Source organism: Janthinobacterium sp. SUN100 (assembly GCF_030397705.1).
In the GTDB taxonomy this organism is placed as follows: Bacteria; Pseudomonadota; Gammaproteobacteria; order Burkholderiales; family Burkholderiaceae_D; genus Janthinobacterium; species Janthinobacterium kumbetense.
In genome coordinates this window covers 1-115,343 of record NZ_JAPUBU010000008.1, presented here as the reverse complement: position 1 = coordinate 115,343, position 115,343 = coordinate 1, and the positions used below count along the sequence as shown (strand labels likewise).

Here is a 115,343-nt window from a genome sequence, read left to right as displayed (position 1 = left end):
GCCGGGCGCCGACCTGGGCTGGCTATACCTGTCGCTGGGCCTGGCGGGCAGCTTGCTGGCCGTGTCGGCGGCCTTTCACTTCAACAACCTGGCACGCGAGCGCCGCCGCACGGAGGAAACCATCCGCCAGGGGGAATTGCGCTTTCGCACCATGTTCGAGGAAGCGCCCATGGGCATCGCCCTGATCGATACCGTGAGCGGACAGTTTCTCGACATCAATCCGCGCTACCTGGCCATCAGCGGGCGCAGCCTGGAACACATGAAGCAAACGAGCTGGATGGAAATCAGCCATCCCGACGATGTGCCCGGCGAGCAGGAGCAGGTGGCGCAGTTGCTGGCGCGTAGCCTGCAGGGCTTTCGCCACGCCAAGCGGATCGTCCGGCCCGATGGCGGCGTGGTGTGGGTCGACGCCTCGGTGACGGCCATCGCCACGGCGCGCCATGGCGGCCCGCACCACCTGTGCATGCTGGAAGACGTGACGGACAAGCGGCAAACGGAAGCGCTGATCTGGCAGCAAGCCAACTTCGATACCCTGACGCAATTGCCGAACCGGCGCATGTTCCACGAACGCCTGCGCCAGGCGCTGGCCCAGGGGCGGCGCGATACGAGCCGCGTGGCCATCCTGTTCATCGATCTCGACCATTTCAAGGAAGTCAACGACACCCTCGGCCACCACCAGGGCGATATCCTGCTGATCGAGGCGGCGCGGCGCATCCGCGTGGGCGTGCGCGAGACGGACACGGTGGCGCGCCTGGGCGGCGATGAATTCACGGTGATCCTGTCCGACCTCGATGATCTGCAGCAAGTCGACCGCATCGCGCGGCAGATACTCGACGGCTTGCTGGCGCCATTCCTGCTGGGGCAGGAGCAGGCGTTCGTCTCGGCCTCGATCGGCATTACCCTGTATCCGGACGACGCGGGCACCATCGAGGAATTGCTCAAGCACGCGGACCAGGCCATGTACGTGTCGAAAGGAGCGGGGCGCAACCGCTACAGCTACTTTACGCCCGCCATGCAGGTGGCGGCCGTCAACCGCATGCGCCTGGGGGCGGACTTGCGCACGGCCCTGCGCGAACAGCAGATGCAGCTGTATTACCAGCCCATCGTCGCGCTGCATGGCGGACGCATCGAGAAGGCGGAAGCCTTGCTGCGCTGGCACCATCCGCAACGGGGCCTCGTGTGTCCGCCGGATTTCCTCGCGCTGGCCGAAAGCAGCGGCCTGATCGTGGAGATCGGCGACTGGGTGCTGTGCACGGCGGCGGCGCAACTGCTGCATTGGCGTGCGCAAGGCCATGCCATCGGCTTGCCGGGGCTGCAACTGTGCCTGAACCAGTCGTCGCTGGAATTGCAGCGCGAAGTCGAGGCGCCCGGCACCTGGCTGCGCCAGCTGGCGGCGCTCGGTGTGCCGGCCTCGGCCATCGTGCTCGACATGCGTGAAGATGTGCTTTTACCTGGCGGCACCAGCATGGCGCCCCGCTTGCAGCACTTGCGCGAAGCGGGCTTGCAGATCGCCCTGGACGACTTCGGCAGCGGCCATGCTTCGCTGACGCAATTGCAGCAATGCGGCATCGATTACCTGAAGCTCGACGGCGTGCTGGTGCGCAAGCTGGCGCCCGGCGCCAGCGAGCTGGTGCTGTGCGAAGCCATCGTCACCATGGCCCACAAGCTGGGCTTGCGGGTGATTGCCGAAGGGGTGGAGACCGATGAGCAGCGCGCGCGGCTGCTGGAGATCGGCTGCGATTTTGCGCAAGGCGAGCTGTTTGCGCCGCCGCTGGCCATCGAAGCGTTCGACGCGCTGCTGCGCGCACAGCGCCCCTTGCACCCTTGAAACAGGCATCGCCTGCCACCAGATGGCATGCACGCCTGCGGGACAGGGCTCCCGGCTTGAACGGGCTTATACTCGACGGGCTGGCGCCTGCGCCCGGCTTTGCTGTCACCGGTACCTACACCGGGAGCGCAGGCAGTATTTCTTCCATTCACTCAACTCGAGGTGACCTCATGGGCATTTTCAGCAATATCTACAACAAGATCTTCCACCATTCGTCCGACGCTGCCCCGGCAGCCACGCCAGCCGCCGCTACCGACGCACCAGCGGCCGCCGCACCGGCCGCTGCACCAGCGGCTGCCGTGCCGGTGGTGGACGTGGAAGTGGTGCTGGTCGACCTGGCCAGCAAGAACGCGGAAAAACTCAATTGGCGCACGTCCATCGTTGACCTGATGAAACTGCTTCAACTGGACAGCAGCCTGGCTTCGCGCAAGGAACTGGCACAAGAACTGCATTTCACGGGTGACACCAACGATTCGGCCAGCATGAATATCTGGCTGCACCGCCAGGTGATGATCAAGCTGGCGGAAAACGGCGGCAAGGTACCGGAAGAGCTGAAGAATTAAGAACTGAACACCTGGCGGCGGCAGGGGTATCCACTGTCACCGCTATCCAATCCCGTGGGAACTGCCTATCATGGAGTTCCCATGGTGTCATGATAGCTAAAACTAATTGAAACTATTGCGACAATCAATTTTGCATATGGGTTAAAACCCCTTACACTAGAGTCTTACTGATTCACCACACGAGAGGAAATGACTATGTCGCTGATCAATACCCAAGTTAAACCATTCAAGGCAACCGCTTACCACAATGGCAAATTCGTCGACCTGACGGAAGCGTCGCTGAAAGGCAAGTGGTCGGTATTCGTCTTCTACCCAGCCGACTTCACCTTCGTTTGCCCAACCGAACTGGAAGATCTGGCCGATCACCACGCTGAATTCCAGAAACTGGGCGTCGATGTCTACGGTATCTCGACCGATACCCACTTCGCGCACAAAGCCTGGCACGACACCTCGGACGCGATCAAGAAAGTGCAATACGCACTGATCGGCGACCCAACCGGTGCCCTGTCGCGCAACTTCGAAGTCATGATCGAAGAAGAAGGCCTGGCACTGCGCGGTACCTTCGTCATCAATCCTGACGGCTTCATCAAAGTGCTGGAAGTGCATGACAACGGCATCGGCCGTGACGCAGCGGAACTGTTGCGCAAAGTCAAAGCCGCTCAGTACGTGGCGAACCACCCAGGCGAAGTGTGCCCAGCCAAATGGACGGAAGGCGCAGCGACCCTGACCCCATCGCTGGACCTGGTTGGCAAGATCTAAGTCTTGAAACCTTGCAACATCTAGCAGCAAACAAGTAGTTACCGCGATGCCGGACCGGGTGTCCGGCCCGGCATTCGCCTAAATATTTGTAGAAAAGGAAAAAATCATGTTAGACGCCACCCTCAAAACCCAACTGAAATCCTACCTGGAAAAAGTGGTGTATCCGCTTGAGTTGGTCGCTTCTCTCGATGACAGCGCAAAAGCCCGCGAGATGAAAGAATTGCTCCAGGAAATAGTCCTGTTGAGCGACAAGATCACGCTGGTCGAGCGCACTGACGCTGGCGTACGGACCCCGTCGTTCAGCATCAACCGCCCCGGCACCGATATCGGCGTGCGTTTCGCCGGCGTGCCGCTGGGCCATGAATTTACCTCGCTGGTGCTGGCGCTGCTGCAAGTGGGCGGCCACACCATCAAGTTCGACGATGCCGTGATCGAGCAGATCCGCAACCTTGACGGCGATTACGAGTTTGAAACGTTTATTTCGCTCTCCTGCCATAACTGCCCGGAAGTGGTGCAGGCATTGAATGCCATGGCGGTGATCAACCCGCGCATCAAGGTCACCACCATCGATGGCGGCGTGTTCCCGCAAGAAGTGGAAGCGCGCCAGATCATGGCCGTGCCGATGATGTTCCTGAACGGTGAACACTTCGGCCAGGGCCGCACGAATGTCGAGGAAATCCTCGCCAAGCTCGACACCAACGCCGGCGCCCGCCAGGCGGAAGCGCTGAACAAGAAAGACGTGTTCGACGTGCTGATCGTCGGCGGCGGCCCTGCCGGCGCGGCAGCGGCCATCTACGCGGCCCGCAAAGGCATCAAGACGGGCGTGCTGGCCGAGCGTTTCGGCGGCCAGGTGCTCGACACCCTTGCCATCGAAAACTTTATTTCCGTCAAGGAAACGGATGGTCCGAAGTTCGCCATGGCGCTGGAACAGCACGTCAAGGAATACGAAGTCGACATCATGAACACCCAGCGCGCCGCGAAATTGACGCCGGGCAAATTGGTGCAGATCGAAACGGCGAATGGCGCGATCCTGAAAGCCAAGACCGTCATCCTGGCTACCGGCGCCCGCTGGCGCGAAATCAACGTGCCGGGCGAGAAGGAATACCGCAACCACGGTGTCGCCTACTGCCCGCACTGCGATGGCCCGCTGTTCAAGGGCAAGCGCGTGGCCGTGATCGGCGGCGGCAACTCCGGCGTGGAAGCGGCGATCGACCTGGCCGGCCTCGTGAAACACGTGACCCTGATCGAGTTCGGCGCGGAACTGCGCGCCGATGCGGTGCTGCAACGCAAGCTGCACAGCCTGCCTAACGTGACCGTGATCACCTCGGCGCAAACCACGGAGATCCACGGTGACGGCAAGATCGTCAATGGCCTGAGCTACACGGACCGGGTCAGCGGCGAATCGAAGAAGGTCGAGCTGGAAGGCGTCTTCGTGCAAATCGGCCTGGTGCCGAACACGGAGTGGCTGAAAGGCACGGTAGCGTTGTCGCGCCACGGCGAAATCGAAGTCGATGCCCGCGGCCAGACCTCGATCCCCGGCGTGTTTGCGGCCGGCGACGTCACCACGGTGCCGTACAAGCAGATCATCATCGCCACCGGCGAAGGCGCCAAGGCAGCCCTGTCCGCCTTTGACCACCTGATCCGCTCGGACGACGAGGAAGTGGTCGAAGAGTCTGCCGCCAAGGAAGCACTGACGGCGTAACTATTGAGCCGTATCAAGAAAAAACCGGAACTGCCGCAAGGGGGTTCCGGTTTTTTTATGCGTAGAAGAAACTTAGCTGCCCGCGTACAGCGGGTTGCCGGCCACATACACCTGGATGCCATCGACGGGCATGTCCTTCGGCGCGATGTCGGCCAGGGCGAAGACGGTCTTGTTGTTGAAGGTGTGCACGTGCCACGTAAAACGCTGGCCGGCGCGCGCGATGGTGACGGTTTCGCCGTGCGTGACGTTGATGTGGCGGGCGTCGGCCTGCAGCTCGATGGTGCGCTGGGCGGCGGCGTGCGGGGCGCTGCTGCCATAGTCGGCGGCCGTGCCCGTGGGGCCGGCGGCGATGGCCGAGGTGGCGAAGGCAGCGCACAAAATCGCCAGGGCGCGGCGGTGGGTGTTCAACATAATAATCTCCAAGAATAAGCCAGGCGCGGTGAATAAGCGCGCCGTGTTATGGGTAATGGCTGCACCGGGATCGCCGGTTTTTGCAACACGGCATCGTAAGCTGTCCTTGGTCGATCTGCAAAGCTGTATTTCCTGTCTATATTTCCAGCGTCGCCGCCAGCGGCACGTCCGGCGCCAAATGGCTGGTCAGCACGATGCATTGGCGCGCCAGGCGGGACGGTTCGGCCAGGCGCGCGCGCAAGTGGGCCATGGCGGCCGCGTCGAGGCCATTGAACGGTTCGTCGATCAGCAGCAGGCGCACCGGCAAGGCCAGGGCCAGGGCCAGTTGCAGCTTTTTATGCTGTCCCAGCGAGAGGGCGGTGATGCTTTGCTGCAAGGTTGATGTCATGGCAAAGGCGTGCAATTCCGCGTTCAGCAGCGACTGGTCGCTGCCTGGGTACAAGGCCAGGTGCAGGTCGAGAAACTCGTGCACTTGCAGCCAGGGCAGGGCGGGCGTGTCGCCGCCGCAATAGAAGGTCTGGGCACGGTAGGCCAGCGGCATGGCGATGCTGTCGACGTCATCGAGGCGGATGGCGCCGCGCGCGGGCAGCAGGGCGCCGCCCGCCAGTTTCAGCAGGGTCGTCTTGCCGGCGCCGTTCGCGCCGCGCAGCCAGGTGACGCCGGGGCCGAATTGCTGGTTGTAGTCCTGGAAGACGCTGTGCGTGGGGAAGTGAAAATCGAGGTGCTCGAGGTGCAGCACGGGAGTAGGCAGGTTCAAATCCATAATTCGCTTCCGATGGCGCTCAAGGCAAGGATGGAGAAAACGACGAGGGCGACGCGCCCGCGCGGCGTGAGGCGGGGCAGGCCGACGATGGCCAGCAGGGTCGCGCTGGCGGTGAGGGCGTAGACGCCGGTCACGCGCCGCTGCAGGGCGGCGGGATCGATGCAATACAGCAAGATGCCAGCGCCCAGCAGCACGGCAAAGGCGGGGAGCAGGCTGGCGGCGCAGGCCAGGCGCGTCAAGGCCGTGCTGGCCAGGGGCCAGGCGTCCAATGCGGGGCGCAGCACGGCGATCTGCTCGCGCACGGCCTTGTCGCCCCGGTCCGTCACGATGACCAGGCTGGCGCTGGCCAGCAAACCGAGCAGCGGCGCGGGCACGAGCGGCGCGCGCAGCAGCCAGGCCAGCATGCTGGCGCCAGCCGTGGCCTGCAGCACGCTTTGCTGCAGGCCGATCACGTTTTCATTGCGCCAGAACGGCAGCCAGAACAGCTGGCGCCATAGAAACATCGTACGCCAGCGGGGCCGTTGCGGCACATACGCCGTCATCGTGGGCGCACGCGCCCTGTGGGCGGGCCGCGGCGCGCGCAGGCGTTGCGCCACGATGCGCGCCGTCAGCAGCCACGCCAGCAGCCAGACGGCGAGGGGGGCGGCCATGCCGGGCGCGGCAATGGGGCGCAGCCAGGGCGGCGACTGCAGCAGCCACATGGTGGCCGAGACGGCATAGGCGAGGCCCAGCGGCAGCATCAGCAGGCCGGCCACGGCGATGTCGGCTTGCCAGCGCAGGTGGCGCGGCAAGGGCAGCTGGCGCAGCCACGCGGCGGTGGCGGCAGGCAACAATCGCTTGCGCAGCAGCCAGGCGGGCAGGCACGTGAGCAGCACTTGCGCCGCCAGCAAGCCCAGGGCCGCTGGCCAGGGCAGATTCATGGCGAGAAATCCGGGCAGGGCGATGACGCTGAGCAGGCCCAGCAGGACGGGACCGGCCAGGAACACGAGAATTTCCATGGAACTGGCCAGGCTGGCGGCAAATTGCAGCAAAGCATGATGGGCCAGGCGCAAGCGCAGGGCGAGGTAGGGGGAAAAGCTGCGGGGCAGGCGCATCAGGCAGGAGCGGCGGAGTCGGCAAGAGCGCTGATTCTAGTGCATTTGCGCTCCCACAATGGGAAAAGCCCTTCGGTTCCAGGAACCAAAGGGCTTTTCTTTTATTGGCGGAGCGGACGGGACTCGAACCCGCGACCCCCGACGTGACAGGCCGGTATTCTAACCAACTGAACTACCACTCCAAGCTCGTATGATCTGTGTTGCTGATCCATGAAGCACTGGATAATTTTCTGTTTGGTGGTGGGTGCTGAGAGGCTCGAACTCCCGACCTACGCCTTGTAAGGGCGCCGCTCTACCAACTGAGCTAAGCACCCGCATACCCAGAAAACTATCCCGACGTTTGTCACCACGTCTGGAAGAGGCACTATTATAGGGGGCGCTATCGTGCTTGTGCAACTATTCTTGAGGGGGAATGGCAGTTTTTTTGCTGAAAAGCGCAAAAATGTTCAGGCGAGAGGGGATGGACGTGTTTTTGGCTTCTGAAATGGGAAAAGCCCTTCGGTTCCAGGAACCAAAGGGCTTTTCTTTTATTGGCGGAGCGGACGGGACTCGAACCCGCGACCCCCGACGTGACAGGCCGGTATTCTAACCAACTGAACTACCACTCCAAGCTCGTATGATCTGTATTGCTGATCCATGAAGCACTGGACAGTTTTCTGATTTGGTGGGTGCTGAGAGGCTCGAACTCCCGACCTACGCCTTGTAAGGGCGCCGCTCTACCAACTGAGCTAAGCACCCGTTGCTTGTCTCAGAAAACCATCCCGACGTTTGTCACCACGTCTGGAAGAGGCGCTATTATAGGACGGGTAAAATCCTTCTGCAAGCGCTTTTTTTACATTATTGCCCGAATGCGGTTGGGAGCATCTGAAAAAAGTGCAGGGCAAGGCGCATTGCCGAAGACAGTACGGATAGTACGGCGAGGCAATGTAACGCTGCCATGGGCTTTTTCTCAGGGCTCCTATTCCGTGATGCCCCATTGCGACAGCATCCACGCCATATTGAACGCGTTTTCGGCGATGGCGTTATAGCGGCCCGACGCGCCGCCGTGGCCGGCACCCATATTCGTTTTCAGTAGCAGGGGGTTGCTGTCCGTTTTATAGGCGCGCAGCTTGGCCACATATTTTGCTGGTTCCCAGTACATGACCTGGCTGTCGTTCAGGCCCGTCGTCACCAGCATGGCCGGGTAATTCTTGCGCGCAATGTTGTCGTACGGCGAGTAGCTGAGCATGTAGTCGTACGCGGCCTTCTGGTTCGGGTCGCCCCATTCCAGGTACTCGCCCGTGGTCAGGGGCAGGCTGGCGTCCATCATGGTGTTCATCACGTCGACAAACGGTACGGCCGCGTGCACGGCGTGGAACAGGTCGGGGCGCATGTTGACGACGGCGCCCATCAGCAAGCCGCCCGCGCTGCCGCCCTGGATGATGAGGCGGTTCGGGCTGGTCCATTTTTCGCGCACCAGGTAGTCGGCGCTGTCGATGAAGTCATTGAAGGTGTTTTTCTTCTTCATCAGCATGCCGTCTTCATGCCAGGCTTCGCCCATGTCGGTGCCGCCACGGATATGTGCTTGCGCATAGATGACGCCCCGTTCCAGCAGGCTGATGCGGCTGATGGAAAAAGTGGCTTCCGTGGAAATGCCGTAGGAGCCGTACGAGTACAGCAGCAGCGGCGCGGAACCGTCGAGCTTGACGCCTTTCTTGTAGACGACCCACAGCGGCACTTGCACGCCATCGCGCGCCTTCACCCACAAGCGCTGCGTGGTGTAGCGGCTGCTGTCGAAGCCGCCGACGATTTCCTGCTGCTTCAGCACCGTGCGCTTGCCGTCCTGCATGCTGACGTCGATGACGGTGGGCGGCGTGACGGGCGACTGGTAGGACATGCGAAATTGCGTGGCGGAAAACTCCGGCGTGCCGGCCGCCGTGGCCAGGTAGACGGGGTCGTCGAACTGCACCGCCTTCCAGTTCTTTTGCGCAAAATCAAAGATGCGGGCGCGGTTCAGGGCGCGTGCCTTTTCCATCACCACCAGGTAGCCCTGGAAGACGTCGATGGACTGGATCACGGCATCCTTGTTGTGCGGCACGACGGGCTTCCAGTTCTTCGGCTGCGGCGCAGAGAATGGCGCGCTGACGACACGGAAATTCTTCGCCCCCTTGTTGGTCAGAATATACAGCTGGCCGTCGCGGTGCTCGATGCCGTAGCGGTGGCCTTTTTCACGTTTCAGCACGGATTGGAACGTGCCTTGCGGCTTGCTCGTTGGCAGCAGCAGCACTTCGCTCGTGTCCGTGCTGCCCGAGGTGAGCACGAAGAATTGCTTGTCGCGCGTGCGGTCCACATGGATGGCGAACTGCTCCACCGGCTCGTGGTAGACCTGTTGCGGCGCACCGCCCAGGGCCAGGCGGAACAAGCGGTCCGAGCGTTTGGTGGTGGCGTCTTCCTGCGCCAGCATCAGGGTGGCGTTATCCGCCGCCCAGGCCAGCGATGTCACGCGCGGCATGCTGTCGCCCAGCAACTTGCCCGTTTTCAAATCCTTGACGTGCAGCTCGTACTGGCGGAAACCCGTCGTGTCGGTGGTGTAGGCCAGCAACTGTTCATTCGGGCTGATGCTAAATGCGCGCACGGCAAAGAATTTGTGGCCTTCGGCCAATTGATTTTGGTCCAGCAAGATTTCCTCGGCCGCCTGCGCATCATAGGCGCCGCTGGCGCCGACGGGGCGGCGGCAGTGAATCGGGTATTGCTTGCCCGCTTCCACACGCGTGTAATAGTAGAAATTGCCCTGGCGCGCAGGCACGGACAAGTCCACTTCCTGCATGCGCCCCTTGACTTCCGCATATACCTTGTCGGCCAGCGGCTGGATCGGCGCCGTGACGGCGGCCGTGTAGGCGTTTTCCGCATTCAGGTAGTCGATCACGGCAGGATCGGCTTTCTTTTGCAGCCAGCGGTAGTCGTCCGTGACGACCGTGCCGTGGCGCGTTTCCTGCCAGGCTGTCTTGGCGGCGACGGGGGCGACGGCCGTGGCGATGGTGGTGGTGGTGTCGGCGGCCAGCGCGGATGGCGCCAGCGTGGACAGTAGCAGGGCCGGCAGGATGGATGACCAGACGGACCGGCGACGCAAGGCATGATGTGCTGTAGACAAGGCAACTCCTTTGAATAGTTGTGTCAGGATTGTAATCTTGCTATTGAGAAAAGCAACCGCTGATCGTCGCCATCGGGTCCTGTGCGTTTCAACTTGCATCCGCGGTCATTTCCGGTAATACTGTATGCATGCACAGTATCTTGCCGCAATGAAGGCAAGCCGATCCGCCGCGAGGTGTTTTTTGATTTCATCTGCCCCCACACTTGCCGAAGCACCCGCCGCGCGCCGCTGGATCGCCCACCTGGACATGGACGCCTTCTTTGCCTCCGTGGAACTGTTGAAATATCCGGAATTGCGCGGCGAAGCCGTCGTCATCGGCGGCGGGCGCTTGCAGCAGCCCGTGCTGCAGATTGACGGCACGCGGCAGTTTGCGCGCATGCGCGATTATGTGGGGCGCGGCGTCGTCACCACGTCGACCTATGCGGCGCGCGCGTTTGGCGTGTTTTCCGCCATGGGCATCATGAAGGCGGCGAAACTGGCGCCCGACAGCATCCTGCTGCCGGCCGATTTCGAGGCGTACCGCGAGTATTCGGCCCGCTTCAAGCAAGCCGTGGCCCAGTTGTGCCCCATCATCCAGAACGTGGGCATCGATGAAATCTATGTCGACCTGACGGAACACGGCGCGCAGGCGCCGGCCATGGCGGCGCGCCTGAAGGCGGCCGTGTTCGAGGCGACGGGCCTGTCGTGCTCGATTGGCCTGGCGCCCAACAAATTGCTGGCGAAAATCTGTTCCGACTTGGAAAAACCCGACGGACTCACCATTTTGTCGCCCGAGGATATCGCCACGCGCGTGTGGCCCTTGCCGGCGAAAAAGATCAACGGCATCGGCCCGAAGGCGACGGCCAAGCTGGAAGCGCTGGGCATAGTCACCATCGGCGAGCTGGCGCAAGCCGACCTGGCCATGCTGCGCACGCAGTTTGGCGACCTGTACACGGGCTGGCTGCGCCAGGCGGCGCTGGGCATCGACGAGCGGCCCGTGCAGACGAGCCGGGAAACCAAGTCCGTCAGCCGCGAAACGACGTTCGAGCGCGACTTGCAGGTGGTGCGCGACCGCGCCACGCTGTCGGAAAAGCTGGAAAGCCTGTGCACGCGCGTGGCGGGCGACCTGGATAAACAGTCGCTGGCGGGGCGCACGGTGGGCATCAAGCTGCGTTTCGAGGATTTCAGCACCGTCACGCGCGACATCACCTTGCCCAGCGCCACGGCGGACGCCGCCGCCATCCTGCGGGCCAGCCGCGATTGCTTGCGGCGCGTGCCATTTGAAAAGAAAATCCGCCTGCTGGGCGTGCGTATCTCGACCTTGTCGGATCCGGCCATCGTGATGCGGCAGGCGCCAGCCCAGGCGGAGCTGTTTCCAGCCCTGTAGCGGCATTCCCCACGCATCAACAACACCGCGCCAGTCCGCGCTTTTGACGGCATTCCCGTGTCGAAAGTGTAGAATGGCGTTCCCCTGGCACTACTGAAACAAACGGAAGACAAAAACTATGTGGTTCAAGAATCTTCAGATTTACCGCCTGCCCGCACCATGGGCCTATACGCCAGAACAACTGGAAGAGGCCTTGTCCTCGAACAAATTTACGCCGGCGACCAGCATGGATCTGATGCGCCAGGGCTGGGATACGCCACGCCCGAACGGCGGCCTGGTCCACGTGGTCAACAAGCAGATGCTGATCTTGCTGGGTACGGAAAAGAAACTGTTGCCAGCGACCGTCATCAACCAGGTGGCCAAGGCCCGCGCCGCCGAGATGGAAGAAGCGCAAGGCTTTGCACCAGGCAAGAAAGCCATGAAGGAATTGAAGGAACGCGTGGCCGACGAACTGTTGCCGCGCGCCTTCAGCATCCGCAGCAACGTCTGGACGTGGATCGACCCCGTCAATGGCTGGCTGGTGGTCGATGCCGCCAGCCCGGCGAAAGCCGATGAAGTCATCAAGCTGCTGCTCAAGGCCGTGGACAAGCTGCCGCTGGAAAGCCTGCGCGTGCAGCGCTCGCCCGTGGCGGTGATGACGGAGTGGCTGCAGGCGGACGATGCGCCTGCCGGCTTCACGGTCGACATGGATACGGAATTGCGCGCCACGGGCGAGAGCAAGGCCACCGTGCGCTACGTGCGCCACACCCTGGAAGCGGACGACGTGCGCCGCCACATCGCGGCCGGCAAGCAGTGCACGCGCCTGGCCATGACGTGGAACGACAAGATTTCGTTCGTGCTGACGGAATCGCTGGCCATCAAGAGCGTCAAGCCGCTGGACGTGATCAAGGAAACGGAATCGAGCACGAAGAACGACGAAGAGCGTTTCGACGGCGACGTGATGCTGATGACGGGCGAGTTGAGCAAGCTGATGGCCGACGTGGTTGAAGCCCTGGGCGGCGAAGCGACTGCATAAGCGCAGTCATGCCGGTACGAAAAAGGAGCTGCGGCTCCTTTTTTTTCGCCCTTCGCCCTTCGCCTGGCATGGCATGGCGGGCTTTGGACGAAAAAAAGGGCCTTGCGTTTGCAAGGCCCTCGGTCGGCTCAGCCTAGGTTGACGAGGTCAACTTAGAACTTGTACTGGGCCGTGAAGTAGAACGAACGCATCATTGGATCTGCGTAGCGTGGATCGTAGCCAACCTGGTGACCACGCGAGCTGCGCAGCGACAGCGGCGGTTCACGATCGAACAGGTTTTTGATACCTGCGCGCAAGGTCACTGCTTTGCTGTACGCATAGCGGCCCTGGAAGTCAACCGTCGTGTACGAAGGCACGTGCAGACGGATATTTTCCTTTGCGTTGGTGGCCAGGTTGACCACCTCGGCCGAAGCGTCGGTGTAGCCATTACGGTAGCTCACGATGACCGTGTTGGTCAGCTTGCCCGATTCCAGGCTCATGTTGAGCTTCATCAGGTTACGGAACGTGACGGCATCGGAAATGCCGTAGTAGTTCATGTTGTTGGTCCACTGATCCTTGGTGCCTGGTACGGTGTAGTCGGCCTTGAGCATATGCGTACCGCTCAGGTTAGCCGTGAAGTTACCGATATCGAACTTCTTGCGTGCCGTCATGTCCCAGTCGATACCGCGGTTATGCGTCTGGCCAATGTTCATCGACAGCGACTTGAACGCATAGTACGGCTTGCCGGTCGTCGGTTCGATGTAGGTGCCGAACAGGTTGCGGTACATGCCTGGGTTGTTGAACGCTTGCGCTTCGCTCACGGACGAAACCGCATCGGTGATTTTCACGTCCCACAGGTCGGCGCCGAAGGAGAATGCCGAGCTAGGCTCGATACGGAAACCGACGGTGAACTGTTTCGATTTTTCCGGTTTCAGGTTTTCGTTACCACCAGACATTTTATTGTACTGGCTGTTAGGCGCACGGCACAGCGCATCGCCTGGGAATGGGCAATTCCAGTTAGCACCGGTAAAGCCGTTGTTGACCAGAGGCTGACCAATGCTCAGCATGTCCGGAGCCTTGAAGCCCGTGCCGTAGGAGCCGCGCAGCAGTACTTGCTGTATCGGCTGCCAGCGTGCCGTGACTTTGTAGGTATTGGCATTGGCATCCTTGCCGATGGTCTTGTTGATGACGCCATTGTCGATCGCCGACACGGAGTCATAGCGGCCAGCCAGACTCACTTCTACCGTTTTGGTGATCGGAGCCAGCAATTCGGCGAAGACGCCGTAGGTTGAACGGCTCAGGTCATAGCGTGGCGAGGTGTTGAAGCCGTAGATGGTGCTGGTGTTTGCACCTGCATCTGGCGTCTGGCCGTAGTTGTACTCGCGGTAGTCGGCGCCGATACCGATGTTGGCTTTGCCGCCTGGCAAGGTGAACAGTTCACGGGAACCGTGCGCATCGATGCCGCGCATGGTGGTCGATGCCGTGCGGATCGAACCTTTGAATTGCGAATTGTTGATCAGCGCTTGCATTTCCGGCGATGGCGTGCCGGCCGGCACGAACGGGTTGAACGCCGGATTTTTCAGCAGGGCCTTCATATCGGCCGTTTTCGCATAGCCGCCGATGTAGCGTTCATCGATGGAATTTTGCGACCAGGTCAAGCCCGCATCGATGTTCCACGCGCCAATTTCGCCTTCGACGCCGACGACGAAGTGCTTGGTCTCGGTGATGGTGTTGGAGTCGCGGGTACCCCAGTCGCTCATGCGATAGTTGGCTGACACGGAGGTGATGTCCTTGACCTGCTCTGGTGTCAGGTAAGGCAGGACATACTTGTTGTACTGCGCACCGTTAAGCGCAATCGGGATTGCCACCGGATTGGCCGAGATGCGTGCGGTCAGGTCATAACGCGAGTAGGCGACTTCGGCAAACGCATTCAGCGAATCGTTGAGTTTGTAGGTGGCGCGGGTAAACAGGCTGTCGCGCTTCGATTCAGGCACGATTTCAACCGTCGAACCGCCATCGTAGCCGCAAGCCAGCTTATTGGCTGCCAGTGGGGCATTGGTCACGGCGCCACAATTATCATTCTTCGCCAGGTATGGATTGAAGAGGTAATCGTCTTTGCCTTTGACGGACACGGTGGCGTTGGCCGGTGCCGTGCCTATGGCGGTCTTGTCGTAGACGTATTGTTTGCCGTTATAGCTCACTGGAATACGCGACGAACGGGCGAACGTGCGGTCGGTGGCGCGCAAGTTCGATTGCTCGTCATGGCGGTACGATACCAGCACGTTAAAACGGTCTTCGTCGATGTCGCCGACGCCATAGGTCACGCTGGTGTTCCAGGCGTTGCCGCCCTTGTCTTCCGGACCGCCATAGGTGGCTTCCAGGGAGCCGCCTTGCTGGTTCTTCTTCAGAATGAAGTTGATCACGCCGGCGATGGCGTCCGAGCCGTACAGGGCCGAAGCGCCGTCGGTCAGCACTTCGACGCGTTCAACGGCGCTCATCGGAATGGCGTTCAGGTTGACGGAAGTGCCCGAGCCTTGTGGCGCGATGCGGCGGCCGTTCAGCAGGACCAGGGTGTAATCTTCGCCGATGTCATGGATCGACGCGCTGGTGCGGCCGCCCGAATTGGTGCCTGCTGCTGCGGCGCCGACGGTAAAGCCCTGCATGGCGGGCAGTGCCTGGAGCAGGTCGGCAACCGTGGTGGCGCCCGTCTTGGCGATCGCTTCTTGCGTCAGGCGCTGTACAGGCAAGGCGCCTTCGACAGCGATACGCTTGATACTCGAACCGGTAATTTCAACTTTTTGAATTGCTTCGTCCGCCATGGATTGGCCAGAGAACAAGACGCTACCTGCCAGTACGGTCAGGGCCAGGCGTACGCTGCGTACGCCAATTTTTTCTTTAAATGCCATTGTAACAATTACTCCGTAGTAGTTTTAATAACGACAAGCAGTACACGAGCACGTATCAAGCCATCGGATAGATGACCAGCGGTGCTCGTGTACGGTAGGCGGAACCACGTCGGTGGGAGGTGGAAGACTACTTAGCGCAATATTGTTATAAATGCACTTTTGACTTGTCGAGGCGAACATTATGTCGTCTCAGCAAGAAAAAATGCATATCAACCGTGTCGGATTTGGCAATAAATTATGGATACAGAAGAATATTTAATTTAATTGTTAAATTGCAGGTTTATATTTAAAGATATCGGTGTTTTTAAAAATGATCAATGGCGTTTTTTTACAACATAAAATTATTGTATTGGCAATTTGATGTTTTACCTGCAATAATTCGATGAAATCTGTGGTTTCGCAGAATTTATGAATGGCAAAAAAAACGTAAAAAAAGCCCGTTGAAAACGGGCTCGTTGAATTGTGACAAAGGGCCAGTCAGGCCGCGGGCCGGTCTGCTTTTACCTCCCGTCCTGGCATCGGCTTACAAGGGCTGGAATACGCCGGCGGCGCGGTTCTTTTGCACATTGTCCCAAGCGAAGATCTGGCCATTCATGGCCACGTACACGCCGGCTGGCAAGGTTTGCGCCACGCCGCAGGCAAAGCCCAGGTTGAACAGGGCGTCGGAGTTGTCGATTTCGTAGGGAATCATGGCGCCCGTCAAAATGACCGTTTGCTGCAGGTTCGCCGCGCCCAGCACCTGCGCCGTTTCGCGCATGGTGTCGGTGCCGTGGATGATGACGATGGCTTTTTCCTGTGCCGCGCGGCACGAGGCCAGCACGCGCTGGCGGTCCGCATCCTGCATGTCGAGCGAATCGAGCAGGGGCAATTGCTCCAGCGCCACGGGCGCCGTCATGCGTGCGCGGGCAATCGCTGCCGGCAAATGACTGTCGGAAAAGCCCAGGGTACCGTTCAATTCGTTGTAGTGTTTGTCGAAAGTGCCGCCAGTGGCGAGTATGCGCAAAGTCATGATGTGGTCACGATGTCAGTGGAGAATGACGCGCATGATAGCGTGGATTGGCAGCGTTGCGTGAATGCTGCCACAGATGGGCCAGCGTGCCTGCCGCCCCGCTACCGCGCCGCATCTGGAAAATTTGGCCATCTGTGAGTACACTGGTTTCTTTGTTTGCCTGCCACCCCGACTCCGTATGAAAGCGCTCGCTCCCGGCACCGTCATTTTTCACCGCCACCGCGGTTACGGGGTGATCACGTCCGTCAATTTGCTGACGGGCTGGATCGCCGCCCGTTTCGGCAGCGAAGCGCGGACCCTGGACCTGAACCTGTCGACCGACGACGTGCAGTTTGCCGATGGCGAAGCGATCCTGTTTCGCCGCGCGCCGCCGGACCGCATGCCGCATGCGCGCCTGATGGCCATGGTGCGCGAGCTGCACCAGGCCGGCTATCAGAAGCTGTATCTGTACTCGTGGCCCAAGCCGTCCGGCCTGCACTGGCGCTGGCATTTGTTTACGGGGCCGCGCGACTGGATGCAGCGGCCCTGGCGCGAAGGCTGGTACGGTTCGGGCGCCGATTACAACGTCAACCCGGTGATGGGCTGGGGCGATACGCCTGGCGCCACCACGGGCGAGCTGATCGATGCCCTGGCCCGTTTCGACCCGCAGGGCCTGGCGCAGGCGCTGGGACGCGACGACGACCATAGCCACTGGTTTGGCCGCGTCTGCGATGCTTTATTACCCGATTACATGTACAGCCTGGACATGCAGCGCACGCCAGGCGAACCCTTGCCCGACATGCCGCCCGTGCCGGTCGTTGCCGTGCGCGCCGGCGTGGCGGCGTACGCCGGACCGGACATCGCCTGGCCGCCCGGCTGGGCCGGCCTGTGGCGCGGCCGCCACGTGCTGCCCGCACCCGCCATCCGCATCACGGGCGAGCCGGACTTGTTGAAGGGCTTTCAGCGTTCCTGAGGAGCTTGTCGCGCATGCGCCAGCGCCTCGGGATTGAGCAGGCGCGTGCATTGACCTTGCGCAAAATCAACGATGTTTTGCAAGGCGTAGCGGAAATACAGTTCATAGCTGTCACGCTCGACGTAGCCCAGGTGTGGCGTGGCCAGCACGTTCGGCAGCAGCAGCAATGGCGAGCCTGGCGGCAGCGGTTCGTCCGTAAATACGTCCAGCGCGGCGGCGCCCGGGCGCCCCTGCGGCAGCGCCGCTTCCAGCGCGCCGTCCATCACCAGCTCGGCGCGGCTCGTGTTGACGAACAGGGACGTCGGCTTCATACGCGCCAGGTCCTCGGCTGTTACCAGGCCACGCGTCGCATCGGACAGACGCAGGTGCAGGGTCAAGACGTCGGCCTGTTCAAAGAAGGCTTCCCGCGATGTGGCCGCCGTATCGCCGGCCGCCACGGCCGCTGCGCGGCTCGCTTCGCTGCCCCACACGAGGATGGTCATGCCGAAGGCGCGGCCATAGCCGGCGATCAATTGCCCGATCTTGCCGTAGCCCCAGATCGCCAGGGTGCGCCCTTTCAATACCGTGCCAAGCGTATTGCGCGCCGGCTCCAGCGACGACGTCTGCCACAGCCCTTCCTGTAAATGTTGCGCGTACGGCACGATCTTGCGCTGCGCCGCCATGATCAGCGCCCACGTCAGTTCGGCCGGCGCCGTGGGCGAGCCGATGCCTTCCGCGATGGCGATGCCCAGCTCGGTGGCGGCCGGCACGTCGATGTGCCCGCTTACCTTGCCCGTTTGCGAAATCAGTTTCAGATTCGGCAATTTCGACAGCAGGGCGCGGTTGAAACTGCTGCGTTCGCGGATCAGCACCAGCGCGTCGTATGGCGCCAGGCGGATCGCCAGCTGGCCCAGGCCCCGCGCCGTGTTGCTGAACACCTTGACCTCGTGGCCATCGAGCAACTGGAAACAATCGAGGCCGCGCACGGCATCCTGATAATCATCGAGTATGGCAATTTTCATGGTGGATGGCCGATTTTAGTGAGGATTTGGTAGGGAAATAACAGGATACGGGAAATGCTGAATAGCCTACTACATTAGTCAAGCTATTCTCCTACATTTTTGCGAGAATAGCCGTTATGCGGGTGTACAATCGCCGGCACTTTTGAAGCTTCCTGATTATAGTTATAGCGCAAACTGTTCCTGCAGCCTGGGTGCATGATCCAGGTAAACGACACCAGAGCCCTGCCCGCGTGAGCATGCCGCCCGCAGTGAGCCGCAGCCACCTCTCAACGATGCTGCCTGTCTTGCCGGAATGACCAGAATTTCTTTTATTGGTATTGGAGGTAATATGAATCAGCCCGTCATGGGTGGCGTCGCCGCACTCAACGTCCCAGCTTATATTAAACAACAGAAACTGATCAACTGGGTGGCCGACATTGCTGCGCTGACCAAGCCAGAGCGTATTTACTGGTGCGATGGTTCGCAAGAAGAGTATGAGCGCTTGTGCGCTGAAATGGTTGCCAGCGGCACCATGAAAAAACTGAATGCGCAAAAGCGCCCGAATTCCTACCTGGCCTGCTCCGATCCGAGCGACGTGGCCCGCGTCGAAGACCGCACGTATATCTGCTCGGCAACAAAAGAAGCGGCCGGCCCGACGAATAACTGGACCGAGCCTGGCGAAATGCGCCACACCTTGAACGGCCTGTTCGATGGTTGCATGCGCGGCCGCACCATGTACGTCGTGCCCTTCTCGATGGGCCCGCTGGGTTCGCCGATCGCGCACATCGGCGTGGAACTGTCCGATTCGCCATATGTCGCCGTCAACATGAAGATCATGACCCGCATGGGCCGTGCCGTGTACGACGTGCTGGGTACGGATGGCGAGTTCGTGCCGTGCGTACACAGCGTGGGCGCACCGCTGGCCGCCGGCCAGGCCGACGTGAAATGGCCGTGCAACAGCGCCAAATACATCGTGCATTTCCCGGAAACGCGCGAAATCTGGTCCTTCGGTTCGGGTTACGGCGGCAACGCCTTGCTGGGCAAGAAATGTTTCGCCCTGCGCATCGCGTCGAACATGGGTTACCAGGAAGCGCAAGCATCGGACAGCAACCCGGGCTGGCTGGCCGAACACATGCTGATCCTCGGCGTGGAATCGCCGGAAGGCAAGAAACACTACGTGGCGGCAGCGTTCCCGTCCGCTTGCGGCAAGACCAACTTCGCCATGCTGATTCCGCCGGCAAGTTTTAACGGCTGGAAAGTGACGACCATCGGCGACGATATCGCCTGGATCAAGCCGGGCGCCGACGGCCGTTTGTACGCCATCAATCCGGAAGCCGGTTATTTTGGCGTGGCGCCGGGCACCAACGAAAAAACCAATTACAACTGCATGGCGTCCATGCGCGACAACACGATCTTCACCAACGTGGCGCTGACGGACGACGGCGACGTCTGGTGGGAAGGCTTGACGAAAGAAGCACCAAGCCACCTGATCGACTGGCAGGGCAAGGACTGGACGCCAGCGTCCGGCACCAAGGCGGCGCACCCGAATGCGCGCTTCACGGTTGCGGCAACGCAAAACCCAGTGATCGACGCCGCCTGGGACGATCCGGCCGGCGTGCCGATCTCGGCCTTCATCTTCGGCGGTCGCCGCTCCACCACCGTGCCGCTCGTCACCGAAGCGCGCAACTGGGTCGAGGGCGTCTACATGGCCGCCACCATGGGCTCGGAAACGACGGCCGCGGCCGTGGGCCAGATGGGCGTCGTGCGCCGCGATCCATTTGCCATGTTGCCGTTTATCGGCTATAACATGAGCGATTACTTCCAGCACTGGCTGGACATGGGCGTCAAGGTGGGCAAGGTCAACCCGGCTGCCCTGCCGAAGATCTATTGCGTCAACTGGTTCCGTACGGACGAGGCTGGCAAATTCGTCTGGCCTGGCTTTGGCGACAACATGCGCGTACTCAAATGGATGCTGGAGCGTATCGAAGGCAAGGCGGGCGGCGTGGAAAACCTGTTCGGCACGACGCCGCAGTATGGCGACCTGAACTGGGATGGCTTGCCATTCACGCAAGAACAGTTCGACACCATCACCTCGATCGACAAGGCCGCGTGGGTGGAAGAATTGAAATTGCATACGGAGTTGTTCGAAAAACTCGCGTATCATCTGCCGCAGGAATTGGCAGGTCACAAGGCGGCGCTGGAAAAGCGGCTGAGTGCGTAAGTTAGCGTCAAGCGGCGCCTGACAAGCTTGTCAGGTGTGAAGAGTTGTAGTGGGGGAGAAACACGCCGGCAAAGACTGGCGTGAGATAAATGACACGCCGGCAATGACTGGGGTGCTAGCAAAAAGAGAAACGGCGCGGATTGCATGAGCAATCCGCGCCGTTTTTTATTGCGCTGGCGTCATTACTGCTTGAGCAGCGGCCTCAGGTATTTACCTGTCACGCTGGCCGGATTCAGGGCCACGTCTTCCGGCGTGCCCGTGGCGATGATCTGTCCGCCGCCGGCGCCGCCTTCCGGGCCCAGGTCGACGATCCAGTCGGCCGTCTTGATGACGTCCAGGTTGTGCTCGATGATGACGAGGGTGTTGCCCTGGTCGCGCAGGCGGTGGATGACTTTGAGCAGCAAGTCGATGTCGTGGAAGTGCAAGCCCGTCGTCGGTTCATCGAGGATGTACAGGGTGCGGCCCGTGTCGCGCTTGGACAATTCCAGCGACAGTTTCACGCGCTGCGCCTCGCCTCCGGACAGGGTGGTGGCGCTTTGCCCCAGCTTGATGTAGCCCAGGCCCACGTCGAGCAGGGTTTGCAGTTTGCGCGCGATCAAGGGGACCGGTTTGAAGAATTCATGCGCCTCTTCCACCGTCATGCCCAGCACTTCCGTGATGTTCTTGCCCTTGTATTGCACTTCCAGCGTTTCGCGGTTGTAGCGCTTGCCGTGGCACACGTCGCATGGCACGTAGACGTCGGGCAAGAAATGCATCTCGACCTTGATGACGCCATCGCCCTGGCACGCTTCGCAGCGTCCGCCCTTCACGTTGAACGAGAAGCGGCCCGCGCTGTAACCGCGTTCCTTGGCCGTCGGCACGGTGGAGAACAGGTCGCGGATCGGCGTAAACAAGCCCGTGTAGGTGGCGGGATTCGAGCGCGGCGTGCGGCCGATCGGTGCCTGGTCGACGGAAATGACCTTGTCGAAGTGTTCCAGGCCGCTGATCGAGTCGTGCGGCGCCGGTTCCGTCTGCGAACCGTACAAATGGCGCGACAGGGCCGGATACAAGGTATCGTTGACGAGCGACGACTTGCCCGAGCCGGACACGCCCGTGACGCACGTCATCAAGCCCACCGGCAAGCTCAGCGACACTTTCTTCAGGTTGTTGCCCGTCGCGCCAGTAATGAGCAACTGCTTTTCCGGATTGCTGGCGTGGCGCTTGGCCGGCACGGCGATTTTCAGCTTGCCGTTCAAATACTGCGCCGTCAGCGATTTCTTGTTCTTCAAGATCTCGGGCAAGGTGCCTTCGGCGATGATTTCGCCGCCGTGCACACCCGCGCCGATGCCCATGTCGACGATATAGTCGGCCGTGCGGATGGCGTCTTCGTCATGCTCGACCACCAGCACGCTGTTGCCGATGTCGCGCAAGTGTTTCAAGGTTTCGATCAAGCGGTCATTATCGCGCTGATGCAAGCCGATCGACGGTTCATCGAGCACATACATGACGCCCGTCAAACCGGAGCCGATCTGCGACGCCAGGCGGATGCGTTGTGCTTCGCCGCCGGACAGCGTGTCGGCGCTGCGGTCCAGCGACAGGTAATCGAGGCCCACATTGTTGAGGAATTTCAGGCGAGAAATGATTTCCTTGACCACGCGGTCGGCGATCTCTTTCTTGGCGCCCGTCAGTTTCAGCTTTTCAAAGAATTCCAGCGTCTCGCGCAGCGGTTTTTCCGCCACTTCATAGATGGCGCGCTGCTGCTTGCCCGTGCCGACCTTGACGAAGCGCGCTTCCACGCGCAGGCGCGCGCCATCGCATGAGGGGCAGCATTTTTCATTGATGAACTTGGCCAGCTCTTCCTTGACGGCCATCGAATCCGTTTCGCGGTAGCGGCGCTGCAGATTGTTGACCACGCCTTCGAACGTGTGTTCCTTGATGACGGTGCGGCCCCGTTCGTTGACATAGGTAAATGGAATCACTTGCTTGCCGGAACCGTGCAGCACGGCTTGCTGGGCATTCAGTGCCAGCTGTTCGAACGGCATGTCCAGGTCGAACTCGTAATACGCGGCCAGGTTCGACAGCATCTGGAAGTAAAACTGGTTGCGGCGGTCCCAGCCCTTGACGGCGCCCGAGGCGAGCGACAGGTTCGGGAACGCGACGATGCGTTTCGGGTCAAAGAATTCAATGTGTCCCAGGCCGTCGCATTCGGGGCAGGCACCCATGGGGTTGTTGAACGAGAACAACCGCGGTTCCAGTTCCTGCAGGGAATAGCCACACACATTGCAGGCGAACTTGTTGGAGTACACATGTTCCTGGGCCGTATCCATTTCGTAGGCAATGGCGCGGCCGTCGGCCAGGCGCAGGGCCGTCTCGAAACTTTCTGCCAGGCGTTGCTTGATCTCCTGGTTCACCTTGACGCGGTCGATGACGACGTCGATCGTGTGTTTTTCCGTTTTCTTTAATTTCGGGAGGTCATCGACTTCATAGATCTTGGCCGCGTGCGTGCCGCTCTGCACGCGGAAACGCACGAAGCCCTGCGCCTGCATCTGCTCGAACAGGTCGACGTGTTCGCCCTTGCGGTTGGCGACGACGGGCGCCAGGATCATCAGCTTGGTGTCTTCCGGCATGGCCAGCACGGCGTCGACCATTTGCGACACGGACTGGGCGGCCAGCGCGTTTTCCGGATGATCGGGGCAGTAGGGCGTACCCACGCGCGCATACAGCAGGCGCAAATAATCGTGGATTTCCGTCACGGTGCCCACCGTCGAGCGCGGGTTGTGCGAAGTTGCCTTCTGTTCGATGGAGATGGCGGGAGATAATCCCTCGATCAGGTCGACGTCCGGTTTTTCCATCAGCTGCAGGAACTGGCGCGCATACGCCGACAGCGACTCGACATAGCGGCGCTGGCCTTCCGCGTACAGGGTGTCGAAGGCCAGCGAAGACTTGCCGGAGCCGGACAAGCCGGTAATCACGATCAGCTTATTGCGCGGCAAATCGAGATTGATATTCTTGAGGTTATGCGTGCGAGCGCCGCGAATGCGGATCTGTTCCATGTGATTGCCTTGCTTTCAGTGAGTGGTGCGGCCGGCGCATTGTGCCTGGGTGCAGATGAGGAGCCACAACGGGTCAACCTGTTACTATAGCCGGGTTTTGCTCTGCATGCCTGAGGCAGCCATGGGCGGATTGCGCCGCCAGGCGAACGTGCCCTGACAAAGTTTGATACAGATGCGTGCAGACGTTTAAACACTGTATATAATACCAGTATTCAAGTTTCTTGTTTTCACCTGCCGTGAAAAAAACGTGCTGCCGCACGGGAGAGGGCGTCCGCCAGAAAGCGGGTGCTTTGCGCCGCGTGGTCGCTTATAATCCTCGTTTAGTACACTAAACTAACGCGCGGGACACCGGCTCCCGCTGCAGTTCATCAGGAGTTATTCATGGCATCAGTCAACAAAGTCATCATCGTCGGCAATCTGGGCCGTGACCCGGAAATCCGCTACATGCCTAGCGGCGACGCGATCGCCAACATCGCCGTGGCCACTTCGTACAAATCGAAGGACCGCAACACGGGCGAACAAAAAGAATTGACAGAGTGGCACCGTATCTCGTTCTTCGGCCGCCTGGCGGAAATCGTCGGCCAATACCTGAAAAAAGGTTCGTCCGTCTACGTGGAAGGCCGCCTGCAAACCCGTAAATACACGGACAAGGACGGCGTCGAGAAGTACGCAACCGACATCATCGCGGAACAGATGCAAATGCTGGGCGGCCGTTCCGGCATGGGCGGCGACGCCGGCGGTGGCGATGACAGCTACGGCGGTGGCGGCGGCTACGAAGCCCCGGCCCCACGCCAGGCACCGGCCCCGCGTCCGGCACCAGCCCCGGCGCCACGTCCGGCACCGAAGCCGGCGCCGAACTTCTCGGACATGGATGACGATATTCCGTTCTAAGACGCACTACGGCTCGTTGCTGCATAACGCCTCGCAAATCCTGGATTTGCGAGGCGTTTTTATTTGTTGTTGCGGGTCTCTTTTTTTGCGGGTCTCTTTCAGGTGCTACGGGCGTTCAGCTCAAGCAGATAACCGCTCCCTTCCTTGATATATGTTGGTTATCGCCATCGTGGCTCCCCCTATAATTTAATCACTGTTTTCAGCACTCCATCTGCCATGCCACACCAGAATCGGGAGAAAATGGTGGCTATTTCGACCAAAGCGCCCCTGGTTGTCGATCTTGACGGCACGCTGACGCCAACCGATACCCTGCTGGAATCCGTCATCCAGGTGGTGAAGCGATCCCCGCTCAATGTGCTCCGCATGCCGTTCTGGCTCATGCGAGGGCGGGCGGGCTTCAAGGAAGCCATTGCGGCGCGTGCCGGCATCTCGGGCGAACACCTCCCTTACCGCGCGTGCCTGCTGGATTACCTGTGCGAGGAAAAGCGCAAGGGCCGCATGATTGTCCTGGCGACGGCGGCCCACCATTCGATTGCCCGCAACGTGGCCGGGCACCTGGGCCTGTTCGACAAGGTGCTGGCGACGCAGGACGGTCGCAACCTCAAGGGCAAGGCCAAGCTGCAAGCCATCCGGGAGCAAGTCGGGCCATGCTTTGTGTATGCCGGCGACAGCAAGGCAGATATTCCCATCTGGCAAGCCGCCGAGGCGGCGGTGCTGGTGGATGTCGCCTGGAATACGGCCCAAGCCGTGCGGCGGCACGTCCCGATCGAACGCGAGTTTCCGGGAGCGAGCGGCGGACTTGGCGTGTGGCTCAAAGCCTTGCGTGTCCACCAGTGGTTAAAGAATCTGCTGCTGTTCGTGCCTCTGCTGACGGCATTCTCCTTCCTCGACCTGGGCAAGATGAGCACCATGGCCGTGGCTTTCCTGGCGTTCTCCTTGGCGGCCTCCGCCACCTACATGGTCAACGACCTGTGGGACCTGGAAAGCGACAGGGCGCACCCCCGCAAGCGGCTTCGCCCTTTTGCCAGCGGCCGCCTGCCGATTCTGAAGGGCTTGGTCGTGGCCGCGGGGGCCTTGCTCCTGGCCCTCGTTCTGGCCTGGTCCGTGTCGAATGCCTTTCTCCTGATGCTCGTGCTTTACCTGGTGCTGACCAGCGCGTATAGCTGGGTGCTCAAGGAATACGTGCTGATCGACGTGCTCATGCTGTCCTTGCTGTATACCTTGCGGATCCTGGCCGGTTCCGTTGCCATTGGCACTGCCACGAGTTCCTGGTTGCTGGCTTTCTCGGTCTTCATGTTCCTCAGCCTCGCCCTGGTGAAGCGCTGTGCGGAGCTGGTCACCCTGGAGGGAAATGGCAAGGCAGCCACGCGTGGACGGGATTACCGGGTGAGCGACCTGGCCGTGTTGTGGCCCTTGGGGGGCGGGGCGGCCCTCTCCGCCGTGGTGGTGTTCGGACTGTTCATCAGTGCGCCGGAAACGCAGGGGCGCTATGGCACCCCGCAGATGCTGTGGCTGGTTGCCCTGGGATTGATTTACTGGCTTGCGCGCCTGTGGGTGAAAACTTCCCGAGGTGAAATGCACGATGACCCGGTGATCTACGCCCTCAAGGACCACGGCAGCCGCATGACCGTCTGCGCCATGGTGGCCGTCATGCTGGGCGCGCATTTTCTGGTGTTGGGTACTTACCCATGAACACGTTCTGCATTGCCATCCTGAGCATTGCGCTATCCGTCATGGCGCAGTTCTCATTGAAGACCGGCATGTCCGGTGACGGGGTGCAGGCGATGATGGCGCAGCCCAAGTCCTTCATGACCCTCATGCATATCCTCACGGACAAGTATGTGCTGGGGGGATTCCTCCTGTACGGCCTGGGGGCGGTGGCCTGGCTAGGCGTACTGTCGCAATGGGAAGTGAGCAAGGCCTATCCCCTGGCAGGCCTGGGATTCGTGCTCACCCTGCCAATCGCCTGCCTGCTGGGCGAGCAGGTCAGCCTGTCCCGTGTGATGGGCGTGGCGCTGATTTGTGCGGGGGTGTTTTTGGTGGGGAGGAGTTGATGAATGACAAGCATGATGCCCAACAACAGCGAGATTGGCTGTGGCTGGCAATCATCGCCGGCATCGGTCTTGCCCTGAGGGCGGCGGCGATTGCGGGCTTCCAGCATGTGCCGGAAGGCGATGAACTTGCCTATAGGAGCATGGCGCTCAACTTGCTTGGCGGGAATGGCATCGTCGACAGCATGGGCAACCGCGCGATGTATAACGTGGGCTATCCCCTGTTGATACTCGCGCCTGTCTTTTTCCTCTTTGGCAACGATCTCCTGGCGGTTCGCCTGGTGAACATGTGCCTGGGAGGCGCGGCAATCGTGCTGTGCTACCTGGTGGCCAGAGAGGCTGGCGCAGGCCGGTCGGGGCGCCTCATCGCCGCAGCTGCCTGGGCGCTCTATCTGCCAGGCGGCATCTACGGGATCTACCTGGCGAAGGAAAACCTGATGATTCCCTTGATGCTGGGTGTCATGTGGTGTGCGCTGAGATTGGCACGCCAGCCCTCGAAGAGCGTGGCGACCGGGTGCGGAGTACTCTTCGGTCTGTTGGCATTGACGGGCAATGCCGCCTTGTCACTGCTTGCAGTCCTTGCATGGGCGTTGCTGCTGTCTCCCGCATCGACGGCCCGGCGGGCAAGCCTGGCCATGCTCGCGCTGTCAGCGGCGCTGGTGATTTCCAGCCCATGGCTGCTCCGGAACATGCAAGTGATAGGCGCCCCTGTCTTGAATACCAATGGCGGCTTCAATCTGTATTTGGGTAACAATCCCGCCGCGACAGGCATGTTCATTTCCATCTCGGAAACTCCACGCGGCCCTACCTGGGATGCCCTTCGAAAAACGGGGGAAGTCCAGGCTTCCGAGACCTTGAAACAGGAGGCCATTTCCTGGGCGAAGGCCCACCCGGCAGCGTTCCTGGCATTGGCAGCGAAAAAAGCGGCGTACTTCTGGGCGCCTCCCCTGCATGCGGGAAAAGGCAACCAGTCGTCGGCAGAAAAGCTTGTGCGTCTGCTGTGGGCGATACAGTTCCTGCTCCTGATTGCCGGTGCTATCGGGACTGTGCTGATGCCAAGGCTCAGGAATCGGCAGGTCGCCCTGCTCTGGCTGGCGCTTGCGTGCTACACGGGCGTTCACATGCTGTTTTACGTGATCTTCCGATACCGTGAGCCCATGATGCCGGTCCTGGCCGTGATGACGGGCCTGGTGCTGGAATCGCTCGTGGCCGCCCGACGCCAGGCAGTGCATCCGGCCAGATAAGACAGGGGCGGCGCTCCCGCATCTCATTGGCCTCTTGCCGTAACATGGGGAGCATGTGGTGGCGAACGCGCTTCTTGCGCTGTCATGGCCGCGGAGACTCAATTGCGCAGCCGCATCTCCAGGCTGTAGCTGGCCACGGCATTCCTGCGCGCCGCATTGCGCATCAAATACACTTGCACCGTGTACTCGCCATCGGCCGGCAGCGTTGCCTCGTAACTGTTGCCGCCGCTCGAGCCGATGAACAGGGCGTCCTCCTGCCCGGCTTGACGGAGGTTGAAATAATTCGACGGTTGATTGGTCTTGAGCTTGACGCCGAGAGTCTGGCCCGCCTTGCCTGCCAGCGTGTATTCGGCCGTGGCATAGCCCTTGATCTTGCCTTTCACGCTGAGCGCAGCCTTGCCTGCCGTTAGCTCTACTGTTTCCTTGTGGACAGCATCGGCGCTCCAGGCGGGCGCCGTGAAAACGAGGGCCGCCAGCAGCAGGCTGGCGCGGATGGGCAGGTGACGATGCAGCATAGGCAATTCCCCTTGAACGTGGTGCCGGCGCACTCGCCGACGATACCGTCCATCTTACGCCAGGCGCGCGGTGGCGGCATCTTGATTGGCGCCGGCGTGATGTATGCCTATAATTCCTATTGTTCGGCATAAGCGGACAGATAATGGCGGGTTGAACATGCCCGCTTGATGGATACCGCTGCTCGTAACGTGGCCGCAATATGCTGTGCGTATATTGCGGCTATTGGTGCGAAGATAATGTCACTGGCTCAATTGAAGAAAAATCTTGCAATGCATATAGCTGTCGATTCATCAGGTTCGCAATGGCTGGTTCTGGAGCGCATATTCGGCAAGGAAAAGGGATGGCTGCTTGCATCGCTGGCGAATTTTCAAAAAAGAAAATATCTATTTCTCTTGTGCGATGTGTTGGCATTGATTTCCATCCTGATCGGACTGGCGTGGACTTTGTATCCAGGACGTATTTTTCTGCAATCTTTTCCAGTCAGCATAGTGTTATTGCTACTGGCCGGAAAAGGGCTGCGTTTTAAAACGGCCGCCGTGCCGCCCGTGGCCGGCCGGGAACGACTGGATATCTTTTTAAAAATCCATCTGGGACTATTGCTCCTTGCCATGGTGTTCTGTGTGGTACAGGTGGGCTGTGCGCTGCGCCAGATCTTTTTTCTGGCCTGAAAAAGTACCGGGCCCGCCGTAAAAAAACAGGCCGCGCTATCACGGATAGGGCGGCCTGTTTGCGTTGCATCAAGGTTCCGTTGCAGCCTTAATTCACGCTGACTTCCTTGCGGTTATCGCGCGAGACCCGGTCGATCATCTTGTTGTACGGATCGACACCCACTTCAAATGGTTTTTCCTTCACCGTGATGGTGACCACGGGGTCGCTGCCGGACAACGTGCGCTTGTCGGTGAACAAGACTTTTTCGTCTTTTTCCCCGGCGCCCGGCGCGCGCGCGAAGATGGCGATCTCCACCGGTTCATCGTAGGCGCGCGGGCTTTCCTTGCCCTTGCCGTCGGACTCCAGCTTGGCCAGGTGCAATTGCATGGTGACATCCCACTGGCCATCCGGGCGCTTGACGGCCGTCGCTTGGGTGACGCGGTTGTCGTAGAACACGATCTTCTCGAACAGGTCCGTGATCAGGGCTTGCTTGTCCTGCGGTGCTTCGGCGCGGATGTAGGCCAGCAATTCCGACGACGTGGTGAACGGTGCCTGCTGGTAACCCTTGTCCTGCAGATAGCGTTTCAGGGCGCGGTTCAGGGCGGCTTCGCCGAGCTCATCGCGCAGGCGGTAGAACACCAGGCTGCCCTTGTTGTAGTGGATGTATTGCTGTCCCTCAACACGCGCCAGCGGCAATTCCTCGATGGCTTCGCCGCCGCGTCCGCTCAGATAGCGGTCCAGTTCATAGCGCAGGAAGCGGCGCATCTTGTCGCGGCCGTATTCCTTTTCCATCACCATCAGCGCCGAGTATTGCGCCAGCGATTCCATCAGCATGCTGGCGCCCTGCACATTGGCGCCGATCACCTGGTGGCCCCACCACTGATGCGCCATTTCATGCGCCGTGACGTAGAACACATAGTCGATGTCTTCCTTGTTGCGCAGGTCGGCGATGAAGCCGATGCCTTCCGAATACGGAATCGTATTGGCAAACGACTGGGCGAAGCTCTGGTAGCCGGGGAATTCCAGGATGCGCACCTGCTTGTGCTGGTAGGGCGTAAACTCGGTGCTGTAATAGTCGAGCGACTTTTGCACGGACGTGATCATGCGATCCGTGTTGTAGCCGTGTTTCTTGTCGAAATAAATTTCGATCGGCAAGCCGCGCCACGCACCTTTCTTGACTTCCCAGCGCGCCGACAGGTAGGCAAAGAACGGCAGCATCGGCTGGTCCATCTTGTAGCGGTAATAGCGGCGCCCATCCTTTTCCCAGCTGCCTTGCAGATAGCCGGGCGCCAGGGCGATCTGCTCGCCGCTGGTGGACACCGTCGTGTCGAAATGGATCCAGTCGGCATCGCCGCCCAGCACCGTGTTGCCATACGCGGACGTGTCTTCCAGCTTGGCCATGCGCTGCGGTTCGCCCAGGCCCCGCTTGCGGCGTTCATTGCGGTCAAGCAATTCCATTTCCTTCGCATAGCCGAAGTGGGGAAAATAAGCCTGGTTGTTGAAGAAGCTGCCGTTCAGGTTGACCTGGTCCGGCGCGCCGCTGTTGGTGAAACCCTGGTGCGTGACGGCCACCGTGAAGTCCAGCGGCAGGGTGGCGCCGGGCGCCAGCGCTTGCGCCAGCTTGAGGATGCTGAAACCGAGCTCCTTGTCGTCGAGTGCGACCTTGTGCGCGGGCAAGTTCAACCACGTCGTCTTCAGTTGCGGGTCGAGCTGGATGCGCAGGGTATCGAGCGGCTGCGCCGTCTTGTTTTGCAGCACATAATGGCCCTTGATCAAGACTTTACGTTGCTCAGGATAGATATCCACATCGGCCTGGACATCCGTGATCTTCGGCTGGGGCAAGTGCTGGTAGCGCTGGTACAGTTTTTCGTAGCGCGCCTGCTTGTCCATGCGGATGTTCGACGTCTCGTACTTGTTCAGCACGTTCGTGTTGTAGAAGATCCAGCCGCCCGTGCTTGCCCAGCACAGCAGCACCATGGCCAGCGCGGCGCCTGCACGGCCTTGCAGGCGCTGGCGGGCCAGGCCCCCGCGCGCGCGCCAGCCGTTCGGCAGGCCGCGCACCCAGAACGCCTGCGCCAGCATGACGAGGGCCACGGTAAACAGGCTCCAGTACAGCGCGAACCAGGCCCAGCCCGTCAAGAAGTGGCCATAGCCATTCATGTCCGAATACGGGATGGCCGGCGTGCCGCCAAACGCGTACAGATTGTGTTCGAAGTGCAGCATGCCCTGCACGGCTTGCGCCACCATCAGCAGGATCACCAGCAGGTAGCCGATGAACTTGTTATTCGACAACACTTGCAGGGTGAGGGTGCACAAGCCCATCAGCACGAAGAAGAGGGCGCCCAGCAGGGTGCCTTTCAGGTACAGCCCCGGTTCCACGGGCGCGCCGCCCTTGACGAGCTGGAAGCCGATGGCCGTGAGGACGCCCGCCAGCAGGTAGCCGGCGATGACGCCGATCAGGGCCGTGCATTTGGCCAGCAGGGGAACCCAGTCGGGCACGGGCATGGCGTCGCTGACGTCGGCGATCCGCGCTTGCCGTTCCTTGAAGATCAGTTCGCCCGCATAGAAGGTGACGATGATGATCAGGAGGAAGCTGAAGCTGTTGCTGATCTGCTGTAACAGCAAATGTGTCATCGGATACACGGCCGTGCCATACATATTCTTGCCGACATTCGCGGCAGCGATCAGGTTGATCATGCCGAACAGCAGCATGACGAGGAAGGGCAGGCTCTTGAAGACGCCGACGGCGTCGAAGCGCAGGATTTGCCACCACTGGCGCCAGGCTGTCGCGGCCGTCAAGGTGGGGATGCTGCGCGGCAGGTCCCGCGGCGCCGTGACGGCGGGGCCACCCGTTTCGGCCTTGTGCTTGCCGAACAGGCGTTTTCCCGTCCCCGCGCGCTGCGGCTTGAACAGGATCACGGTGGCGGCGAACAGCATCGCCGTGATACTCAGCCACAGCAGGCGGTTGGCCAGCAGGAAGCCGGCAAACGGCGGCAGCCCCGCGTTCGCTTCGGCGGACGTGAAGTAGCGCGTCATGCGGCCCAGGGCGCGCATGCCGAACGGATCGAGCAGGACGGCGATCCATTCGTTGTTGATGTCGCGCGTAAAGGCGCCGGCCGTGCCCCACAGCACGAAAAAGCCCAGCACGCCCACGTAGACCAGCATCATCGAGCGCGTGGTGGCCGCCAGCAGCATCAGCAGGGCGCCGATGAAGAGCAGGTTGGGGATCACCATCACGGCGAAGCTCCACACATACGCCTGCAGCGGGAACGCGCCCACGCGCTGCGCATCGACCCAGGGCATGAGGGGGCCGAGCATGGTGCCGAAGGCGATGCAGGCGAAGATGACCAGGCAGGCGACAAAGCCGGCGGCGAAGCGGCCGAACAGGTAATCCCATTTCCGCATGGGCGTGGCGAACAGCATGTCGGCCATGCCCACTTCGCTGTCGCGCAGCACGGCGCCGGCGATGAAGATGGTGATGAGCAACATCGACAGCAGGCTGAACATCGTCAACAGCTGCGCCACCACGGTGGGCGCATTGCGGTTGATGTTGCCGATGGCGCCGCCGATCTGGATCGAATCGCTGCTGCTGGCGCCAAAGGCCAGCAAGGCCAGGATGACGGCAAATACCCACAGCAGCGGCTGTTTCAGCTGATAGCCGAGGTCAAACTTGAAAAATTCCTTCCACATGGCGCGCTCCTTACGCCGCGACGGCGGACGGTGCCGCAGCGGGAACGGCGGCGCCGTTGCGGGCAGCGTTGCGCACATGCAAGAAGTACACGTCTTCCAGGTCCGGGGCGATCTGCACGAAGCCGCTGTCGGGCTGGCTGTCGGCATACACATTGATTTGCGGCTTGCCGCCCACCAGGCGCGTCGACAGCACATTGTGCGACTGCTGGTACTGCGCCAGCTCGTCCATGCCGACGCTGCGGCGCCACACCTTGCCGAGCAGGGTGTCGATGGCCGCCTGCGGCTCGCCTTGCACCAGCACTTGCCCCTTGACGATCATGGCCATGCGCGGGCACAGGTCCGTCACGTCGTCGACGATGTGGGTCGACAGGATCACCACCACCTGCTCGCCGATCTTCGCCAGCAGGTTCAGGAAACGGTTGCGTTCGTCCGGGTCCAGGCCGGCCGTCGGCTCATCGACGATCACCAGGCGCGGCGCGCCCAGCAGCGCCTGGGCGATGCCGAAGCGCTGGCGCATGCCGCCCGAATACGTGCCCAGGTTGCGCTTGCGCGCTTCCCACAGATTGGTTTGCTGCAACAGGGCTTCCACGGCTTCCTTGCGCGGCCCCTTCTCCGTCAAGCCTTTCAAGACGGCAAAGTGGTTGAGCAGGGTTTCCGCGCTGACCTTCGGATACACGCCGAAATCCTGCGGCAGATAGCCGAGCTGGCGGCGCAGGCCGGCCTTGTCCTGCAGCACATCGACGCCATCGAAATGGATGCTGCCGCTATCGGGATCTTGCAATGTCGCAATGGTGCGCATCAGCGAGGACTTGCCCGCGCCGTTAGGCCCCAGCAAGCCGAACATTCCGTTGGGAATCTCCAGGCTGACATTGTTGATGGCCTTGACGCCATTCGCATACGTTTTGTTCAGCTGTTTGATCGATAGCATGTGCAGCACTCTCCAGAGCTTGGGTATGAAAGCCGGCAGATGCGTGTCTGCCGGTCTGTGGAAGGGGATCACCCTTGTTTTTCGTCAACCGCGATGGCGGATGTTACTTAAAAACAATAATATATAACCAATTGGAAGAAAATTAATGATTTTGCGACCAAGGGAGGAAATGCAGGCATGAAATGCGGGAGGGCGGGGGTGAGTGACGGTGATAAGATCGCGGACTGGATGGACGCCATCGTGCGGGAAAGCTCTTCATGCATGCAATAAACAAGGTCATCGCGTTGCGCGCCATTGCCCCGGGCGAAGAGGGCGCATTGGCGCAGCTGTTTCAACTGTACTGCTATGACAATTCCGCCTGGAGCGGCGAGGCGCTGCTGGCCGATGGCCGCTATGACGTGTGCGACGCGGGGCTGGCGTCGTATGTGCACGCAGCCGGCCACACGGCCAGCTGGATCGAGGTCGATGGCGAACTGGCTGGCTTTTTCCTCACGGAACCTGGTATGGCGGGTGAGCTGCCGGTGCAGGAATTCAGCGACTTTTTTATCCTGAAGAAATACCGGCGCCGGGGCGTGGCGCTGGAAGTGCTGCGCAGGGTGCTGCTGGACAGCGCGCAGACGTGGCTGGTGGCGACGTTTCGCGACGATGCCGCTGCCTGCGCGTTCTGGCGTCACGCGTTTGCGCGTCTGCCGTTTGCCAGGGTCGAGGCGTATGACGACCCTGCCTTGCCGCAGTTCCAGCTGACCTTGCTGAAACCGGCGGCTTGAGCGCGTTTAGAAGCGCACTTTCACATACGCCGATGGCCCCGTCAGGCGCACGTTCAGGTCGGCATCGCGTTCGCTGTCGCGGTGCAGCTTGATTTTCGAAATGCCGTAGTCGGCCACGAAACCGATATTTTTGAACGGAAACCATTCCACGCCGATATTGCCGCCGTAGATGTGGCCGTTGATGCGCCCGCCGTTTTTCTTGATGCCCGACGCTTCCGCATACATGCGCAAGTCCGGTGTAAACGCGTGGCGCCAGCCCACTTCCAGCAGCGGCGCGAACGCGTGCTCGCCGATGGAATCGCGCGCCGTGGCCGTCTCGCCATTGACGATGCCGGTGGCCGTGCCATTCAGGCTGGCGTGGTAGTAGGCGGCGCCCAGGCCGATGCCGAAGGTATCGTTGCCGCTGCCCAGCCACCATTTATAGGCCAGCTTGGCCAGGTCCAGTTTTAAATCGGCATTCGCCGTGGCCGTGCCCGTGACGGGCTGGCCATTGATGATGGTGTCGCCTGTCAGGCTTGGCGTGTAGGATTTGTCGTAGCGGTAGTAGTCGAATGCCAGGCCATGGCGGTCGCCGATCAGCAAGTCCGCCTTGATGCGGGGGATGGTCGTGTGGCTTTGCTTCGATTCGGGCGCATCGATGCGGCCAAACTGCGTGTCGGCGCCGATATTGATGCGCGGATCGGCGGAAAACGCCCCCACCGAGATGCTGACGCGATCCAGCGCGGGCGACGGTTCCGCCCGCGCCGTGGCGGCGGCCGTGGCGACACCCAGCACGCCCAGCATCATGGTGCTGCGCAAGGCAAGATGGCGCAAACGTGGCGGGGTCAGGCGGGCGGGAACGGGCGTGGCAAACATGGGGCTACTCCTCAAAATAAAGTGAACGGGCCGCGACGTCGGGGCGGCTGGCGTGATGCGGTAATGCAATGAGGAAATGGTAGCAATTGTTACTTTTGGATCACGTAGCCGCACGACGCAAATTCCCGTCGGATTTGTCCTACCGTGTGTAAGAGCCGGTACACATGCCGGCATTGCCTGCAAGGGGGAACGCGGGCAGAATGGTGTGTACGAGGAGGAGACACCGCATGAAAATTGCCGCCATTTCCGATATTCACGGCAACCTCGATGCGCTCGAGGCCGTGCTGGCCGACATCGCCCTGCGTGGCGTGGACATGATCGTCAACCTGGGCGATATCGTCTCGGGCCATCTGCAGCCGCGCGCCACGGCGGCGCGCCTGATGGGGCTGGACTTGCCCACCATCCGCGGCAACCACGAGCGGCAATTGTTCGGCGACCCGGCCCACATGGGCGTGTCGGACGCTTTTGCGCGCGCGCAGCTGCTGCCAGAGCAACTCGCGTGGATCAATGCCCTGCCTGCCACCTTGCGCTTGCGCAAGGATGTGCTGCTCGTGCATGGCACGCCGCAAAGCGATCTCGTGTATTTTCTCGACAGCGTCACGCCGCAAGGCAGCCGGGCCGCCACGCCGGACGAGGTGGCCGAACGGGCCGGGACGACGGATGCGGCCCTGATCCTGTGCGGCCATACGCACATGCCGCGCCAGGTACGCTTGCCCGATGGCCGGCTGGTCGTCAATCCGGGCAGCGTGGGCTTGCAAGCCTACGACGACGACCATGGTTATGCGCACGTGATGGAAAACGGCACGCCGCATGCGCGCTATGCGATCGCCGAACAGGGTGCTGATGGCGCCTGGACGGCGCAGTTGCACGCCGTGGCATATGACTGGGAAAAGGCGGCCCGGCTGGCGCTGGCGAACGGGCGGCCCGACTGGGTCACGCCCTTGCGCACGGGCCGGGTTGGCTGATCAGCGGAACTCTTCGGCCACCAGGTTGTACTTCTGCATCTTGTGGTACAAGGTTTGCTTCGGCAAGCCGAGCACTGCGCTCACTTCGCTGACGTTGCCGGAATATGCGCGCAGTTCCTGTTCGATCAGTGCACGTTCGAAGCCGTTGACCTGTTCCGCCAGCGACAGGGGACTGGCCAGCCCGGCCGCCAGCAAGCTCGAGGCGCCGCCGGCGATGCCCAGCACGAAGCGGTCGGCGATATTGCGCAGCTCGCGCACATTGCCGGGCCAGGAATGGGCCATCAGGTTGCGCATCTGCGCGCTGGAGACGACGGGCGCGGCGCGGTTGTAGCGGGCGGCGGCGGCCAGCACGAAGTGTTCGAACAGGATGGGAATGTCCTCGCGCCGTTCGCGCAGCGGCGGCAGATGCAGCACGATCAGATTCAGGCGGTAGTACAGGTCGCTGCGGAATTTCTGTTGCTGCGACAAGTCTTCCAGGTCCAGCTTGGCCGCCGCGATGACGCGCACGTCGACGGGCGTGGGCACGTTCGAGCCCAGGCGCTCGATATAGCGTTCCTGCAGCACGCGCAGCAATTTGACTTGCAGGGACAGGGGCAGCGATTCGATTTCGTCGAGGAAAAAAGTGCCTTGATCCGCGTGCTCGATCTTGCCCACCTGGCGCTTGGCCGCGCCCGTGAACGCACCCGGTTCGTGGCCGAAGACTTCGCTTTCAAAAATGCTTTCGGGAATCGCGCCGCAGTTGACGGCGACGAAGTTGTGCTTGCGGCGGTGGCTGAAGTCATGCAGGCAGCGCGCCACCATTTCCTTGCCCGTGCCAGTGTCGCCATAGATCAGCACGTCGGCCGGTTCGTCTGCTACGTCGAGTATCAGGCGCCGTATGTCGCGCATCGCCACGGAATTGCCCAGCAGGCGCGCTTCGATGCCGCCGCCGTCCTCGAGCTGGCGGCGCAGGCTGTGCACTTCCAGGGTCAGGCGCCGCGTTTCCAGCGCGCGCAGGATGACGTCGACCAGTTGCTCGGATGAATACGGTTTTTCGATGAAATCGTAGGCGCCCGTGCGCATGGCGTGCACGGCCATCGTGATGTCGCCGTGGCCCGTGACGAGGATCACGGGCAGGTTGGCGTCCAGCGTCTTGACCGCCTGCAGCAATTCCAGGCCGCTCATGCCGGGCAGGCGCACGTCGCTGACGACGATGCCGGGGAAATCCGGCGTCAGCAGTTTATAGGCCAGCTCGGCCGAGTGAAACGCCAGCACGTCCAGGCCGGCCAGCTGCAGGGCCTGCTCGCTGCCTTCGCGTACGGTGGGGTCGTCCTCGACCAGCAAGACCTTCAAGCCGTCAAACATGTTTTTCCTCCTGCGTTGCAATCTGTAGTTCGATGGTGAAGATGGCGCCGCCGCCGGGGGCGTTTTCGGCGCGCAGCACGCCGCCGAACTGGCGCGTGATCTGTTCGGAAATGGCCAGCCCCAGTCCCAGTCCCAGGCCTTGCGGCTTGGTGGTGAAGAACGGTTCGAACAGATGTTCGCACACTTCCGTCGACAGGCCAGGTCCCGTGTCGGCCACGTGGATCAGCACGTGCTCCTGCGTGCATTCGACGGCCACGCGCAGGCTGCGCACGTCGCTGCCATTCATGGCGTCGAGCGCGTTGGCGTACAGGTTCACCAGCACCTGTTCCAGGCGGTTGCTTTCGCACATGGCGAAGATGTCTTCGGGCGGCAATTGCAAAGTAAAACGCACATTTTCCACCTGCAGCCGGCGTTCGACGAGGAACAGGGCGTTGCTGATCGCCGTGGGGATCGAGACGGACGTCAGGCTGGTGGTCGACTTGCGCGCAAAAATCTTCAATTGACCCGTAATGGTCCCCATCCTGGCCGCAATTTGCGAGATCTTCGCCAGGTTGCGCCGCGCGTCGTCGAGCCGCCCGCGTTCGAGCAGGATGACGGCATTGTCGGACATGGTGCGCAGCGCCGTCAGCGGCTGGTTGAGTTCATGCGTGATGCTGGCGGACATCTGTCCCAGCACGGCCATCTTGCCGGCTTGAAACAGTTCGTTTTGCGTGATGTGGAGTTTTTGCTCGGCCTTGCTGCGCACGTCGATTTCCTGGCTCAGGCTTTGCGTCATGGCATTGAGTTCCGACGTGCGTTCCTCGACCATGGCTTCCAGGTTGTCGTACGCATGCTGCAAGTCTTCGCGGGCGCGCAATTTTTGCGCCACGGCCGCGCGGCGCTGGCGCAGGTAAAAGAACAGCAGCATGAAGAAGCCCAGCAGCACGCAAGAGAAGGCGGCCGCCGCGCGCGCGCTGGCCTTGGCCTGCGCCAGGTCGGACAGGTAAATGAACGTCCAGCCTTGCGGGGACTTGAGTTTGATCTGCGTCATGACGCTGGAGCTGATCTTCGGCGGCGTGTCGGCGTGTTCCTGCTCGCGCACGCTGATCACGCGGGCGCCATTGCCCAGCTGGCGGTCGGATACGAAGGGGATGGCTGCCAGCTGCTTCGAATAATACTGGCGCGTGCGGTTGAGTTCTTCGACGATGGCGGGCGACAGCGGTGCCAGGGTCTTGTATTTCCAGTCCGCCATGGAGCTGAGGAAGATCACGCCGTGCTCGTCGGCCAGCATGACCTTGTCGGCGCCCTGCACCCAGCGTTTTTCCAGGTTTTCCAGGTTCACCTTCACCGTTGCCAGGCCCAGCATGTGGCCATTCTGGTAGATGCCGTGGGCAAAGAAATAACCGGGTTCCAGCCGCGTCGTGCCCACGCCATAGAAGCGGCCCGGCGTGCCGCGCAGCGCGTCCTGGGCGTAGGGGCGGAACGAGATATTGTCGCCAATAAAGCTATCGGGCTGCTGCCAGTTGCTGGCGGCCCGCGTGTTGCCGTCGAGGTTGCTGATGAAAATGGTCGATGATTTCGCCTGAGCATTCATTTGCTCGAGGTAATGGTTGACCGTATCGACCAGCACCGGGTCTTCCGGATGTTGCAGCAGGCGGATGACGTCGCGGTTCAGTTCCAGCGTCTTGGGCAGGAAATCGTATTTTTCCAGCGCATTTTCCAGGCTGCTGACATATACCTCGAGGCGCTGCGCGCCGCTGGCCTGCAGCTTGCCGATGGCGATGCGTTCGGTCCAGAAATACACGAGCCAGACGGTGGCCAGACAGGCGGCCAGCACCACGCCCCAGGCCAGCGTTTCGCGGCCCGACCGTTGCGACAGGCGCTGGCGCCAGGAAAGGGAGGGTTTCGTAGTACTGCTATTCATAAAATCAGCTGCCAACTTGCAAGAACCCACAGTATCGCATTTAAATATTGCGTAAAAAGAAAAAGCCGCCGGATATGCATCCGGCGGCTCACATTTCTATGTCACGGACAGCTCGGCGTCCTTAGAAGGTATGGCGCATGCCCAGGTTAAAGCCGCTGTTGCCGGTGCCAGTGTCCGTGGCATTGCCGACGACGAAGGTGGCGCCGTTCTTGTTGCTGATGTGGCCGTAACCGGTGTACAGGTCGCTGCGCTTGGACAGGGCGTAGAAGGCGCCGATGGCCCATTGCTGGGCGTCACGGTCGGCATTGCTCTTGTCGTTGTGGCGGATGTAGGACGCGACCAGCTTGGTGGCACCGAACGGTGCGCTGAAGCCGAGCAGGATGTCGTTGCTCTTGCTGTTGTCGAGGGCGCGGTTGTCGGCGTAGCCGAAGTTGCCTTGCAGCACGCCAAAGTCGTAGCGCGTGGCCAGCAGGGTGTTGCGCGTTTGCTGGGTCGCCAGCGCATTTTCCTTGCGGTGGTGCGTCAGGGTCACGTTCAGCGGACCGTCGATGTAGTGGACGGCGCCGCCCATGCTGCGGTTTTTCGCATTATCGCCAGCTACTTCGCCAAAGCCATACGCCAGGTCGGCCGACAGCTTGCTCCAGGTCGGCGTGGTGTATTGCACCATGTTATCGACGCGGATATTCGTCACCATCAGGTTCGATGCCGTGCCGGCCAGGCCGATGACGAACGGATCGGCCACGTCGCGCAGGGCCAGGTAGTACGGGGAATATTGGCGGCCCAGGGTGACGGCGCCGGCGCTGCCGGTCAGGCCGACATATGCCTGGCGGCCGAACAACAGACCGCCCTGGCCCGAGGTGCCGGTGTCGATATTGAAACCGCTTTCCAGCACGAAGGTAGCGGCCAGGCCGCCGCCCAGGTCTTCCTTGCCCTTGAAGCCGATGCGCGAGCCGGAAGCGACGCCGGAAGCGACGCGGTTCAGGCGGTCTCCAGCCGCATCCTTGTCGAACACCAGGCCGGCGTCAGCCACGCCGTAGATGGTCACGCTCGATTGGGCCATGGCGCCAGTGGAGGCTGCGCCGAGGGTCAGCAGGGTAAACAGGACTTTTTTCATGAAAATCTCTCTAATAAGTTGGAATGACTACTGATCGCACTACCTGACTGCTTGTTACTCAACATCGACAACAAATAAATGGCCCGCTTGTGGCGGGCCATGGCGCTATCAGGCTTTGCTAGCGTGATCCGCTTCGCCCCAATGGCTTTCCGTGTTCAGGCTGGCCGCGTTGGCCGCGGCGGCTTCTTCCTCGGTGGCCAGGCCACCTTCCCACTTGGCGACGACGGCCGTGGCGACGGCATTGCCGACCGCGTTGGTGGCCGAACGGCCCATGTCGAGGAATTGGTCGACGCCCATCAGCAGCAGCAAGCCCGCTTCCGGAATATTGAACTGGTTCAGGGTAGCGGCAATCACCACCAGCGAGGCGCGCGGCACGCCGGCCATGCCTTTCGAGGTCAGCATCAGCAGCAGCAGCATGGTGATCTGGGTGCCGATCGACAGGTCGATGCCGTAGGCTTGCGCGATGAACAGCACGGCAAAGGTGCAGTACATCATCGAACCGTCGAGGTTGAAGGAGTAGCCCATTGGCAACACAAAACTGGAAATCTTGCGGTCCACGCCGAACTGGTCGAGCGCCGTCAGCAGTTTTGGATAGGCCGCTTCCGAGCTGGCCGTCGAGAATGCCAACAGGAACGGTTCGCGGATCAGGCCGACCAGTTTGAAGATGCGCGGGCCGATGACCACGAAACCGGCGCCGATCAGCAGAGCCCACAGGCACAGCAGGCCAACGTAGAAGCCGCCCATGAACTTGGCAAACGTGATCAGCACGCCCAGGCCGTGGGTGGTGATGACGGAAGCCATCGCGGCGAACACGGCCAGCGGGGCCAGGTTCATGATGGTGCCGGTGATGCGCAGCATGACTTGCGCCAGCTGGTCGACGACGGCCGTCAGGGTCTTGCCCGATTCGCCCAGGCCGGCCAGTGCGCCGCCGAAGAAGATCGAGAATACCAGCACTTGCAGGATTTCATTGTTGGCCATGGCCTCGATCGGCGACTTCGGCACCAGGTGCGTGAAGAAATCTTTCAAGGTGAAGGCGGCCGTTTTCAGATTGGTCGACGCGTGGATGTCCGGCAATGGCAAACCCAGGTTGGTTCCCAGCTGCATCAGGTTCGACAGCACCATGCCCAGCGCCAGCGACACCAGCGAGGCCACCACGAACCAGCACATGGCTTTCAGGCCGATGCGGCCCGCCGTCTTGCCGTCGCCCATGTGGGCGATACCGACGGTCAGGGTGGAGAACACCAGCAGCGCAATGATCATCTTGATCAGGCGCAGGAAGACGTCGGTGACGATAGAAATATTGCCAGCGATTTGAGCGCTGAGCTTGGCATCAGGGAAAGCGGTGTTGCATCCATAGCCCACGGCAATGCCGAGGATCATGGCAATCAGGATGTACAGGGTTAATGGCCGTTTCTTTTTCATTTTGACTCCTCCGGTGAAACGCCGCTGTGAGCGGATTATTGATAGCGAGCAACTCAAGCTTGGAGTCAATATTTCTCAAAAACAAGCCCTTGCGTGCCAGCGATTATTTGCAGCAAAACCTGTACATAGCAAAGGATATGCCTGAAATGGGAATTTGGAACCTAACTTCTTAAGTTGTTGATTTAAGGATGCTTTTTTGTTGTTTAGATGTCGCAACTTGGCGCGCTTGCGCGAAATATTGGACGCGGCGGGATATCGCTGTATGACTTTTCATACGCTAGTCGCGGCAGGGCGGTGGCGCGTCAAAAAGACAAGATTATCAGGATAATAAAAAAGCCCCTCCGAAGAGGGGCTTGATGTGACGCAATGCGTGTTCTCTTGACGTTAGAACTTGATATTCGCCGTCAGGCTGAACGAACGGGGCTGGCCCGGGGTGTAGCGGAAGCCGGACTTGTTGATGGCCGCCACATAGGTCTTGTCGGCCAGGTTGTAGGCGTTCAACTGCACGTCGAGGTTCTTGTTGACGGTGTAGGTTGCCATGGCGTCGAAGACCCAATAGGCATCCACGCGGGCCGGCGTGCCGACGGCGCCGTCGGTGCCGCGCAGCATTTCACCCACGTAACGCGCGCCGCCGCCGATCTTCAGGCCGAATGGCAGGGTGTACGAAGTCCAGCTGGTGAACGCCTGTTTTGGCGTGTAGGTGAGGTTCTTGTCGCCGCTGGCCGTGAAGACCTTGTTCGACTCGACCTTGGTATTCATGCGGGTGTAGCCGGCGCTGACCAGCCAGTTCGGCATGATTTCGCCTACCACGCCCAGTTCCAGGCCTTGCACGCGTTTCTTGCCGGTCTGGTAATAAATGGTCGAGATGACGGGATCTTGCTCCACTTCATTCTTGACGGTGGTCTGGTAGACGGCGGCCGACAGCGACAGTTTTTGCTTCAGGAAGTCCCACTTGGTGCCGATTTCCTTGGTGATGGTTTCCTGTGGGTCATAGTTCAGGTTTTGCGCGCTGCTGGCGGCGGTGCTCAGGGCAAAATTGGTGCCTGGCGGTGCTTTCGACGTGGCCAGCAAGGCGTACACGCTGCTGTTCGGCGTCGGCTTGTACATGGCCGAGATCTTGCCGTTGGCCAGGGTGTCGCTCAGGGTCAGGTGGGTGGGAATTGGCGTGCCCACTGGCAATGGCTGTACCGCAGGCGCAGTCACGGCCCCTTGCAGGGCGACGGCGTCATACGTGGTGTTGAAATGGTCGAAGCGCACGCCGCCGTTGAAGAGCCACTTGTCGCCGAACTTCATGGTATCGAACACATACAGGCTTTGCGTGTTGACTTCGCCTTCGGTGAAGGCGCCGCTGCGCACAGGGTTGTGGCCGGTGACGGTGTCGCGCGGATTCGGCTTGTACAGGTTCGCTGCCGGCAAGGTGCCCAGGCTGGCGGGCACATAGCTGTAGTTGGTCTGTTTTTCGCTGGTGAACTCGGCGCCGGCCACCACGGAGTGCTTCAGCACGCCCGTGTCGAATTGCGCGCTGACCACGGTCTGGTTGGTCAGGATCGTGTTTTCCTGGTCCTTCACGGTGCGCAGCGAGCGCGCCAGGGTCCAGGTCGACGGATCGGTGGTGACCGGTGTCTTCAGGTTGCCCATGCTGCCCATGAAGGCCGTCAGCAGGTAGTCTTGCTTGGTCTTGCCGTAGCGCGTGGTGTTCTGGATCTGCACGTTGGGCGAGAAATCATGGTCGATGCGCAAGGTGCCCATGTCGGCCTTGATCTTGTCGTAGTCCGAGGTAGAACCGTAGAAATTCTTCGGATCGACCCTGGCGGCGCTGTTCAGGAAGCTGCGGATGACCGGTTGATCCTTCGTTGGAACGTCCGGTGTCGAGTAGCCGGGCAAGCCGATGGTGGGCACGCCGCCGTCGGGCACGTTGTTTTGATCCACGTGCAGGTAGCTGGCCGTGATGCGCGTCGGCTTGCCGATGCCGAAGGTGACGGTGGGCGCGAAGGCCCAGCGCTTGTTCTTGACTTCATCGCGCGCCGGATTGCCGCTGTCCTGCGTCATCAGGTTCAGGCGCAAGGCCGTGCCCGTATCGCTGTCGAGGATGCGGTTCCAGTCGGCCGTGGCGCGTTTCTGCTTGCCGCTGCCCGCCGTCAGCAGCGAATTGAATTTGTTTTCCATGGTGGCCGTCTTGCTGACCAGATTGATCGAGCCGGTCGGCGAGCCGCGGCCGCTGTCGGTGCCCGCCGGGCCCTTCAAGACGTCGATCTGTTCGATGTTGAAGACGTCGCGCGAAATGGAACCCACGTCGCGCACGCCATCGACATAGATGCTGCCGGACGAATCGAAACCGCGCATGTAGACGGCGTCGCCCGTGTTCGTGTTGCCGTTTTCACCGAGGAAGAAAGTGCCCACGCCCGGCGTGTTGCGCAGCGCATCCGTCAGGGTCAGCGCGCCTTGCTGTTCGATCAATTCCTTCTTGATCACGACGATGGTTTGCGGCGTGTTGACCAGCTCCTCCGTGTATTTCGGCGACGAGGCTTTTTCGGCCTTGAAATCATTTTCCTTGGAACCAATGACCTTGACTTCGTTCAGGGTTTGCTGCGATGCAGGCGCGCTCTGACCGGCCGGATCGGCGGCCTGGGCGGCAACGGGCAGCAGCATCACGGCCAGGGCGGCGCCGATGTGCTGGTTGAAACGGGATTGGACGTGTTTGCGGCTCTTGATTGCCATCTTGCTCTCTCGATAAGGTCAGGGTAGTGGTTCCTGGCTGGCTGCGCGACGCTGTGCTGTGGCAAGCGGGCAAGTGGCTGGCGATGGACGGGTAGGCAGACATTGTAATTATTGGGCACTCATTCGTAAATGAGAATCGTTATCAGTCTCGTTTACGCAACGGATTGGGCGTGCCGCAAAAAAAACACTGTCATGGCCCATGAATGCTTGCTTTGCTGCATGGCCGCTGCTACGCGCGCAGGCGTCCGGCAGCGGGAGTATGATGAGCAACCTTTACAAATTTCCGCCAAGCATGCTGCAGACACCCGATGCCTTCGTCCCCCTGATCGATCCTCCCGAACCGGCCCCGGCGGCAGCCGACACGCTCACCTTCGTCTTTCACCGCGGGCGTTTATTGTTGCGCACGCCCGAGCTGACCCTGCCCACTGCCGCCGAGGCGGCCGCGCTCGATATCGACCTGAGCCGCGCCCAGCCCGTGGGCTTGTGGCAGGGCCGCTATTGCCAGACCGTCTGGACGGATGACGATGCCTTGCCCGCCGATGCGCCCCTGGCCTGGCACGGCATGCGCTCGCTGTTCCATGCCGTCGACGATGCTTTCCTGGGCCTGGCCAGCCGCGCCGCGCAGCTGGCCGAGTGGGCGCGCACGCACCGTCATTGCGGCGTGTGCGCCACGCCCATGCAGCGCACGCGCGGCGAACGCTGTTTCACCTGCGCCGCCTGCGGCATGCTCGCGTATCCGCGCATTTCGCCCGCCATGATGGTACTCATCCGCAAGGGCGAGCAAGTGCTGCTGGCCATGCACAAGCATTCGCCATCGCAGCGTTTCAGTCCCCTGGCCGGTTTCCTGGAAGCGGGCGAATCGATCGAGGAAGCCGTGCACCGCGAAGTGATGGAAGAGGTAGGCTTGCGCGTGCATAACCTGCAGTACTTCATGAGCCAATCCTGGCCGTTTCCCCATTCGCTGATGATCGCGTTTACGGCCGATTACCTCGATGGCGAGATCCGCCTCGACGAGAACGAGATCGCCGAGGCGCGCTGGTTCGGCCCCGGCGATGCGTGGCCGGAAGCGAGTTCCAGCGTGTCGATTTCCGCGCTGCTGGTGCAGGCGCACCGCCCGCCGGCAGTGCCGTAAAGCGGGGGCTGCTCAGGCAGCTTGCCGCATTTTCTATATACTGGCGGCAATTGCAAATTTTAGGGTGGTTTAGCATGTCTCAAGAATTCTCCGAAAACGACTGGCGCCGGCTCATCAGCAGCTTTGGTGAAGATCCGCAGCGTCCTGGCTTGCTGGAAACGCCGGCGCGCGTGGCAAAAGCCTGGAAACATTGGACCTCCGGCTATGGCCAGGATCCGGTCGATTTGTTGAAAGCCTTTGAGGATGGCGCGGAACAGTACAACGAGCTGATCGTCGTGCGCGGCATCCCCGTCTACAGCCATTGCGAACACCATCTGGCGCCGTTCTTCGGCAAGGCTACCATCGGCTACGTGCCCAATGGCAAGATCGTCGGCCTGTCGAAACTGACGCGCCTCGTCGATTGCTTCTCCAAGCGCCTGCAAGTGCAGGAACGCATGACGATGCAGATCGCCAATGCCTTGATGGAAGTGCTGGAACCGAAATCGGTGGGCGTGGTCGTACGCTGCCGCCACCTGTGCATGGAAAGCCGCGGCATCCGCACGCCGGGCGAAGAAACCATCACCTCGGCCATGCTGGGCGAGATGCAGCCGAACCTGGCGCTGCGTACGGAGTTCCTGGCGCTGGCGCGCGAAGTATGATGATTTAAACGATGATGCAAGACGAAGGCGGCATATGCCGCCTTTTTTTATGCGTTTTTATATTTTCCTGGATTCCCGTTCCGCCAGGTAGCGGGCCGGCGGCTTGCCCACCGCCTTGCGGAACATGGTGACAAAACCGCTGGTATTTTCATAGCCGAGTTCCAGCGCCACCGCTTTCACGCTGTGCCCTTGCGCCAGCCGTTGCAAGGTCAGGATGACGTGCAATTGCCGGCGCCAGCGGCCCACGCTCATGCCCATTTCCTCCAGGGATTGCCGGGTCATGCTGCGCTCGCTCATGCCGATGCGGCTGGCCCACTCGGCCAGCGTGCGTTTATCGGCAGGCTGGGCCAGCAGCAGGGCGGCCAGGCGGCGCAGCCGCGCATCGCGCGGCATCGGCAAATGCAAGTCTTCCACGGGAGCGGCCGCCAGTTCATCGAGCAGGGTGAGCACCAGGCGTTCCTGCGCGCCCTGCAGCGCGGCCAGGGTGGGAAAACCGGCCGCCTTGGCGATCAGTTCGCGCAGCAATGGCGAGACGGCCACGGTGCAGCAGACGGCGGGCAAGGCCGGCGCCATGCTTGGCTCGACAAACAGGCAATAACATTGCGCCTCGCCCACGCCCTGCGCCGCGTGCATCAGGCCGCCCGGTATCCACACGGCGCACTGGGGCGGCACGATCCACACGCCGCTTTCCACCTCGCAATGAATCACACCCCGCGTGGCATACAGCAACTGTCCCTTGCGGTGCTGGTGCGGCGCCTGTTCCGCATCCTCGGGCACGCTGGCCAGGCCCACGGCCAGCAAGGGACGCAGCACACCATCGACATCGAAATCGAGGATGGAGGCGTCGTCGTCCAGGCCCAGGCGGGCCGTCAGCATGTTGGGCAGGAGGGGATGGGGCATGGGAAGACTTTGGCTGGATTGAATAATATTGTGGCTATTTTATGCAATGACGCGCAGCACTGCCAACGCTATCGTATGGGCATCCGCAGCCCCGCTTCCACGGCAACCGCCGCCGCCAGTGTTCTGATGAAGGTGAGGAGGAACGGCAACCCCCTTGAAGGAGTCATCCCATGCAACTCGATTTTTCCACATTCCCCCTCGTCTGGATGCGCCGCGACGGCGCGGCAGATACCCAGGCCGATGTGCTGTTTGCCCAGTTCGACGCGCTGCTGGCGCGCCGGCAGGCGTTTGTCATCCTCAGCGAGGAAGGTTTTGACGAGGACGGGCATGAACACCCGCAGGCGGAGCGCAAGCGCGCATCGCTGTGGATGAAGCAGAACAAGGCCGCCATCCGCGCGTATATCCAGGGCATGGTGCTGATCGAACCGAACGCCGCCAAGCGCCTGGCCGGCAAGGCCTTTGCCGTCTTATTTGGCAAGTTCTGGGGCTATCCCCTGCATTTCGGCACCAGCCGCGACGACGCGCTCGACATCGCCCAGCATTTGCTCAGGGTGTGGCTGCCGCCGCAACTGCCGCCGGGCGGCGGCAGCACGGCTGCGCATCAGTAGCGGTAGTCATTAATAAAATGCTTGGTGAAGTTGTACTTGCTGCCGCCGTCGAGCAAGTCGACCAGGCGTTTCGGCGCCGAGGCAGACATGAAGGCGTCGGCCGCGCCGCCTGTGCTGCGGAACTTCATGCCGGGGCTGAGGATCTGGTTGGCGCCGATCTTCAGGTGCTGGAAGCTTTTCGTTTTTTCATTGTTGAGGATGAAGTGCAATTCCTGCTTGAACGTCAGGAAGGGGATCTTCAGCCACCAACCTTCGTCCGTGCCATAGCTGGCGACGCTGGCAAAGTGCGTGTTCTTGTCCGTCAGGGTGGGTTTGCCCAGGCGGTCGTTGATGCGTTTCATGGCTTCATTCTTGGTCATGCTGTTCTTTCGTGATTCGATCTATGCGGCGTGCATTCTGACACAGGCGCGCCGCCGCGTGCCGTGGAATGCGTCACAGCAGCAAAATCAGCGAGCCGAGCACGATCAAGCCGCCACCGAGGGCCCCTTTCAGCGTGAACGGTTCGCCCAGCACCAGCCAGCCGGCCAGCATCACCAGCGCCACGCTGAGCTTGTCGACGGGCGCCACCAGCGACACGGGCCCCAGCTGCAGCGCGCGGAAATAGCATAGCCACGACAAGCCTGTGGCCACGCCCGAGGCGATCAGGCAGGTCCAGCCCACCCAGTTGCCGCCGGCGGGCCGCTGCCACTCCGCGCGCAGCGAGATGATGGCCGCCGTCACCAGCAGGATGACGCCCGTGCGTATCAAGGTGGCCATGTTGCTGTTCAGGTGGGCCACGCCCAGCTTGCCCAGGATGGCCGTCAGGGCCGCGAACACGGCCGACAGGATGGCAAAGCCTTGCCAGCTCATGGTGGTGGACATGGAACTCCTTGCGCGGTGGGGAATGGGAGTGACTGTAGCGCAAAAGAACGGCGGCCGCTGGCCCCAATTTTATTGCAATGCACCATCAATTCTCATCAATTGTCGCAACGCATTAACAACACTGGGCAAAATTCATTGCTTCCCGGCATTGTAAATATCGGTCGTTCGAGCGTATGCTGAAGCAGTCTGAACGGTGCCGCCAGAGCACCGTCGCCGCCGCATTCCTGGCCAGCCGAGCTGGAAGCGGGCCACGCCCCTTTGCCGCAAATAGATAGTTGGAGACACAGCATGAAGAAATTGACGTTCCAGCAAAAGTTATGGATTCCCCTGATTTGCAGCCTGTTGTGCATCACCGTTATTTTTGTCTATAACGCCCTGGAAGTGCGCAAGATCCGCATCGAAGAGCGCAGCGCCGACCTGAGCAATGCCGCCGACCTGGGCCTGGGTGCCGTCAAGATGTTCGGCGACCTGGCCGCCAGCGGCGCCCTGACGAAGGAAGAAGCGCAGAAGCAGGCCACGGCCGTCATCAAGAGCATGCGTTTCGGCGAGACCGGTTATTTGTCCATCATCAACCTCGATGCCGTCGTTGTGATGAATCCCGCCGCGCCGCAAACGAACGGCAAGAACATGTCGGATTTTAAAGATGCCAACGGTACTTATCTGTACCGCGACATCGTTGCCGTCGGCAAGAGCGATGCGGGCAAGGGCTTCGTCCACTATTACTTCCCCCGTCCCGGCCAGAAAACCCCCGAACCGAAGATGAGCCGCGTGGTGGCCTACAAGCCATGGGCCTGGACCCTGGTGGTGGGCGTGTACATGGATGATATCGATGCGGCCTTCCGCCAGTCGCTGCTCACCTCGCTGGGCGTGCTGGTACTGGTATGCGGCTTGCTGGCGGCCGTCGTCGTGGTGATCAACCGCAGCCTGCGCCATGCGCTGGGCGGCGATCCCGAGTATGCGGCCGACGTGGCGGAAAAGATCGCGAATAACGATTTGAGCGGCGTCGTGCGCACGCATGCCAATGACCGCCACAGCGTGCTGTACGCGATGAAAACCATGCAGACCAACCTGGTCGATGCGATCAGCGAAATCCGCCACAGCGCCGAGACGATTGCCACGGCATCGAGCGAGATTGCCAGCGGCAATATGGACTTGTCGGCGCGCACGGAAATGCAAGCCAGTTCGCTGGAAGAAACGGCCGCCTCGATGGAGGAACTGACATCGACGGTGACGCAGAACGCGGGCAACGCCGTGCAGGCGAATGAGCTGGCGCAGTCCGCTTCCGCCGTGGCCCGCCAGGGCGGCGCCGTGGTGGCGCAAGTGATCGGCACCATGGACACCATCAACGCTTCGTCGCGCAAGATCGTCGACATCATCGGCGTCATCGACGGCATCGCCTTCCAGACGAATATCCTCGCCCTGAACGCGGCCGTGGAAGCGGCGCGCGCGGGCGAACAGGGACGCGGCTTTGCCGTCGTGGCGTCGGAAGTGCGCAATCTGGCGCAACGCTCGGCCGGCGCGGCGAAGGAAATCAAGGAGCTGATCGGCGCTTCCGTCGACAGCATCGCGGCCGGCAGCACGCTCGTCGCACAGGCGGGCACGACCATGGACCAGGTGGTCGCTTCCGTTTCGCGCGTGACCGACATCATGGCCGACATCACGGCCGCCTCGCACGAGCAAAGCACGGGCATCGGCCATGTCAACCAGGCAATCACGGAGATGGATAGCGTGACGCAGCAAAATGCGGCACTGGTGGAAGAGGCGGCGGCAGCGGCGTCGAGCATGCAAGACCAGGCGGCCGTGCTGGCGCAACTGGTGGCGCGCTTCAAGCTGTCGGCGCAGGAATCGGGGACGGCGCCGCGCCTGGCGGCAAGCTCGGCTGGCGCGCCACGCGCCGTGGCGAAAAAGCCGCTGCGCAGCCTGGCAGCGCGCTAGGGGTTTCGTTCAGGACTTACTGGGCTGGCGCCGCCGCTTGCGGCGCCGGTTCGAATTCCAGCTTGTCATCGACGACCACGAATTGCCCGATCGGCTGGCCCAGGTCGGCTTTCGGGTCGTTTTCCATTTCCGTCAGCTCATTGCAGGTATTCGTTTCCGCCTGCCACAGCTGCTTGCCCATGCGGATATTCCATATGCCATCGCCGGCCGCAAACAGCTCGACGGTGATGTCGGCCGGCGCATCCGTCGACAAGGTATGCAGGCGCTGGCATTGCGGCAAATTGGTCGCCATCAGCTGCACTTCCACGGTATCTTGCCAAAAATAACGTTGCTGGCGGCGCACGGTCAGGGAATGGTCTTGCCCATCGAACATATAGATGGCGAAGTCCTGGACACAGCCTGACAGCAGGACGGACAGCGTGACGATCAGGAGTTTGCGCATGGTCGGCTTTCTTTGTTTGTGCTCTGGAATGTCGGGATGCCTGCGTGACGGCGCGAGTGGGCGCTTGCCTCGCTTGGGCGCCGTCTTGTTTTTCGCTTACGTGGCATTATATCCATGCATATCAGTTGCGGCGCGACAATAGTGATGCGGAGGCCGCCTGCCCTACTTATCTACCTGGAAAGACCACGATGATCGACCTGTATTACTGGACCACGCCCAACGGGCACAAAGTGACGATGTTCCTGGAAGAAGCGGGCATCCCCTACAAGCTCATTCCCGTGCATATCGGCAAGGGCGAACAGTTCAAGCCCGAGTTTCTCGCCATCGCGCCGAACAACCGCATCCCCGCCATCGTCGACCAGGCGCCGGCAGATGGCGGCGCGCCGCTGTCCCTGTTCGAGTCGGGCGCCATTTTGCAATACCTGGCCGAGAAAAGCGGGCAATTCCTGCCGGACGACGTGCGCGGACGCGCCGAAGTCATGCAGTGGCTGTTCTGGCAAATGGGCGGCCTGGGCCCCATGGCCGGGCAAAACCACCATTTCGTGCAATATGCGCCGGAACCCATCGAGTACGCCATCACGCGCTACGTGAATGAAACGAACCGGCTGTATGGCGTGCTGAACAAGCGCCTGGCGGACCGTGCATTCGTGGCCGGTGACAACTATTCCATCGCCGACATGGCGATCTACCCGTGGATCGTGCCGCACGCCCGCCAGCGCCAGAAGCTGGAAGACTTCCCGCACCTGGCGCGCTGGTTCGCGGCCATTGCCGCCCGTCCCGCCACCGTGCGCGCATATGCGCGGGCGGCCGAAATCAATGTGCAGCCGACCGTCAGCGGCGACGCGAAAAGCGTGCTGTTCGGACAGACGGCGAAGACGGTGGCGTGATCGACGGTCAGTTTCCCCGGTAAGTGGAAAAACCGAAAGGACTGAGCAGCAAGGGAATGTGATAGTGCTGGTCGGTCTTTTCCACGTGAAATTGCACGGGGATTTCCGGGAAAAAAGTTTCCTGTTTCAGGCGCGCATAGTGCTCGCCTGTCTTGAACACGATGCGGTAATCGCCCGCCTGCAAGGGCGTATCGGCCGGATACATGGCCGCGATGCGCCCCTGCGCATTCGTCACGGCGCTGCTCAATTGCTTCCAGTCATCTCCCTTCTTTTGCTCCAGGGTCACCGTCACGCCCGCCGTCGGCTGGCCGCTTTGCAAGTCGAGGATGTGCACGCTCAAGGGATTGGCGGCGGCCAGGGCCGTGCCGGACAGGCTGGCGAAGGCCAGGGCGGCGGTGATTTTTTTCAGACAGGTCATCGTTGTTGCTTTCAAGGTGGGGTGGAATCGAGTTCAGGGAGGGCGGCCAGCGCCGCCCGGGCGCAGGCACGGTCTTGCAGGGCGCCACCGCCACCGGCGACGCCGATGGCGCCAACCACCTGCCCCTGTGCCATCAACGGCAAGCCGCCGCCCAGCAGCAACAGTTCCGGCACGCTGGTCAAATTGCTCATGTCCGGATTGTTGCGGGCCGCCACGGCCAGCGCATAGGTATCGCTCTTGGTGGACAAGGCCGTGTACGCCTTGCGCCGGCTGGCTTCCGTGTTGTGGGGCCCGACGCCGTCGGCGCGCTGCACGGCGACGACATTGCCGCCATGGTCCAGTATGGTGACGACGATGTGCCGGCCCTGCGCCTGGCACGCGGCCATGGCCGCGTTGGCCAGCTTGTTGGCCGCCGCCAGCGGCAGGTCATTGATGCTGCGCAATTGCGCGTGGGTGGGACTGGCCAGCAGGCACAGCAGGGTACTGCCGAGTAACAGGGTTTTCATGTGGCGTCCAGGAAACAAGATGGCGCCAGTATGGCCAGGCTTGCCCTACGAGAAGATGATCGCCGCATGACATTTTTATCATCCGCGGCGGCGTGCGTGCGGCGTAAAATGGTTTCATATTCCCATTAGAAAGCCGCCATGCGCATCCTGGTCATTGAAGACGAACCGAAGACGGGCGACTACCTGCTGCGCGGCCTGGCCGAGTCCGGCTTTACGGTGAGCCTGGCGCGCAACGGCCGCGACGGCCTGCACATGGCCGGCAGCGAGGCGCCCGATCTGATCGTGCTCGACGTCATGCTGCCCATCATGGATGGCTGGCAAGTCTTGCGCGCGCTGCGGCTGCAGGAAGGCGGCGCGGACGTGCCCGTGATTTTCCTCACGGCGCGCGACGAGGTGCAGGACCGGGTCAAGGGGCTGGAACTGGGCGCCGATGATTACCTGGTGAAACCGTTTGCCTTTGCCGAGCTGGTGGCGCGCATCCGCACCCTGTTGCGGCGCGGGCCGCCGCGTGAAGACGACGTCATCCGCATCGGCGACATGGAAATCGATGTGATGAAACGCAAGGTCAGCCGGCAAGGCCAGCGCATCACCCTGACGGCCAAGGAATTCGGCTTGCTGCATCTGCTGGCGCGGCGCCAGGGCGAAGTGCTGTCGCGCTCCATCATCGCCTCGCAAGTGTGGGACATCAATTTCGAGAGCGACACCAACGTCATCGACGCGGCCATCCGCCGCCTGCGCAGCAAGCTCGACGACCCCTTCGAACCCAAGCTGATCCACACCTTGCGGGGCATGGGCTATGTCTGCGAAGTGCGCGCGCCGACCGTACCCGACAACGGCGCCGGCGCATGAAATTCTCGCAACTGCGCCGCTCGCTGACCCTGCGCGTCACGCTCGTGTTCGTGCTGATCGTGGCGCTCGTGTCGGCCGGGCTGGGCATGCATCTGTACCGTTCATTTGTGGCGGAAATCGAGCGCCGCGACGATATTTTATTGTTGGGAAAACTGCGGCAAATCCAGCAACTGCTGGGCAATGCCGGCACCCTGGATATCATCCGCGAGCGGCCCCAGTATTTCCGCGACACCATGAGCGGGCAAGAAAATTCCCTGGTCCGCATCGTGCGCGCCGATGGCACGCGTTTGATCGATGTCAATCCGCACGGCGAGATGGTGGCGCATGCTGTTCCCGTGGCCGTCGATGTGCCCGTGACGGCCGGCGACATCGTCAGCTGGACCAGCCGCGACGGCTATCCGGCCAGGGTCGTGGCGGCCAGCGCGCGCATCGGCGATCCCGCGCAGATGGCCGACATTTCCGTTGCCCGGGTCTATGGCGACCGCACGGCCATGTTTGCGGCCTACCGCTGGCAGATCGTCGTATCGGTGGCCGTCAGCGCGCTGGTGGCGGCCTTGCTGGCCAGCGTGATGTTGTTGCGGGGATTGCGGCCATTGCGCAATATCGCCGCGCATGCGGCTCTTGTGCGGCCGGGCAAGCTGGAGCAGCAACTCGATGCGCGCGGGGCACCGACGGAGCTCTTGCCCTTGATCCAGGCGCTGAACGCCATGCTGGCGCGGCTGCAGGAAGGCTATGCGCGGCTGTCGCAGTTTTCCGCCGATCTCGCGCATGAATTCCGCACGCCCGTCACCAATCTGCTGGGGCAAAGCCAGGTCATGCTGGCCCGCCCCCGCAGTGCGCACGAGTATGAACAGCTGGTGTCGTCGAATGTGGAAGAGCTGGAGCGGCTGTCGCGCATGATCGACAGCATGCTGTTCCTGGCACGGGCGCAGCAGGATGAAATGGTGCTCGTCAAGCAAGTCCTGCCCGTGCAGGACGAGTTTTTAAGGCTGGCCGATTTCTTTGAAGGCTTGGCCGAAGAGCGCGAGCTGGCGCTGGCTTGCCACGGCAGCGGCGCTGTGACGGCCGAGCCGCAACTGCTGCGCCGCGCGCTGGGCAATTTGCTGTCGAACGCCATCCGCCACGCGGCGCCCGGCAGCACGATACTGCTGCGTTCGCACGCGACGAACGAGGGTGTGGAATTGAGCGTGAGCAACCTCGGTCCCGCCATCCCCGCGCGCCACCTGCCGCACCTGTTCGAGCGCTTTTACCGCGCCGACCCGGCCCGCAGCGATTCGGCCGCTTCCACAGGCTTAGGATTGGCCATCGTCACGGCCATCATGGAGCTGCATGGCGGCAGCGCAAGCGTGGCGTCCGACGCGGCCGCCACGACGTTTACCCTTGTTTTCCCCGTTGAGAACGCCTGATAAAACTGTAGCGAGCGCAAGAGAGGTTTCGGTGCCCCCGAGGCAGTGAGCATCGGAGGCGGCAAACCGCTACGCGCAGCAGGTTTGCTCAGGTGTTTACCCCATTTCCACCAAAAACTCATGCATGCCCGTATGCGGCAACTGCGCGCAGGCGGGCGCAAAATGCGGCAACTGCCCCCACAGCAGCGGGTTGCCGACGATGTACACATGGTGTTGCGCGCGCGTCAGGGCCACGTTGAGCAGGTTCGGCGTAGCCGCCGCCCATTGGGCGGCGCCGGCCGTACTGTCGTCGGCGCCGAGGACCAGCATCACCACGCTTTGTTCCTTGCCCTGGAAGGTGTGCACGGTGCCCACCATCTGGCTGCTCCACTGGCGCAATTCGCGCGCCGTCGGCGCCTTGCCATAGCCGAGGCGGCGGTCCCAGTCCATGTCGACGATGCGCGAACGCAATTCGTTGCGCACGGCCTTGAACGGCGTGATCACATACATGTCCGGCAGCTTGCCGTCGCGGCGATACAGCTTCAACAGTACTTCCAGCACGAAATCGAGCTGCACGGGCACCACCTGCTTGTAGCTGACGGGGCCGACGGCGTCGATCCAGCAGCTGGGGCCACGCGTCAGGCCCCGGGCGCCGGCCGGCGGCGTGCGCTCGGCCAGCCCGTAGACCATCTTGTCTTCGTAGGCGATGCTGTTGGCCAGCGAAAACATCGGTTCCACGCAGCGGCGGTGCACGCGCAGGGGGCTGCCTATCCACAGCGGCTGGGCGCTGCCGGCGCCGACGACGGCGCCATAGCGGTTGGCCTTGTCTGCCAGGGTCTGCACGGACACGGACGTTGGCGCATAGCTGCCATCGCGCGTGTGCGGCGACAGGGCGGACAAGGTTTGCACGAGGCGGCCCGGCACCGTGAACACGGGTTCGATCTGCAGCGGGTCGCCCACGACGATGGCGCGCTTGGCGCGCCACAGGCTGCCCAGCGCCGCTTGCGGCACGGCCTGGCCCGCTTCATCGATGAACAGCCAGCCCAACGATTCGGGACCCATGCCCTGGAACTGGCGCGCGAACGAGGCAAACGTGGTCGACACGACGGGCACCACCATGAACAGGCTGTGCCACACCATGGCGATGTGCGACTGGTCGTAGGCGCGTTTGTTTTTCAGCAATTTGGAAACGGCCAGCAAGTTGCCGCCAAAGCCGGGGCCGCCCTTCTTCGCTACCTCGGCCAGCCACGCTTCATGCAGGGCCAGGGCCTTGGCGAACAGGCGCGAGCGCAGGCGCGCCAGGGCCGGTTCATGCCACAGGCCGCCAATTTGCAGGGCGTCGCCGTCCAGCTCGTCCAGGGTCGCCGGCGCGATGATGGTGGGGAAACGCATGCGCGCGCGGCGCAGCAGTTCCGTGCTGTCATCCCATTCGCGCTGGCGCGATTGCGCCGTGCGCAGGGCGATGTGCAGGCTGTTGCGGGCGCGCTCGCAGCGCGGCTCCAGTTCGCCTTTCAGCAGCAGCTTGATGGCGGACACGTCGCGCGCGGCCTGGCGTTGCGCTTCGGCGTTGGCCACGACGGCATCCTTGTAGGCACGCGCCGGGGCCGTGCGGAACAGGCGGGCAAAGAAGCCGGGCTGCGTCAGCGCCACCAGGCGTTCCTCTTCCAGCAAATCCTTCTTGCTGGCGAGCAAGGTGTCCTGCTGCGCCAGCGCGCCGGACAGGGCGCCGTTGGCCGCATCCATTTCTTGTTCCGCGGCAATCAGCGCATGCTGGCTGGCCTCGATGAAATCGGCTTCCGTGCACGTGCCCACGGCTTGCCACAGGGCCGCGTATTGGGCGTGCTCGGCCAGGGCCTTTTCCACCACGTGTTCCGTTTCGCGAAATTCGCGCGCGGCCTGGGCGAAGCTGACGCCCTGGTAGCTGGCCAGCCATTGGCGGATATTCTGCGCGTTCGGCGTCTTGCGCGCCGTGCTCTTGTCCCAGTCGTCGTCATAGAAATTGCTGACGAAGCGGCGGCGGTTCGCGTTGTTGCCCAGCGCACAGGACATCAAACCCCAGGGCGCTTCCGCCTCGCCCAGGGCGCGGTTGGCGCCATTGCCGTCCGCCACGACCCGGCGCGCCACGCTTTCGAAATAGCGCGTGCGCGCCCATTCCTTGCCCAGCTGCTTGGGTTTAGGTAAATCGCCGGAAATGTTTTCCACGGCCGCATTGTTTGACGAAGCGACGACCATTTCAAAGCCCGTCAGTTCCGGGCGCAAGCGGGCAATCGTGATGGGGTCGCGCACGCCTTCGAAGGCGACGGCTACCTTGCCGATGAAGGCGTCGCCGGCGCGGTCCAGGCAAGACAGCACGGTGGCGCGGCGCACGATGTTGTCAGCGAACAATTCACGCAACAAGGTCGTCTTGCCCGTGCCGGGCGGGCCGTTGACGGAAAAGATGCCCCGCTCGTGCAAGCCCGTGCGCGCGCCATGGATGGCGAACTGCTGCATCAGGCTCATGGCGTAGCTGGCGTCTTCCAGCCAGTGTCCCCGGTTCATGTTGGCCGGATTGAGCATGGCGGCCAGCGCCTGGCGTCCTGCCGGGCTGTACAGGTCGATGCGCTCATCCTGCGCCAGCGGTGTCAAATAGGCGGCGACCGTCGCGGGCAGCTTGCCGCCACGCAATGCGCGGATGATCTGTTCCAGGTCGTCCAGGTAAAAACTGTTGAGGATATCGATCGAGGGTTCCACCGCGTCGCCGAAGTCCAGGGTGCGGTTCTGGCTGGTCCCCAGCGTATCGGCGTCCGTCGCGGTCACGCGTTTCTTGCGCGTGCGCAATTCCAGCACGGCCAGCGGCTGGCCGGCGGACGGGCGGAAACCGGCCCAGTCCATCAGCAGGTCGGCCAGGGCGGCAATTTCCATGCCGGACAGGGGTGACGAGACATTGCCCGCCTCGTCCGTCACTGGCTGCGGCGCGCGGCTTGCCGCGAAATTGCGCAGGCTGTCTTGCAGCGCCAGCTGGCTGTCGCTGAAGGCGTCCAGGCTCAGGCCGGACCAGTCCGGCGTGCGGGCGCGGCCCAGGGCCCACGGCAAGGTCGACACGGACACGGGATCGAACTGTGGCTCACCCAGCGCATTGAGGTTCAGGCGGGCAAAGCACGAGCGTCCCAGCAGTTCTGTTTTTTCTGTTTCGGCAATGTTTTCCGGGCCGTTGGCCGGCGGACAAGCCTTGTTGATTTCGGCCTTGTCGAACACGCCGAGGAACAGGCTGAAGCCGTCGATCTCGCGGTCGGACGGCACTTGCCATTGCGTGGCGAACTGCGGCGGCAATTGCGCCAGCTGTTCGCGCTGCAGGAGGCGCACGGTGGACGGGTCTTCAACGTCCGTGATTTGATTCAGGTCAAACGGGATAAAGAATTCGATCTTGTGCCAATACTCCAGGATAGCCAGGAGGCGCTGCTGTTCTGCCTGATTCATGATGACCAATATTTTGTAAAGCGAGCGAGGATTGTAAAGCGTATGCGCGGTGCACGTTTTGCACTTTTGTCTATTGCGCGGGCTTTGCCGCAAAAAAAGTGATGATTGCGGACGAAAAAAAGCCAGGCAGCAACTTCCTGCCTGGCTTTCCCGTAGTGAGGATGTTGCTATTGGTTAAAACTCTTCCCATTCGCTCTCGGCGCCGGCATTGCTGCGGCGTGCCGGCGCGGCCGCCACGGCCTTGCGCGCGGGCGCGGGCCGGGCTGCGGGAGGCGCGATTTTTGCCGCCGCGGGTGCCGCTGCGGTGCGTACCGGCGTCAGCCTGGGTGCGCTGGCGACATGGTTGCCGGTTTTAAAGAAACCCACGACGTGGGCCAGCTCGCCCGCCTGTTCCTGCATGCTTTGCGAAGCGGCAGCTGCCTCTTCCACGAGGGCCGCGTTTTGCTGCGTCACTTCATCCATCTGGGCAATGGCCATGTTGATTTGCTCGATGCCGATGGTCTGCTCGTGCGTGGCGGAAGTGATTTCGCCCATGATGTCGGTCACGCGCACGATGCTGTCGACGATGTCGCCCATGGTCTGGCCCGCTTCATTGACGAGGCGCGAACCCGTGTCCACGTTGGCGACGGACGCGGCGATCAGTTCCTTGATTTCCTTGGCGGCCGAGGCCGAACGGTGGGCCAGGTTGCGCACTTCCGTTGCCACGACGGCGAAGCCACGGCCCTGTTCGCCCGCGCGTGCCGCTTCCACGGCCGCGTTCAAGGCCAGGATGTTGGTCTGGAAGGCGATGCCGTCGATGACGCCGATGATGTCGACGATCTTGCGCGACGATGCATTGATGGTGCCCATGGTGTCGACCACTTGCGAAACGATGCTGCCGCCGCGCACGGCCACTTCCGACGCGCTTTTCGCCAGCTGGTTCGCCTGGCGCGCATTGTCCGCGTTCTGTTTCACGGTCGAGGTCAGTTCTTCCATGGCCGACGCCGTTTCTTCCAGCGAACTGGCTTGCTCTTCCGTGCGCGAGGACAGGTCGAGGTTGCCGGCGGCAATTTCGCTCGACGCCGTGGAGATGGCCTCCGTGCCGTGGCGCACTTGCGCCACCACGCCCAGCAGGCTCGTGTTCATGGCTTTCAGGGCGCCCAGCAGGCGGCCCGTTTCATCGCTGGAATTGACGACGATGTGCGACGACAGGTCGCCCGAGGCCACGGTTTCGGCCACGCTGACGGCCGCATTGATGGGCTGGGTGATCGAGCGCGTGATGATCCAGGCAACGAAGGCGCCCAGCAGCACGGCCACGCTGCCCAGGGCTATCATGGAAGCGCGCGCGCTCGTGCTCAGCGTTTCGGCGTCCGTCGCCGCCTGCGCCGCCTGCTGCGCTTCATAGGCGACCAGGCTGTCGAGCGCGCCCAGCACGATCTTCAGGCTCGGTGCCGCCTGCTGCGTCAAAAAGGCGATCGCTTCTTCCGTCTGGCCCGCATTGCGCAGCTCGATGACCTTGTTGTTCAGCGGCGCACCCGATTTCAGGGCCGCGTCCAGTTCGGCCATCAGCGCCGTTTCCTTGTCCGTCGAAATCTTCTTTTGCAAGGTTTCCTTGGCCGCGCCGTATTTCTTGCGCGCTTCGCCGATCTTGGCCAGTTCCGCCTGCACCAGCGCTTCCGTCGGCGCCACCACAATGCTCGTGATCGCCAGGGTAATGTTGCGCACGTTGTCGCTCATGGTATTGGCGGCCGCCATCTTGACGTTCTTGTCGGCCACGATGTCGTGCGTGCGCGCGCTTAATTGCCCCATGGAATACAGGCCGACGAGCAAGACGGCCACCAGCAGGCCGAGGACGACAGCAAACCCGATCCCGAGCCGGGTGCCGATTTTGAATTGTGTGAGTGACATGATTGCTTTCGTGTTGCGGAAGTGAAGGAAAACGTCGACAGGCCAGGGCTACGGGTTTATACGTAAGGGCGACCAGCCTGTAATTGTTCCTCAAAATTCCGCACTGCAATACAAAAACTTGTATCAAGTCCCCGAAAAGTTTAAAAATTGGTAGCAAATTAAATAAGTTGTCGTGTGGAAACAACGAGCGCGGCGCCGGATGCGGACTCAGCTTTCCGGAAACACGTGCGTGGCCAGGAAGTCGATGAAGGCGCGTAGTTTCGGCGTCAGGTGGCGGCTGCTGGGCCACAGGATGCGAAAGGCCCCGTCGTGCCGGCGGTGCGCGTCCAGCACCGGCTGCAAGCGGCCGCTAGCGAGCGCCGCGCGCACGGCAAAGTCGGGCAGGGCGGCGATGCCCAGGCCGCTTTCGGCAAAGTGCAGCAGGGTTTCGACATTGTTGCAGTTCAGTAGGGCCGGCAAGCCGGCCGCCTGCAAGGCGGGCCATTCGGCCAAAGGCCAGGCCTCGACCTTGCCGCTGCTGGGAAACTTGTACAGCAAACAAGTGTGCTGCGCCAGGTCGGCGGGCAGCTCCGGTATGCCGTGCTGCGCCAGATAGGCGGGCGCGGCCACCAGCTGCAGCTGGAACTGGCCCAACTGGCGGCTCATCAACCGGCTGTCGGCGCTTTCGCCCGCGCGTACGACGGCGTCGTAGCCTTCCTCGATGACATCGACCCGGCGGTCGCTGAAATCGAGGTCGAGTTCCACCAGCGGATAGGCGCGCGCAAAGGCCGCCAGCACGGGATTGAGCAGGCTGCCCACTTGCGGCAGGCTGACGCGCAGCCGGCCTTGCGGCGCGCTTTTGCTGTTCGACAACTCCAGCTCGGCCGCCTCGACCTCGCCCAGGATGCGCCGGCAGCGTTCGAGAAACACGGTGCCTTCGCTCGTCAGCGCGATGCTGCGCGTGCTGCGGTGAAACAGGCGCACGTCCAGGCGCTGTTCCAGCCGCGCGATGCTCTTGCCCACGGCCGAGGCGGAAATGCCCAGCACCCTGCCCGCCGCCACGAAACTGCGCGTTTCGGCCGCCTGCACGAAAGCCGTGAATCCCGCCAGGTTATCCATGTTGTCCCCGTTTCATCACCGTTGATTGCGGATGCCAGCGTCCGCACAGACAGAAACTATAGCCTGTTTTTCTTTGATCGCGCCTGGCTTACCTTGGCAGCCTGATCATTTGAAAGGCTCAGCCATGATGTACAACTTCTCTCCCGCGGCCTTGTCCGCCCGCATCGATGCCTTGCTGGACCTTGTTTTGCAGCAGCAGCGCCTGGCGGGCGCCGTGGTGCTCGTGCGCCACCGTGGCCAGGACGTGTATCGCCGCGCGGCCGGCCGCCTGGACCGCGAGGCGGGCACGCCCATGATTGAGGACGCCGTCTTCCGCCTGGCATCCGTCAGCAAACCCATCGTCTCGACGGCCGCGCTGGCGCTGGTGGGGCAGCAGCGCCTTGGCCTGGACGACCTGGTGGCGCGCTGGCTGCCGTATTTTGCGCCGCGCCAGCCGGACGGCGCCGTGGCGGCGATGACCGTGCGCCACTTGCTCACGCACACGGCCGGCCTCGACTATGGCTTCTTCCAGCCGCCGGGCGGCGCGTATGCGCAGGCGGGGGTGTCGGACGGCATGGATGCCTCCCGTATTTCCTTGGAGGACAACCTGCGCCGCCTGGCTACCGTGCCGCTCGCGTATGCGCCGGGCGAGCGCTGGGCGTATTCGATCGCCACCGACGTGCTGGGCGCCGTGATCGAAGCGGTGACGGGCTTGCCGCTGGCGCGCGCCGTGGAATATCTGGTGACGGCGCCGCTGGCCATGCGCGACACGGGTTTCCTGGCGATGGATCCGGCGCGCCTGGCCGTCGCCTATGCGGACCGCGCAGCGGGAGAATCCCGGCCGCGCCGTTTGCTGGACGCGGGGGAAGACCATCTGCCGTTTCTCGATGGCATGGCTGGGTTTACCTTGTCGCCGGCCCGTGCCCGCGATGCGCACGCCTACCCGTCCGGCGGCGCCGGCATGGTCGGTTCCGCCCCCGACTTCATGTGCCTGCTGGAAACCTTGCGCCTGGGCGGCGCACCGCTGTTGCCACCGGCGCTGGGGCGCCAGATGGGCGAAAACCAGACGGGGGATTTCGACTTGCCGTTCTGGCCCGGCCGCGGCTTCGGCCTGGGTTTTACCGTGCTCACGGACCCGCAACTGGCCGCCACGCCCGAGTCGGCGGGCAGCTGGCGCATGGGCGGCACGTATGGCCACTCGTGGTTTGTTGACCCTGCGCAAGAATTGTCCGTGGTGGCGTTCACGAATACGGCATTGGAGGGCATGGCGGGGCCGTTCGTGACGGAGCTGTGCCAGGCAGTGTATGGCGTGGAGCAGTGGCAATGACGGCGGCCATGACGCGCCCGCACCCCATCGTCTTCCTCGCGCTGGGCTTGTTCGGCGTGTATTGCATCGAGTTTGGCGTGGTGGGCATCTTGCCGATGATCATGCAGCGCTATGCCGTGACGGCCGCGCAGGCGGGCTCGCTGGTGAGCCTGTTCGCCCTGGTGATCGCCGTGGGCGGCCCCTTCCTCGTGCTGCTGGCCACGCGCTGGCGCCGCAAGAACGTGCTGATCGTTTCCCTGCTCGTGTTCGCGCTGGCCAGCGCGGCGTCCGCCTATGCGCCCCGCTTCGAACTGCTGCTGGCGCTGCGCATCGTGCCGGCCCTGTTCCACCCCGTGTATTTCTCGCTGGCCATGGTGGCGGCCGCCGCCCTGTATCCGCCACGCGAGGCGGCGCGGGCCGGCGCGCATGCGTTCACGGGCACCAGCATGGGCATGGTGCTGGGGATTCCGCTCACCACCTGGATCGCCGCGCAGTATGGCTATGAGGCATCGTTTCTTGCCTGCGCCTTCGTCAACGCGCTGGCCGCGCTGGGGCTGTTCCTGTTCTTGCCGGCCACGCCGCGCGAAGCGCCGATGGCGTATGGCCGCCAGCTGGCCGTGCTGCGCAAACCCGCCCTGTGGCTCGCGATTGCCGCCGCCGTACTGGTGTTTGCCGCCATGTTTGCCGTGTATGCGTATGCGGCCGCTTACCTGCAGCAGGTGGCGGGCTTGTCGGCGCGCCAGACGGGGCTGGCGCTGGTGGTGTTTGGCGTGGGCGGCGTGGCGGGCAATCTGTTCGCGGGGCGCCAGCTGGGCACGCATGTGCTGCGCACGGTCGTGCTGCAGCCACTGCTGCTGGGGCTGGCGTACTGGCTGCTGTACCACCATGCGGGAACTGGTCCCGGCTGGGCGGCGCTGGCCGTCTTGCTGCTGTTCTGGGGCGCGACGCACACGAGCGGGCTGATCGTCACGCAAGTATGGCTCAGCAGCGAAGCGCGCGAGGCGCCCGCGTTCGCCATCGGCGTGTATATCGCCGCCATCAACCTGGGCGTGACGGTGGGCGCACTGGCGGGCGGCGTGGCCATCGCCCGCTACGGCATGCCGGGGGCGCTGGCTTGCGGCGGGCTGTTCGGTGCGCTGGCGCTGGGCTTGATCTTGCTCAAGGCGTGGCGTTACCGCCCATCGTCAGTCTTGAATATGGTTGGGGATGCGAAACAGTAGATCCGTGTCGCCGATGTCCACGCCCGCCTGCGACAGCAGGGTGCTGGCCTGGCCCCGGTGATGGGTCTGGTGATTGAAGAAATGCATGAGCAGGCTGAAAAATTCGCGCCGGTTCGGCCCCTTGCTGTTGCGGTAATCGAGCAGGTGGTCCAGGTCCTCTTCGCGGATGGAGGCGGCCCAGTCGACGATGAGCTGGTCCAGCCATTGCCGGTGCGCATGCATGGCGGCAAAATCCTCGGCCGCGAACAGCGGGTGCGTGAGCGACGCGGGCGGCGTGATGGCACGGATGGGGTCGAGCAGGGGGAAGCCGGCCGGATGCTTCGCATAGCGCTGCAGCCAAAGCGTGTCGCCCACCATCACGTGGTTCAGGGTAGCCAGCAGGGAGCCGAAGAAGGCGCCCCGCTCGCGTTGCAGCTCTTCGGGCGGCAGGCTGGCCGCCGCCGCGTAGACCTTGGCATTCATCCACTGGTTGTAATCGGCCATCAGGCAAAGGTGGGCGCAACGGCTCATGCTGGACTCCTTCAGTGGATGAGTGACTATGTTAAACGGATTTCAGGAACGCCCGTATGCCGGCGAGCAACATTTCAATGGCCATCGCCGTCAGGATCAAGCCCATCAGGCGTTCAAACGCCGTCATGACCCTTGGACCGAGCGCCCGCTGCAAGCGTTCCGCGCACAGGAAGACGGCCAGCCAGACGGCGGCCACGGCCGTCAAGCCCGCCACGTGGGCGATGACGTCGTTCATTTCATGCGAGGAAAACAGCAAGACGGTCGCCAGGGCCGACGGGCCGGCCAGCGCGGGGATGGCCAGCGGCACGATGAACGGTTCGCCGCCCATCTCGTGGTCGCTATTGCCGGCGTTGGGCTGCGGAAACACCATGCGCATGGCGATCAGGAACAGGATCACGCCGCCGCCGATGCGCAGGGCGACTTCCGACAACTGCAAGGCGTTCAAGAAATGGCGGCCGAAGAACATAAACAGCAGCAAGATGCCGAAGGCGATCATGCACTCGCGCACCACGACTTTCCAGCGCCGCTCGACCGGCACACGCTTGAGGGCATTGACGAACAGGGAAACGTTGCCGAACGGATCGGTGACGAGCAAGAGCAGGATAAAAGTCTGGAAGAAATTCTGTGTCATGGTGGTGTGATTGAGGTCAACACTGCTGCCAGGATGGGCGCGGTGCGATAAGGCTTGCGATGATAACAAGAGCGGCGGCTATCGCCCATGATTATTGATGCATAGCAGCATTTTTTTTACGCAGCGATGACTTTTGCCTGGTAAAACGCGGTGGGCGTGGTGCCGAAATGCTTCCTGAACATGGCGGTGAACGCACTTTGGCTCGTGTAGCCATTGTCCATGGCCACGTCGATGACCTTGCTGCCATGCGCCAAGTGTTCCAGCGCCCGCAGCAAGCGCGCCTGCTGGCGCCACTGGCCAAAGCGCATGCCCGTCTGTTTCTGGAACAAGCGGTGCAGGCTGCGCTCGGTGATCGCCAATTCCTGCGCCCAGTGTGCCACCGTCTGCTGCTCGCCCGGCTGCTCCATCAGCCGCGCGCAAATGCCGCGCAGGCGCGCATCGATGGGCAGCGGCAGATACAGGGGCAGCACGGGCAGGCTGTCGAGCTCGTGCAGCAGCAATTGCAGCAGATGCCAGTCGCGGCTGCCTTCCGTGAAATCGGGCGCGATGTCGACGGCCGCCACGATCAGTTGCCGCAGCAGGGGGCTGATGTCGAGCACGCAACTGTGGCGCGGCAGTAATGGCGAGCTGGCGCAATCGATGAAGACGGTGCGCATTTTCACGGCGCCGCTCATGCGCACCTGGTGCGCGATGCCGGGTTGCAACCACACGCCGCGCGTGGGCGGCACCACCCAGCGCCCGCCCTGCGCTTCGATGGTCATCACCCCTTCGATGGCGTACAGCAATTGCGCATGCGTGTGGCGGTGCACGGAAATCACGTGGCCATGCGCATAGTCGACGGCCAGCGCCATGGCGCGCGCCGTGACGGGCAGCAATTCCTGAAAGGCGGCGGAGGAACAATCCATGAAAGAGGGTCAGTTTTGCGATAGGTGTGGACATCTTAGCGCGAGAAGGCGCCGCGCGCCTGCGGCATGATGGTTCCCCCGCAACTATTCCCGGAGTAACACATGCCCGTGCGCGCCTATCTGTACCCGTTCCTGGCCATGCTGCTGTGGGCCGGCAACGTCGTCGTCTCGAAGCTGGCCGCGTCCAGCATCGCCCCCACGGCCATCACTTTTTACCGCCTGGTGCTGGTCTTGCTGGTGATGACGCCGTTTATCGCCCGTCCCCTGTGGCGCAACCGCGCCGCCCTGCGCCGCCAGTGGCGGCAGCTGGCCCTGTGTGGCGTGATGTCGATGGCCCTGTTTCAGAGCCTGTCCTACCGCGCCGCCGAATCGACGACGGCGACGAATATGGCCATTGTCACGGCGTTGGCGCCGCTGATGACGGCCCTGCTCAGCGTGCTGCTGCTGGGCGAACGCCTGACGCTGGGCATGGCGGCCGGCGGCGTGCTGTCGTTTGGCGGCTTGCTGTACCTGGTGGGGCGCGGCGACGTGCTGGCCTTGCTGCAGCAGGGCGTGCATGCGGGCGATGCACTGATGCTGCTGGCTTGCTTGGTCTTTGCTTTGTACGGCGTGCTGCTGCGCCGCTGGCGTTTATCGATTCCCGCCTGGCAAGCCATTTATTGCCAGGCCCTAGCGGCGCTGGCCTGCATGCTGCCGCTGTTCCTGCTGTTGCCGCCCGGCAGCGCCAGGCTGGACGCCACCACCTTGCCGCTGATCGGCTATGCGGGCATCGGTTCGTCCATCGTACTGTCCTACCTGTGGATCGAAGGCGTAAAACTGCTGGGGCCGAACCGCTGCAGCATTTACGTCAACCTGCTGCCTTTGCTGACGGCCTTGCTGGCCATCGTCTGGTTGCACGAAAGCATGCATATGTACCACCTGGTCGGCGGCGGGATTTCGCTGCTGGGCGTGCTGCTGGCGCAGACGGTGCAGCGGCCCCTGTGGCGCCAGCGTCCTCGCGTGTCCGGTCTTGCCTGAATGGCCATGCATAATGGCGGTTTTTCGGCAGTGGAGTTGACATGCGGCAAACATTTTGGATGAGCACGATGGCGGCGCTGCTGGCGCTGGGAAATGCGGCGCCGGCGCAGGCGGCGCGTTTCTATGAAGGCGTCCCCATGGCCACCGCCAAGGTTGTCGAGCGCCGCGATGGCGGCGTGGTGCTGGCTTTCCTGCGGGAAAACGGCGAAGTCAACGGCTACTATTGCCAGTGCAAGGGCATCAGCGACAAGCGCATGAACCTGGACAAGTATGGCAAGGCCAGCATCGCGGCCGTGTTCCAGGTCGACCTCGACAGCGAAGGCGAAACGACGTTCGTGCTTAGCCGCAGCGCTGGCAGTGGCACGGCGTATGGTTTGCATGCTTACCGCTACGAATCCAGCGGCGGCAAGATGTTCAAGGTGGTGACCTTGCAGCCCACCCTGGACGCCCTCGTGCGCGGCGCCAAGGTCATGGATGAAGCGCGGGTGCGCGCCGCGCTGGGCCGTTTGCAGCTGATCGACTACAGCATCGATTACGCGCCCACGGGCGTGGCCGAATTCGACGCCATCGAGCATGGCCATGGCACCCTGGTCGGCTATTTCAATATCGATGGCGAGTTATTGCCAGGCAAGCCGGCCGATAAGCCCGCATTTGCCTATAAAAAAACTTTCCAGGAGAAGGATGGTCATTTCCTCACGGTCACCTATCTGCTGGGCAAGGGCTGGCAAGGGGGGCGCGCGCCCAGTTATCACGCCAAGTGGATCACCTGGGAAACGCAGCCGCAGCATTTTGCCGCCAGCCAGGATGGCTTGTTTATCGAATATGACGTGAATTGCTGCGTGGGCAGCGTGTTTGCCCGCGGCCAGTATGCGCATGGCAAGCGTACCGGCGTATGGCACTACGAAGAGGCGAACACCATCCGCTCGTCTGGCGCCTTTGTCGACGACAAAGCGGAAGGACCATGGACGTATGAAAGCGGCGATGAAACGACGACGGGACAGATGCTCAAGGGCCAGCGCACGGGCCGTTGGGAAGTGAGCCCTGGCGTGGCCGAATGGCGCGAAGCGGACATGCACAGCTTCACCGGTTACGACCATTTCGTGAAAGATCGCCTGGATGGCCCCAGCGAGCGCCGCATCGATGGTGTGGTGCAATGGCAGGGCAACTATGTGAACGGCAAGAAGCAGGGCCAGTGGGTGGAACCTGGCGGTGGCGGCCGTTATGTCGACGACGTCAAGCAGGGGCCGTGGAAGAAGGCGACGCCGGACGGCGGCTGGCAAGTGCTGACCATGCTCGATGGCAAACCGGAAGGCAAGCTGGAACAATATGGGGCCGATGGCCAGCTGGAACTGGTCGAACATTACTGCCTGGGCAAGCTGGAGGGATCGATGGAAAGTTTTTATCCGGATGGCAAGCGGCGTTACCAGGGTAGTTTTGCAGACGGCGAGCGCGATGGCGCGGAAACCCTGTTTTATCCCGATGGCGAATTGCCGCAATTTCACCGCAACTGGCACCAGGGCGTGTTGCATGGCGTCAATATCGAGAATTTCCAGAACGGAAAACCGAAGCAGATCGGCGCCTACGACATGGGCAGGAAAACGGGTCGCTTCCAGTATTTCCGCGACGATGGCCAGCTGATCGAAGAAACCATGTATTAACTTGCTGACTAGCATAAATGGCATTCCGCCGCGACCGCGCACGACAGCGGAATGCCAGTTCTGCGCAAAAAACATCATCCACTTGTTACAAATCGTGAAAATCCATGCTGGATGTTGCTACTGGTAATCTTTCCCTGTATCTTGCAGTCAGGAAATTAAAAGTACGGGAAACCTCAACCTCGTTGCCCTGTATTGCACTCCTGACGATATGCGCGGGCCGCCTTCCCCCTGCTGCCGCACACGCCGTATCGACCTGTCCTGAACAATTCACGTGACCCGCCCATCTGGCGTTTGCCGCTATCTCGTCCGGCATACGCAGGCATGGTTGCGCCCTTACCAAGGAAACTGCATGTTGTCGAACATAACAATAAAAATGCGCCTGATCGCCACCATGAGTGTGCTGGGCTTGCTGATCGCTGTACTGGGCGTCATGAGTATCATCAGCCTGAAATCGGCCAACAACAGCCTCAACGAGGTCTACAGCAATCAGCTGGCATCGACGCAAGCGATCGGCGAATCGCAAATTGCCCTGGGCCGCGCCCGTTTCACGATGGACCGCGTGATGGTGCACCCGGATGCGCCGGATGCCAAGGAGACCCTGGCCCGCGCCGAACAATTCCTGGAAGCGTCCAACAAGGCCTGGAAGGTGTACCTGGGCTTGCCGCAAAGCGCGGATGAAAAGCGCCTGTCCGACGACATGGACAAGAAGCGCAGCGACTACATGAACAATGGCGTGCTGGCCATGAGCAAGGCTTTGCGTGAGGGTAACATCGAGCAAGCCGACGGCATGATGATGAAGGGGCTGACGCCGCTGTATCGTACCCTGGACCAGGCTGCCGAAACATTGACGCAATACCAGGCCACGTCGGCCGCCGCGATGTATGCGGAAAGCCAGTCCAGCTACCACACGCAGGTGACCATGGCCATCGGCGGCATGATCATCGGCGCCTTGCTGACCATCATTTCCAGCATCCTGCTGCTGCGCGCCATCTTCGGCCCGCTGGACCAGGCCCTGCGCCATTTCGGCGCCATTTCCGACGGTAACCTGGCCAACGACATCGTCATCACGCGCCATGACGAGATGGGCGCCTTGCTGACGGGCTTGCAGAAAATGCAGGAACGCCTGTCGAGCACCGTGCGCGGCGTGCGCGACGGCAGCGGCGCCATCGCCACGGCCAGCAATGAAATCGCCTCGGGCAACCTGGATCTGTCGAGCCGCACGGAGCAGCAAGCGTCGAGCCTGGAAGAAACGGCATCCTCGCTGGAAGAGTTGACCTCGACCGTCAAGCAGAATTCCGACAATGCGCGCCAGGCGAACCAGCTGGCCGTCTCCGCATCGGACGTGGCCGTCAAGGGTGGCGCACTGGTGGCGCAAGTGGTCGATACCATGGGCACCATCAGCGAATCGTCGAAAAAGATCGCCGACATCATCGGCGTGATCGATGGCATCGCCTTCCAGACGAATATCCTGGCCTTGAACGCGGCCGTGGAAGCGGCCCGTGCCGGCGAGCAAGGCCGTGGCTTTGCCGTCGTCGCCACGGAAGTGCGCAACCTGGCGCACCGCTCGGCCAGCGCCGCCAAGGATATTAAAGTGCTCATCGAAGCGTCGGTGCAGAACGTGGGCGCCGGCAGCGCGCTCGTCAGCCAGACGGGCACGACGATGGATGAAATCGTCTCCAGCATCCGCCGTGTGACGGACATCATGGGCGAAATCAGCGCCGCCGGCCGCGAGCAGGAACTGGGCATTGGCCAGATCAATCAAGCCGTGGCGGAAATGGATACCGTGACGCAACAGAATGCGGCGCTGGTGGAAGAAGCGGCGGCGGCCTCGGAATCGATGCAGGAGCAGGCGGCGGCGCTGGCCGAAATGGTCAGCATTTTCAAGCTCGACGCCAACCATAGCGGTCCGGCAGCGGCCAAGCCTGCCTTGCGCAAGCCTGTCGTGGCCGCCGCCAGCACGGCCTTGAAACGCCCGGCGCTGCGCCTGGCGCCGGCCGGTGCCGCTGCCGCACCGGCCGCTGCCGCCAAACCGCGTCCGGCCAAGCCTGCCGCAGACAACAGCGGCGAGTGGGAAGAGTTCTAAGTTACTGCTTGCGTTACTGCGCTTCCAGGGCAACTTTGCTGCCCTGTTCCTGCAAGCGCGCCGCCTCGGCCAAGGCTTGGGCACGCGCTTCCTCTGCCGCCTGTTCCGCTTTCTCCAGTGCATCATGGCGCGCTTGCAGCGCCGCCCGGGCGCGCACGAAGACGATCTTGATGGCCGCCATCACGGGCACGGACAGGAAGATGCCCACCACGCCCCCCAGCTGGTCGCCGGCCAGCAAGCCGACGATCACCATCAGCGGGCTCACTTCCACGCCTTCGCTCATCAAGTACGGGTTGACCACGTAATCCTGGAACAAGCGGTAGGCGGCGATAAAGCCGATCAGCCAGAACACGTGCTCGAAACCGCTGAAACCGGCCACGACCACGGCGATGACGGCGGCCGCCAGCGGGCCGGCAAACGGGATGAATTCCAGCAAGGCGGCCGCGCCGGCCAGCAGCAGGCTGTACGGCACGCCCATCAGGGAAAAGGCGATGCTGTAGGATACAAACGTGGCGATCGACAACAGCAGCAGGGCGCGCACATAGCGCGACAGCAGGATGTCGAGGTCGTCGATGATGGCGCCCCACAGCTTCTTGTTGGGACGGTTCAGCAGGGACAGCAAGCCGTAGCGCATGTCCGGGCCTTCCTTGATCAGCAAAAAGCTCAGCACGGGCACCAGCACCAGATAGATCAGGTTGCTGGCCGCATGCATGACGGTCAAGCCCAGTTCCTTCGCCAGCGGCATGGCTTGTCCCGTACCGCTGCTCAGCTGCGTCTGCATGAACGACAGCAGGCGCGCGCGCAACGGTTCCATGAATTCCGGCAAAGGAATCCGCTCGGCGAAATTATTGCCCTTGAGCAGGGTCGGCAATTGCGCGCTGAGTTTGCTGGCTTCTTCCTCGATGCGGGCGCCGAAGATGGAGCCCAGTATCGCCACCAGCAAGATCACCACGAGGAAGACGATGCCGATGGCAGCCGTGCGCGGCAAGCGCTTTGGGCCATGGCGCTCCAGCAGGCCGATCAGCGGATACACGAGGTAGCTGAAGAAAATGGCAAAGACCACGACGATCAGGGTCGACGAGACCTTGTAGGTAAGAAAGAGCAGGAAGGCGATGAGGAAAGCCGTCCACACCATCTTGGCAACGCGCAAGTTAAAACCGAACATATGAATTCCTTAGGGCAGGATGCGACGCAAGCGTGACTGGCTTGAAGGGCAGGGTGGGCAAGGCAGGGATCGGGCCGCGCCGCACGGCCGGAAATCATACCGCAAAATGCCAAAATGCCATGCTCTTGTGCGTAATGGCAATGCTTTCCCCTGTCTGGACTCCCCTCAGGCCTATTTTTCCCGCCAACTGGCGACGGTGATGAAGACGCCATCGTCCTTGTCGGGCTCGCGCAAGGTCACCGTATAGCGGCCGCTCGCATCGCTGCCCGTGAACACGACCTTGTCGTCATGGCCTTTTACTTGCGCGCCCTTGGCCAGCGTGGCGTAGGTGTTGAGCACCCAGTGGAAATCGGCATAGCTGCGCAGGGTGATGCTGGCGTCGGGCAGGGGCTCGTCGCCAGCCTCGGTTGCTTCCGTTTGTGTGCGCATGGGCAAAGCGGCCAGGCCCGCCGGTGCGATGAGCTTGCCGCCGCTGGAACTGCTGCTCAATTCCGCATTCGGCAGCAGCAGGTGCCGCAAGCTGGCGGGAAAGCCGGGCGGCACGTCGCGCGCTTCCCAGCCGGGCTGGCCGGGGCGGGTGGTGATGTATTCCACCGCAGCAATGCTTTGCCGCCGTTCCGGCGCGGCCTGTGCCAGCATGGCCGGCAGTTGCCGCGCCCACACGAGCAGCGGCGCGGCCATCTCGTCCTCTGCGCCCGGCGGCAGGAACACCGTCAGCACGGCGTGCGTGGACGGCAGGCAGGCTGGAGCGGCGTCGCCGATGGCGGCCCGGCAATGGCCGTTGACGAGGCCCAGGGCCAGCAGCTTGCGTTGCGGATCGAACAGCATGGCGGCGCGCCATGCACCGTGCGTGCTGGCATCGATGGAGGCCAGCACGGAGCGTCCGTCGGGCAACATGGTGCGCGTGATGTCGTCGAGCGACTGCATGCTGTCGAGCACCTGACGCGCGATCAGGGTGTTGCCCTGCGTATAGCTGCCGCGCGCGTAGCCGAGCAGTTTCAAGACATCGGCGCGGATTTCAGGATGCGCGCTCAGGCGCAGCGGCGGCGACGGCACGGGCACGGTGGCGGCCACGAAGGCCGCATCCTCGGCAGGAATGGCTTGCGCCATGCTGGAAAGCGGCAGGCATAGGGCGGCGCACAGCGACAGCATGCGAACAGTGATTTTTCCTGGGGTATTCAATGACTATCCTTGTCGAGACGCCATGCCGGAGGGCTTGCCGGCATGCGCGGGCCGCGATCTTAGCATTTCAGGAATGAATCTCTTTCTGCTAAGCTTGGCTATTGAATCACTGTCCCCCGTTGTCATGGCCCAGATCACTATTTCCTGCAGTATTCCCGTCGACGATGCGGCAGTGACCGAGTTCCTGCACAAGTACCTGGGCCGCTCGCGCCTCGGCACGGCCAGGATGTTGCGCATGGGCGAGAAGGGCTGTTTCTATACCGGCTCCTTGTATACGGACGAACACGCCAAGGTGAGCCGTTTGATCCGCCGCATGCTGGCCTTCTTCGAGAGCAAGGACATTGCCTTGACCATCCTCAAGATCGGCGCCCAGGACAGCTGGTATGCAGTGGACCCCGAGCAGCGCGATCCCTGGAAGATTGCGCCGCAAACCTTGCTGGCGCTGCTCGATGCGGCGCCGGACGGTGGCGTTCAGGCGGCGTTGAGCACGTAGCGGTTCTTGCCGCTTTTCTTGGCCTGGTACAAGGATTCATCGGCGCGCCGGTAGCTGTGCGACAAGTCGGCTTCCTTGATCAGTTCGGCCATGCCGATGCTGACGGACACCTTGCGTTCCGGCACGAAAGCCGCCTCGACGCTGTCGACCAGCTGCGCGGCAAAGGCGCAGGCGGCGTTCTTTTCACCCAGATAAATGACGGCAAATTCCTCGCCGCCCAGGCGGCCGCACAGGTGCTCGCCCGACAGTTCACCGATCACCTCGGCGATCTTTTTCAGCACCTCGTCGCCCACGTCATGCCCGTACACGTCGTTGATTTGCTTGAAGTCGTCGATGTCGATCATCAGGAAATACGCGGGCGTATGCGCCGTGCGCTGCAAGGTGCGGGCGCTTTGCGTAAACATGCGTCGGTTGTTGAGCCCGGTCAAGCCATCCTTGTAGGCCATCGTCGCCAGCTCGCGCTGGGCGCGGTAGTTGTTGATGCGCAAGACGAGAAAATAGATATTCAGCGCCAGGCCGATGATCACGCTGATGGTGACGGCCAGCACGGGCCAATGCTGGTCGGCCTGGCCCGCATGCACGGGAAACTGCCCCAGTCCCAGGATGGCCCACACGCACAGCGATACGCCCAGGTAATACGCGATGCCGCTGAAGATGGGCGCCGTCGTGAGGGTGATCATCACGCCCAGCGGCAAGACCCAGAAAGCGGGATCTTCCGTGCCCAGCATCAGCACGCGAAAGCTGAAAGCGATGAACAGCACGCTGATGGTGCCGCTGGCGATGATGGCTTGCAAGGACTTCGCATACACGGTCAGCAGCAGCCCGACCAGCATGCCCGTCAAGCCCAGCGCCGCCTGCGCATGATCGAGCGAAGCGCGCGGCAAGGTCAGGCTGAACGTGACCAGCCAGCAAGCCAGGCCAAACGTCAGGATGGCTATCGAAATGAAATGCAGTTCCTTGAAAAAGCGCTGTTGCTGCTCCCGTTCTCCTGAAAAGAACAGGTAATAGAAGGCAGGAGACAGGCTGCGCGAAGTGAACATTGCATTTGTCCAGGCAGACAACACGCCTTGCGGCAGGGACGCCTCCCGGCAACGGCAGGCGGCATGGCGCGCGCACAAAATTAGTTGCGCTCAGGAACTAGTGTACTGGTTTCTTGGGGGCAGTGGGGAGAGTGGCGAGGAAAACGGCTGACACTGTCCTGCCGCCGCCACAGTGGCATATGGCGGCGGCAGCGCGCGGGTCGTCACAGGTCGCGCGCCAGCACCTGGCCGATCAAGTCCTTGCCAAAGCTGTGATGCGCCTCTTCCTCGACCAGCTGGAAGCCGGCCTTGTCGTAGATGCGGCGCGCATCGGTGAGGATGCTGTTGGTCCACAATACCATTTTCGTATAGCCGACCTGGCGGCTGAAGCGCAGGCACTCGTCGACCAGGCGGCTGCCGATGCCCAGGCCGCGCGCGCAGGGATCGACATACAGCAGGCGCAGCTTGGCCGTCGTGTCGTCCTGGCGCACGATGAAGACCGAACCGATCACCTTGCCGTCCTTCTCGGCGATCCAGCAGCGCTCGCGGGCCGGGTCGAATTCCCGCACGAACTTGGCGAGGATGTCGGCAACGAGCGCCTCGTATTCATTGTTCCAGCCATATTCCTGCGCATACAGCACGGCTTGCCGGTGGATGATCCAGCCCATGTCGCCCGGCTGCGGATTACGCAGGAGATAGCTGGGCGATGGTTCCCCCAGCAAACCCTGGATTTGCTCCATGGCAGCGACCAGCTCCTGCTGCGCCGTCGACGGCAGACGTTCCAGCATGGCGGCCACTTCGCGCCGCGAGGCGTCGACCAGGGGCGCGAGGGTGCGCTGTCCCTGCCCGGTCAGCTGCAATTGCGCCGCGCGTGCATCCGTGGGCGAGCGCGTCTTGGCGATCAGCCCCTGCTTTTCGAACCCGGCAATGACCCGGCTCAGATAGCCAGCGTTCAAGCCCAGTTCGCGGCACAGGTCCGCGCTGGTCAGCTGCTCCCGGTGCGCCAATTCATACAGGATGCGCACTTCCGTCAGAGAAAATGCGCTATCCAGCAAGTGCTCATGCAGCACGCCAATCTGGCGCGTATAGAAACGGTTGAAACGACGCACGATCTCCGTGCGTTCGCCGAGTTGATCCGCCTGCATGTGACACCTCCATTTACTTGCTTATAGCAGATTATTGCTTGCTTAAAGCAAGTATGTCAATAGGGCGGCAGGATTCTGGCAGGCATAAAAAAAGCGGCCCTGAAGAGGGCCGCCTTGGCAGTCACGCAAACCAGGGAAGCTGGCTTACACGTCGATATTGCCCGCGCGCAGCGCGTTGTTTTCGATGAAGGCGCGGCGTGGCTCCACGTCGTCGCCCATCAGGGTCGTGAAGATTTGATCCGCCGCAATGGCGTCTTCGATCTGCACTTTTAACAAGCGGCGCACGGTCGGGTCCATCGTCGTTTCCCACAGTTGATCCGGGTTCATTTCGCCCAGACCTTTGTAGCGCTGTTTCGAGACCGTGCGTTCGGCTTCGTCGCGCAGCCATTGCATGGCCTGGTGGAAGTCGACCACGGCGATTTCCTTGATGCGCTCGCCTTCGCCGCGGCGCACAAACGCGCCTTCGCCGATCAAACCTTCGAAGGTGGCGGCGCCGCTGCTCAGCACGGCGTAGTCCGGGCCTTGCACGAAGTCGGCGTCGATGGCCGTCACTTTGACGTTACCGTGGTACATGCGCTCGATGTGCAGCTTGTGTTTTTCCGACAAGTCGTCGGAACGCACATGCACGCGCACGGCGCTGTCGTTGATGGCCGTCTGCAGGGCCAAGGCGGAGGTTTCCGCCAGGTCCAGGGTCGACAGGTCCAGCTGCACGCCCGTCATGATGGCCGTCAGGGCGGCGCGGTCGATGACGCGCGTCAAACGCGTCATGATGGTGTTCGACAGGTTGAACTTGCGCACCAGTTCCGTCAGCGTTTCGCCGGAAATGCCTTCCGCGCCTTCGCGCGGCACCAGCATGGCCGTGTTCAGCGCCACGGTCATCATGTAGCTCGCTTCCTCGGCGTCATCTTTCAGATAGCGCTCGTCGCGGCCCGCCTTCACCTTGTACAGCGGCGGTTGCGCGATGTAGATGTGGCCGCGCTCGACCAGTTGCGGCATCTGGCGGTAGAACAGGGTCAGCAGCAGGGTACGGATGTGGGCGCCGTCGACGTCCGCATCGGTCATGATGATGATGCGGTGGTAGCGCAGTTTCTCGACGTTGAATTCGTCCGGTCCGATCGAGGTGCCGAGCGTGGCGATCAGGGTGGTGATCTGCTCCGACGACAGCATTTTTTCGAAACGGGCTTTTTCCACGTTCAAGACTTTACCGCGCAGCGGCAGAATCGCCTGGAACTTGCGGTCGCGCCCTTGTTTTGCCGAGCCACCTGCCGAGTCACCCTCGACGATGTACAGTTCGCACAGGGCGGGGTCTTTTTCCTGGCAGTCGGCCAGCTTGGCCGACAGGCCCAGGCCATCCATGATGCCTTTGCGGCGCGTCAAGTCGCGGGCCTTGCGGGCCGCTTCACGGGCGCGCGCCGCTTCGACGATCTTGCCGCAAATGATCTTGGCGTCGTTCGGTTTTTCTTGCAGGTAATCAGCCAGCGTCTTGGCGACGATCTCTTCGACGGGGCCGCGCACTTCCGACGACACCAGCTTGTCCTTCGTCTGCGACGAGAATTTCGGTTCCGGCACTTTCACGGACAAGACGCAGGTCAAGCCTTCGCGCATGTCGTCGCCGTTGATTTCCACTTTCGCCTTCTTAGCGAACTCGTGTTCATCGATGTATTTGTTGATCACGCGCGTCATCGCCGCGCGCAAGCCCGTCAGGTGGGTGCCGCCGTCGCGTTGCGGGATGTTATTCGTGAAGCACAGCACCTGTTCATTGTAGGCATCGTTCCACTGCATCGACACGTCGACCGAGATATTCGTGTTCTGGTCGGACATGCGCTCGCCCGTGGCCTGGAAAATGGTCGGGTGCAAGACCGATTTGGCCTTGTTGATGTATTCGACGAAGCCGCGCGTGCCGCCTTCGAAGGCGAAGACTTCTTCCTTGCCCGTGCGCTGGTCCGACAACTTGATGTTGACGCCATTGTTCAGGAAGGACAGTTCACGGATGCGCTTGGCCAGGATTTCGTAGTGGAATTCCACGTGCGTGAAGATTTCTTCGTCGGCCCAGAAATGCACGTCGGTGCCGCGCTTGTCCGTTTCGCCGATGACCTTGATCGGCGAGGTGGCGATGTCGCCGACCATGACGATCTGGCGGTCTTGCGGCACGCCGCGCACGAATTCCATGTGATGCACTTTACCGTCGCGGCGGATGGTCAGTTTCAGCAATTTCGACAGACCATTGACGCAGGACACACCCACGCCATGCAAACCGCCCGATACTTTGTACGAGTTCTGGTCGAACTTGCCGCCCGCGTGCAGTTCGGTCATGACGATTTCCGCCGCCGAACGCTTCGGATCGTGCTTGTCGTCCATTTTCAGGCCGGTTGGCACGCCGCGGCCATTGTCGGTGATCGAGATCGAATTGTCGCTGTGGATGGTGACGTGGATTTCCGTGCAGTGGCCGGCCAGCGATTCATCGATCGAGTTGTCCAGCACTTCGAATACCAGATGGTGCAAGCCGGTGCCGTCCGAGGTGTCGCCAATGTACATGCCCGGGCGTTTGCGTACGGCTTCCAGGCCTTCCAGGATCTGGATGGAGGCGGCGCCGTATTCTTCCGTTTTGGCCTGGATCGGGGTGTCTTGTGGATTCTCGGACATGGACTGCTTTCTCAAATAACGATTGCTGATTGCGGGGCCTGACCCTGTCGGATCAGACCCCAGTTTTGCATTGGGTTACGCTTAAATGCGCATCGGCATGACAACGTACTTGAAGTCCGCGTTGTCAGGGATGGAGATCAGGGCGGACGAGTTCGAGTCGCCCAGCGCGATGTTGACGTATTCGCATTTCAGGTTGTTCAGCACGTCCAGCAGATACGTCACGTTGAAGCCGATGTCGACGGAATCGCCGCCGTAGTCGATTTCCAGCTCTTCGACGGCTTCTTCCTGATCCGCATTGGTCGAGCTGATCTTCATGCTGCCCGGGGTGATGATGCAGCGCACGCCCTTGAATTTGTCGCTGGTCATGATGGCGGCACGTTGCAGCGAGCGCAGCAGTTCATCGCGGCCGATGGTGAAGTCGTTTTTGTAGCCTTTAGGAATCACGCGCGTGTAGTCGGGGAACTTGCCTTCCACCAGCTTCGAGATCAGCTCGATGTCGGCAAAGGTCAGTTTCACCTGGTTGGCGGCGATGTCCAGCTGCACCGGCTCATCGTTCTCTTCCAGCAGGCGCTGCAGTTCGATGATGGTTTTGCGCGGAATAATCACTTCCTGGCGCGCAAACGTCTGCTCGGTAGCGACCTGGCAAAACGCCAGGCGGTGACCGTCGGTGGCCACAGCGATGACATTGTTGCCATCCAGAACCAGCAGCAAGCCATTCAGGTAGTAGCGGATGTCTTGCTGCGCCATCGAGAAATGCACCATGTTGAACAGGTGCTTCAAGGTTTTCTGGGGCAGGGTGACGGACGCGTTGTAGCTTTCCGCTTGTTGCACGGTTGGAAACTCTTCCGCCGCCAAGGTTTGCAGGGCGAAGCGCGACTTGCCCGTTTGCACGGTCAGGCGCTTGTTCAGCAGGGTCATCGTGACGTCGCCCGATTCGGGCAGGGCGCGCAGGATGTCCAGCAGCTTGCGCGCGGCCACGGTGGTGCCGGTGACGTCCGCGCCGGAACCGATTTCCGCGTGCGTGGTGATCTGCACTTCGGTGTCGGTCGACAGGAAGGAGACATTTTCACCGTCTTTGCGGATGAGGATATTGGCCAGAATCGGCATAGTGTGCCGACGCTCGACAATACCGCTCACGATCTGCAGTGGCCGGAGAAGGGTATCTCGGGTGGTTTTGACCAATTGCATATTTATCCTCAATGTATAGGTATGAAGTTTAACGTAGTAATTTAACAATCATTGCATGGGGAACCCCGGCAGACCAGCTGCGGCGCTCTCCCAGATAATAAGGGTAAAGCACGTTTTGAGCCAGTCTTGCCCAAGCGGCGCTTAACCCTTCAATGTTTGTTCCAGCACATGCAATTCATGGTTGCATTCCGGGTTCTTGGTGCGATCCAGCGCGATCTTGCGCACGGCATGCAGCACCGTGGTGTGGTCGCGGCCGCCGAACAGCTCGCCGATTTCCGGCAGGCTCTTCTGTGTCAATTCCTTGGCCAGGTACATGGCGATCTGGCGCGGCCGCGCGATATTCGCGGGGCGGCGCTTCGAATACATGTCGGCAACCTTGATATTGAAGAAGTCGGCCACCGTTTTCTGGATGTTTTCCACGGAAATCTGGCGATTCTGCACCGACAGCAAGTCCTTCAGCGCTTCCTTGACGATATCGATGGTGATATCTTTGCCATGGAAACGCGAATACGCGAGGATCTTGCGCAGCGCGCCTTCCAGCTCGCGTACGTTCGAACGCAAGTGCTTGGCGACAAAGAACGCCACGTCGTCGGAGAAGGTCACGCCTTCCTGTTTGGCTTTTTTCAACAGAATCGCCACGCGCATTTCCAGTTCCGGCGGTTCGATGGCCACCGTCAGGCCCGAGTCGAAGCGCGAGATCAGACGGTCGTCCATGCCCGTGATTTCCTTCGGATACGTATCCGAGGTGATGATGATCTGTTTCTTTGCGGCAATTAATGCCTCGAATGCATAGAAGAACTCTTCCTGCGTGCGGCTCTTGCCGCCAAAGAACTGGATATCATCGATCAGCAGCATGTCGAGCGAGTGATAGTAATGCTTGAAGTCGTCGAAACCCTTGCGCTGGTAAGCGGTCACTACGTCGCGAACGTACTGTTCTGCGTGGATGTAGCGGATCTTCGCGCCCGGATTGTCGGCCATCACCTGGTTGCCGATGGCGTGGATCAAGTGGGTCTTACCCAGGCCGACGCCGCCGTAGAAGAACAGCGGGTTGTACGACACGCCCGGATTGTTCGCCACCTGGATGGCGGCGGCGCGCGCCAGCTGGTTGGCCTTACCCGTCACGAAGCTGTCGAAGGTCAGGTCGGTGTTGATGCGGCTCTGCTCGCGGCGCGGCGCGGCGCCGATGCTCAGTTCCGGCACGCTCGGCTGCGGTTCCGCGGCGCGCGCGCTGGGCGCGCCGCCATTCGGATCGCTGGCCGGGGTGCTGGCGGTGACGGGTTTCTTCGGCAAGGCCAGGCGCGGGTCGAGCACGAACTGCACTTCCGTCGGCGCTTCGAAGTACTGAATGGCCAGGGCAGTGATGCGGCTGGCGAACTGGGTCTTGACCCAATCGAGCTTGAAGCGATTGGGCGCAGCAATGCGCAGCTTGCCCTCTTCGTAATCGAGAGGGATAAGCGGTTTGATCCACGCACTGAATTGTTGCGGTGTCAGCTCCAGTTCCAACTGCGCGGAACAGGCCTGCCAGAAATTATCCATGTATGTCTATGTGAAAAGGTGTGGGAGGGCGTATCGATTCTGCCCTGCGTTCACCGTGTTGCAAGGCCGGCGTCGCGCGAGGGCTCGCCACACGTAACGCGCTATTCTACTCCCGACTGCGAAAGTTATCCACAGGCACGGCTGTTATTTTTGTGTGGCGGGGTGGGGCGCCGTGTGCATAAGAGGCGACTTATCCCCCGGTTATCCCGTCACAGGCAGTGCTGGCGCGGCCTGTGGCGGGGCCTTGCCGGCAGATGGGGGCCGGCGCGCAAATTTCCGGGCGATCACGGCAATCCTTGACAAGAGGGGGGCATATGCTGAATAATTCAGGGTTCCCCGCCCGTATTCCGTGTTTATTCATTTGGAACGACAATATGGACTAAGCGTGGATTAAGCGGGCGATGAGATTGGCCAGCTTGTGCCTTGGCATAAGTGCGCGATTGTCATTGGCACCAAAAACTGACGGGACGTCAGACCCGATTTTGCATTTTTTTTGTTTTTAGCGAGACCAACATGAAACGTACTTACCAACCTTCCGTCGTTCGCCGCAAGCGTACGCACGGCTTCCGCGCTCGTATGGCTACCCGTGGTGGCCGTGATGTGCTCAACGCACGTCGCGCAAAGGGCCGCAAACGTCTGGCCGTCTAGGCTTGTCGTTGACAGCTGATCGCGTGGCTAGCTGTACTCCAGTCGGCAATCAACGCGAAGGTTCACACGACTTCGCGCGCGTTCGGCGTATCGTTAAAACGGATGAATTTTCATCCGTTTTTCGTTTGCGCCCTTCGCAAAAAACAGCGCATTTTGTGCTGTACACCCGACACAATCAATTGCCGCATGCGCGGCTGGGCGTCGTTGTGGCCAAGCGTTTCGCGCCGCGCGCGGCGACCCGCAACACGATCAAGCGCGTCACGCGCGAGCTGTTTCGCAACAGCGCGATGCCGCCGGTCGACTGCGTGGTGCGTTTGTCGCGCGCCGTCAACAGCAAGGATGGTCCGGCCACCACGACGCAGCTCAAAGCCGAGCTGCGCGAGGAATTGAGCCGCCTGTTCGCGGCGCAAATCGCCGCCCAGGCCCGTTCTGTTGCTGCGCCACCACCATCCGCGCCATGAAAACCCTGCTGCTGTTCCTGCTGCGCGCTTATCAGTTGCTGATCAGCCCCATGCTGGGACAGAATTGCCGTTTCTATCCGAGCTGTTCGCATTACGCGATGGAAGCGCTGCGCGTGCACGGTACTGCCAAGGGCAGCCTGCTGGCTGCCAAGCGCCTGTGCCGTTGCCACCCCTGGAATGAAGGGGGCGTCGACCCGGTGCCGCCGGCCGATTGCAAACAATCTTCAACGACCGCTTGCGGTTGCAACCACTCCTGACAAATACCCTAATGGATATCAATAAACGTACCATCCTGTGGATCGTGTTTTCCGTCTCGCTGGTAATTCTCTGGAACGAATGGATGATCTCGAACGGCAAGCCGTCGATGTTCTCCGCGAACACGGAACAAACCGCCAAGGCGCCTGCGACCCCTGCCAAGACGGCTGCCTTGCCAGCCGCGGCAGGCGTGCCTGCCCTGCCGGGTGACGCTGTCGATCCCGCCGCGTTCAAGCGCGAAGTGATTACCATCACCACCGACGTCATCAAGGTCGATATCGACACCCTGGGCGGCCAGGTCAAGCGTCTGGAATTGCTGAAATTCAAGGGCGCGGGTAATCCGGGCTGGTTTGGCGGCTGCTTCGGCCTGTTCAAGGTATGCCAGCCGGATGACGGCAAGCAAAACGAAGTGCTGTTCGACGAAGGCGCGAACCACACCTACCTGGCGCAATCGGGCCTGGTCGGCGGTCCCTTCCCTACCCATGCGAGCGGTTTCACCGTGCAGCCTGGCGTGCGTACCCTGGCCGATGGCAAGCAAATTCAACTGGTAATGGAAGCGGTCGAAGGCGGCGTCAAGCTGACCAAGACGTTTACCTTCAAGCGCGGCGATTACGTCATCGACGTGCGCCATGACGTGTCCAACGTGGGCGCGGCCCCTGTCACGCCGCAGTTGTATCTGCAACTGACGCATGACGGCAACAAGCCGGTCGGCGACTCCTTCTTCAACAGCAGCTTCACGGGCCCGACCCTGTACACGCCGCAAGACAAGTACCAGAAGCTGACGTTCGAGAAAATCGAAAAAGCGGCCTTGGAAGACGAGAAGAAGGGCAACGACAACGCCATGAAGGGCCTGCACCCGGCGACGGCGAATGGCGGCTGGTTTGCGATTTCGCAACACTTCTTCGTGTCCGCTTTCGTTCCGCCTGAGAACGCCAAGCGCGACATCTTCACGAAGAAGGTCGGCCCCAACCTGTACGCCATCGGCAACGTGCTGCCCCTGCCTACCCTGGCGCCAGGCGCTTCGGCCAGCATGGACAGCAAGCTGTACTCGGGTCCGCAAATCGCGCACCTGCTGGAAAACGTCTCGCCTGGCCTGGAACTGGTCAAGGATTATGGCTGGCTGACCATCATCGCCAAGCCGATGTTCTGGGTCATGGAACAGATCCACAGCGTGCTGGGCAACTGGGGCTGGACCATCATCGCCTTCACGATCCTGATCAAGCTGCTGTTCTTCCCGCTGTCGGCCGCCGGCTACCGCAGCATGGCCAAGATGAAACTGGTCACGCCGAAGATGCAAGCGATCCGCGAACGCTTCAAGGGCGATCCGCAAAAGATGAACCAGGCCACGATGGAGCTGTACAAGACGGAAAAGATCAATCCGCTGGGCGGCTGCCTGCCGATCCTGATCCAGATGCCCGTCTTTATCGCCCTGTACTGGGTCTTGAACGCGTCCGTGGAAATCCGCGGCGCGCCATGGATCGGCTGGATCACCGACCTGGCCCAGCATGACCCATGGTGCATCCTGCCCGTGCTGTACGCGATCTCGATGTTCATCACGACCAAGCTGAACCCGGCCCCGGCCGATCCGATGCAAGCGAAGATGATGCTGTTCATGCCACTGGCATTCTCGGTGATGTTCTTCTTCTTCCCGTCGGGCTTGGTACTCTACTGGGTCGTCAACAACGTCCTGTCGATCGGCCAGCAATGGGTGATCACCAAGAAATACGCGCCTGCCGTCAAGTAAGTCCGGCCAGCGAACAGAAAGCCCGCCTCGCGCGGGCTTTTTTTTGACATCCTACCCAGTGGGTACGATGTCAAAAAAAGTGGGTTTTGGCGGTTTTCCACTGCCCCCCTTCATGTGCACCCGGTTTGTCGCTGAAAATAGTGCGGTTCCTGCAGCCTTCCCCGAATAATCTACAATATCCCCATGAAACTCGACTCTTCCCCTATCGCCGCCATCGCCACCGCTCCCGGGCGCGGCGGCATCGGCGTGGTACGCGCCTCCGGCAAAAACCTCGCTCCGTTAATGACGGCCCTGTTCGGCGCGCAGCCGCTGAAACCGCGCCACGCCACCTATTTGCCGTTCACGGAAAGCGACGGCGCCATCATCGACCAGGGCATCGCCATCCATTTCAAGGGTCCGCATTCGTACACGGGCGAAGACGTGCTGGAATTGCAGGGCCACGGCGGCCCCGTGGTGCTGCAGCTGCTGCTGGCACGCGTGCTGGAAGCGGGTAAGGACAGCGGCTTGCGCCTGGCCGAACCGGGCGAATTTACGCGCCGCGCGTTTTTGAATGACAAGCTTGATCTGGCGCAAGCCGAAGCCGTGGCCGACCTGATCGACGCCTCCACGGAAGCGGCCGCCAAGTCCGCTTCGCAATCGCTGTCGGGCGCGTTCTCGAACACCATCCACGCGCTGGTCGAACAGGTGACGGGACTGCGCATGCTGGTCGAGGCGACCCTGGACTTCCCGGAAGAGGAAATCGACTTCCTGGAAAAATCGAATGCGCGCGGCCAGTTGAAGGCCGTCATCGCAGCCTTGCATAAAGTGTTTGCGCAGGCGGCGCAGGGAGCGCTGCTGCGCGAAGGTCTCAATGTCGTGCTGGCGGGCCAGCCGAACGTGGGCAAATCATCGCTGCTGAACGCGCTGGCGGGCGCCGACGTGGCGATCGTCACGCCGATCGCCGGCACCACGCGCGACAAGGTCAGCGAAACCATCCAGATCGAAGGCATTCCGCTCAACATCATCGACACGGCAGGCATCCGCAGCGCGGGCGATACCATCGACGCCGTCGAGCGCATCGGCATCGAACGCACGTGGGGCGAGATCGGCAAGGCCGACGTGATCCTGCACTTGCTTGACGCAGATCATGGCCCGACCTTGGCCGATGAAACCATCGTCGCCGCCTTCCCCGAGGGCGTGCCGGTGGTGCGCGTGTGGAACAAGATCGATCTGTCGGGCCACAAGCCCAGCGTCGACAGCCTGCCCGACGCCACCCACGTGTATCTGTCCGCGCACGAGCACATCGGCATCGACTTGCTGCGTGCCGAGCTGTTGCGCATCGCCGGCTGGCAGCAGACGGGAGAATCGCTGTACCTGGCGCGCGAACGCCATTTGATCGCGCTCAAATCGGCCGGCAAGCATCTGGACATCGCCGCCGAGCACGCGGCGCAGGACGACCAGTCGCTGGACCTGTTTGCGGAAGAACTGCGCCTGGCGCAGGTGCAGCTGTCGAGCATCACGGGCGAGTTTTCGCCTGACGATCTGCTGGGCGTGATTTTCAGCCGTTTCTGCATCGGCAAGTAAGGGCACACGATGAAAATGTTGATCGCCGCCGTACTGTGCTGTCTGCCCTTGCTGGCTCAGGCAGAGGAAAAGCTGCCGCGCGACGTGGCGCAGTTCATTGATCATGCGCAAATGTGCGAACACTTTGCCGGCGAGTGGGATGACAATGACAAGGCGCGCCAGCGCGAAATCACGCAAGCCGTGGCCGCTTTTTGCGGCCAGGCGCAGCGGCAGTGGAAACGGCTGTCCGCCAAGTATGCGGGGCAGCCGAAGCTGGAAAAAGTCATTGCCGACAATGCCAATGACGCGGTGCGCAGTTTCCGGAAATAACGGCTGCCCTGGCTTGCGGCGGCTCAGCTCTTCTTGCGCTTGGCCTGCTCTTCCCTGAATGTCTGGAAGGTTTCGATATGCTCGGCCCGCCGCAGCACGCGCGAGCGCGGGTCGAGCGTGTACGTGGCGCCAGCCGGCAGGGGCAGTTCGCCAAAGCCCAGCGCCATGGAAACGGTATGGATTTCCTTGCCGATACGCACTTCCACCGGCATCAGGAAGGCGAGGTCGGCAGGCGTCTTCCACAGCAGGCGCAGGGTGTCGCCGTCCCGCACGGCGGACAGCTCCGGCAGCGCGGCCTGGTACAGATAGGTCTGGAAGAACCAGTCGTAATTGCTGCCCGTGACTTTGTTGACGATGGCCATGAATTCCTGCGTGCTGCCATAGCGGGGCTGGAACTGGCCCGGCTGCGGCTGTTCCGTGCCGTAGACGAGCAGGCGCACGGCGCGGAAGAAGGCGTCGTCGCCGATCAGGCCGCGCAAGGTGTGCAGCACCAGCGCGCCTTTGGCATAGATGTCGCCGCCGGGCCCTCCTTTTTTCTCGTCGTAGACTTCTTCCTCGCTTTTCGGCTTGCCCGACACCATGGGTGCCTTGTTGGCGATGCCGGCGCGCATTTGCTGTAACGCAGCAAAATATTCCTGCTCCCCCCGCAGATATTGCATGTACAGCGGTTGCATGTACGTGCCGAAACCTTCGTGCAGCCACATGTCGTCCCAGTTGCTGTTGGTGAGCTGGTTGCCGAACCATTCGTGCGCAAATTCATGCTGCAGCAGTTCGTCGTAGCCATAGCTGGTCTTGGCGAATTTGTTGCCATAGGCATTGATGGTCTGGTGCTCCATGCCCTTGTGCGGTGTTTCGGCGATGCCGACCTTTTCATCGCCAAACGGGTAGGGGCCGATGACGCTTTCAAAAAAATCTAGCATGGGCGGCAATTCCGCGAACAGGGCGCCCGCCTTGGCTTCGCTTTCCGGCAGATACCAGAATTGCAGGGGGATGCGGTTGCCGTAGCGGCTGGCGTACTCGCCCTGCAAGCTGCGGTAGGGCGCCACGTTGAGGGCGATGCCATACGTGCTCGGATGTTTGGCGCGCCAGTGCCAGGTGCGCCAGCCGTCGGCCTCATCCATGCCGAGCGCGACGCCGTTGCCGGCCGCCACCAGCGGCGCCGGCACCTGGATGTGCTGGTCGATCAGCTGGGCCTTGCCCATCGGGTGGTCGATGCAGGGCCAGAACAGGTCGCAGCCTTCGCCTTGCACGGCGCTGGCGATCCACGGCGCGCCATCGGCCGTGCTCGACCACACCATGCCGCCATCCCACGGCGCTTTCACGGCGACGTGCGGCACGCCGTGGTAGACGACGCGGATGGTGGTGCGCGCGCCGGCCGCGAGGGTGGCCGGCAAGGTCATGCTTAGGCGCCCGTCCGGGTTGGCGTAGTCTTGCGGCCGCAGCGCCTTGCCGTCGATTTCGATGGTATCGACGGGCAGGTTGCGGTCCAGGTCCAGCGCGAAGCGCGAGATCGGCTGCGTCGCCAGGAAGGTCAGGCGCGCGTCGCCGGCGATGCTGCGGTTGGCCGGGTCGATGCGCAAGGTCAGGTCGGCGTGTTCGAACACCACCGCCAATTGTTCCGGCGTGCGTTCGGCGCCCGAATTGAGCGTGTAGGCGGTGGGCGCCTGCGTGGCGCAGGCGCTGAGCAGCAAGCAGGAGAGCAGCAGGGGGATGTGTTTCATGGCAGGCGCGCAAGTGGACGGAACACTGATTGTAGTGTGAAGTGACAATGTTGTCGTTTGGAAATTTCACGGCGCCGATGGGGCAAGCGTGGCCGCCGTTGAGAAATGTCATGGGCTTCAAACTGCGCTGACGTAATCTTGCTGAGCGGCCTTGAAGTGCCGCTAGGAAAGGAAGCGCCATGGACAGCAAACAGCCGGATGTCGTGGAATGCGGGGATGAGGTCGTGGCGCGACGATTGCCCGCCATGCCGGAATTGATCGCCACCTTGCCGCCGAAAGGCGCGTGCTGGTACTGCGACAAGCCGCTCGACGCCGTGCGCCGCTTTTGCGGCAAGAGCTGTGGCATGGCTTACGCGGAAGAGGCGCAATACCACCCTTGAGTTCGGTAATTAGCGGCGCCGCAGCAGCGCCGCCAGCGCGCCGTCGTAGTCGAACTCATGTGCGGCAGCCGCCACTTCCTGGTAGACGTGCACGCCCAGGCTGGCCGCCAGCAGGCTGGCCGAGTTTTCCAGGATGTCGATGGCTGCGCCGTCGCCTTCGCGCAGGTGGCTGGCCAGGCGCGCCAGCAGCAGCTGGATGGCGGGCGCGGCCGGATCGGGCGCCACGTCCTGCGCCGCCGTATGGGTGGCCTCCGGCGTGCCCAGCATGCTGCTGACCGCGCCCAGCAATTGATCTTGCGCCAGTTCCAGCTGCAGCATCTGCCGGGCCAGGTCGGGCGCTTGCGCGCGCAGTGCCGATTCCAGCGTTTCCGCCAGGCCGTGCACGTGGTGCGCACCGATCATGCCGGCGGCGCCCTTCAAGGTATGCGCCTTCAGGCGCGCGGAGGCATAGTTGCCCGTGTCGAATTCAGCGCGGATCTGGCACGGCGTGGTGCCGTGGTCATGCAGGAAGCGGCGCAGGATTTTCAGGTACAGGATGCGGTCGCCCATGATGCGGCCCAGTCCGTTCTCGACATCGAGAATACGGACCATGTCGGATTCCGCGAGGGCGGCATCATCATCGCAAGTGGCGTGTGGTTTCATCATGCCTGGTGTGCAGAGGGCCCCAAAACTTGTCAATTGCATTCACGCAATATCTATCATTTTACATCCAGTTGCCCTCGCTACTGCGTCCGCTTGGCAGACGCTGCCAGACTAACGCGTCGTGAATGACCAGTTGCGCGTGACGCTCGCACCATTGACTTTGCCGATGAAACTCACGTCATAGGTGGTGGCCGCCAGCAGGGGGGCCAGCGGGATGATGGCGGCTACCGAGCGCGATGTATTGACGGCATCGGTTTCCTTGCTGAGCAGGCGTACCGTCAAATCCACGCCGGTGCCACGCTGGCGCACGGTGAATGTCGTCACGCTGAGGGTGGCGTCGAAATTCGCATGGACGCTGATGGGGTAGCCGACCACGTCCTGGTTGGGTACGGGATCGGGTTCCTCTTCATTGCTGGCGAAACTGGTGGCGACCTTGGTCTGTCCGTCGAACGGGTAGCTGACGATCTGGCCGGCCGGCAAGCCGGGACCGTAGCGGCTGTTGCCCGCCAGGTCGGTGGTGAAATACGCATAGCCGCTGTTGTTGACGGCCGCGCCGGCGCCGCCTTCCTTGAAGACCGGTTCAAAGATGAGGAAGCGGTGATACACGGCCGTGATCAGGTTTTCCGCCATGTAGAAACCGGAATTGGTCGACACGCCCGCGATGACTTCGCCCCAGACGGAAGTGACGCCATAGCCGGACGCGGTGAGGCGGTCATACAGTGTTTCGCCGGTAAAGCCGGGCTTGCCTTTCACTTGATTGTGCACCACCACATTATTGCTGTTCAGATAATTGGAGTGGCCGAGTGCCGCGTTGTCGATCTGGCTATTGCGCACCAGCGGCGCCAGGCCGATCTGGCCGCGCCGGTAATTGATCCAGTTGAAGCCATCGGTGGCGATATTGTTGCTGAGGACGGGAGCGCCCGGCTCCTGTGTCAGCTGCCCGGCCTGGGTCGAGGTGTTCAGCGACGTCTTGCCGCCGTTATCGCCGCCGCCGCAGGCGCTCAGCAGGGCTGCACTCAGCAGGGCGGGTATCCAGTACTTCCAACGCAGTGACGAGACAATCAAGTTGACTCCTGTATAGGTAGGCGGGCAGCGGTGGGGGCCGGCGTGCTGCCCTGTGAAACGATTCTAAGGCATTTTTATGTGCCGTAGAGCATCAATGACAAGATATGTCGCGTGCTCGTGCGCAGACGGTGCCGCAGCTGCGCAGGGTAGAATGAGCATAGTGCAGCGTTTGCCGCTGCGTTGCCTCATTTCCGCTACTTTGATTGCCCACAAATTTGAACACATTGCCCAAGTCGCGCCTGCAGCGCGCCAAATACGCCTTGCCCAGCATGGTGACTTTGCTTTCGATAGCCTGCGGTTTTGCCAGCATCGTCATCTCCGTCGATAACGCCGGTGTCGGCAACCCCGCCGATTACCGGCTGGCGGCCGCGCTGCTGGTGCTGGCCGGCGTGTTCGACGCGCTCGACGGCTACGTGGCGCGCCTGACGAACACCAGCTCGCAGTTCGGCGTGCAGCTCGATTCCATCGCCGACGTGATGAATTTCGGCTGCGCCCCGGCCGTATTGCTGTACTGCTACGGTTTCGTGCAGATGGGCGTGCACGATCCGCTGCTGCTGCGCTTTGGCGGCATGGCCAGCTTCTTCTTTGTCGCCTGCGGCGCCATGCGCCTGGCGCGCTTCAATGTGAACGTGGGACGGACGGATCCCCTGTATTTCGTCGGCATGCCGATCACGGCCGGGGCCGCCTGCGTGGCGGCCGTCGTGGTGGCCTGGCCGGCGCCCATCGATTCCATGCTGCACAGCTATCTGCTGATGCTATTGCTGGTGGGTGTGGGCAGCCTGATGGTGTCGACCTTGCGTTTCCCCAGCTCCAAGCAAAAGAAAAGCCTGGCCGCGCTGCTGGTGCTGATCGTCGCCGTCGCCCTGCTGGTGTGGCTGAAGACCAGCTTCTTCGCGCTGTTCTTCGCCGTCTACATCGGCGCCACCCTGGCGCTCAACCTGGCGTGGCACCTGGGCTGGCGGGGTATTGCGTTGCCGCAAGTCTTTAATGACCCGGACGAGATAGACTAAGCCACCTCGTGCCCGCGCGCGGCGCGCAGGATGGCGAACCAGTCGCTGCGGCTGAGCGAAAATTGCGTGCCTTCCACGGCCACGCCCACGGCTTCGATGCGGCCCGTGCCCGTCAGCGGCAGGGGGCGGCATGGCAGTTGCATGATCCAGGCGAACACCACGCTGGCAAACGGACGCTGCAGTTCATCCGCGATCTGCTTGATGACATTGCGCAAGTTCTCCACATTCGCATCGCCGCCCTGGAACAGCCGTCCGCCCGCCAGAGGCGACCAGATCATCGGCGCCACGCCCACGTCCTGCAAGCCGTCGAAGGTTTCATCGAACAGCGGCGTCACGTGCAGCGGCGAAAATTCCACCTGGTTCGTCACCAGCGGGAAGCGCCGGTGCAGGCACTCGAACTGGTGGCGGCTGAAATTCGACACGCCAAAGTGCAAGACCTTGCCCGCCGCTTTCAATTGCGTGAAGGCGCCGGCGATCTCGTCGAAATCCATCAGCGGGTCGGGGCGGTGGATCAGCAGCAAGTCCAGGCGGTCCGTCTGCAACTGGAGCAAGGTGTGTTCCACGGAACTGGTGATGTGCGCCGCGCTCGTGTCGTAATGCTGGATGGCATGGCCGGGACGGTGCGGCGACAGCAGCTTGATGCCGCATTTGCTGACCAGCTCCATCTTGTCGCGCAAGCCCGGCTGCAGGGCCAGCGCTTCGCCGAACAGGCCTTCGGCGCTGTAATCGCCATAGATGTCGGCATGGTCGAAGCTCGATACGCCCAGCGCCAGGCATTGCTCGATGAAGGCCAGGCGTTGCTGCGCAGACATATTCCACTCGCCGATGCGCCACATGCCGGCGACGATGCGCGACAGTTCGGGACCGTTGCTGCTCAAACGGCTGCGCGGCGCTTGCAGGCTGGCGGGAAATACATGGCTCATGGGCTGGCTTTCTGATGGTGGCGTGAGGGGACTCGCCACGATTATAGCCAGCTAATCTAGAGCATGCTGCGGATAAAGCGGCAACACCGCTCCTGCAAGGCCGCATCGAGCTGGCCGCCCAGCTGCATCTGGTACACGAGCGCCGATTGCAGCATGAAGGCGAACAGGCGCAGGTCGAGGTCGGCGCGCACGCCGATGTTGAGCAGGCGCTGCACCACCAGGCTGATCCACGGCGCGACGATCTGCTCGCGAAAGCGCAGTTGCGCCGCCGCATCGTTGTGGATCAGCACCAATAAATCGCAGGTGAAGCGGCCGTCGGCGTTCAGGTTGTCGAAGATGCGCGCGCAGATCGCCTCGATTTCCTGGCCGTCCGGCATGTCGAGCGCGCGCTGCAGCTTTTCCGCCGTGCGCTTGACGAGCGCGTCGAGCAGCATGTCTTCGCGGCGCGGCCAGCGCCGGTAGATCGTCTGGCGCCCCACGCCGGCAGCGTCGGCCACCATCTGTATAGTCACCGCGTCGAGCCCATGCAGGCGCACCAGCATGACGATCGCTTCCAATACCGCATCTTCCACACCCGCCTTGCGCGGGCGGCCACGCGCCACTGCCTCTTTTTTGATCACGTCTAACCTGTCTCTGAATGTTTCTTTTAATTATGGTACGATGCGCACCGTAAATGCAAAGCAACTGCTTGTCAATCATCCTGATCAATTAACCGACAGGCAGGTACGCCGCGCCGCGATACTCCAGTCATCTCTACGTGAAATCTGCACTCTCCGCGGCGCGTGTCCGCATTTTCTTTCTGACTCCCACATCCATCACTGTGGCGGCTCGTGCCGCCTGAGGAAAACCTATGAAAATCATCGGGATTTCGCCCCATCGGCGTAACTTCCTGCGCAAGGCCGTCGGCGCCGCGCCTGCCGTGGCCTTGCTGGCCGGCGCCGGCGGCGGCCTGGCCATGGCCGTCTCCAAGGACCAGCCTGCCTACAAACCGCGCTTTTTCGACGCCACCGAATGGGCCACCCTGACGGCGCTGGTCGACCGCCTGATCCCCGCCGACGGCGAAGGGCCGGGCGCGCTGGAATCGGGCGCGCATGAATTCATCGATGCGCAGATGAACACGCCCTACGCGTATGGCGCGCTGTGGTACATGCAGGGGCCGTTCGTGCCGTCGATCGAACAGTTCGGCTACCAGTTCCACATGGCGCCGCGCGAGCTGTACAAGAGCGCCCTGGCCGGCGTCAACGCAGCCGTCCATAAACAGTCGGGCAAGCCTTTCGTGCAGCTGAACGGGGCCGAGCGCGACGCCGTCATCACGCAATTGCAAAAGGGAACGTTGGACATCGGCGAAGTGCCGGCCAAGGTCTTCTTTAACCAATTGCTGCAAAACACGCGCGAAGGTTACTTTTGCGATCCCGTGCACGGCGGCAATAAGGACATGCTGGCCTGGAAGATGGTCGGTTTCCCCGGCGCGCGCGCCGACTACATGGATTGGGTGGAACAGTATGGCAAGAAATACCCGCTGCCCCCTGTTTCTATCGCATAAGACTTTTTGTAGCAGATCAAAGAAAAAGAAAAACCATCATGAGTGATATCAAACCAGATGTAAAAATGAAGCCTGTCGATGCCGTGATTGTCGGCTTCGGTTGGACCGGCGCCATCATGGCCAAGGAATTGACGGAAGCGGGCCTGAACGTGGTCGCGCTGGAACGCGGCGAGTACCGCGACACCTATCCCGACGGCGCCTATCCGAAGACCCTCGACGAGCTGACCTACATCCAGCGCAGCAAGCTGTTCCAGGACATGTCGAAAAGCACGTTCACCTTCCGCCACAGCATCACGGGCGTGGCCGTGCCTTACCGCCAGATCGGCGCCTTCAAGCCCGGCACGGGCGTGGGCGGCGCGGGCTTGCACTGGTCGGGCATGCACTGGCGCGTCTTGCCGGAAGAGCTGCAGATCCGCAGCCATTACGAACGCCGCTACGGCAAGAAATTCATCCCCGAAGGCATGACGATCCAGGACTTTGGCGTGACTTACGCCGAGCTGGAGCCGCACTTCGATTTTGTGGAAAAAGTCTTCGGCACCTCGGGCCAGGCATATAAGGTCAACGGCATCGTCGTCGGCGACGGCAATGTGTTCGAGGGCGACCGCTCCGACAATTACGCGCTGGCGCCGCAAAAAGTGCCATACACGGCCGAGCTGTTCCGCCGCGCGGCCAAGGCCGTCGGCTACCACCCCTTCGTCAACGCTTCGTCGAACGCGTCCGGCCCGTACACGAACCCGTACGGCTGCCAGATGGGACCGTGCAACTTCTGCGGTTTCTGCTCCGGCTACGCCTGCTATAACTATTCCAAGGCTTCGCCCAACGTCAACATCATGCCGGCCCTGCGCATGGTGGCCAACTTCGAATTGCGCGCCAACTGCAACGTCGTGCGCATCAACCTCGACGGCAGCAAAAAACGCGCGACGGGCGTGACCTATATCAATGCGGACGGCAAGGCCGTCGAGCAGCCGGCCGACCTGGTCATCGCCAGCGCCTTTGCCTACAACAATGCGCATCTGTTCCTGCTGTCGGGCATTGGCAAGCCGTATGACCCCGTCAGCAATGAAGGCGTGGTGGGACGCAACATCGCCTACCAGATGATGTCCACCATCCAGACCTTCTTCAAGGAAGACACGAACACGAACCCCTTCATCGGCGCCGGCGGCACGGGCGTCGCGCTCGACGACTGGAATGGCGACAACTTCGACCATGGCCCGCTGGGTTTTGTCGGCGGCTCGCCCGCCTGGTGCAACCCGGCCGGCTCCAAGCCGATTTCCGGCATCGCCACGCCGGACGGCACGCCCGCCTGGGGTTCTGCCTGGAAAAAGGCCGTCAAGAAGAGCTATTTGAACACGGTATCCTTCGACTGTCACGGCGCCAACATGACGTATCGCGACTGCTATGTCGACCTGGACCCCACCTATACGGACAAGTATGGCCAGCAATTGCTGCGCTTTACCTTCGACTGGAAGGAAAACGACATCAAGATGAGCCGTTTCGTCACGGACAAGATGATGAAGGTGGCCGAGGCCATGAATCCGGAAGCTATCAAGGTGTCCGTCAAGAACGTGGGCGACCACCTCGACTTGCGCAACTACCAGACCACCCACTGGGCGGGCGGCACGGCCATGGGCGCGGACCGCAAGACCAGCGTCGTCAACCGCTACCTGCAGAGCTGGGACGTGCACAACGTGTTTGCCGTCGGCTCCAGCGTGTTCCCGGTCGGCATCGGCTACAACCCGACTGGCCTCGCTTGCGCGCTGACCTACTGGTCGGCCAAGGCCATCCGCGAGCAATACCTGAAAGATCCCCGTCCCCTGGTCGCTTGATAAAGAACAAGAAGATGAACAACACATTCACCCATACCGTGGGCGCGCTGCTGCTGGCGCTCGCCTCCGGCACTGCCTGGTCCGCCACCACGGCCGCTGCCACCACTCCGAACGCCCAGCTGATACGCCAGGGCGAATACCTGGCCCGCGCGGGCGACTGCATCGCCTGCCACACGGCCGGCACGAAAGGCCATCCGTTCGCGGGCGGCCTGGGCATGGAAACGCCGATCGGCAAGGTGTATTCCACCAACATCACGCCGGACAAGAAGGCCGGCATCGGCGACTGGAGCTTTGCCGATTTCGACAAGCTGATGCGCACGGGCGTGACCAAGCACGGCTATACCGTGTATCCGGCCATGCCGTATCCGTCGTACTCGCGCCTGAGCGAGGCGGACATGCAGGCGTTGTACGCCTACTTCATGCATGGCGTGAAGGCGGACCCGACGCCGAACAAGGCGGCCGACATCCCGTGGCCATTGTCGATGCGTTTCCCCTTGACCATCTGGCGCTGGGCCTTCGCTCCCACGCCGCAGCCGTATAAAACGCCGGTCACGGGCGACGCGCAATTGCTGCGCGGCGCCTACCTGGTGCAGGGCCTGGGCCACTGCGGCGCCTGCCATACGGCGCGCGGCGTGGGCATGCAGGAAAAGTCGCTGACGGATGAGGGCAATACCACCTTCCTGGCGGGCGGCGGCGTGATCGACGGCTGGTCCGTGCCCTCGCTGCGCAATGAACACGGCGGCGGTTTGGCGCGCTGGAGCGCGGCGGAGATCGCCGAATTCCTCAAAACGGGCCGCAACAGCCATACGGCCTCGTTCGGCGCCATGAACGACGTGGTGGCCCACTCCATGCAGCACATGACGGATGGCGACCTGGCGGCGATGGCGAAATACCTGAAATCGTTGCCGCCATCGAATCCGGCCACGCCCGCCTTCGTGGCGGACGACAAGCTGGGCAAGCAATTGTTCAGCGGCATCGTCCATTCCACGGGCGCGCAGTTGTACCTGGACCGTTGCGCCGGTTGTCACCGTTCCGACGGCAAGGGCTACGACAAGGCTTTCCCTGCGCTGGCCGGCAATGCCGTGCTGCAGACGAACGATCCCACGTCTGCCATCAACATCGTGCTGTCGGGCGGCGCCGTGCCGGCCACGCGCATGGCGCCGTCGGCACTGACGATGGCGCCGTATGCCGACATCTTCAACGATGAGCAGACTGCCCAGGTGGTGACCTTCATCCAGACCAGCTGGGGCAACCGCGGCACGCCCGTGACGGCGGCGCAGGTGGCCAAGGTGCGCAAGGTGTCCGTGCCGGTGGAGCCATCGCAGACGGAAGCGACGTTTGCCGCAGGCCGCCACGGCACCTTCCCGCCCGTGGTGCGCCAGCCGCACTTGAAGGATGCGCCGACGAAGTAATTGACGTAACGCAAGACGAAAAAAATGCCCGCAGCATCTGCGGGCATTTTTTATGGGGAACGCTAACTGCTTATTTCAACCACAGGCGCATCGAATCCCAGGCGCGGCCGAAGATCGTGGCCTGGTTGATGGTTTCCAGCGCAACGACCGGCAGTTCCAGCAGGACCTTGTCGTCGACCATCATTTTCAGTTTGCCGACAGGCGCGTTCTCAGCCAGTGGCGCGACCAGCGGGTCCTTGCGTTCCAGCACAGGTTTCATCTTGGCAGCCGTGCCTTTTGGTACGGTGACGAGCACATCGCGGGCGAAACCGATTTTCACGGTGCCTTTCGAGCCCTTCCACACTTCCGGCGTGGCGACGGCCTGGCCTTTCGAGTACAGCTTGACCGTATCGAAGTTCTGGAAGCCCCAGTTCAGCAGCTTCTGGCTTTCCTGCGTGCGGGCCTGGTCCGACGTGGTGCCCAGCACCACGGAGATCAGGCGGCGCTCGCCGGTGCCGCCTGGACGGCGGGCCGAGGCGATCATGCAATAGCCGGCCGCTTCCGTGTGGCCCGTCTTCATGCCGTCCACGGTTGGGTCCAGCCACAGCAGGCGGTTGCGGTTAGGCTGGGTGATCTTGTTGTACGTAAAGCTTTTCACGGAATCGATTTTGTAGAATTCCGGGTAGTCGGCGATCACGCGCTTGGCCAGCACGGACAGGTCTTGTGCTGTGGAATAGTTATCTGGGCTAGGCAAGCCATGCGGATTGGCAAAACGCGTGTTTTTCAGACCCATGCGTTGCGCTTCGCGGTTCATCAGCACGACGAAGGTGCCTTCATCGCCGGCAACGGCTTCAGCCAGTGCCACGGCGGCATCGTTACCCGATTGAATCATCAGGCCATGCAGCAAGTCGTCGATCGACACGGGCGTGGCCGGGTCGATGAACATCTTCGAGCTGCTCGAATCGACTTTCCAGGCACGCACGGACACATTCACTTTTTGGTCCAGCGCCAGTTTCTTTTCGCGGATGGCGGCAAACGTCAGGTAAGCCGTCATGATCTTGGTCAACGAAGCCGGCTCGATGCGCGCGTCTGGATCTTGCGAAGCAATGATCTGGCCACTGGTGGCGTCAAGCAACAGCCAGGACTTGGCGGCGATGGTCGGGGCTGGAACGCTTTGGGCGTAGGCGGCGGAAAAGAACAATACACTGGAGGCCAGTGCCGCTAAAAGTTTTTTCATGGGGCTGGTCTGCGAGAAAAAGATGAAGGCTGAGGGCCATGCTGTTGCTACCTGCATGGCCGCGTGGAAAAAACGGATCAATTATAGCCGTGGAGGCGCTAGTAAGCCCACACTTCAATGATCATCTGCTGCTATTGCGGGTTTGTCACCATGCCACAGGGCAATCACGAGGTTCTTGATGTGATTGAGCTTGCGGTGGAAAAAATGGTCGGCGCCGGGGATCACGATCACGGGAATGTCTTGTGGACGGGCCCAGTCGAAGACGGCGGACAGGGGAATCGTGTCGTCCAGTTCGCCGTGGATCAGGATGGTGTCGGCGGGAATGTCCGCCATGGCCCACTTGCCGGCCGCGCTGCCGATCAGCGCCAGGCGCTCGGCGGGCGTGCCGGCGGCGGCCAGGCGTTCCTGCAGTTTCGATTGCACGAAGGTGCCGAACGAGAAACCGGACAAGGCCACGGGCAAGCCCGGATACAGGCTGCGCATGTGTTCATACAGCAATTGCATGTCGTCCGTCTCGCCCACGCCATGGTCGTGCACGCCTTCGGACGCGCCGACGCCGCGGAAGTTGATGCGCGCCACCACGTAACCGAGCGCGACAAACGCGCGCGCCAGGGTTTGCGTGACCTTGTTATCCATCGTGCCGCCGTACAGCGGGTGCGGGTGGGCAACGAGGGCGATGCCGCGCGGAGTGTCTGCCGGGAAATCGAGCAAGCCTTCCATGCTGCCTGCATGGCCGGCGAGGGTAAATTTTTCCGAGTTTCTGTTCATGATGCTCATACTGGTGGGTATCTCTTAAATTGGCATTAAATCTTGAGGCGTTCGACAATTTTGCCGCCCACCAGGTGCGTATCGATGATTTCATCGATATCGCTGGTGTCGACATAGGTGTACCAGGTCGCTTCCGGGTAGATCACCAGCAGCGGGCCTTCTTCGCAGCGGTCCATGCAGCCGGCCTGGTTGATGCGGATCTTGCCCGCGCCATTCATGTCGAGCTCCTTGATGCGGCGCTTGCAATGCTTTTGCGCCGCTTCCGCGCCATGGTCGCCGCAGCTGTTGCGGCCGTCTTCACGTTTATTCATGCAGAAAAAAACGTGGCGTTCAAAATACGGTGCGTCGCTCATACTATTCTCCTGCTGATTCATCAATGCGCCATGATAACGCTTATGGGTGGTCTTCGCGACGCTGGCGCTGCGCGTCTTCCTGCCGGTTCAGGCGGTGCGAGGGCAGGCACAGGAACCACAGGGCCATGAAGGGCCACAGCAAGGCGAGGAATTGCGCCGCGCCATTGAAGTTGAGGAACTTGCCTTGCACCCAACCTTGCAAGGTCGACATGAAATACGGGTTGATCGGCGTCGTATTCACCATTACCAGGCTCAGCAGCAAGGTGGCGGCCGCGATGCGGCGTTGCGCCACGTGGGGCGCGAACGCCAGGCCGCCCAGCATGATCAGGCCGATCAGGAAACCGCCCTGGGCACCCGGCGTGATCCAGACGAAGGCGTTTTCCGGCGAAAACAGCAGCGCGCTGGCCATCGAGCGCACGGTCAGGGCGGCGGCGATGAGGACCAGCATCAGCACGGCGCGGGGCGCGGCGCGGCGCAGCAGGCACAGCAAGGTAAGCACGGCGCCCGTCATGCCGCAGGCCGTGATGATGGTTTCTGAAAGCCAATATTGCTCGACAGTTAAGATCACGTCGGGACGCAGGTAGGTGGCCAGGTCGATCTCCATGCCCGCCAGGCGCGACAGCCAGTCCGACAGGATGGGTAGCAACTGGCCCAGGCCGAACAGATAGCCTTGCGGATAGATCTGCGCCAGCGGCCACAGGGCCACCAGCACCAGGCCCTGGCTGGCGTGCTGGGCAAACCAGCGCTGGCGCAGGCGGTACAAATGGCTGTGGTCGAGCAGCTTGCGCGCCGTCAAGGCGCCGATGAGGGAACCGATGAAGCAGCCGGCCGAATTCGTATAAAAGTCCAGGTTCGACGAAACGCGGCTGGGCAGATAGGTTTGCACGGCTTCCATGCTGCCGGAAATCAACACGCCGCACAGGCTGGCGACGATGACGGCAAAGAAACCTGTGATCCTTGGAAACAGCGAATACACGATCAAGGCGCCCAGCGGGATGTAGCCGACGACGTTGATGCCCACGTCGAAGCCCGTCCAGTAACGGGGCATGCGCGTGTTTTCCAGGAACGTCAGCGGCGACAAGCCATTGCTGTGCCAGCCCGTGAATGGAAACCAGCTGGCGTACACGATCAGGAAGACGTAGGCGAGCAGGGTCGCGCGCGACACGGGCGAGGAGCGGACGGGCGGCAGTGGTGCCGCCGGACTGGCGGGGGAAGCTGGCGCCGTCATTCTTTCGGGATGGTCAGCGTGCCCAGCCAGGTCAGCAGGTCGGCGGCGATGGCGTCCGAGGCCGCCGCCAGCGCTTGCGCGCCCCCTTGCGCGTCGGCGCTGCTTGCCGGGCCGCTGCGGCTGAAGGTTTTCTGGTCGATCAGGCGGTGGCCGCGGAACAGCGAGGCGCGCAGCGAGACGTGGCCGCTGCTCTGCGTCTGCGTATCGAAGTTTTGCGAAAAATCATCGACGTCGATGCGCAGCAGGGGCATGCCGGCGGCCGCGTCCGTGGTCGACAGCACTTTCACGCCGCTTTGCGCCACGCGCGTCTTCAGGCGCTGGCTCAGCAGCTGCAGCGGCGGCGTGTTCCAGCGGTTGTAGGCGTACGGCCGCGATTGCTGCGCGTCGGCGTACAGCAGGCGGTAATACATGCGCTGGCTGTCGAGCCAGGAGGGGCCGTTGGCGTCGGCGATCACCAGCACGGGCACGGGCACGGCTGGCGTGGCCGGTTGCGCGGCTGCCGTCGGCGCGGCCGGGCCGAAGTCATAGAAAGTGGGGACGGGGCCGCGGCTGGCGCAGCCGCCGAGCAACAATGCCGTGGCCAGGGTCAGCACGCTGACAGGGGAAAAGCGGGGGAAGTTCATCGTGCAATCTCCTTATTTGCCCGGCGCCGAAAAACCGGGCTCGCCCGGGCCGGGCGGAATGTCTGGGGCGCCGAACAAGATGCTCTGCGGCTGTTCATTGAGCGTGCTCATGGTGGTTTTCAGGGCGCGCATCGAGGAACGCGCCTCGCCGCTCAGCTCGATTACCTGCGGCAAGACTTCCAGCGACACGCCATTCGCCACCGTTTCCACGGAATTGCCGACCCGGTCGACCGTGCCATTGACTTTCTCGAGCACGCCGCCGGGCGCCTGGATATCGTTGCCCAGCTTTTTCCACGTGGCCGTCAAGTCCGACACGTTCTTGCTGGCCGTACTGACGGCCGTCAAGGTTTGGCGCGTTTGTTCCGTCAGCTGCGGCAATTGCGTCAGGGTCGGTTCCAGCTGCTGCGGAATGGCGCCGAAGGCCTTGGCCGCCTTGCCCACTTCGTTGAAGGCGCCCAGCATGGCCGCCTGGTTGTCGGGGCTGAGCAGGTTGTTCACCTTGTTGGTGATCTGTTCGGCCTGGTCGAGGATGCGCTTGCCGCGCTTTTCCAGCTGGTCGAGCAAGCCCGCGCGCAGGGGGATCAGCGAAGGCTTGTCCTTGCTGGTGCCCAGCAGTGTCGAGCCCACGTGCTCGTCGTCGAGCTGGATGTAGGCGATACCGGTTACGCCCTGGTAGCCCAGGGTGGCAAAGGTGGTATTCGTGACGGGGGTGTCGGGCGCCACGCTGATGTGCACGAGGATTTGCCCCGCTTTTTGCGTGTCGAAGTCGATGGCGTCCACCTTGCCCACTTCCAGGCCCCGGTAGCGCACGGTCGCTTGCGGATTGAGGCCCGGCACGGACAGGGTGGTGGCGAGCAGGTACGGCACCCGTTCCACGCGGTCGCGGTTGAACCAGACGCCGAACAGGATGGCGGCCACCAGCAGGGTGAGTGTAAAAAATCCCGTCATCAGGGCATGTGATCTGTTTTCCATTACTTCTCCGCTTTCTTGTCTGTGCCGGCGTCGTCGCCCGGCTGCGCCGCCTTGCCGGCCGCCTGTTTCTCGTCGAGGACGGCCAGTGCGCGCTTGCCGCGGTCGCCGAGGAAAAATTGCTTGATGAACGGGTGGTCGACTTCGATCACCTCGCGCGTGGGGCCGATGGCGATCACGTGTTTTTCCGCCAGCACGGCGATGCGCGTGGACAGGGCGAACAAAGTGTCGAGGTCATGCGTGACCATCACCACCGTCAAGCCCAGTTCGCGGTGCAGCGACTGGATCAGGGACACGAAACTTTCCGACAGGTCCGGATCCAGGCCGGCCGTCGGCTCGTCGAGGAACAGCAGCTTCGGTTCCAGCGCCAGGGCGCGCGCCAGGGCCACGCGCTTGATCATGCCGCCCGACAAGTCCGACGGCATTTTCAGCGCATGTTCCGGGCCCAGGCCCACCATATTCATTTTCAATAGTACCGCGTCGTGCACCAGCGCCTCGGGCAGCACGCGCAATTCGCGCATCGGCTGGGCCACGTTGTCGAACACGGTCAGGGCCGAATACAGGGCGCCTTGCTGGAACAGCATGCCCCAGTGGTTGCGCAATTGCTGCAGCTGGTCGGAACTTGCCTGGTTGATATCTTCGCCAAAGACTTTGACGCATCCGCGCGCCGGATGTTCCAGGCCCAGCATCTGGCGCAGCAGCACCGTCTTGCCCGTGCCGGAGCCGCCCACGATGGAAAGGATCTCGCCCCGTTCGATTTCCAGGTTCAAGTCCTGGTGCACGACGGTGCGGCCGAACTTGGTCCACAGATTGGTGATTTCCACCACGGGCGCGTCGCCATGCAGGTTGAACTGGCCTTCCTTGCCCGTGCCACAGGCGATATTGGTGTCGTCCGCCATCAGTAGCCCACTCCATTGAAGACGATGGCGAACACGGCGTCGGCCAGGATCACCACGGTGATGGCCGTGACGACGGCGGTGGTGGTGCCGCGCCCCAGGCTTTCCGTGTTGGCCTTGATGCGCAGGCCGAAATGGCACGAGACCAGCGCGATCAGCATGCCGAAAATCACGCCCTTGCCCAGGCCGATCATGTAGTTGGCCAGCGGCACGGCGTCCGGCAGCTTCTGGATGAAGTAGCGCGCCGACAGGTTCAGTTCCACCTTGGCCGCCACCATGCCGCCGATCAGCGCGGCCGTATCCGTCCAGATGACGAGCAGGGGCATGGAAATGGCCAGGGCCAGCACTTTCGGCATGATCAGGCGGAAACCGTGCGAAATGCCCATCACCAGCATGGCGTCGAGCTCTTCCGTGACGCGCATGACGCCCAGCTGGGCCGTGATGGACGAACCGGAGCGGCCGGCCACGAGGATGGCGGCCAACAATGGCCCCAGTTCGCGGATGACGCTCATGCCCAGCAGGTTGACCAGGTAAATGTCGCCGCCAAAGGCGCGCAGTTGCTGCGCGGACAGATAGGACAGCACGACGCCGATCAGGAAGCCCACGAGGGCTGTGATGCCCAGCGCCTGGAAGCCCGCATGGAAGATATTGGCGGAAATTTCGCGCCACGGCCCGCGCATGGGATGGCGCGCAAAGCGGCCGATATCCTGCGTGACCTGGCCTACGAGGGCGATAAAACCCTTCAAATGTTGGAAAAACAGCAAAATAGCCATGCCCAGCTTCATCACGGGCGTGAGGCGGTTGGCGCGCGAGGGCGGCGTTTGCAGCGGTCCCGTTTCCTCGATGCGCCGGAAAAACTCTTCCTGCGACGGCGCCAGGGTCAGTTGCGCGGGACGCCGCTTGCCCCAGGCATTCCAGAACAGCTGGGCACCGATATGGTCCATGCTGTCGATGGCGGACAGGTCCCATTGCGCCTTCGCATCGCCCTGCAAGGGCTTGAGCTGGGCATCGATGGCCTTGATCGCATTGTCATGCGCCAGCGCGTGCACCTGCCAGGTGCCGCTGGCAGTGACAAGGGCTCCCTGTTGGGAGCTGGTCTGGGAGAGGGTCAGTTTCGGCGATTGTACAGTCGGCATCGTGCCAGTTTAAGGGAGAATGGCGCAGACCGCCACCGCTGTTCAATCGCCGGCCCCTCAGGACGCCAGGTGGCGCGCCTGCCGCTGCGGCAGGGCGACGTCCGGGCGCACCTTGGCATTGCTAGTACTCACTTCGGCTGGCTTGGCGTGCGCGGCTGCTTGCGCGCCGCCCGCATAGTCGCTGGCCACGAGGGCATTGGCTTCAAGCGCGCTCATGCCGCGCGTCTGCAGCCATTGCGCCACCAGCTTGGCCAGGCGTTCCATGGCGATGCGGTGGGTGGCGTCCGTGTGGGCGTACAGCCAGTTCGAAAAGTCCATGAAGTTTTCAAACGGCGCATCGCCCAGCATCCATTGCACCGTATTGGCGAAGCGGCCCGAGTTGGCCACCAGATCCCAGTAGCGGGCGAAGCGCACGAGGCGCTGCATGCTCATGAAGTCGAGTTGTTTATTCGCCAGGATGGTGTACGGCGGGTGCGGGTCGAACACCATGCCATAGTTTTCCGTATGGCGGATGATGGGCGTGCCGCGCAGCCGTTTTAATATGCCGAACTGGATTTCATGCGGTTTCAGGGCCACCAGCTTGTTGAAACCGGCCGCGAAGCTCGCTTCATCCTCGCCCGGCAAGCCGGCGATCAAGTCCACGTGCAGGTGGGCGTTTGATTCTTCGCACAGCCAGCGGATGTTGTCGGCCGCCTTTTGATTGTCCTGCTTGCGGCTGACCAGCGATTGCACGTCCGGATTGAAACTCTGGATGCCAATTTCAAATTGCAGCGCGCCGGGCGGGAACTTGCTGATGCCTTCCTTCAAGGCGTCGGGCAAGTGGTCGGGCACCAGCTCGAAGTGGGCGTAGATCGGGTCGTTGGGATTGGCCTCGATCTTGTCCAGGAAGAACTGCATGATCTTCAGGCTGGTCTTGATGTTCAGGTTGAAGGTGCGGTCGACGAACTTGAACAGGCGGGCGCCGCGCGCATGCAGGGATTCCATTTCTGCCAGGAAGTTCTCCAGCGCGAAGGGCCAGGCCGTCTTGTCCAGCGCGGACAGACAGAATTCGCATTTGAACGGGCAGCCGCGCGACGCTTCCACGTAGATGGTGCGGTGGCGGATATCGTCGTCTGTATACAAGGAGTAGGGCAGCTGCAGTTCCGCCAGCGGGGCTTGCACGCCCGCATGGATCTTCATCAGTGGCTTGGGCCCGTGGAGGATCTCGCCGCACAGCTTGGGGAAGGTGACGTCGCCCCAGCCCGTGATCAGGTAGTCGGCCAGCTTGACGATCTCTTGCTCACCCGCCTCATGCGACACTTCCGGCCCGCCCAGCACGATGATGACTTCAGGCGCCACGCGCTTGAGCATGGCCACCAGTTTCGTCGTTTCCTCGACGTTCCATATATACACGCCAAAACCGATGATGCGCGGCTTGTTGACGAGGATGCGCTCGACCAGTTCCGTCGTTTTCGTGCCGATGACGAATTCCTGCAGCCGCGTCTGCGCTTGCAGCGGCCCCATATTGGCCAGCAAATAGCGCAATCCCAGCGAGGCGTGGGTGTAGCGGGCGTTCAGGGTGGAGAGCAGGATGGTCATGGGAGGCGATTGAAACGGCGAAACCGCTATTTTACGCTGTCGCGTCAGCTGTGCGCTGCGGCCACAAATGCCATGTTACCATTTGTCAATAATTACTAACTTGTCAATGCTACGGCAGGTAAAAAGGGATATACGGTGCTGGCGAAAAAAGTACTCAACAAGAAAGTTCTGCTCGGGGCGCTGGCTGGCGTGGCCGTGGTGGCGGCCGCCCTGGTCGGTTACCGGGTCTTCGGCTGGGGCGCGATGGGACCGGTCAACGGCTTGAAGCTGGACTTGTCCAGGCCCGACGCGCTGGTCCGCACGAAAAGCCTGTCGACCTTGCCGCGCGACTTGCTGGCGGTGCCGCTGGCGCGCGACGTGCTGCGCGAGGATTTCCTGTTCTATTACGAGCAGAGCGAAGACCGGCTGGGGCTCAAGGGCAGTTTGCGCCGCATCGCCTACGAACATGAACTGGGATGGGGCGACCAGCTGCTGCGCATGGTGCTGGACCAGCCTGCGGAAGTGGCCCTGTGGCGCGACGCCGACGGCTCGCTCAAGCATTTTGCCATCGCCGTGTCGCGCAACCAGCTGACGCGCCTGCTCGAGGAAGCGGGCAAGATCGCCTTGAAGGATACGCAAATGCGCGTGGCCGGCAACTTGCGCGTCGATGGCGGCCAGGTGCCCGTGTATGCGCTCAATTACGCCTACCAGCGTACCTTGCTGTTTGCCGCGCACGGCCAGCGCCTGGTCGTCCTGTCCCATCCCGGCATGCTGTATGGCGGCAGCGACGGCAAGAGCGGCGATGGCACGGCCGAGAAAACCGTGGCCAGCCTGCTGGCGCCCGAAGCCGCCAAACAGAACGTCTTTCATCCGCAATTCCATCTCGACGGCGCCGCGCCCGAGGGCCACAGCATCGCCGTCAAGGCGGACTTCCTGTCGTTCGGCTACCAGCCCTTCTTTGGCGCGCTCGAAGCGCTGCGCTTCGATTTTCAACAGGGCGCCTGGCAGTCCAAGGTGCTGCTCAATGCCGACAAGCTGAAAAACGGCGGCTATGACAGCAGTGCCCTGTGGCCCGTGCTGCCGCACAGTCCCAGCGCCTGCTTCAGCGTGCCGGTGGACTGGTCCGCGCTGCAACCCGTGCTCAAGCGCCTGGGGAGCAAGACTTCCGAGCCGGTGGTGCCGCTGGCCGGGCACTTGCAAGGGCCGGCCGCCGCCTGCTGGTACGGCACGTCGCGACTGCATACGCCGGTGTTTGTCGCCACGCGCAGTGCGCAGGCCGGGGATGACGCTGCATATGGCAGCCTGTTCGAGGCGGCCATCGGCGGCAAGGACCCCGTGCGCAAGACGACCGGCAAGGATAGTAAAGGTGAGTTCGTACGCTGGGAGCGCAGCGTCGCCACGGCACTGGGCCAGTCCACGCCGGCGCTGGCCGTGGCCGGCAATACGGTTGTCTTCTCGGCCGACGGCAAGCTGGTGGACCAGGTGCTGGCCGTGCGCCGCAAGCAGGCGCCGGCCGCCAGCGACCTGCTGCCCGATGGCGCGCACACCATCGGCCTGATCGCGCCCGCGTCGCTGGCCCGGCTGATCCAGCTGGAAGCCTTCGATACCCTGCCGGCGAATAACGAACCGGTCCTGCGCGCGGCCGCCAACGAACACCTGGTGCCGCGCCTGAACGCCTTGAAAAAATATCCGCCGCTGCGCATGGTGCTCAAGCGGCAGCCAGCCAGCGGCACCGCATGGGAAGCGCTGGAATGGCAGGAGACTGCGCGATGACGGTGCGGCACGCGCGCCGCGCTGCCTTGCGCTGGTTCGCGGCTTGCGCCGCCACCGTGGCAGTGCCCCGGGCGTGGGCCCTGCGCGCGGCTACCGAACCGCAAGTGCAGCTGTCGCAAGCCCAGAGCCGCGCCTTCCAGGCCTGGATGTTGCGCATTGTCAATGTGCAGATCGAACGGGGGCCGTCGCCGCGCTGGACGCACCGCGATTGCGCGGGCCTCGTGCGCTTTGCCGTCAATGAGGCGCTCACCGTGCATGACGCGAAATGGCTACGTGCGAACGGCATCGCCAGCGACCGGCGCCTGCCGCCCGAACTGGAATTGAGCGCGGCCCAGGCGGCCCTGCGCAACCGCTGGGTGCAGACGGATGGCAAGGTCGGCCACTTCGTCACGGCGCTGGCGCTGGTGCAGCACAACAGCCGTTTCATCGCCCGCGAAATCAGCCAGGCGCTGCCCGGCGACCTGCTGTTTTTCGACCAGGGCGACGAACAGCATCTGATGGTCTGGATGGGGGCGCGCATCGCCTACCACACCGGCACCGTCACCCCCGACGACAATGGTCTGCGGACCGTCGATATCAAAGAACTTACGAGCTGGAAGGACACGCGGTGGCAACCTGTGGTCAACAATCCGAATTTCGCCGGTGTGTTCCGGCTGGCGTTCCTGTCATGAAGCTTCTCATGAAGCTGTTATTTGCCAGCCTGCTGGCGTTGGTCCTCATTGGCGGCGCCTCGGCGCAGGAACGCGAACCGAGCAACTACGCCACCTTCAAGGGCGAACCCTTCTTCCTGCTGTCGGATGCCAGTTACGGCAGTCTTGATGAAGCGCGCGTGCGGCTCGAGGTGCCGGGGCGCGACATGGGGCGCATGAACCTGGAAGCGTATTCGGGCGCCGACATCGTCGTCTACCGCGTGCCCGAACCGATGGAATTCCTGAAAAAGCAGCGCAATCTGCACCGCATCCAGGTGGAGGGCAATTACCAGGGCGAGGGCCTGGCCAACACCTTGAGCTTTCTATGGGATAGCTGGTGGAAGCAGTCGCGCCTGGCCTGGCGCAAGCTGTTTTCCGGCGAGGCGCGCCTTGCGGTAACGAAGGAGCAGCCGCAATTGGCGACGAATGACGCGATCCGCCGGCGCACTGTGTTCGCCAACCATCCGCAATACAAGCCGATCAAGGGCATGGAGCTGGTCGACAGCTTCCGCTATCCGATCTGGCAGGCCAAGGCCATCACGCCGCCGAAAGGCGTCAAGCTCGATGGATCGAGCAGCGATTTCATCGTCGCCGGCGCCGGCAACGTGATGATCCCGCTGGGCAAACGCCAGCCTGGCTTGTACCTGATCGAAGCGATCATCGGCGAACACCGCGCCACCACCCTGGTGTTCGTGTCGGACACGGTGGCCGTCACCAAGGTATCGTCCGGCCAGATGCTGGTGTGGACGGCACGGCGCGACAACAGCGCCGCCGTGTCCGGCGCCAGCGTGGCGTGGACCGACGGCACCGGCGTGCTGCAGTCGGCCACCACGGGCGCCGACGGTGTCGCATCGCTCGAGCGCGGCAGCCCCGAACACACGTATGTGCTGGGCCAGGACCGCGCCGGCGGCGTGTTCGTTTCCGAGAATTTTTACTATGACAGCGAAATCTATAATACCAAGATTTATGCGGTGACGGACCGGCCCCTGTACCGGCCCGGCGACGAGGTCAACGTCAAGTTTGTGGGTCGCGAATTCACGTCGGCGCGCAACTCGCAGGCGGCGGCCAGCGCGCCGCTAAGCTTGACCGTGCTCAATCCGAATGGCACGCCGCTGCTGACGCAAACGCTGCAGCTGTCCGGCGACACGGGCGCCGACACGCGCTTCCGCCTGCCGATGGAGGCCACCGCCGGCGGCTATGAACTGCGCTTCAATTACAAGGATGGCGTATATGGCGCGGCCTTCCGCGTGGCCGAATACATCAAGCCGCACTTTGAAATCAACGTCCAGCCATCGAAGCCGGAGTTCAAGACGGGCGAGGCGGTCAAGGGCAGCATCGCGCTGCGCTACCCTGATGGCAAGCCGGTGAAAAACGCGAAGATGACCTTGTCGCTGCGCGGCCAGCAAAACACCATGGTCGAGGGCGAGTTGCGTTACAGCGGCCTGTTCCCCGTGGCCTTGAAGACCGAGGAAGTGACGAGCGACGGCAGCGGCAATGTGGACTTCACCTTGCCGCCCGCCGCCGACCCTTCGCGCTACATCCTGACCGTGCTGGCGACCGATGGCGCGGCCTACCGCGTCAAGGCGACGCGCGAGCTGATGATAGAACGCTCGAGCAGCAGCTACCAGTTGAAGGCCGCGCGCCAGTTTTCCGATCCGGGCCAGTCCGTGCATTTCGACTTGCTGGCCGATGGCCAGGGCGCGGCCAAGCCCGTGCGCTGGGAGATGGTGCAGCTGGAAAAACAAGGCAAGACCGAGGGCGCATTCGATCCAAACGCCAAGGGCTGGGACGTGACATTCCCCGCATCGGGTTCGTATCAGCTGGCGCTGCGCGACGAACGGGGCAACCTGCTGGCCGCCGCCAGCCACTGGGTCGCCGGCGATGGCGTGCAAACGACGCCGGGCAGCATCGAGATCGTGCTGGACCGCGCCCGCTATCGTCCGGGCGACACCGCCGAAGCCTTGATCACGTTCTCGGACAAGGTCGACCAGGCGCTGTTGACGCTCGAACGCGACAAGGTGGAGCACCATGGCTTGATGGCCGGCGCCGCGGATTGGTACCAGGCGAAGCGCGTGGCGCCGCGGCAGTGGCGCGTGCGCATCCCCGTCAAGGAGGAGCATGGCCCGAACATGACGTTTTCGGTGGCATACACGCGCAATGGCGATTTCGTCTTCGAAAATGCCGGTCTGCAAGTGATCGAGCCGCGCATCGCGCTGCAGTTCAAGAGCGACAAGGAAGTCTACCAGCCCGGCGAGAAGGTGACGCTGGACGTCAAGGCCACCCTCGACGGCAAGCCGCTGAGCACCATGGTGGCGCTGGGCGTGGTCGATGAAATGATTTATGTGCTGCAGCCGGAAATCGCGCCGGATATCGGCGACTTCTTCTACCATCCGCGCCGCAACAACGTGCGCACCACGGCCAGCCTGTCTTTCATCAGCTACGACATGGCGCAGGGCCGCACCGCCGGCGCGCCCGCGCGCCACAATTACAACGAGCGCGGCGTCAAGGTGCTCGAACGTCCGCGCCGCGACAATATCGATACGGCGTACTGGGCGCCATCGCTGAAGACCGACGCGAATGGCAATGCGCGCGTGAGTTTTACCATGCCGGACGCGCTGACCCGCTGGCGTATCACGGGCCGCGCGATGGACGAGCAGGGGCGCGTGGGCCAGCGCACCGCCTATCTGCGGTCGGACAAGAACTTCTATGCCAAGTGGACGGCGCCGGACTGGATGCGCGCCGGCGATGCGCCGCGTGCCTCGGTGGCCGTGTTCAACCAGACGGGCAAGGAGCAGGCGCTCGACGTCGTTCTCTCCGGTGGTGCGCAGCCGAAGACGGAAAAACTGTCCGCCAAGCCGGGCGTCAACTACGTCGAGTTTCCGCTCGCTGCTGGCGCTACCGGTCCGCTGCGCCTGGAGCTGAAACAGAATGGCAAAGTGGTCGACGCGCTTGACGCGGCCATGCATACCTTGCCCGCCGCCTGGAGCAGCCCGCGCACCTTGGTGCTGCCGCTCGATGGCGCCACTGCTGATATTCCACTCAAGCTGCCGGCGGACGCGCGCAATATCCGCGTCTCGTTCGCGCAAGGAGCAGCCAGCCAGTTCGCGCGCATTGCCGACGACCTGATCGACTATCCATATGGCTGCGTGGAGCAGACGGCAAGCCGTTTGATTCCGCTGGCGCTGGCCACGCAAAGCCTGGGGCCGGACGCCGGCGCGGCGGGTGAGCGTCTGCAAACGCTGCTGACGGCGCAGCGCCTGCGCCTGGTGTCCATGGCGGGCCCCAACGCCGTCTTCGGCTGGTGGGGCAATGCCACGGCCGGCAATGCCTTGATGACGGCCTACGCCTACTATGCGGACTGGTACGCTGCGCGCGCGCTGCGCATCGAGCTGCCGCCCGAGCACTGGAACAAGCTGCTGGCCGTCTACAGCGAGCATGGCTTGAAGGATGCGATGGGTGACCGCGCGCTGGTGCTGTGGATGGCGCGCGAAATGGGCTTGCCCACGCAGACATTGGCAGCCGGCCTGGTGGACGACAGCGCCATCGCCGTCCTGGGTGGCAAGCCGCGCCAGGCGGGCGACAGCGGCAGCCTGCTGCTGGGCGGAGCCCTTGATCGCGAAGCGCAGGCGATGTCGCTGGGCCTGGTGGCGCTGGTCGCCGGCCAGAATGGCGTCGCCTTGCCGCATGGGCTGCAATTGCAAGTGGCCAGCGCCTGGCAAGTCTTGCGCGAATCGAAAGCGCCGGTGGCACACGCCTTGCTGATGCTGGCCGGCGAAGTACCGCCATCGCAGGCCGACGCGGTGCTGGCTGGCGTGCGCACCGAGATGCCGACCCTGGACCGCGCGATGACGTTGATGTGGGTGCAAAAGAAGCTGGGCGGCGCATCGTTCGGCAAGGGGCCGGCCGTCATGCTGGACGGCGCCTGGCAAAAACGCGACAGCCGCAGCGGCCAGCCGGTCTGGCGCTGGAGCGACGCCAAGGGCCAGCCCGACAAACTGCGTCTCGCTGCACCGGCGCCCGCAGGCACGGTGGCCGTGCTGCAGTACGACAGCCACGCCGTCGAAGCACAAACCTTACCGGTTGCCGTCGAGCGCCGCATCCTGCGCATGAAGGCGGGCAAGGGCGGCTACACGACGGAGCTGGTCAAGCCGGGCGAGGCGCTGAGCACGGACGCGCTGTATCTCGATGAAATCACCTTGAAGGCTGCACCGGGAGCGAAGCACCGCTTTGGCTTGCTGGAAGTGGCGCTGCCGCCGGGCGCCATGGTCGAATCGACGACATGGGGCATGGTCATGGCGGGTGACAAGCCGGCCGCGCTGGAGCGCGCGCGCCACACCGAACGCCGCGACGGCTATGCCGTGCCCATCGAGCCTTTGGCCGGCGACGTGACGGTGCGCCATTTGCTGCGCTTTGCGCAGAAGGGCAGTTATGTGCTGCCGCCTGCGCGCTTTTACCGCATGTATCAGCCGGAGCAGAAAGCCTTTGAAGGCGGCGGCAAGACCACGCGCGCGCTGAAGGTCGAGTGATGCGCGTTGCACTTCCTGCATTGACGGCAACCCTGCTGCTGGCCGTACCTGCGTGGTCTGCATCGCTGGACGTGGCCTGGTGGCGTGATGGCAAGACGGAAGTACGGCAGCTGCGCCAGGGCGGCGCCACGCAGCCCCTCTCGCCGCCGTTTGACGGTGCGCGGCAAGTACCGCTGGCCAGCCTGTGGAAGCTGTTCGTGTATGTCTATGCGACGGATAACAAGGTAGCGATGCCGGATTACCGCTGCGGTGGCCGCGATCCGGAAGAGGTGTATTGCTGCGATGCGGGCCAGAGCATCGGTCACGACGCGGCGCTGGCGCAGTCCTGCGGCCCATTTTTCTCGCCCAAGCGCTTGATGATCACGGCCACGCCGTGGCGCCAGTACTGGCGCGGCCGTCTGGGGAGCGCGCCGGCAGGCGACTTTGCCTGGCTGGCGGATCCCGCGCAGATGGCGCCGGCGCGCACGGTGCGCCTGGATAGCCTGCTGCGCGCGCTGGACAGCATCCCGGCCGCCAGCCGCGAGGATGCCGAGGCAGCGCTGCTGCGCGTGGTGCTCGACGGACGCGGCGCCGGTACGGCGCGCTGGTTCGGCAGCCAGCTGCGCGTAAAGACGTATTCCTGGCACGAGCAGAAAAAGGGTCAGGCAGAAGAGCGTATCGGCGGCGCGGCCGGCTGGCTGGCCGACGGCACGCCGATCTGGTTTGGCGGCGCGGGCGGCAGCAGCAATGTCTTCGCACAGTGGGCGCCCAAGCTGGCCGCCAGTTTGCCGAAAGTGGGCGCGGCCGACGATGGCGGCTGCGTGGTCGTCGATTACTTCAAGCGCTATCCGATCCGCGCCGTGCGCGGCGAGCGTGGCGTGGCCGCAGCTGGCCCGCTGAATGGCCGCTACCATGTGCAATTCGAGAATGGCCAGAACCTCGCCTTGCGCAGCACGGGCGAATTGATGCTGTTGCAGGAGAAGGGCGGCCGTCCGCAATTGCGCGGCCGCTTCGGCGTCAATGAATATGTGGCGCGCGTGCTCGACCGCGAAGCGAACGCCGGCGAGCCGGAAGCGGCCAAGGCGCTGGCGATCGCCGCGCGCACGTATCTGCAGCAGAACGCGGTGACGGTGGCGGGCTGCCAGCAGATCGTTGACAGCAGCGCGACCCAGCGCGTCAGTCCCAGCCCCGCCACGCCGGCGGCGCTGGCGATTGCGCGCTGGACCGACCAGCTGATCGTCGATGGCGTCACCGTGCGCTATCACAGTAACCAGCCGTCCGAGGGCACGATGGCGTGGAGCGAGGCGGTGCGCCAGGCCAGACAAGGCAAGTACTATGATGAATTGCTGGCGGCGGCGTATCCTGGCGGCGCGCTGAGTACCTTTGGCAATACCGGCGCACGTTGCCGGCGCCTGGCGCAGAACGAGGACTGGCTGGCGCGGTCCGTGCTGCGCTGGCAGCGCGTGCTGCTGCGCGAGGCCGGCTACGAGGCGCCGTCGCCAGCGCCGCTGGTGTGCGCCTTGCAGAGCGGCGCGCCGTATTCGGAACAATCGCGCAACCGTATCTTCATGCGGCCGCTGGCCACGCGCGAAGACCGCATCACCTTGGCCCATGAATACCTGCATCTTGGCCTGCGCAACCATCCGCGCGGCCAGGACGAAGAATATGTCGAGCGGCTGGCCCGCCGGCTCGTCGACCTTAACCTGGAGGCCCTGTGAGTTTTTATATCCGCTGCTCGATTCCGCTAATGCTATTGCCAATCTGGGCGCAGGCCCAGGTCACCATTGACGCCCCCAAGAGTGGTTGGCGCAATTCGGCCGGCGCCAGCGAGCAATACACGCAAGCGGTCAACTACCCCGCCGCGTCGGTCAACCTGCAGCCGGGCCAGGCCGAGACGGCGCAGATACGGGGACGCATCGCAGGCGCCGTCAAGGGCAAGCCCGCTACTTTGGTGGTCAATGGCGTGGCGATGCCGATGGAAGTGGGCGAGGATGGCAGCTATGGCCGTCCGTATGGCTTCGGCAGCGGTTCGAACAGCGTGGAAGTGCGCTCGCCGGATGGCCGGAGCCGCGCGCGCACCCAGTTTGTCGACAGCTACCAGGGCAAGACCCAGGCGCGCCTGCGCATCGTGCTGTCCTGGGACAGCGCCGGCACCGACCTCGATATGCATGTGGTCACGCCGGACGGCGGCCATGCCTGGTACGGCAATCGCGTCCTGAAAGATGGCGGCGCGCTGGATGTGGACGTGACCACCGGCTATGGTCCGGAGATTTTCTCCAGTTCGGCGCCCGTGAAGGGCAACTATCACGTCTATGTGAATTACTACGGCAGCGGCGAGAACACCGCCATGCTGACCGTCGCCCGCATATCGATCATCACCAACGAAGGCACGCCACGTGAAAAGTTGCAGAGCTTCCAGGTGCCGATGCGGGCCGCGGGCGAACTGACCTTGGTGAAATCGTTCGTCTTGCCATAAATGGCTCTTGCGGACACGCTGTTGCTTGGCTATAATTCGCCCCCTCGCTGAACGACGCATGCAAATGCCGAGTGAGATGAGGAAAAGAAGGTGTTGACGATTGTGCTGAAATGCTTCATACTCTTCCTTCTTCGCAGCTGACAAACACAACGCTTTGTCGATAGCGCGAAAGCAGTACTGAATACAGTTCTTTAACAATTAACA

General features: G+C 62.2%; 94 protein-coding genes and 4 tRNA genes (1 of these 98 running past the window's edge). 44 read left to right on the top strand and 54 right to left on the bottom strand.

From position 1 onward, the window contains the following. The 4 genes from O0881_RS28565 to ahpF form a co-directional block, all read left to right on the top strand. A protein-coding gene (locus tag O0881_RS28565; RefSeq protein WP_289914036.1) for an EAL domain-containing protein crosses the window boundary here: on the top strand, nt 1-1,828 show its 3' portion. It extends 1,016 nt beyond the left edge of the window; only the last 1,828 of its 2,844 coding nucleotides appear in the window; its start codon lies beyond the left edge, outside the window; the stop codon is at nt 1,826-1,828. Nucleotides 1,829-1,998: 170 nt separating this feature from the next. Continuing rightward, entirely contained in the window at nt 1,999-2,391 is a 393-nt protein-coding gene (locus O0881_RS28560; protein ID WP_099666109.1) for a DUF3597 domain-containing protein, read from the top strand. A 195-nt stretch (nt 2,392-2,586) separates the two neighbouring features. Next, complete coding sequence (ahpC, locus tag O0881_RS28555; protein ID WP_077398190.1) at nt 2,587-3,150, top strand: alkyl hydroperoxide reductase subunit C; 564 nt, start codon at nt 2,587-2,589, stop codon at nt 3,148-3,150. 106 nt (nt 3,151-3,256) lie between these two features. After that, on the top strand, nt 3,257-4,852 hold the full coding sequence (gene ahpF, locus O0881_RS28550) for an alkyl hydroperoxide reductase subunit F (RefSeq protein WP_099666110.1): 1,596 nt from the start codon (nt 3,257-3,259) through the stop codon (nt 4,850-4,852). Between the two features lie 72 nt (nt 4,853-4,924). Here the strand turns inward: ahpF and O0881_RS28545 are convergent, their stop codons facing one another. The 8 genes from O0881_RS28545 to O0881_RS28510 all read right to left on the bottom strand — a co-directional run bounded on the left by O0881_RS28545 (nt 4,925) and on the right by O0881_RS28510 (nt 10,250). Further along, on the bottom strand, nt 4,925-5,263 hold the full coding sequence (locus tag O0881_RS28545; RefSeq protein WP_251351566.1) for a CzcE family metal-binding protein: 339 nt from the start codon (nt 5,261-5,263) through the stop codon (nt 4,925-4,927). A gap of 136 nt (nt 5,264-5,399) precedes the next feature. After that, nucleotides 5,400-6,026: an ATP-binding cassette domain-containing protein gene (locus O0881_RS28540; protein WP_289914035.1), complete on the bottom strand. Its 627-nt coding sequence runs from the start codon at nt 6,024-6,026 to the stop codon at nt 5,400-5,402. After that, nucleotides 6,017-7,120 carry a hypothetical protein gene (locus O0881_RS28535; protein WP_289914034.1) on the bottom strand — a complete coding sequence of 368 codons (1,104 nt, stop codon included), beginning with the start codon at nt 7,118-7,120 and terminating at the stop codon, nt 6,017-6,019. The genes O0881_RS28540 and O0881_RS28535 overlap by 10 nt, the downstream gene beginning before the upstream one ends. 105 nt (nt 7,121-7,225) lie before the next feature. Beyond that, a tRNA-Asp gene (locus O0881_RS28530) sits at nt 7,226-7,302 on the bottom strand. Nucleotides 7,303-7,358: 56 nt separating this feature from the next. Further along, a tRNA-Val gene (locus tag O0881_RS28525) sits at nt 7,359-7,434 on the bottom strand. A gap of 217 nt (nt 7,435-7,651) precedes the next feature. After that, nucleotides 7,652-7,728: transfer RNA gene (locus O0881_RS28520), tRNA-Asp, on the bottom strand. Between the two features lie 54 nt (nt 7,729-7,782). Next, nucleotides 7,783-7,858, bottom strand: a tRNA-Val gene (locus tag O0881_RS28515). 220 nt (nt 7,859-8,078) lie between these two features. After that, on the bottom strand, nt 8,079-10,250 hold the full coding sequence (locus tag O0881_RS28510; RefSeq protein WP_289914033.1) for a S9 family peptidase: 2,172 nt from the start codon (nt 10,248-10,250) through the stop codon (nt 8,079-8,081). A 181-nt stretch (nt 10,251-10,431) separates the two neighbouring features. Between O0881_RS28510 and dinB the strand changes: the two genes are divergently transcribed. Further along, nucleotides 10,432-11,616 carry a DNA polymerase IV gene (gene dinB / locus O0881_RS28505; RefSeq protein WP_289914032.1) on the top strand — a complete coding sequence of 395 codons (1,185 nt, stop codon included), beginning with the start codon at nt 10,432-10,434 and terminating at the stop codon, nt 11,614-11,616. Between the two features lie 118 nt (nt 11,617-11,734). After that, a complete protein-coding gene (locus O0881_RS28500; RefSeq protein WP_034754435.1) occupies nt 11,735-12,631 on the top strand; it encodes a recombination-associated protein RdgC in 897 nt (298 codons plus the stop codon). A gap of 152 nt (nt 12,632-12,783) precedes the next feature. Here O0881_RS28500 and O0881_RS28495 read toward each other — a convergent pair whose 3' ends face one another. Further along, complete coding sequence (locus O0881_RS28495) at nt 12,784-15,429, bottom strand: TonB-dependent receptor (RefSeq protein WP_289914031.1); 2,646 nt, start codon at nt 15,427-15,429, stop codon at nt 12,784-12,786. A gap of 610 nt (nt 15,430-16,039) precedes the next feature. Beyond that, entirely contained in the window at nt 16,040-16,525 is a 486-nt protein-coding gene (locus O0881_RS28490; protein WP_034781194.1) for an asparaginase domain-containing protein, read from the bottom strand. Nucleotides 16,526-16,703: 178 nt separating this feature from the next. Between O0881_RS28490 and O0881_RS28485 the strand changes: the two genes are divergently transcribed. Beyond that, the gene (locus tag O0881_RS28485) at nt 16,704-17,477 is read left to right on the top strand and encodes an L-asparaginase (RefSeq protein WP_289914030.1); all 774 of its coding nucleotides are present in this window, start codon (nt 16,704-16,706) and stop codon (nt 17,475-17,477) included. Here O0881_RS28485 and O0881_RS28480 read toward each other — a convergent pair. Continuing rightward, nucleotides 17,465-18,478, bottom strand: coding sequence for a D-2-hydroxyacid dehydrogenase family protein (locus O0881_RS28480; protein WP_289914029.1), 1,014 nt, complete (start codon nt 18,476-18,478; stop codon nt 17,465-17,467). The genes O0881_RS28485 and O0881_RS28480 overlap by 13 nt on opposite strands. Nucleotides 18,479-18,806: 328 nt before the next feature. Between O0881_RS28480 and O0881_RS28475 the strand changes: the two genes are divergently transcribed. Beyond that, nucleotides 18,807-20,678: a phosphoenolpyruvate carboxykinase (GTP) gene (locus O0881_RS28475; protein WP_289914028.1), complete on the top strand. Its 1,872-nt coding sequence runs from the start codon at nt 18,807-18,809 to the stop codon at nt 20,676-20,678. Between the two features lie 182 nt (nt 20,679-20,860). On the opposite strand, the gene uvrA is transcribed toward O0881_RS28475, so the two are convergent. Beyond that, on the bottom strand, nt 20,861-23,710 hold the full coding sequence (gene uvrA, locus O0881_RS28470) for an excinuclease ABC subunit UvrA (RefSeq protein ID WP_289914027.1): 2,850 nt from the start codon (nt 23,708-23,710) through the stop codon (nt 20,861-20,863). A 381-nt stretch (nt 23,711-24,091) separates the two neighbouring features. Between uvrA and ssb the strand changes: the two genes are divergently transcribed. The 4 genes from ssb to O0881_RS28450 all read left to right on the top strand — a co-directional run bounded on the left by ssb (nt 24,092) and on the right by O0881_RS28450 (nt 27,896). Then, a complete protein-coding gene (gene ssb, locus O0881_RS28465; RefSeq protein ID WP_034781209.1) occupies nt 24,092-24,601 on the top strand; it encodes a single-stranded DNA-binding protein in 510 nt (169 codons plus the stop codon). Between the two features lie 216 nt (nt 24,602-24,817). Beyond that, nucleotides 24,818-26,293 (top strand): UbiA family prenyltransferase, encoded by a 1,476-nt coding sequence (locus tag O0881_RS28460; RefSeq protein ID WP_289914026.1) that lies wholly within the window; start codon nt 24,818-24,820, stop codon nt 26,291-26,293. Continuing rightward, nucleotides 26,290-26,655, top strand: a complete 366-nt coding sequence (locus tag O0881_RS28455) for a hypothetical protein (protein WP_289914025.1) — start codon at nt 26,290-26,292, stop codon at nt 26,653-26,655. Before O0881_RS28460 ends, O0881_RS28455 begins: the two co-directional genes overlap by 4 nt. Then, nucleotides 26,655-27,896 (top strand): glycosyltransferase family 39 protein, encoded by a 1,242-nt coding sequence (locus O0881_RS28450; RefSeq protein ID WP_289914024.1) that lies wholly within the window; start codon nt 26,655-26,657, stop codon nt 27,894-27,896. Before O0881_RS28455 ends, O0881_RS28450 begins: the two co-directional genes overlap by 1 nt. Before the next feature lie 98 nt (nt 27,897-27,994). On the opposite strand, the gene O0881_RS28445 is transcribed toward O0881_RS28450, so the two are convergent. After that, the gene (locus O0881_RS28445; RefSeq protein ID WP_289906964.1) at nt 27,995-28,411 is read right to left on the bottom strand and encodes a hypothetical protein; all 417 of its coding nucleotides are present in this window, start codon (nt 28,409-28,411) and stop codon (nt 27,995-27,997) included. Nucleotides 28,412-28,579: 168 nt separating this feature from the next. Between O0881_RS28445 and O0881_RS28440 the strand changes: the two genes are divergently transcribed. Then, nucleotides 28,580-29,080: a hypothetical protein gene (locus O0881_RS28440; protein WP_289914023.1), complete on the top strand. Its 501-nt coding sequence runs from the start codon at nt 28,580-28,582 to the stop codon at nt 29,078-29,080. An 88-nt stretch (nt 29,081-29,168) separates the two neighbouring features. On the opposite strand, the gene O0881_RS28435 is transcribed toward O0881_RS28440, so the two are convergent. Together O0881_RS28435 and O0881_RS28430 are read right to left on the bottom strand one after the other, a co-directional pair. Beyond that, complete coding sequence (locus O0881_RS28435) at nt 29,169-32,750, bottom strand: M1 family aminopeptidase (protein WP_289914022.1); 3,582 nt, start codon at nt 32,748-32,750, stop codon at nt 29,169-29,171. A 10-nt stretch (nt 32,751-32,760) separates the two neighbouring features. Continuing rightward, complete coding sequence (locus O0881_RS28430; RefSeq protein WP_289914021.1) at nt 32,761-33,678, bottom strand: ABC transporter ATP-binding protein; 918 nt, start codon at nt 33,676-33,678, stop codon at nt 32,761-32,763. Nucleotides 33,679-33,935: 257 nt separating this feature from the next. On the opposite strand from O0881_RS28430, the gene O0881_RS28425 reads away from it, so the two are divergent. After that, nucleotides 33,936-34,445 carry a GNAT family N-acetyltransferase gene (locus O0881_RS28425; RefSeq protein ID WP_289914020.1) on the top strand — a complete coding sequence of 170 codons (510 nt, stop codon included), beginning with the start codon at nt 33,936-33,938 and terminating at the stop codon, nt 34,443-34,445. Between the two features lie 6 nt (nt 34,446-34,451). Here the strand turns inward: O0881_RS28425 and O0881_RS28420 are convergent, their stop codons facing one another. Next, nucleotides 34,452-35,300, bottom strand: a complete 849-nt coding sequence (locus O0881_RS28420; protein WP_099666128.1) for a hypothetical protein — start codon at nt 35,298-35,300, stop codon at nt 34,452-34,454. A gap of 227 nt (nt 35,301-35,527) precedes the next feature. Between O0881_RS28420 and O0881_RS28415 the strand changes: the two genes are divergently transcribed. Then, entirely contained in the window at nt 35,528-36,265 is a 738-nt protein-coding gene (locus O0881_RS28415) for a metallophosphoesterase family protein (RefSeq protein WP_289914019.1), read from the top strand. Here O0881_RS28415 and O0881_RS28410 read toward each other — a convergent pair whose 3' ends face one another. The 5 genes from O0881_RS28410 to O0881_RS28390 all read right to left on the bottom strand — a co-directional run bounded on the left by O0881_RS28410 (nt 36,266) and on the right by O0881_RS28390 (nt 44,766). Further along, complete coding sequence (locus O0881_RS28410) at nt 36,266-37,609, bottom strand: sigma-54 dependent transcriptional regulator (RefSeq protein ID WP_077398169.1); 1,344 nt, start codon at nt 37,607-37,609, stop codon at nt 36,266-36,268. After that, nucleotides 37,602-39,512, bottom strand: a complete 1,911-nt coding sequence (locus O0881_RS28405; protein ID WP_289900512.1) for an ATP-binding protein — start codon at nt 39,510-39,512, stop codon at nt 37,602-37,604. Before O0881_RS28405 ends, O0881_RS28410 begins: the two co-directional genes overlap by 8 nt. Before the next feature lie 121 nt (nt 39,513-39,633). Next, nucleotides 39,634-40,626, bottom strand: coding sequence for a porin (locus O0881_RS28400; protein ID WP_289914018.1), 993 nt, complete (start codon nt 40,624-40,626; stop codon nt 39,634-39,636). Nucleotides 40,627-40,734: 108 nt separating this feature from the next. Then, a complete protein-coding gene (locus tag O0881_RS28395; RefSeq protein WP_289914017.1) occupies nt 40,735-42,048 on the bottom strand; it encodes a dicarboxylate/amino acid:cation symporter in 1,314 nt (437 codons plus the stop codon). A gap of 384 nt (nt 42,049-42,432) precedes the next feature. Then, nucleotides 42,433-44,766, bottom strand: a complete 2,334-nt coding sequence (locus O0881_RS28390) for a catecholate siderophore receptor Fiu (RefSeq protein WP_289914016.1) — start codon at nt 44,764-44,766, stop codon at nt 42,433-42,435. Between the two features lie 292 nt (nt 44,767-45,058). Between O0881_RS28390 and nudC the strand changes: the two genes are divergently transcribed. Together nudC and folE are read left to right on the top strand one after the other, a co-directional pair. Continuing rightward, nucleotides 45,059-45,898: an NAD(+) diphosphatase gene (gene nudC, locus O0881_RS28385; RefSeq protein WP_289914082.1), complete on the top strand. Its 840-nt coding sequence runs from the start codon at nt 45,059-45,061 to the stop codon at nt 45,896-45,898. 74 nt (nt 45,899-45,972) lie between these two features. After that, nucleotides 45,973-46,536 (top strand): GTP cyclohydrolase I FolE, encoded by a 564-nt coding sequence (folE, locus tag O0881_RS28380; protein ID WP_099666133.1) that lies wholly within the window; start codon nt 45,973-45,975, stop codon nt 46,534-46,536. A gap of 57 nt (nt 46,537-46,593) precedes the next feature. Here folE and O0881_RS28375 read toward each other — a convergent pair whose 3' ends face one another. Next, nucleotides 46,594-47,436 carry a helix-turn-helix transcriptional regulator gene (locus tag O0881_RS28375; RefSeq protein WP_289914015.1) on the bottom strand — a complete coding sequence of 281 codons (843 nt, stop codon included), beginning with the start codon at nt 47,434-47,436 and terminating at the stop codon, nt 46,594-46,596. Nucleotides 47,437-47,606: 170 nt separating this feature from the next. On the opposite strand from O0881_RS28375, the gene O0881_RS28370 reads away from it, so the two are divergent. Further along, nucleotides 47,607-48,044 carry a hypothetical protein gene (locus O0881_RS28370; protein ID WP_289914014.1) on the top strand — a complete coding sequence of 146 codons (438 nt, stop codon included), beginning with the start codon at nt 47,607-47,609 and terminating at the stop codon, nt 48,042-48,044. Here the strand turns inward: O0881_RS28370 and O0881_RS28365 are convergent. Together O0881_RS28365 and O0881_RS28360 are read right to left on the bottom strand one after the other, a co-directional pair. Continuing rightward, on the bottom strand, nt 48,038-48,403 hold the full coding sequence (locus tag O0881_RS28365; RefSeq protein WP_046683244.1) for a hypothetical protein: 366 nt from the start codon (nt 48,401-48,403) through the stop codon (nt 48,038-48,040). The two genes, O0881_RS28370 and O0881_RS28365, sit on opposite strands and share 7 nt — an antisense overlap. A 73-nt stretch (nt 48,404-48,476) precedes the next feature. Beyond that, the gene (locus O0881_RS28360) at nt 48,477-48,905 is read right to left on the bottom strand and encodes an EamA family transporter (RefSeq protein ID WP_218965295.1); all 429 of its coding nucleotides are present in this window, start codon (nt 48,903-48,905) and stop codon (nt 48,477-48,479) included. A gap of 288 nt (nt 48,906-49,193) precedes the next feature. Between O0881_RS28360 and O0881_RS28355 the strand changes: the two genes are divergently transcribed. After that, nucleotides 49,194-50,840: a methyl-accepting chemotaxis protein gene (locus tag O0881_RS28355; protein ID WP_289914013.1), complete on the top strand. Its 1,647-nt coding sequence runs from the start codon at nt 49,194-49,196 to the stop codon at nt 50,838-50,840. Between the two features lie 16 nt (nt 50,841-50,856). Here O0881_RS28355 and O0881_RS28350 read toward each other — a convergent pair whose 3' ends face one another. Continuing rightward, nucleotides 50,857-51,282 carry a hypothetical protein gene (locus O0881_RS28350; protein ID WP_251351680.1) on the bottom strand — a complete coding sequence of 142 codons (426 nt, stop codon included), beginning with the start codon at nt 51,280-51,282 and terminating at the stop codon, nt 50,857-50,859. Nucleotides 51,283-51,470: 188 nt separating this feature from the next. On the opposite strand from O0881_RS28350, the gene O0881_RS28345 reads away from it, so the two are divergent. Further along, nucleotides 51,471-52,169: a glutathione binding-like protein gene (locus O0881_RS28345; RefSeq protein WP_289914011.1), complete on the top strand. Its 699-nt coding sequence runs from the start codon at nt 51,471-51,473 to the stop codon at nt 52,167-52,169. Nucleotides 52,170-52,176: 7 nt separating this feature from the next. Here the strand turns inward: O0881_RS28345 and uraH are convergent, their stop codons facing one another. Next, nucleotides 52,177-52,587, bottom strand: a complete 411-nt coding sequence (gene uraH, locus O0881_RS28340) for a hydroxyisourate hydrolase (RefSeq protein WP_289914010.1) — start codon at nt 52,585-52,587, stop codon at nt 52,177-52,179. Between the two features lie 11 nt (nt 52,588-52,598). Beyond that, complete coding sequence (locus O0881_RS28335; protein ID WP_289914008.1) at nt 52,599-53,093, bottom strand: heme-binding protein; 495 nt, start codon at nt 53,091-53,093, stop codon at nt 52,599-52,601. Between the two features lie 138 nt (nt 53,094-53,231). On the opposite strand from O0881_RS28335, the gene O0881_RS28330 reads away from it, so the two are divergent. Both O0881_RS28330 and O0881_RS28325 read left to right on the top strand, forming a co-directional pair. Beyond that, nucleotides 53,232-53,942, top strand: coding sequence for a heavy metal response regulator transcription factor (locus O0881_RS28330; RefSeq protein ID WP_289914006.1), 711 nt, complete (start codon nt 53,232-53,234; stop codon nt 53,940-53,942). Next, the gene (locus tag O0881_RS28325; protein ID WP_289914004.1) at nt 53,939-55,348 is read left to right on the top strand and encodes a heavy metal sensor histidine kinase; all 1,410 of its coding nucleotides are present in this window, start codon (nt 53,939-53,941) and stop codon (nt 55,346-55,348) included. The genes O0881_RS28330 and O0881_RS28325 overlap by 4 nt, the downstream gene beginning before the upstream one ends. 96 nt (nt 55,349-55,444) lie before the next feature. Here the strand turns inward: O0881_RS28325 and O0881_RS28320 are convergent, their stop codons facing one another. The 3 genes from O0881_RS28320 to O0881_RS28310 all read right to left on the bottom strand — a co-directional run bounded on the left by O0881_RS28320 (nt 55,445) and on the right by O0881_RS28310 (nt 61,768). After that, nucleotides 55,445-58,783, bottom strand: a complete 3,339-nt coding sequence (locus tag O0881_RS28320) for an AAA domain-containing protein (RefSeq protein WP_289914002.1) — start codon at nt 58,781-58,783, stop codon at nt 55,445-55,447. Between the two features lie 174 nt (nt 58,784-58,957). Continuing rightward, a complete protein-coding gene (locus O0881_RS28315) occupies nt 58,958-60,670 on the bottom strand; it encodes a methyl-accepting chemotaxis protein (RefSeq protein WP_289914000.1) in 1,713 nt (570 codons plus the stop codon). A gap of 207 nt (nt 60,671-60,877) precedes the next feature. Further along, nucleotides 60,878-61,768: a LysR family transcriptional regulator gene (locus O0881_RS28310; RefSeq protein ID WP_289913998.1), complete on the bottom strand. Its 891-nt coding sequence runs from the start codon at nt 61,766-61,768 to the stop codon at nt 60,878-60,880. Between the two features lie 124 nt (nt 61,769-61,892). On the opposite strand from O0881_RS28310, the gene O0881_RS28305 reads away from it, so the two are divergent. Both O0881_RS28305 and O0881_RS28300 read left to right on the top strand, forming a co-directional pair. Further along, nucleotides 61,893-63,074, top strand: coding sequence for a serine hydrolase domain-containing protein (locus O0881_RS28305; RefSeq protein WP_289913997.1), 1,182 nt, complete (start codon nt 61,893-61,895; stop codon nt 63,072-63,074). A gap of 8 nt (nt 63,075-63,082) precedes the next feature. Beyond that, nucleotides 63,083-64,273 carry an MFS transporter gene (locus tag O0881_RS28300; protein WP_289913995.1) on the top strand — a complete coding sequence of 397 codons (1,191 nt, stop codon included), beginning with the start codon at nt 63,083-63,085 and terminating at the stop codon, nt 64,271-64,273. Here O0881_RS28300 and O0881_RS28295 read toward each other — a convergent pair. From O0881_RS28295 to O0881_RS28285, 3 genes are all read right to left on the bottom strand, one after another. Beyond that, complete coding sequence (locus tag O0881_RS28295) at nt 64,238-64,783, bottom strand: DinB family protein (RefSeq protein WP_289913994.1); 546 nt, start codon at nt 64,781-64,783, stop codon at nt 64,238-64,240. The genes O0881_RS28300 and O0881_RS28295 overlap by 36 nt on opposite strands. Before the next feature lie 31 nt (nt 64,784-64,814). Then, the gene (locus O0881_RS28290) at nt 64,815-65,414 is read right to left on the bottom strand and encodes a MarC family protein (protein WP_077398149.1); all 600 of its coding nucleotides are present in this window, start codon (nt 65,412-65,414) and stop codon (nt 64,815-64,817) included. 116 nt (nt 65,415-65,530) lie between these two features. Then, nucleotides 65,531-66,319 carry a helix-turn-helix transcriptional regulator gene (locus O0881_RS28285; protein ID WP_289913992.1) on the bottom strand — a complete coding sequence of 263 codons (789 nt, stop codon included), beginning with the start codon at nt 66,317-66,319 and terminating at the stop codon, nt 65,531-65,533. Between the two features lie 102 nt (nt 66,320-66,421). Here O0881_RS28285 and O0881_RS28280 point away from each other — a divergent pair, with 102 nt between their 5' ends. From O0881_RS28280 to O0881_RS28270, 3 genes are all read left to right on the top strand, one after another. Next, the gene (locus O0881_RS28280) at nt 66,422-67,336 is read left to right on the top strand and encodes a DMT family transporter (RefSeq protein WP_289913990.1); all 915 of its coding nucleotides are present in this window, start codon (nt 66,422-66,424) and stop codon (nt 67,334-67,336) included. Between the two features lie 41 nt (nt 67,337-67,377). Next, nucleotides 67,378-68,994, top strand: coding sequence for a hypothetical protein (locus O0881_RS28275; RefSeq protein WP_289913989.1), 1,617 nt, complete (start codon nt 67,378-67,380; stop codon nt 68,992-68,994). Nucleotides 68,995-69,343: 349 nt separating this feature from the next. Beyond that, complete coding sequence (locus tag O0881_RS28270; protein WP_289913988.1) at nt 69,344-71,077, top strand: methyl-accepting chemotaxis protein; 1,734 nt, start codon at nt 69,344-69,346, stop codon at nt 71,075-71,077. A gap of 13 nt (nt 71,078-71,090) precedes the next feature. On the opposite strand, the gene O0881_RS28265 is transcribed toward O0881_RS28270, so the two are convergent. Both O0881_RS28265 and O0881_RS28260 read right to left on the bottom strand, forming a co-directional pair. Next, nucleotides 71,091-72,242, bottom strand: coding sequence for an AI-2E family transporter (locus O0881_RS28265; protein ID WP_289913986.1), 1,152 nt, complete (start codon nt 72,240-72,242; stop codon nt 71,091-71,093). Nucleotides 72,243-72,413: 171 nt separating this feature from the next. Next, complete coding sequence (locus O0881_RS28260; protein WP_289913983.1) at nt 72,414-73,424, bottom strand: hypothetical protein; 1,011 nt, start codon at nt 73,422-73,424, stop codon at nt 72,414-72,416. 124 nt (nt 73,425-73,548) lie between these two features. Here O0881_RS28260 and O0881_RS28255 point away from each other — a divergent pair, with 124 nt between their 5' ends. Further along, nucleotides 73,549-73,917, top strand: coding sequence for a hypothetical protein (locus O0881_RS28255; protein ID WP_289913981.1), 369 nt, complete (start codon nt 73,549-73,551; stop codon nt 73,915-73,917). Here the strand turns inward: O0881_RS28255 and O0881_RS28250 are convergent. The 5 genes from O0881_RS28250 to dnaA all read right to left on the bottom strand — a co-directional run bounded on the left by O0881_RS28250 (nt 73,896) and on the right by dnaA (nt 81,448). Further along, nucleotides 73,896-74,957, bottom strand: coding sequence for a GGDEF domain-containing protein (locus O0881_RS28250; protein ID WP_099666155.1), 1,062 nt, complete (start codon nt 74,955-74,957; stop codon nt 73,896-73,898). The two genes, O0881_RS28255 and O0881_RS28250, sit on opposite strands and share 22 nt — an antisense overlap. 203 nt (nt 74,958-75,160) lie before the next feature. Further along, nucleotides 75,161-76,081: a GNAT family N-acetyltransferase gene (locus O0881_RS28245; RefSeq protein ID WP_289913978.1), complete on the bottom strand. Its 921-nt coding sequence runs from the start codon at nt 76,079-76,081 to the stop codon at nt 75,161-75,163. A 144-nt stretch (nt 76,082-76,225) separates the two neighbouring features. After that, nucleotides 76,226-78,724, bottom strand: a complete 2,499-nt coding sequence (gene gyrB, locus O0881_RS28240) for a DNA topoisomerase (ATP-hydrolyzing) subunit B (protein WP_289913976.1) — start codon at nt 78,722-78,724, stop codon at nt 76,226-76,228. Between the two features lie 81 nt (nt 78,725-78,805). After that, the gene (gene dnaN, locus O0881_RS28235; RefSeq protein WP_034754341.1) at nt 78,806-79,912 is read right to left on the bottom strand and encodes a DNA polymerase III subunit beta; all 1,107 of its coding nucleotides are present in this window, start codon (nt 79,910-79,912) and stop codon (nt 78,806-78,808) included. Nucleotides 79,913-80,053: 141 nt separating this feature from the next. Next, entirely contained in the window at nt 80,054-81,448 is a 1,395-nt protein-coding gene (dnaA, locus tag O0881_RS28230; protein WP_034781304.1) for a chromosomal replication initiator protein DnaA, read from the bottom strand. Between the two features lie 513 nt (nt 81,449-81,961). Between dnaA and rpmH the strand changes: the two genes are divergently transcribed. The 6 genes from rpmH (at nt 81,962) to O0881_RS28200 (ending at nt 86,428) form a co-directional block, all read left to right on the top strand. Further along, nucleotides 81,962-82,096: a 50S ribosomal protein L34 gene (gene rpmH, locus O0881_RS28225; protein ID WP_010401996.1), complete on the top strand. Its 135-nt coding sequence runs from the start codon at nt 81,962-81,964 to the stop codon at nt 82,094-82,096. A 23-nt stretch (nt 82,097-82,119) separates the two neighbouring features. Continuing rightward, a complete protein-coding gene (gene rnpA / locus O0881_RS28220) occupies nt 82,120-82,557 on the top strand; it encodes a ribonuclease P protein component (protein WP_099380766.1) in 438 nt (145 codons plus the stop codon). After that, nucleotides 82,554-82,814 (top strand): membrane protein insertion efficiency factor YidD, encoded by a 261-nt coding sequence (gene yidD, locus O0881_RS28215; protein ID WP_010401993.1) that lies wholly within the window; start codon nt 82,554-82,556, stop codon nt 82,812-82,814. Before rnpA ends, yidD begins: the two co-directional genes overlap by 4 nt. A gap of 11 nt (nt 82,815-82,825) precedes the next feature. Next, a complete protein-coding gene (yidC, locus tag O0881_RS28210) occupies nt 82,826-84,556 on the top strand; it encodes a membrane protein insertase YidC (RefSeq protein ID WP_077408891.1) in 1,731 nt (576 codons plus the stop codon). 183 nt (nt 84,557-84,739) lie between these two features. Next, entirely contained in the window at nt 84,740-86,119 is a 1,380-nt protein-coding gene (mnmE, locus tag O0881_RS28205; protein WP_289913975.1) for a tRNA uridine-5-carboxymethylaminomethyl(34) synthesis GTPase MnmE, read from the top strand. A 9-nt stretch (nt 86,120-86,128) separates the two neighbouring features. Continuing rightward, nucleotides 86,129-86,428 (top strand): hypothetical protein, encoded by a 300-nt coding sequence (locus O0881_RS28200; protein ID WP_289913973.1) that lies wholly within the window; start codon nt 86,129-86,131, stop codon nt 86,426-86,428. Between the two features lie 23 nt (nt 86,429-86,451). Here O0881_RS28200 and O0881_RS28195 read toward each other — a convergent pair whose 3' ends face one another. Next, nucleotides 86,452-88,149: a M1 family metallopeptidase gene (locus O0881_RS28195; RefSeq protein ID WP_289913972.1), complete on the bottom strand. Its 1,698-nt coding sequence runs from the start codon at nt 88,147-88,149 to the stop codon at nt 86,452-86,454. Nucleotides 88,150-88,328: 179 nt separating this feature from the next. Here O0881_RS28195 and O0881_RS28190 point away from each other — a divergent pair, with 179 nt between their 5' ends. Next, on the top strand, nt 88,329-88,529 hold the full coding sequence (locus O0881_RS28190) for a hypothetical protein (protein WP_077408887.1): 201 nt from the start codon (nt 88,329-88,331) through the stop codon (nt 88,527-88,529). 9 nt (nt 88,530-88,538) lie between these two features. Here the strand turns inward: O0881_RS28190 and O0881_RS28185 are convergent, their stop codons facing one another. Then, nucleotides 88,539-89,174: an Hpt domain-containing protein gene (locus O0881_RS28185; RefSeq protein WP_289913969.1), complete on the bottom strand. Its 636-nt coding sequence runs from the start codon at nt 89,172-89,174 to the stop codon at nt 88,539-88,541. Nucleotides 89,175-89,282: 108 nt separating this feature from the next. Further along, a complete protein-coding gene (locus tag O0881_RS28180; RefSeq protein WP_354670233.1) occupies nt 89,283-90,236 on the bottom strand; it encodes a CAP domain-containing protein in 954 nt (317 codons plus the stop codon). A 269-nt stretch (nt 90,237-90,505) separates the two neighbouring features. Here O0881_RS28180 and pssA point away from each other — a divergent pair, with 269 nt between their 5' ends. Then, a complete protein-coding gene (pssA, locus tag O0881_RS28175; protein WP_289907057.1) occupies nt 90,506-91,246 on the top strand; it encodes a CDP-diacylglycerol--serine O-phosphatidyltransferase in 741 nt (246 codons plus the stop codon). Here the strand turns inward: pssA and O0881_RS28170 are convergent. Next, a complete protein-coding gene (locus O0881_RS28170) occupies nt 91,243-92,169 on the bottom strand; it encodes an aldo/keto reductase (RefSeq protein WP_289913968.1) in 927 nt (308 codons plus the stop codon). The two genes, pssA and O0881_RS28170, sit on opposite strands and share 4 nt — an antisense overlap. A 56-nt stretch (nt 92,170-92,225) precedes the next feature. Continuing rightward, nucleotides 92,226-92,789, bottom strand: a complete 564-nt coding sequence (locus O0881_RS28165; RefSeq protein WP_218965297.1) for a TetR/AcrR family transcriptional regulator — start codon at nt 92,787-92,789, stop codon at nt 92,226-92,228. Between the two features lie 230 nt (nt 92,790-93,019). Between O0881_RS28165 and O0881_RS28160 the strand changes: the two genes are divergently transcribed. Genes O0881_RS28160 through O0881_RS28150 form a run of 3 tightly spaced genes read left to right on the top strand, consistent with a single transcriptional unit; the run spans nt 93,020 to nt 96,950 of the window. Beyond that, nucleotides 93,020-93,712 carry a gluconate 2-dehydrogenase subunit 3 family protein gene (locus O0881_RS28160; RefSeq protein ID WP_289900485.1) on the top strand — a complete coding sequence of 231 codons (693 nt, stop codon included), beginning with the start codon at nt 93,020-93,022 and terminating at the stop codon, nt 93,710-93,712. Nucleotides 93,713-93,750: 38 nt separating this feature from the next. Next, nucleotides 93,751-95,538 (top strand): GMC family oxidoreductase, encoded by a 1,788-nt coding sequence (locus O0881_RS28155; RefSeq protein ID WP_257218818.1) that lies wholly within the window; start codon nt 93,751-93,753, stop codon nt 95,536-95,538. Nucleotides 95,539-95,552: 14 nt separating this feature from the next. Further along, nucleotides 95,553-96,950 carry a cytochrome c gene (locus tag O0881_RS28150; protein WP_289913967.1) on the top strand — a complete coding sequence of 466 codons (1,398 nt, stop codon included), beginning with the start codon at nt 95,553-95,555 and terminating at the stop codon, nt 96,948-96,950. A gap of 70 nt (nt 96,951-97,020) precedes the next feature. On the opposite strand, the gene O0881_RS28145 is transcribed toward O0881_RS28150, so the two are convergent. The 9 genes from O0881_RS28145 to O0881_RS28105 all read right to left on the bottom strand — a co-directional run bounded on the left by O0881_RS28145 (nt 97,021) and on the right by O0881_RS28105 (nt 105,717). Then, nucleotides 97,021-98,166 carry a D-alanyl-D-alanine carboxypeptidase family protein gene (locus O0881_RS28145; protein WP_099668326.1) on the bottom strand — a complete coding sequence of 382 codons (1,146 nt, stop codon included), beginning with the start codon at nt 98,164-98,166 and terminating at the stop codon, nt 97,021-97,023. A 114-nt stretch (nt 98,167-98,280) separates the two neighbouring features. Further along, the gene (locus tag O0881_RS28140; protein WP_289906930.1) at nt 98,281-98,934 is read right to left on the bottom strand and encodes an alpha/beta hydrolase; all 654 of its coding nucleotides are present in this window, start codon (nt 98,932-98,934) and stop codon (nt 98,281-98,283) included. Between the two features lie 35 nt (nt 98,935-98,969). Then, nucleotides 98,970-99,287, bottom strand: coding sequence for a ferredoxin (locus tag O0881_RS28135; protein ID WP_034781335.1), 318 nt, complete (start codon nt 99,285-99,287; stop codon nt 98,970-98,972). Between the two features lie 40 nt (nt 99,288-99,327). Next, nucleotides 99,328-100,515, bottom strand: a complete 1,188-nt coding sequence (locus O0881_RS28130) for a VanZ family protein (RefSeq protein WP_289913965.1) — start codon at nt 100,513-100,515, stop codon at nt 99,328-99,330. After that, on the bottom strand, nt 100,512-101,138 hold the full coding sequence (locus tag O0881_RS28125; protein WP_289900482.1) for an ABC-type transport auxiliary lipoprotein family protein: 627 nt from the start codon (nt 101,136-101,138) through the stop codon (nt 100,512-100,514). The genes O0881_RS28130 and O0881_RS28125 overlap by 4 nt, the downstream gene beginning before the upstream one ends. Nucleotides 101,139-101,150: 12 nt before the next feature. Beyond that, the gene (locus tag O0881_RS28120) at nt 101,151-102,110 is read right to left on the bottom strand and encodes an MlaD family protein (protein ID WP_099666176.1); all 960 of its coding nucleotides are present in this window, start codon (nt 102,108-102,110) and stop codon (nt 101,151-101,153) included. Then, complete coding sequence (locus tag O0881_RS28115) at nt 102,110-103,006, bottom strand: ATP-binding cassette domain-containing protein (RefSeq protein ID WP_289913963.1); 897 nt, start codon at nt 103,004-103,006, stop codon at nt 102,110-102,112. The genes O0881_RS28120 and O0881_RS28115 overlap by 1 nt, the downstream gene beginning before the upstream one ends. Next, nucleotides 103,006-104,139 (bottom strand): ABC transporter permease, encoded by a 1,134-nt coding sequence (locus O0881_RS28110; RefSeq protein WP_289913961.1) that lies wholly within the window; start codon nt 104,137-104,139, stop codon nt 103,006-103,008. The genes O0881_RS28115 and O0881_RS28110 overlap by 1 nt, the downstream gene beginning before the upstream one ends. A 57-nt stretch (nt 104,140-104,196) precedes the next feature. Next, nucleotides 104,197-105,717 carry a radical SAM protein gene (locus tag O0881_RS28105; protein WP_289913960.1) on the bottom strand — a complete coding sequence of 507 codons (1,521 nt, stop codon included), beginning with the start codon at nt 105,715-105,717 and terminating at the stop codon, nt 104,197-104,199. A 135-nt stretch (nt 105,718-105,852) separates the two neighbouring features. Here O0881_RS28105 and O0881_RS28100 point away from each other — a divergent pair, with 135 nt between their 5' ends. Genes O0881_RS28100 through O0881_RS28080 form a run of 5 tightly spaced genes read left to right on the top strand, consistent with a single transcriptional unit; the run spans nt 105,853 to nt 115,139 of the window. Further along, nucleotides 105,853-107,469 (top strand): DUF2138 family protein, encoded by a 1,617-nt coding sequence (locus O0881_RS28100; protein WP_289913958.1) that lies wholly within the window; start codon nt 105,853-105,855, stop codon nt 107,467-107,469. Further along, nucleotides 107,466-108,140 (top strand): DUF1175 family protein, encoded by a 675-nt coding sequence (locus O0881_RS28095; RefSeq protein WP_289913956.1) that lies wholly within the window; start codon nt 107,466-107,468, stop codon nt 108,138-108,140. Before O0881_RS28100 ends, O0881_RS28095 begins: the two co-directional genes overlap by 4 nt. 8 nt (nt 108,141-108,148) lie before the next feature. Next, nucleotides 108,149-112,684, top strand: a complete 4,536-nt coding sequence (locus O0881_RS28090) for an alpha-2-macroglobulin (protein ID WP_289913954.1) — start codon at nt 108,149-108,151, stop codon at nt 112,682-112,684. Beyond that, nucleotides 112,684-114,381 (top strand): DUF2300 domain-containing protein, encoded by a 1,698-nt coding sequence (locus O0881_RS28085; protein ID WP_289913952.1) that lies wholly within the window; start codon nt 112,684-112,686, stop codon nt 114,379-114,381. The genes O0881_RS28090 and O0881_RS28085 overlap by 1 nt, the downstream gene beginning before the upstream one ends. A gap of 29 nt (nt 114,382-114,410) precedes the next feature. Beyond that, nucleotides 114,411-115,139, top strand: a complete 729-nt coding sequence (locus O0881_RS28080) for a DUF2135 domain-containing protein (RefSeq protein ID WP_289913951.1) — start codon at nt 114,411-114,413, stop codon at nt 115,137-115,139. The last annotated feature ends 204 nt before the right edge of the window (nt 115,140-115,343 follow it).

What these genes read in the sequence shown, in the direction of transcription:
- O0881_RS28475 (WP_289914028.1), top strand. Translation starts at nt 18,807, where the DNA reads ATGAATCAGCCCGTCATGGGTGGCGTCGCCGCACTCAACGTCCCAGCT.
- O0881_RS28365 (WP_046683244.1), bottom strand. Translation starts at nt 48,403, where the DNA reads ATGACCAAGAATGAAGCCATGAAACGCATCAACGACCGCCTGGGCAAA.
- O0881_RS28435 (WP_289914022.1), bottom strand. Translation starts at nt 32,750, where the DNA reads ATGTGGAAGGAATTTTTCAAGTTTGACCTCGGCTATCAGCTGAAACAG.
- mnmE (WP_289913975.1), top strand. Translation starts at nt 84,740, where the DNA reads ATGAAACTCGACTCTTCCCCTATCGCCGCCATCGCCACCGCTCCCGGG.
- O0881_RS28200 (WP_289913973.1), top strand. Translation starts at nt 86,129, where the DNA reads ATGAAAATGTTGATCGCCGCCGTACTGTGCTGTCTGCCCTTGCTGGCT.
- O0881_RS28120 (WP_099666176.1), bottom strand. Translation starts at nt 102,110, where the DNA reads ATGGAAAACAGATCACATGCCCTGATGACGGGATTTTTTACACTCACC.
- O0881_RS28325 (WP_289914004.1), top strand. Translation starts at nt 53,939, where the DNA reads ATGAAATTCTCGCAACTGCGCCGCTCGCTGACCCTGCGCGTCACGCTC.
- O0881_RS28400 (WP_289914018.1), bottom strand. Translation starts at nt 40,626, where the DNA reads ATGAAAAAAGTCCTGTTTACCCTGCTGACCCTCGGCGCAGCCTCCACT.
- O0881_RS28095 (WP_289913956.1), top strand. Translation starts at nt 107,466, where the DNA reads ATGACGGTGCGGCACGCGCGCCGCGCTGCCTTGCGCTGGTTCGCGGCT.
- O0881_RS28085 (WP_289913952.1), top strand. Translation starts at nt 112,684, where the DNA reads ATGCGCGTTGCACTTCCTGCATTGACGGCAACCCTGCTGCTGGCCGTA.
- O0881_RS28320 (WP_289914002.1), bottom strand. Translation starts at nt 58,783, where the DNA reads ATGAATCAGGCAGAACAGCAGCGCCTCCTGGCTATCCTGGAGTATTGG.
- pssA (WP_289907057.1), top strand. Translation starts at nt 90,506, where the DNA reads ATGGTGACTTTGCTTTCGATAGCCTGCGGTTTTGCCAGCATCGTCATC.
- O0881_RS28115 (WP_289913963.1), bottom strand. Translation starts at nt 103,006, where the DNA reads ATGGCGGACGACACCAATATCGCCTGTGGCACGGGCAAGGAAGGCCAG.
- nudC (WP_289914082.1), top strand. Translation starts at nt 45,059, where the DNA reads ATGCTGCAGACACCCGATGCCTTCGTCCCCCTGATCGATCCTCCCGAA.
- O0881_RS28345 (WP_289914011.1), top strand. Translation starts at nt 51,471, where the DNA reads ATGATCGACCTGTATTACTGGACCACGCCCAACGGGCACAAAGTGACG.
- uraH (WP_289914010.1), bottom strand. Translation starts at nt 52,587, where the DNA reads ATGACCTGTCTGAAAAAAATCACCGCCGCCCTGGCCTTCGCCAGCCTG.
- O0881_RS28140 (WP_289906930.1), bottom strand. Translation starts at nt 98,934, where the DNA reads ATGAACAGAAACTCGGAAAAATTTACCCTCGCCGGCCATGCAGGCAGC.
- O0881_RS28275 (WP_289913989.1), top strand. Translation starts at nt 67,378, where the DNA reads ATGCGGCAAACATTTTGGATGAGCACGATGGCGGCGCTGCTGGCGCTG.
- O0881_RS28185 (WP_289913969.1), bottom strand. Translation starts at nt 89,174, where the DNA reads ATGATGAAACCACACGCCACTTGCGATGATGATGCCGCCCTCGCGGAA.
- O0881_RS28300 (WP_289913995.1), top strand. Translation starts at nt 63,083, where the DNA reads ATGACGCGCCCGCACCCCATCGTCTTCCTCGCGCTGGGCTTGTTCGGC.
- O0881_RS28305 (WP_289913997.1), top strand. Translation starts at nt 61,893, where the DNA reads ATGATGTACAACTTCTCTCCCGCGGCCTTGTCCGCCCGCATCGATGCC.
- O0881_RS28160 (WP_289900485.1), top strand. Translation starts at nt 93,020, where the DNA reads ATGAAAATCATCGGGATTTCGCCCCATCGGCGTAACTTCCTGCGCAAG.
- O0881_RS28355 (WP_289914013.1), top strand. Translation starts at nt 49,194, where the DNA reads ATGAAGAAATTGACGTTCCAGCAAAAGTTATGGATTCCCCTGATTTGC.
- O0881_RS28295 (WP_289913994.1), bottom strand. Translation starts at nt 64,783, where the DNA reads ATGAGCCGTTGCGCCCACCTTTGCCTGATGGCCGATTACAACCAGTGG.
- O0881_RS28330 (WP_289914006.1), top strand. Translation starts at nt 53,232, where the DNA reads ATGCGCATCCTGGTCATTGAAGACGAACCGAAGACGGGCGACTACCTG.
- ssb (WP_034781209.1), top strand. Translation starts at nt 24,092, where the DNA reads ATGGCATCAGTCAACAAAGTCATCATCGTCGGCAATCTGGGCCGTGAC.
- O0881_RS28110 (WP_289913961.1), bottom strand. Translation starts at nt 104,139, where the DNA reads ATGCCGACTGTACAATCGCCGAAACTGACCCTCTCCCAGACCAGCTCC.
- O0881_RS28420 (WP_099666128.1), bottom strand. Translation starts at nt 35,300, where the DNA reads ATGTTTGCCACGCCCGTTCCCGCCCGCCTGACCCCGCCACGTTTGCGC.
- O0881_RS28310 (WP_289913998.1), bottom strand. Translation starts at nt 61,768, where the DNA reads ATGGATAACCTGGCGGGATTCACGGCTTTCGTGCAGGCGGCCGAAACG.
- gyrB (WP_289913976.1), bottom strand. Translation starts at nt 78,724, where the DNA reads ATGTCCGAGAATCCACAAGACACCCCGATCCAGGCCAAAACGGAAGAA.
- O0881_RS28500 (WP_034754435.1), top strand. Translation starts at nt 11,735, where the DNA reads ATGTGGTTCAAGAATCTTCAGATTTACCGCCTGCCCGCACCATGGGCC.
- O0881_RS28280 (WP_289913990.1), top strand. Translation starts at nt 66,422, where the DNA reads ATGCCCGTGCGCGCCTATCTGTACCCGTTCCTGGCCATGCTGCTGTGG.
- O0881_RS28315 (WP_289914000.1), bottom strand. Translation starts at nt 60,670, where the DNA reads ATGTCACTCACACAATTCAAAATCGGCACCCGGCTCGGGATCGGGTTT.
- O0881_RS28360 (WP_218965295.1), bottom strand. Translation starts at nt 48,905, where the DNA reads ATGTCCACCACCATGAGCTGGCAAGGCTTTGCCATCCTGTCGGCCGTG.
- O0881_RS28105 (WP_289913960.1), bottom strand. Translation starts at nt 105,717, where the DNA reads ATGACCATCCTGCTCTCCACCCTGAACGCCCGCTACACCCACGCCTCG.
- uvrA (WP_289914027.1), bottom strand. Translation starts at nt 23,710, where the DNA reads ATGGAACAGATCCGCATTCGCGGCGCTCGCACGCATAACCTCAAGAAT.
- O0881_RS28445 (WP_289906964.1), bottom strand. Translation starts at nt 28,411, where the DNA reads ATGCTGCATCGTCACCTGCCCATCCGCGCCAGCCTGCTGCTGGCGGCC.
- O0881_RS28190 (WP_077408887.1), top strand. Translation starts at nt 88,329, where the DNA reads ATGGACAGCAAACAGCCGGATGTCGTGGAATGCGGGGATGAGGTCGTG.
- O0881_RS28415 (WP_289914019.1), top strand. Translation starts at nt 35,528, where the DNA reads ATGAAAATTGCCGCCATTTCCGATATTCACGGCAACCTCGATGCGCTC.
- yidC (WP_077408891.1), top strand. Translation starts at nt 82,826, where the DNA reads ATGGATATCAATAAACGTACCATCCTGTGGATCGTGTTTTCCGTCTCG.
- rpmH (WP_010401996.1), top strand. Translation starts at nt 81,962, where the DNA reads ATGAAACGTACTTACCAACCTTCCGTCGTTCGCCGCAAGCGTACGCAC.
- O0881_RS28485 (WP_289914030.1), top strand. Translation starts at nt 16,704, where the DNA reads ATGAAAGCGCTCGCTCCCGGCACCGTCATTTTTCACCGCCACCGCGGT.
- O0881_RS28540 (WP_289914035.1), bottom strand. Translation starts at nt 6,026, where the DNA reads ATGGATTTGAACCTGCCTACTCCCGTGCTGCACCTCGAGCACCTCGAT.
- O0881_RS28405 (WP_289900512.1), bottom strand. Translation starts at nt 39,512, where the DNA reads ATGAATAGCAGTACTACGAAACCCTCCCTTTCCTGGCGCCAGCGCCTG.
- O0881_RS28145 (WP_099668326.1), bottom strand. Translation starts at nt 98,166, where the DNA reads ATGAAAAAACTTTTAGCGGCACTGGCCTCCAGTGTATTGTTCTTTTCC.
- ahpF (WP_099666110.1), top strand. Translation starts at nt 3,257, where the DNA reads ATGTTAGACGCCACCCTCAAAACCCAACTGAAATCCTACCTGGAAAAA.
- O0881_RS28150 (WP_289913967.1), top strand. Translation starts at nt 95,553, where the DNA reads ATGAACAACACATTCACCCATACCGTGGGCGCGCTGCTGCTGGCGCTC.
- O0881_RS28480 (WP_289914029.1), bottom strand. Translation starts at nt 18,478, where the DNA reads ATGAAAATTGCCATACTCGATGATTATCAGGATGCCGTGCGCGGCCTC.
- O0881_RS28335 (WP_289914008.1), bottom strand. Translation starts at nt 53,093, where the DNA reads ATGAAAACCCTGTTACTCGGCAGTACCCTGCTGTGCCTGCTGGCCAGT.
- O0881_RS28125 (WP_289900482.1), bottom strand. Translation starts at nt 101,138, where the DNA reads ATGAACTTCCCCCGCTTTTCCCCTGTCAGCGTGCTGACCCTGGCCACG.
- O0881_RS28350 (WP_251351680.1), bottom strand. Translation starts at nt 51,282, where the DNA reads ATGCGCAAACTCCTGATCGTCACGCTGTCCGTCCTGCTGTCAGGCTGT.
- yidD (WP_010401993.1), top strand. Translation starts at nt 82,554, where the DNA reads ATGAAAACCCTGCTGCTGTTCCTGCTGCGCGCTTATCAGTTGCTGATC.
- O0881_RS28270 (WP_289913988.1), top strand. Translation starts at nt 69,344, where the DNA reads ATGTTGTCGAACATAACAATAAAAATGCGCCTGATCGCCACCATGAGT.
- O0881_RS28545 (WP_251351566.1), bottom strand. Translation starts at nt 5,263, where the DNA reads ATGTTGAACACCCACCGCCGCGCCCTGGCGATTTTGTGCGCTGCCTTC.
- O0881_RS28560 (WP_099666109.1), top strand. Translation starts at nt 1,999, where the DNA reads ATGGGCATTTTCAGCAATATCTACAACAAGATCTTCCACCATTCGTCC.
- O0881_RS28130 (WP_289913965.1), bottom strand. Translation starts at nt 100,515, where the DNA reads ATGACGGCGCCAGCTTCCCCCGCCAGTCCGGCGGCACCACTGCCGCCC.
- O0881_RS28245 (WP_289913978.1), bottom strand. Translation starts at nt 76,081, where the DNA reads ATGCAGGCGGATCAACTCGGCGAACGCACGGAGATCGTGCGTCGTTTC.
- O0881_RS28430 (WP_289914021.1), bottom strand. Translation starts at nt 33,678, where the DNA reads ATGCTATCGATCAAACAGCTGAACAAAACGTATGCGAATGGCGTCAAG.
- O0881_RS28460 (WP_289914026.1), top strand. Translation starts at nt 24,818, where the DNA reads ATGCCACACCAGAATCGGGAGAAAATGGTGGCTATTTCGACCAAAGCG.
- folE (WP_099666133.1), top strand. Translation starts at nt 45,973, where the DNA reads ATGTCTCAAGAATTCTCCGAAAACGACTGGCGCCGGCTCATCAGCAGC.
- O0881_RS28450 (WP_289914024.1), top strand. Translation starts at nt 26,655, where the DNA reads ATGAATGACAAGCATGATGCCCAACAACAGCGAGATTGGCTGTGGCTG.
- O0881_RS28195 (WP_289913972.1), bottom strand. Translation starts at nt 88,149, where the DNA reads ATGAAACACATCCCCCTGCTGCTCTCCTGCTTGCTGCTCAGCGCCTGC.
- O0881_RS28410 (WP_077398169.1), bottom strand. Translation starts at nt 37,609, where the DNA reads ATGTTTGACGGCTTGAAGGTCTTGCTGGTCGAGGACGACCCCACCGTA.
- dnaN (WP_034754341.1), bottom strand. Translation starts at nt 79,912, where the DNA reads ATGCAATTGGTCAAAACCACCCGAGATACCCTTCTCCGGCCACTGCAG.
- O0881_RS28495 (WP_289914031.1), bottom strand. Translation starts at nt 15,429, where the DNA reads ATGGCGGACGAAGCAATTCAAAAAGTTGAAATTACCGGTTCGAGTATC.
- O0881_RS28265 (WP_289913986.1), bottom strand. Translation starts at nt 72,242, where the DNA reads ATGTTCGGTTTTAACTTGCGCGTTGCCAAGATGGTGTGGACGGCTTTC.
- O0881_RS28285 (WP_289913992.1), bottom strand. Translation starts at nt 66,319, where the DNA reads ATGGATTGTTCCTCCGCCGCCTTTCAGGAATTGCTGCCCGTCACGGCG.
- O0881_RS28250 (WP_099666155.1), bottom strand. Translation starts at nt 74,957, where the DNA reads ATGTTCACTTCGCGCAGCCTGTCTCCTGCCTTCTATTACCTGTTCTTT.
- O0881_RS28135 (WP_034781335.1), bottom strand. Translation starts at nt 99,287, where the DNA reads ATGAGCGACGCACCGTATTTTGAACGCCACGTTTTTTTCTGCATGAAT.
- O0881_RS28170 (WP_289913968.1), bottom strand. Translation starts at nt 92,169, where the DNA reads ATGAGCCATGTATTTCCCGCCAGCCTGCAAGCGCCGCGCAGCCGTTTG.
- dnaA (WP_034781304.1), bottom strand. Translation starts at nt 81,448, where the DNA reads ATGGATAATTTCTGGCAGGCCTGTTCCGCGCAGTTGGAACTGGAGCTG.
- O0881_RS28440 (WP_289914023.1), top strand. Translation starts at nt 28,580, where the DNA reads ATGGATACCGCTGCTCGTAACGTGGCCGCAATATGCTGTGCGTATATT.
- O0881_RS28490 (WP_034781194.1), bottom strand. Translation starts at nt 16,525, where the DNA reads ATGACTTTGCGCATACTCGCCACTGGCGGCACTTTCGACAAACACTAC.
- O0881_RS28455 (WP_289914025.1), top strand. Translation starts at nt 26,290, where the DNA reads ATGAACACGTTCTGCATTGCCATCCTGAGCATTGCGCTATCCGTCATG.
- ahpC (WP_077398190.1), top strand. Translation starts at nt 2,587, where the DNA reads ATGTCGCTGATCAATACCCAAGTTAAACCATTCAAGGCAACCGCTTAC.
- O0881_RS28370 (WP_289914014.1), top strand. Translation starts at nt 47,607, where the DNA reads ATGCAACTCGATTTTTCCACATTCCCCCTCGTCTGGATGCGCCGCGAC.
- O0881_RS28425 (WP_289914020.1), top strand. Translation starts at nt 33,936, where the DNA reads ATGCATGCAATAAACAAGGTCATCGCGTTGCGCGCCATTGCCCCGGGC.
- O0881_RS28375 (WP_289914015.1), bottom strand. Translation starts at nt 47,436, where the DNA reads ATGCCCCATCCCCTCCTGCCCAACATGCTGACGGCCCGCCTGGGCCTG.
- O0881_RS28155 (WP_257218818.1), top strand. Translation starts at nt 93,751, where the DNA reads ATGAGTGATATCAAACCAGATGTAAAAATGAAGCCTGTCGATGCCGTG.
- O0881_RS28090 (WP_289913954.1), top strand. Translation starts at nt 108,149, where the DNA reads ATGAAGCTGTTATTTGCCAGCCTGCTGGCGTTGGTCCTCATTGGCGGC.
- O0881_RS28535 (WP_289914034.1), bottom strand. Translation starts at nt 7,120, where the DNA reads ATGCGCCTGCCCCGCAGCTTTTCCCCCTACCTCGCCCTGCGCTTGCGC.
- O0881_RS28390 (WP_289914016.1), bottom strand. Translation starts at nt 44,766, where the DNA reads ATGGCAATCAAGAGCCGCAAACACGTCCAATCCCGTTTCAACCAGCAC.
- O0881_RS28255 (WP_289913981.1), top strand. Translation starts at nt 73,549, where the DNA reads ATGGCCCAGATCACTATTTCCTGCAGTATTCCCGTCGACGATGCGGCA.
- O0881_RS28080 (WP_289913951.1), top strand. Translation starts at nt 114,411, where the DNA reads ATGCTATTGCCAATCTGGGCGCAGGCCCAGGTCACCATTGACGCCCCC.
- O0881_RS28395 (WP_289914017.1), bottom strand. Translation starts at nt 42,048, where the DNA reads ATGAAAAAGAAACGGCCATTAACCCTGTACATCCTGATTGCCATGATC.
- O0881_RS28290 (WP_077398149.1), bottom strand. Translation starts at nt 65,414, where the DNA reads ATGACACAGAATTTCTTCCAGACTTTTATCCTGCTCTTGCTCGTCACC.